89 protein-coding genes and 3 pseudogenes (1 of these 92 only partly in view) are annotated in these 92,285 nt (G+C 62.7%); 43 read left to right on the top strand and 49 right to left on the bottom strand.

From position 1 onward, the window contains the following. Positions 1-158: 158 nt before the first annotated feature. The 4 genes from HU766_RS09310 to dadA all read right to left on the bottom strand — a co-directional run bounded on the left by HU766_RS09310 (position 159) and on the right by dadA (position 3,853). Positions 159-563, bottom strand: a complete 405-nt coding sequence (locus HU766_RS09310; RefSeq protein ID WP_186655657.1) for a c-type cytochrome — start codon at positions 561-563, stop codon at positions 159-161. Positions 564-717: 154 nt separating this feature from the next. Then, complete coding sequence (locus HU766_RS09305) at positions 718-1,266, bottom strand: cupin domain-containing protein (protein ID WP_033702273.1); 549 nt, start codon at positions 1,264-1,266, stop codon at positions 718-720. Positions 1,267-1,389: 123 nt separating this feature from the next. After that, the gene (gene alr / locus HU766_RS09300; protein ID WP_186655644.1) at positions 1,390-2,463 is read right to left on the bottom strand and encodes an alanine racemase; all 1,074 of its coding nucleotides are present in this window, start codon (positions 2,461-2,463) and stop codon (positions 1,390-1,392) included. Between the two features lie 88 nt (positions 2,464-2,551). After that, complete coding sequence (dadA, locus tag HU766_RS09295) at positions 2,552-3,853, bottom strand: D-amino acid dehydrogenase (protein ID WP_033702277.1); 1,302 nt, start codon at positions 3,851-3,853, stop codon at positions 2,552-2,554. Between the two features lie 155 nt (positions 3,854-4,008). Here dadA and dadR point away from each other — a divergent pair, with 155 nt between their 5' ends. After that, entirely contained in the window at positions 4,009-4,497 is a 489-nt protein-coding gene (gene dadR, locus HU766_RS09290) for a transcriptional regulator DadR (protein WP_003258963.1), read from the top strand. 2 nt (positions 4,498-4,499) lie between these two features. Here the strand turns inward: dadR and HU766_RS09285 are convergent, their stop codons facing one another. Next, positions 4,500-4,853, bottom strand: a complete 354-nt coding sequence (locus HU766_RS09285) for a YkgJ family cysteine cluster protein (protein ID WP_033702279.1) — start codon at positions 4,851-4,853, stop codon at positions 4,500-4,502. 161 nt (positions 4,854-5,014) lie between these two features. Between HU766_RS09285 and HU766_RS09280 the strand changes: the two genes are divergently transcribed. Then, on the top strand, positions 5,015-6,307 hold the full coding sequence (locus HU766_RS09280; RefSeq protein WP_186655642.1) for an FAD-binding oxidoreductase: 1,293 nt from the start codon (positions 5,015-5,017) through the stop codon (positions 6,305-6,307). 92 nt (positions 6,308-6,399) lie between these two features. Here HU766_RS09280 and HU766_RS09275 read toward each other — a convergent pair whose 3' ends face one another. Beyond that, complete coding sequence (locus HU766_RS09275) at positions 6,400-6,630, bottom strand: DUF1127 domain-containing protein (RefSeq protein WP_033702284.1); 231 nt, start codon at positions 6,628-6,630, stop codon at positions 6,400-6,402. A gap of 178 nt (positions 6,631-6,808) precedes the next feature. Between HU766_RS09275 and HU766_RS09270 the strand changes: the two genes are divergently transcribed. Continuing rightward, positions 6,809-8,239, top strand: coding sequence for an aminotransferase class I/II-fold pyridoxal phosphate-dependent enzyme (locus tag HU766_RS09270; protein WP_186655640.1), 1,431 nt, complete (start codon positions 6,809-6,811; stop codon positions 8,237-8,239). Between the two features lie 60 nt (positions 8,240-8,299). Further along, on the top strand, positions 8,300-9,853 hold the full coding sequence (locus HU766_RS09265; protein ID WP_033702288.1) for a phospholipase D family protein: 1,554 nt from the start codon (positions 8,300-8,302) through the stop codon (positions 9,851-9,853). A gap of 63 nt (positions 9,854-9,916) precedes the next feature. Here HU766_RS09265 and HU766_RS09260 read toward each other — a convergent pair whose 3' ends face one another. Next, positions 9,917-11,056 (bottom strand): MFS transporter, encoded by a 1,140-nt coding sequence (locus HU766_RS09260; protein ID WP_186655638.1) that lies wholly within the window; start codon positions 11,054-11,056, stop codon positions 9,917-9,919. A 145-nt stretch (positions 11,057-11,201) separates the two neighbouring features. Further along, the gene (locus tag HU766_RS09255) at positions 11,202-12,695 is read right to left on the bottom strand and encodes an aldehyde dehydrogenase (protein ID WP_186655635.1); all 1,494 of its coding nucleotides are present in this window, start codon (positions 12,693-12,695) and stop codon (positions 11,202-11,204) included. Positions 12,696-12,892: 197 nt separating this feature from the next. Between HU766_RS09255 and HU766_RS09250 the strand changes: the two genes are divergently transcribed. Further along, positions 12,893-13,252 carry a cupin domain-containing protein gene (locus HU766_RS09250; protein WP_033702294.1) on the top strand — a complete coding sequence of 120 codons (360 nt, stop codon included), beginning with the start codon at positions 12,893-12,895 and terminating at the stop codon, positions 13,250-13,252. Positions 13,253-13,334: 82 nt separating this feature from the next. After that, complete coding sequence (locus tag HU766_RS09245; RefSeq protein ID WP_033702296.1) at positions 13,335-13,538, top strand: I78 family peptidase inhibitor; 204 nt, start codon at positions 13,335-13,337, stop codon at positions 13,536-13,538. 67 nt (positions 13,539-13,605) lie between these two features. Here the strand turns inward: HU766_RS09245 and rpmG are convergent, their stop codons facing one another. Continuing rightward, positions 13,606-13,761 (bottom strand): 50S ribosomal protein L33, encoded by a 156-nt coding sequence (gene rpmG / locus HU766_RS09240; protein WP_003253507.1) that lies wholly within the window; start codon positions 13,759-13,761, stop codon positions 13,606-13,608. Positions 13,762-13,772: 11 nt separating this feature from the next. After that, complete coding sequence (gene rpmB / locus HU766_RS09235) at positions 13,773-14,009, bottom strand: 50S ribosomal protein L28 (RefSeq protein ID WP_003253504.1); 237 nt, start codon at positions 14,007-14,009, stop codon at positions 13,773-13,775. A gap of 360 nt (positions 14,010-14,369) precedes the next feature. Here rpmB and HU766_RS09230 point away from each other — a divergent pair, with 360 nt between their 5' ends. Next, positions 14,370-15,959, top strand: coding sequence for an ABC transporter substrate-binding protein (locus HU766_RS09230; protein WP_186655631.1), 1,590 nt, complete (start codon positions 14,370-14,372; stop codon positions 15,957-15,959). Between the two features lie 134 nt (positions 15,960-16,093). On the opposite strand, the gene radC is transcribed toward HU766_RS09230, so the two are convergent. Next, positions 16,094-16,774 carry a DNA repair protein RadC gene (gene radC, locus HU766_RS09225; protein ID WP_186655627.1) on the bottom strand — a complete coding sequence of 227 codons (681 nt, stop codon included), beginning with the start codon at positions 16,772-16,774 and terminating at the stop codon, positions 16,094-16,096. A 127-nt stretch (positions 16,775-16,901) separates the two neighbouring features. On the opposite strand from radC, the gene coaBC reads away from it, so the two are divergent. The 4 genes and pseudogenes from coaBC (at position 16,902) to argB (ending at position 21,019) form a co-directional block, all read left to right on the top strand. After that, positions 16,902-18,113 carry a bifunctional phosphopantothenoylcysteine decarboxylase/phosphopantothenate--cysteine ligase CoaBC gene (coaBC, locus tag HU766_RS09220; RefSeq protein WP_033702301.1) on the top strand — a complete coding sequence of 404 codons (1,212 nt, stop codon included), beginning with the start codon at positions 16,902-16,904 and terminating at the stop codon, positions 18,111-18,113. 5 nt (positions 18,114-18,118) lie between these two features. Further along, positions 18,119-18,574 carry a dUTP diphosphatase gene (dut, locus tag HU766_RS09215; RefSeq protein WP_027592160.1) on the top strand — a complete coding sequence of 152 codons (456 nt, stop codon included), beginning with the start codon at positions 18,119-18,121 and terminating at the stop codon, positions 18,572-18,574. Positions 18,575-18,715: 141 nt separating this feature from the next. Next, positions 18,716-20,083, top strand: a pseudogene (locus HU766_RS09210) (phosphomannomutase/phosphoglucomutase); the annotation flags it as partial. 30 nt (positions 20,084-20,113) lie between these two features. Continuing rightward, positions 20,114-21,019: an acetylglutamate kinase gene (gene argB / locus HU766_RS09205; protein WP_027592158.1), complete on the top strand. Its 906-nt coding sequence runs from the start codon at positions 20,114-20,116 to the stop codon at positions 21,017-21,019. A 76-nt stretch (positions 21,020-21,095) separates the two neighbouring features. On the opposite strand, the gene HU766_RS09200 is transcribed toward argB, so the two are convergent. From HU766_RS09200 to pyrE, 4 genes are all read right to left on the bottom strand, one after another. Continuing rightward, entirely contained in the window at positions 21,096-23,528 is a 2,433-nt protein-coding gene (locus HU766_RS09200) for a TonB-dependent siderophore receptor (protein ID WP_186655620.1), read from the bottom strand. Between the two features lie 79 nt (positions 23,529-23,607). Continuing rightward, complete coding sequence (locus HU766_RS09195; protein WP_186655617.1) at positions 23,608-24,576, bottom strand: FecR domain-containing protein; 969 nt, start codon at positions 24,574-24,576, stop codon at positions 23,608-23,610. Then, positions 24,569-25,108 carry a sigma-70 family RNA polymerase sigma factor gene (locus HU766_RS09190; RefSeq protein ID WP_052040640.1) on the bottom strand — a complete coding sequence of 180 codons (540 nt, stop codon included), beginning with the start codon at positions 25,106-25,108 and terminating at the stop codon, positions 24,569-24,571. The genes HU766_RS09195 and HU766_RS09190 overlap by 8 nt, the downstream gene beginning before the upstream one ends. Positions 25,109-25,238: 130 nt before the next feature. Continuing rightward, positions 25,239-25,880 carry an orotate phosphoribosyltransferase gene (gene pyrE, locus HU766_RS09185; RefSeq protein WP_016394033.1) on the bottom strand — a complete coding sequence of 214 codons (642 nt, stop codon included), beginning with the start codon at positions 25,878-25,880 and terminating at the stop codon, positions 25,239-25,241. A gap of 80 nt (positions 25,881-25,960) precedes the next feature. On the opposite strand from pyrE, the gene HU766_RS09180 reads away from it, so the two are divergent. After that, positions 25,961-26,740, top strand: coding sequence for an exodeoxyribonuclease III (locus HU766_RS09180; protein WP_033702309.1), 780 nt, complete (start codon positions 25,961-25,963; stop codon positions 26,738-26,740). Positions 26,741-26,801: 61 nt separating this feature from the next. On the opposite strand, the gene rph is transcribed toward HU766_RS09180, so the two are convergent. Continuing rightward, complete coding sequence (gene rph, locus HU766_RS09175; RefSeq protein ID WP_033702311.1) at positions 26,802-27,524, bottom strand: ribonuclease PH; 723 nt, start codon at positions 27,522-27,524, stop codon at positions 26,802-26,804. Between the two features lie 226 nt (positions 27,525-27,750). On the opposite strand from rph, the gene HU766_RS09170 reads away from it, so the two are divergent. Next, positions 27,751-28,614: a YicC/YloC family endoribonuclease gene (locus HU766_RS09170; RefSeq protein ID WP_033702312.1), complete on the top strand. Its 864-nt coding sequence runs from the start codon at positions 27,751-27,753 to the stop codon at positions 28,612-28,614. A 13-nt stretch (positions 28,615-28,627) separates the two neighbouring features. Next, a complete protein-coding gene (gene gmk, locus HU766_RS09165; RefSeq protein WP_033702313.1) occupies positions 28,628-29,248 on the top strand; it encodes a guanylate kinase in 621 nt (206 codons plus the stop codon). Positions 29,249-29,282: 34 nt separating this feature from the next. Here the strand turns inward: gmk and HU766_RS09160 are convergent, their stop codons facing one another. The 3 genes from HU766_RS09160 to HU766_RS09150 form a co-directional block, all read right to left on the bottom strand. Further along, positions 29,283-30,824 carry an APC family permease gene (locus HU766_RS09160; RefSeq protein WP_033702314.1) on the bottom strand — a complete coding sequence of 514 codons (1,542 nt, stop codon included), beginning with the start codon at positions 30,822-30,824 and terminating at the stop codon, positions 29,283-29,285. 112 nt (positions 30,825-30,936) lie between these two features. After that, positions 30,937-31,710, bottom strand: a complete 774-nt coding sequence (locus tag HU766_RS09155; protein ID WP_186655614.1) for a gamma-glutamyl-gamma-aminobutyrate hydrolase family protein — start codon at positions 31,708-31,710, stop codon at positions 30,937-30,939. A gap of 4 nt (positions 31,711-31,714) precedes the next feature. Beyond that, positions 31,715-33,097 (bottom strand): glutamine synthetase family protein, encoded by a 1,383-nt coding sequence (locus HU766_RS09150; protein WP_186655612.1) that lies wholly within the window; start codon positions 33,095-33,097, stop codon positions 31,715-31,717. A gap of 205 nt (positions 33,098-33,302) precedes the next feature. Here HU766_RS09150 and HU766_RS09145 point away from each other — a divergent pair, with 205 nt between their 5' ends. The 5 genes from HU766_RS09145 to HU766_RS09125 all read left to right on the top strand — a co-directional run bounded on the left by HU766_RS09145 (position 33,303) and on the right by HU766_RS09125 (position 37,972). Further along, positions 33,303-34,175 carry a LysR family transcriptional regulator gene (locus HU766_RS09145; RefSeq protein ID WP_186655609.1) on the top strand — a complete coding sequence of 291 codons (873 nt, stop codon included), beginning with the start codon at positions 33,303-33,305 and terminating at the stop codon, positions 34,173-34,175. Positions 34,176-34,354: 179 nt separating this feature from the next. Beyond that, on the top strand, positions 34,355-34,618 hold the full coding sequence (rpoZ, locus tag HU766_RS09140; RefSeq protein ID WP_012312123.1) for a DNA-directed RNA polymerase subunit omega: 264 nt from the start codon (positions 34,355-34,357) through the stop codon (positions 34,616-34,618). Between the two features lie 59 nt (positions 34,619-34,677). After that, the gene (gene spoT, locus HU766_RS09135) at positions 34,678-36,786 is read left to right on the top strand and encodes a bifunctional GTP diphosphokinase/guanosine-3',5'-bis pyrophosphate 3'-pyrophosphohydrolase (protein WP_033702320.1); all 2,109 of its coding nucleotides are present in this window, start codon (positions 34,678-34,680) and stop codon (positions 36,784-36,786) included. Between the two features lie 23 nt (positions 36,787-36,809). Continuing rightward, positions 36,810-37,190, top strand: coding sequence for a RidA family protein (locus tag HU766_RS09130; RefSeq protein WP_033702322.1), 381 nt, complete (start codon positions 36,810-36,812; stop codon positions 37,188-37,190). Positions 37,191-37,246: 56 nt separating this feature from the next. Then, complete coding sequence (locus HU766_RS09125; RefSeq protein ID WP_033702323.1) at positions 37,247-37,972, top strand: hypothetical protein; 726 nt, start codon at positions 37,247-37,249, stop codon at positions 37,970-37,972. Between the two features lie 63 nt (positions 37,973-38,035). Here the strand turns inward: HU766_RS09125 and HU766_RS09120 are convergent, their stop codons facing one another. Next, positions 38,036-38,893, bottom strand: coding sequence for an SDR family oxidoreductase (locus HU766_RS09120; protein ID WP_186655607.1), 858 nt, complete (start codon positions 38,891-38,893; stop codon positions 38,036-38,038). A gap of 192 nt (positions 38,894-39,085) precedes the next feature. Between HU766_RS09120 and exbB the strand changes: the two genes are divergently transcribed. From exbB to HU766_RS09090, 6 genes are all read left to right on the top strand, one after another. After that, a complete protein-coding gene (gene exbB, locus HU766_RS09115) occupies positions 39,086-40,084 on the top strand; it encodes a tonB-system energizer ExbB (protein ID WP_186655605.1) in 999 nt (332 codons plus the stop codon). Between the two features lie 3 nt (positions 40,085-40,087). Continuing rightward, positions 40,088-40,516, top strand: coding sequence for a TonB system transport protein ExbD (exbD, locus tag HU766_RS09110; protein ID WP_186655601.1), 429 nt, complete (start codon positions 40,088-40,090; stop codon positions 40,514-40,516). Then, positions 40,513-41,244, top strand: a complete 732-nt coding sequence (locus HU766_RS09105) for an energy transducer TonB (protein WP_033702333.1) — start codon at positions 40,513-40,515, stop codon at positions 41,242-41,244. The genes exbD and HU766_RS09105 overlap by 4 nt, the downstream gene beginning before the upstream one ends. A 94-nt stretch (positions 41,245-41,338) precedes the next feature. Continuing rightward, a complete protein-coding gene (locus tag HU766_RS09100) occupies positions 41,339-42,265 on the top strand; it encodes a hydrogen peroxide-inducible genes activator (protein ID WP_033702334.1) in 927 nt (308 codons plus the stop codon). A gap of 3 nt (positions 42,266-42,268) precedes the next feature. Then, positions 42,269-44,347 (top strand): ATP-dependent DNA helicase RecG, encoded by a 2,079-nt coding sequence (recG, locus tag HU766_RS09095; RefSeq protein WP_033702337.1) that lies wholly within the window; start codon positions 42,269-42,271, stop codon positions 44,345-44,347. Positions 44,348-44,425: 78 nt separating this feature from the next. Beyond that, positions 44,426-45,829, top strand: a complete 1,404-nt coding sequence (locus tag HU766_RS09090) for an aminoacyl-tRNA deacylase and HDOD domain-containing protein (RefSeq protein ID WP_186655598.1) — start codon at positions 44,426-44,428, stop codon at positions 45,827-45,829. A gap of 53 nt (positions 45,830-45,882) precedes the next feature. On the opposite strand, the gene HU766_RS09085 is transcribed toward HU766_RS09090, so the two are convergent. From HU766_RS09085 to HU766_RS09070, 4 genes are all read right to left on the bottom strand, one after another. Continuing rightward, on the bottom strand, positions 45,883-46,257 hold the full coding sequence (locus HU766_RS09085) for a helicase (protein ID WP_186655595.1): 375 nt from the start codon (positions 46,255-46,257) through the stop codon (positions 45,883-45,885). A 148-nt stretch (positions 46,258-46,405) separates the two neighbouring features. Next, positions 46,406-46,705 carry an HU family DNA-binding protein gene (locus HU766_RS09080; protein WP_186655592.1) on the bottom strand — a complete coding sequence of 100 codons (300 nt, stop codon included), beginning with the start codon at positions 46,703-46,705 and terminating at the stop codon, positions 46,406-46,408. A 188-nt stretch (positions 46,706-46,893) separates the two neighbouring features. Then, positions 46,894-48,042, bottom strand: coding sequence for an FAD-dependent oxidoreductase (locus tag HU766_RS09075; protein ID WP_033702344.1), 1,149 nt, complete (start codon positions 48,040-48,042; stop codon positions 46,894-46,896). A 33-nt stretch (positions 48,043-48,075) separates the two neighbouring features. Continuing rightward, a complete protein-coding gene (locus HU766_RS09070; protein WP_033702346.1) occupies positions 48,076-48,243 on the bottom strand; it encodes a rubredoxin in 168 nt (55 codons plus the stop codon). A gap of 180 nt (positions 48,244-48,423) precedes the next feature. Here HU766_RS09070 and HU766_RS09065 point away from each other — a divergent pair, with 180 nt between their 5' ends. Together HU766_RS09065 and ubiA are read left to right on the top strand one after the other, a co-directional pair. Beyond that, positions 48,424-48,981 (top strand): chorismate lyase, encoded by a 558-nt coding sequence (locus tag HU766_RS09065; protein WP_186655590.1) that lies wholly within the window; start codon positions 48,424-48,426, stop codon positions 48,979-48,981. After that, entirely contained in the window at positions 48,981-49,871 is an 891-nt protein-coding gene (gene ubiA / locus HU766_RS09060; protein ID WP_047582538.1) for a 4-hydroxybenzoate octaprenyltransferase, read from the top strand. Before HU766_RS09065 ends, ubiA begins: the two co-directional genes overlap by 1 nt. A gap of 61 nt (positions 49,872-49,932) precedes the next feature. Here ubiA and HU766_RS09055 read toward each other — a convergent pair whose 3' ends face one another. Next, complete coding sequence (locus tag HU766_RS09055; protein WP_186655655.1) at positions 49,933-50,307, bottom strand: hypothetical protein; 375 nt, start codon at positions 50,305-50,307, stop codon at positions 49,933-49,935. 174 nt (positions 50,308-50,481) lie between these two features. Here HU766_RS09055 and phoB point away from each other — a divergent pair, with 174 nt between their 5' ends. The 3 genes from phoB to HU766_RS09040 all read left to right on the top strand — a co-directional run bounded on the left by phoB (position 50,482) and on the right by HU766_RS09040 (position 54,004). Beyond that, positions 50,482-51,171: a phosphate regulon transcriptional regulator PhoB gene (gene phoB / locus HU766_RS09050; RefSeq protein WP_003253341.1), complete on the top strand. Its 690-nt coding sequence runs from the start codon at positions 50,482-50,484 to the stop codon at positions 51,169-51,171. A gap of 45 nt (positions 51,172-51,216) precedes the next feature. Beyond that, positions 51,217-52,524, top strand: coding sequence for a phosphate regulon sensor histidine kinase PhoR (phoR, locus tag HU766_RS09045; protein WP_047582536.1), 1,308 nt, complete (start codon positions 51,217-51,219; stop codon positions 52,522-52,524). 139 nt (positions 52,525-52,663) lie between these two features. Continuing rightward, positions 52,664-54,004: a hemolysin family protein gene (locus tag HU766_RS09040; RefSeq protein WP_033702357.1), complete on the top strand. Its 1,341-nt coding sequence runs from the start codon at positions 52,664-52,666 to the stop codon at positions 54,002-54,004. Between the two features lie 34 nt (positions 54,005-54,038). On the opposite strand, the gene HU766_RS09035 is transcribed toward HU766_RS09040, so the two are convergent. The 12 genes and pseudogenes from HU766_RS09035 to HU766_RS08985 all read right to left on the bottom strand — a co-directional run bounded on the left by HU766_RS09035 (position 54,039) and on the right by HU766_RS08985 (position 69,114). Beyond that, a complete protein-coding gene (locus HU766_RS09035; RefSeq protein WP_186655588.1) occupies positions 54,039-54,935 on the bottom strand; it encodes a peptidoglycan DD-metalloendopeptidase family protein in 897 nt (298 codons plus the stop codon). A 148-nt stretch (positions 54,936-55,083) separates the two neighbouring features. Next, on the bottom strand, positions 55,084-55,974 hold the full coding sequence (locus HU766_RS09030; protein ID WP_033702361.1) for a response regulator: 891 nt from the start codon (positions 55,972-55,974) through the stop codon (positions 55,084-55,086). Positions 55,975-56,139: 165 nt separating this feature from the next. Further along, positions 56,140-56,910 carry a phosphate signaling complex protein PhoU gene (gene phoU, locus HU766_RS09025; RefSeq protein WP_033702363.1) on the bottom strand — a complete coding sequence of 257 codons (771 nt, stop codon included), beginning with the start codon at positions 56,908-56,910 and terminating at the stop codon, positions 56,140-56,142. 94 nt (positions 56,911-57,004) lie between these two features. Next, positions 57,005-57,838 (bottom strand): phosphate ABC transporter ATP-binding protein PstB, encoded by an 834-nt coding sequence (pstB, locus tag HU766_RS09020; RefSeq protein WP_033702365.1) that lies wholly within the window; start codon positions 57,836-57,838, stop codon positions 57,005-57,007. Between the two features lie 102 nt (positions 57,839-57,940). Further along, positions 57,941-59,611, bottom strand: coding sequence for a phosphate ABC transporter permease PstA (pstA, locus tag HU766_RS09015; RefSeq protein WP_033702367.1), 1,671 nt, complete (start codon positions 59,609-59,611; stop codon positions 57,941-57,943). Between the two features lie 17 nt (positions 59,612-59,628). Beyond that, the gene (locus HU766_RS09010; RefSeq protein WP_095063938.1) at positions 59,629-61,917 is read right to left on the bottom strand and encodes an ABC transporter permease subunit; all 2,289 of its coding nucleotides are present in this window, start codon (positions 61,915-61,917) and stop codon (positions 59,629-59,631) included. 139 nt (positions 61,918-62,056) lie between these two features. Further along, positions 62,057-63,055 carry a phosphate ABC transporter substrate-binding protein PstS gene (locus tag HU766_RS09005; RefSeq protein WP_033702371.1) on the bottom strand — a complete coding sequence of 333 codons (999 nt, stop codon included), beginning with the start codon at positions 63,053-63,055 and terminating at the stop codon, positions 62,057-62,059. Positions 63,056-63,219: 164 nt separating this feature from the next. Further along, positions 63,220-63,309: an S-type pyocin domain-containing protein gene (locus HU766_RS26420; protein ID WP_346656660.1), complete on the bottom strand. Its 90-nt coding sequence runs from the start codon at positions 63,307-63,309 to the stop codon at positions 63,220-63,222. Between the two features lie 146 nt (positions 63,310-63,455). Then, positions 63,456-64,730, bottom strand: a pseudogene (locus HU766_RS09000) (bacteriocin immunity protein); the annotation flags it as partial. Next, a complete protein-coding gene (locus HU766_RS08995) occupies positions 64,720-65,193 on the bottom strand; it encodes a hypothetical protein (protein WP_186655586.1) in 474 nt (157 codons plus the stop codon). The pseudogene HU766_RS09000 and the gene HU766_RS08995, both read right to left, overlap by 11 nt. Beyond that, positions 65,190-67,607 carry an S-type pyocin domain-containing protein gene (locus HU766_RS08990; RefSeq protein WP_186655584.1) on the bottom strand — a complete coding sequence of 806 codons (2,418 nt, stop codon included), beginning with the start codon at positions 67,605-67,607 and terminating at the stop codon, positions 65,190-65,192. The genes HU766_RS08995 and HU766_RS08990 overlap by 4 nt, the downstream gene beginning before the upstream one ends. A gap of 217 nt (positions 67,608-67,824) precedes the next feature. Further along, the gene (locus HU766_RS08985) at positions 67,825-69,114 is read right to left on the bottom strand and encodes an MFS transporter (protein WP_186655582.1); all 1,290 of its coding nucleotides are present in this window, start codon (positions 69,112-69,114) and stop codon (positions 67,825-67,827) included. Between the two features lie 357 nt (positions 69,115-69,471). Between HU766_RS08985 and HU766_RS08980 the strand changes: the two genes are divergently transcribed. After that, positions 69,472-69,870, top strand: a complete 399-nt coding sequence (locus HU766_RS08980) for an acyl-CoA thioesterase (RefSeq protein ID WP_003253317.1) — start codon at positions 69,472-69,474, stop codon at positions 69,868-69,870. 71 nt (positions 69,871-69,941) lie between these two features. Beyond that, on the top strand, positions 69,942-70,838 hold the full coding sequence (locus HU766_RS08975) for a D-hexose-6-phosphate mutarotase (protein WP_186655580.1): 897 nt from the start codon (positions 69,942-69,944) through the stop codon (positions 70,836-70,838). Positions 70,839-70,907: 69 nt separating this feature from the next. Here HU766_RS08975 and HU766_RS08970 read toward each other — a convergent pair whose 3' ends face one another. From HU766_RS08970 to HU766_RS08950, 5 genes are all read right to left on the bottom strand, one after another. Continuing rightward, on the bottom strand, positions 70,908-71,441 hold the full coding sequence (locus HU766_RS08970) for a DUF3299 domain-containing protein (RefSeq protein WP_162181159.1): 534 nt from the start codon (positions 71,439-71,441) through the stop codon (positions 70,908-70,910). 48 nt (positions 71,442-71,489) lie between these two features. After that, complete coding sequence (locus tag HU766_RS08965) at positions 71,490-71,735, bottom strand: GlsB/YeaQ/YmgE family stress response membrane protein (RefSeq protein WP_033702379.1); 246 nt, start codon at positions 71,733-71,735, stop codon at positions 71,490-71,492. Between the two features lie 96 nt (positions 71,736-71,831). Continuing rightward, positions 71,832-72,914, bottom strand: a complete 1,083-nt coding sequence (locus tag HU766_RS08960; protein ID WP_033702381.1) for a 5-(carboxyamino)imidazole ribonucleotide synthase — start codon at positions 72,912-72,914, stop codon at positions 71,832-71,834. A 10-nt stretch (positions 72,915-72,924) separates the two neighbouring features. Continuing rightward, entirely contained in the window at positions 72,925-73,416 is a 492-nt protein-coding gene (gene purE / locus HU766_RS08955; protein ID WP_016489856.1) for a 5-(carboxyamino)imidazole ribonucleotide mutase, read from the bottom strand. A gap of 171 nt (positions 73,417-73,587) precedes the next feature. Next, positions 73,588-74,520, bottom strand: coding sequence for a LysR substrate-binding domain-containing protein (locus tag HU766_RS08950; protein WP_077068706.1), 933 nt, complete (start codon positions 74,518-74,520; stop codon positions 73,588-73,590). 182 nt (positions 74,521-74,702) lie between these two features. Between HU766_RS08950 and aspA the strand changes: the two genes are divergently transcribed. The 4 genes from aspA to HU766_RS08930 all read left to right on the top strand — a co-directional run bounded on the left by aspA (position 74,703) and on the right by HU766_RS08930 (position 79,562). Further along, positions 74,703-76,127, top strand: coding sequence for an aspartate ammonia-lyase (aspA, locus tag HU766_RS08945; protein WP_186655577.1), 1,425 nt, complete (start codon positions 74,703-74,705; stop codon positions 76,125-76,127). Positions 76,128-76,303: 176 nt separating this feature from the next. Continuing rightward, the gene (locus tag HU766_RS08940) at positions 76,304-77,296 is read left to right on the top strand and encodes an AraC family transcriptional regulator (RefSeq protein WP_033702385.1); all 993 of its coding nucleotides are present in this window, start codon (positions 76,304-76,306) and stop codon (positions 77,294-77,296) included. A gap of 119 nt (positions 77,297-77,415) precedes the next feature. Continuing rightward, on the top strand, positions 77,416-78,459 hold the full coding sequence (locus HU766_RS08935) for a histone deacetylase family protein (RefSeq protein ID WP_186655574.1): 1,044 nt from the start codon (positions 77,416-77,418) through the stop codon (positions 78,457-78,459). After that, positions 78,459-79,562 carry a polyamine ABC transporter substrate-binding protein gene (locus HU766_RS08930; RefSeq protein WP_186655571.1) on the top strand — a complete coding sequence of 368 codons (1,104 nt, stop codon included), beginning with the start codon at positions 78,459-78,461 and terminating at the stop codon, positions 79,560-79,562. Before HU766_RS08935 ends, HU766_RS08930 begins: the two co-directional genes overlap by 1 nt. A 29-nt stretch (positions 79,563-79,591) precedes the next feature. Here the strand turns inward: HU766_RS08930 and HU766_RS08925 are convergent, their stop codons facing one another. After that, a complete protein-coding gene (locus HU766_RS08925) occupies positions 79,592-81,121 on the bottom strand; it encodes an aminotransferase class I/II-fold pyridoxal phosphate-dependent enzyme (RefSeq protein WP_186655568.1) in 1,530 nt (509 codons plus the stop codon). An 89-nt stretch (positions 81,122-81,210) separates the two neighbouring features. On the opposite strand from HU766_RS08925, the gene HU766_RS08920 reads away from it, so the two are divergent. From HU766_RS08920 to HU766_RS08910, 3 genes are read left to right on the top strand one after another with little or no spacing between them, the layout of a single operon-like run. Beyond that, positions 81,211-81,840 (top strand): FMN-binding negative transcriptional regulator, encoded by a 630-nt coding sequence (locus HU766_RS08920; RefSeq protein WP_033702393.1) that lies wholly within the window; start codon positions 81,211-81,213, stop codon positions 81,838-81,840. An 11-nt stretch (positions 81,841-81,851) separates the two neighbouring features. Then, positions 81,852-82,298: a GNAT family N-acetyltransferase gene (locus tag HU766_RS08915; RefSeq protein WP_047582522.1), complete on the top strand. Its 447-nt coding sequence runs from the start codon at positions 81,852-81,854 to the stop codon at positions 82,296-82,298. 7 nt (positions 82,299-82,305) lie between these two features. Then, positions 82,306-82,977 carry a GNAT family protein gene (locus HU766_RS08910; protein ID WP_033702396.1) on the top strand — a complete coding sequence of 224 codons (672 nt, stop codon included), beginning with the start codon at positions 82,306-82,308 and terminating at the stop codon, positions 82,975-82,977. Here HU766_RS08910 and HU766_RS08905 read toward each other — a convergent pair whose 3' ends face one another. After that, positions 82,978-83,877 (bottom strand): homocysteine S-methyltransferase family protein, encoded by a 900-nt coding sequence (locus HU766_RS08905; protein WP_186655565.1) that lies wholly within the window; start codon positions 83,875-83,877, stop codon positions 82,978-82,980. Between the two features lie 105 nt (positions 83,878-83,982). Here HU766_RS08905 and HU766_RS08900 point away from each other — a divergent pair, with 105 nt between their 5' ends. Both HU766_RS08900 and HU766_RS08895 read left to right on the top strand, forming a co-directional pair. Further along, complete coding sequence (locus HU766_RS08900; protein WP_047582518.1) at positions 83,983-84,804, top strand: ABC transporter substrate-binding protein; 822 nt, start codon at positions 83,983-83,985, stop codon at positions 84,802-84,804. Further along, positions 84,801-85,622: an amino acid ABC transporter permease gene (locus HU766_RS08895; protein ID WP_186655562.1), complete on the top strand. Its 822-nt coding sequence runs from the start codon at positions 84,801-84,803 to the stop codon at positions 85,620-85,622. The genes HU766_RS08900 and HU766_RS08895 overlap by 4 nt, the downstream gene beginning before the upstream one ends. A 3-nt stretch (positions 85,623-85,625) precedes the next feature. On the opposite strand, the pseudogene HU766_RS26165 reads toward HU766_RS08895, so the two are convergent. The 3 genes and pseudogenes from HU766_RS26165 to HU766_RS08885 form a co-directional block, all read right to left on the bottom strand. Then, positions 85,626-85,727 (bottom strand): annotated as a pseudogene (locus tag HU766_RS26165) (transcriptional regulator); the annotation flags it as partial. Between the two features lie 140 nt (positions 85,728-85,867). Further along, positions 85,868-87,676, bottom strand: a complete 1,809-nt coding sequence (gene oadA, locus HU766_RS08890) for a sodium-extruding oxaloacetate decarboxylase subunit alpha (protein WP_033702401.1) — start codon at positions 87,674-87,676, stop codon at positions 85,868-85,870. A 97-nt stretch (positions 87,677-87,773) separates the two neighbouring features. Further along, on the bottom strand, positions 87,774-89,189 hold the full coding sequence (locus HU766_RS08885) for an acetyl-CoA carboxylase biotin carboxylase subunit (RefSeq protein ID WP_033702402.1): 1,416 nt from the start codon (positions 89,187-89,189) through the stop codon (positions 87,774-87,776). A 189-nt stretch (positions 89,190-89,378) separates the two neighbouring features. Between HU766_RS08885 and HU766_RS08880 the strand changes: the two genes are divergently transcribed. Beyond that, positions 89,379-90,341, top strand: a complete 963-nt coding sequence (locus tag HU766_RS08880; RefSeq protein ID WP_033702403.1) for a LysR family transcriptional regulator — start codon at positions 89,379-89,381, stop codon at positions 90,339-90,341. Here HU766_RS08880 and HU766_RS26160 read toward each other — a convergent pair. Further along, a complete protein-coding gene (locus HU766_RS26160; protein ID WP_077068708.1) occupies positions 90,283-90,501 on the bottom strand; it encodes a hypothetical protein in 219 nt (72 codons plus the stop codon). The genes HU766_RS08880 and HU766_RS26160 overlap by 59 nt on opposite strands. Positions 90,502-90,633: 132 nt before the next feature. Continuing rightward, positions 90,634-91,500: a transcriptional regulator HexR gene (gene hexR, locus HU766_RS08875; protein ID WP_027592102.1), complete on the bottom strand. Its 867-nt coding sequence runs from the start codon at positions 91,498-91,500 to the stop codon at positions 90,634-90,636. Between the two features lie 103 nt (positions 91,501-91,603). On the opposite strand from hexR, the gene zwf reads away from it, so the two are divergent. Continuing rightward, positions 91,604-92,285: the beginning of a glucose-6-phosphate dehydrogenase gene (gene zwf / locus HU766_RS08870; RefSeq protein ID WP_033702404.1), read on the top strand. Its footprint extends 761 nt past the window's final position; the window shows 682 of its 1,443 coding nt (coding positions 1-682); it begins with the start codon at positions 91,604-91,606; its stop codon lies off the right edge, out of view.

Genomic DNA, 92,285 nt, shown 5'->3' with positions numbered 1-92,285 from the left:
CACTTCCCCTTGCCGGGTGTGTAGAGGACTTTCACCTCCAAGCCACCAGCGTGGCCACCACAGCCAAGCTGGTTGCGCTAGCGCGCAACGCGCCATGCCTGGCGCACCATATACAAAGCCCGCCATCAAAGGCGGGCCTCATGCAATTGAGCGGCTGCTTACAACCCCGACATCTTCTTGATCGCACCCATCAGGTCATCATCCGAGCAATCGGCACAGGTGCCCTTCGGCGGCATGGCATTGATACCGGTAATGGCCTTGGCCAGGATGCCATCCAGGCCGCCCTGGTGGTCGGCACGTTCCTTCCACGCGGCGGTATCGCCGATTTTCGGTGCGCCCAGCAAGCCGGTGCCATGGCAGGCATTGCAGTGCTTGGCGATGATGTCGTCCGGCGTCTTGGCAGCGCCGCCAGCCGCCGCAGCGGCCACCTCCATGCCCTTGCACTCCTGGCCCTGGACGCACACCTGGCCCACCGGCTCTAGGCGCTTGGCGATGTCGTCATTGGTTGCAGCGGTTGCGCTCATTGCCCAGAGGGCGAATACGGCTGCTGGTACGGCCAGCATCTTCTTGATTTGGTTCACGCGTACACCCTCATGGTGGCTAATCACGCTCGCGGCCACGGATCGGCGAGCGTTGAAAAGTATAGCGGGAACCCAGAGGCCGTGAAACGACCCCACACAGGAAAGGGGTATTGCCGAAACAATGCACTGCGCTGGATCAAAAGTTTGAAGGCGTTGCGGCGCTGATCAACCGGGCAGGTTCCTTGAAGGGGTTGCGAAAGCGGTGCGGGCGGGTACTTTCGAAGTAGTAGCTGTCGCCCTCTTCGAGGATGAAAATCTCGTTGCCGACCACCAGCTCAAGCCGCCCTTCAAGCAGGATGCCGGTCTCTTCACCGTCGTGGGTAAGCATCTCGGCGCCGGTGTCGGCACCCGGTGGGTAGACCTCGGTGAGAAACGCAATGGCGCGGTTGGGGTGCGACTTGCCCACCAGCTTCATGGTCACCGCACCGTCCGAGATGTCGATCAGCTCATGGGCCTTGTAGACGACCTGCGTAGGGCTCTCGGCGGCCAGTTCGACCGAAAAGAACTCGACCATGGACATCGGAATGCCGCTCAGCACCTTGCGCAGCGAACTGATCGAAGGGCTGACGCTGTTTTTCTCGATCATCGAGATGGTGCTGTTGGTGACACCCGCGCGCTTGGCGAGCTCACGTTGTGACAGGCCCTTGAGCTTGCGGATGGCTTGCAGTCGTTCGCCGACGTCCAAAGCTGGAGCCTCCTGAAACGGGTAGAGAGGGGGGTGAATGTGAACGATATCATGGCAATGCCGTTCAGTATTTACAACACACCACCCTGCAACCTGTCCGCTTCAGCGTCTTATTCGTCGCACCTACTCACCACAGTAGTCCCTCGACACCCGCTTGAGGTTGCAGAAGATCTGGTACGGAATGGTGCCGGCATGGGCAGCCACCTCGCTGGCCAGCACCTGCTTGCCCCACAGCTCCACCGGGCTGCCCACGGTAGCCTCGGGCACATCGGTCAGGTCGATGCACAGCATGTCCATCGACACCCGGCCAATCAGCTGGCTGCGCTTGCCCGCGACCATCACCGGGGTGCCATTGGGCGCCTGGCGTGGGTAGCCATCGGCATAGCCCATGGCGACCACGCCGACGCGGGTCGGCCGCGTGCCGATGAACTTGGCGCCGTAGCCCACCGGCTCGCCGGCCGGCAGCTCGCGCACGCTGATGACCCGCGATTGCAGGGTCATCACCGGTTGCAGGCGCTCAGCCTCGGCCTGGGCGACTTCGAAGGGGGTGGCGCCATACAGCATGAGGCCCGGGCGCACCCAGTCGCCACCCGCCTGTGGCCACGCCAGCACCCCGGGCGAGTTGCGCAAGCTGCACTCGGCAGCCAGCCCCTGGCGCGCGGCCTCGAACACCGCGATCTGCTCGGCGGTGGCGTCGGCGTCCAGTTCGTCGGCACGGGCGAAATGGCTCATCAATACGATGCGCAGGACGCTGCCAGTAGCCAGCAGGCGCTGATACGCCTCGTGATAATCCTTGGGGTGCAAGCCGACGCGGTGCATGCCGCTGTCGAGCTTCAGCCAGACGGTCAGCGGCTTGTGCACCTGGGTCTTTTCGATTGCTTCAAGCTGCCACAGCGAATGCACCACGCACCACAGGTCGTGCTCGGCGATCAGGGCCAGTTCGCTGGCCTCGAAGAAGCCTTCGAGCAACAGCACCGGCGCCTTGATGCCAGCTGCGCGCAGCTCCAGCGCTTCTTCGATGCAGGCCACGGCAAAGCCATCGGCTTCGGCCTCCAGTGCCAGGGCGCAACGCACCGCGCCGTGGCCGTAGGCATCGGCCTTGATCACAGCAAGGGCTTTGGCGCCGGTCAGTTCACGGGCAAGGCGGTAGTTGTGGCGCAGGGCCTGGAGGTCGATCAGGGCGCGGGCGGGACGCATGGCGGCATGCCTTATGGTGGTTCAGTTTAATAACGGTGTTTGCCTCTTCGCAGGTAACCCCGCGAAGAGGCCAGCGCAGGCCTTCAAATCATTGATGCACGGGCGCGGTCTGGCCTTGCTTGGTGGCTTCCCGGCTGTTGCCATAACGGGAAATATCCAGGCCTTCGGCACTGATCTGCGGCTTCTTGCGCGCAATCAGGTCTGCCAGCAGGCGACCCGAACCGCACGCCATGGTCCAGCCCAAGGTCCCGTGACCGGTGTTCAGGAACAGGTTACGGAACGCAGTGGCACCCACGATCGGTGTACCGTCCGGGGTCGCCGGGCGCAGGCCGGTCCAGAAACTGGCTTGGCTCAGGTCACCGCCGCGAGGATAAAGGTCGTTGACGATCATCTCCAGCGTTTCGCGTCGACGCGGGTTCAGCGACAGGTCAAAACCGGCGATCTCAGCCATGCCGCCGACGCGGATGCGGTTGTCGAAACGGGTGATGGCGACCTTGTAGGTTTCATCGAGAATGGTCGAGGTCGGCGCCATGTCGGCGTTGGTGATCGGCACCGTCAGCGAGTAACCCTTGAGCGGGTAAACCGGCGCCTTGATACCCAGCGGCTTGAGCATCTGCGGCGAATAGCTGCCCAGGGCCAGCACGTAGCGGTCGGCGGTTTCCAGCTTGCCGTCGATCCAAACGCCATTGATGCGGTCGCCGGCGAAGTCCAGGCGTTGGATGTCCTGGCCGAAGCGGAACTCCACACCCAGCTTCAGCGCCATGTCGGCAAGCTTGGTGGTGAACAGCTGGCAGTCGCCGGTCTGGTCGTTGGGCAGGCGCAGGGCACCGGCCAGAATGTCTTTTACCCCGGCCAGGGCCGGTTCGACGCGGGCGATGCCATCGCGGTCGAGCAGTTCATAAGGCACACCGGACTGCTCGAGCACGGCGATGTCTTTGGCGGCGGCATCGACCTGCGCCTGGGTGCGGAACAACTGGGTGGTGCCCAGGGTGCGGGCTTCATAAGCGATGCCGGTTTCGGCACGCAGCTCGTCGAGGCAATCACGGCTGTACTCGGACAGACGCACCATGCGTTCCTTGTTCACCGCATAACGGCTGGCGGTGCAGTTGCGCAGCATCTGTGCCATCCACAGGTACTGGTCAACGTCGCCGGTCAGCTTGATAGCCAGGGGCGCGTGGCGTTCGAGCAACCACTTGATGGCCTTGAGCGGTACACCCGGGGCGGCCCAGGGCGAGGCATAGCCGGGCGAGATCTGGCCTGCGTTGGCGAAGCTGGTTTCCATGGCTACCGCCGGCTGGCGGTCGACCACCGTCACTTCGTAACCTTGCCGGGCCAGATAATAGGCACTAGCGGTTCCGATCACACCGCTACCAAGTACCAGAACTCGCATTGTTGATCCCTCGCACGCGGCGCACCGCTGTCTTTTGTTGAAATGGCATGGATGCGCGCAGTATAAAAATTACAGACCAGTGCAATTCACTATATAAAAGCCTATATTTGGCGAGAATTCTCGGCAATATTGCCTTTCACGGAGGGGCATCCCCTATGAGAACCCAGCACCAGAGCAAGCGTGAACTGGACAAGATCGACCGCAACATACTGCGGATCCTGCAGAATGACGGGCGTATTTCCTTCACCGAACTGGGCGAGAAAGTTGGGCTTTCCACCACCCCTTGCACCGAGCGCGTCCGCCGCCTGGAACGCGAGGGCATCATCATGGGCTACAACGCCCGGCTCAATCCGCAGCACCTGAAGGGCAGCTTGCTGGTGTTCGTCGAAATCAGCCTGGACTACAAGTCTGGCGACACCTTCGAGGAGTTTCGGCGTGCGGTGCTCAAGCTGCCCCATGTGCTGGAGTGCCACCTGGTTTCGGGCGATTTCGACTACCTGGTAAAGGCGCGTATTTCGGAGATGGCGTCGTACCGCAAGCTGCTGGGCGACATCCTGCTGAAGCTGCCGCACGTGCGCGAGTCGAAGAGCTACATCGTGATGGAAGAGGTGAAGGAGAGCCTCTGCCTGCCGATTCCGGACTGACGCTAGACCAGCACCTGGCGGGTGGTGGCAATGAATTGATGAACGAGCTGCTCGGCCTCGGGCTCGATCATCTGCTCCGGGCCACGGCCGCGCGGGCAGGCCATGCGTGGGGTGGTGCCGAACAGGCGGCAGATCATCGGGCGCTCTTCATACACTGTGCAACCGTTGGGGCCCAAGTGCACGCAGTCCAGGTGCTGCAGCGCAGCGGCTTGCTCGGCCTCGGTCTTGCGCGGCAGGCGGGCCATTTCTTCGGCCGAGGTGGTGACCGGGCCGCAGCAGTCGTGGCAGCCGGGCTCGCACTCGAAAGAAGGGATGAGTTCGCGCAGGAAGTGGATCTTGTGGCGGTTGCAGGACATGGCGGGTACAGAGCAAGAAGGTGGGGTGAATTATAGGCCCATTGCACCGGCCCTGTGGGCGCAGCTTTAACCGCGAACGCGGACGCGGCTCTCGCCTTGTTGCCCACCTTCCGACCCCGGCTTATCCTCCCTCCTCTGCCCAAAAGCCCAGGACCTGCCCCATGATCCATAGCGCGCAGCACGCCGCTTCCTATTACGCCGCCAGCAGCGCGCCACACGCCGATCATGCCTTCCTGCAAGGCGAGCACAGCGCCGACGTGTGCATCATTGGCGGTGGCTATTCAGGCCTTAACACCGCCATCGAACTGGCTGAACGTGGCCTCTCGGTGATCCTGCTGGAAGCCCGCAAGCTCGGCTGGGGCGCTAGCGGGCGCAACGGCGGGCAATTGATCCGCGGTGTCGGCCATGGCCTGGAGCAGTTCCTCCCGGTGATCGGCGAGGAAGGCGTGCGCAGCATGAAGCTGATGGGCCTGGAGGCCGTGGAGATCGTCCGCGAGCGGGTCGAGCGCTACAACATCGCCTGCGACCTGACCTGGGGCTACTGCGACCTGGCCAACAAACCTGGCGAGCTGCAAGGCTTTGCCGAAGAGGCCGAAGCATTGCGCAGCCTGGGGTATCGCCACGCGCTGCGTCTGGTGGCGAAAGACGATATTCACAGCGTGGTCGGCTCCGACCGCTATGTGGGCGGCCTGATCGACATGGGCTCGGGCCACCTGCACCCGCTCAACCTGGCCCTCGGCGAAGCGGCCGTGGCCAGCCGCCTTGGCGTGCGGCTGTTCGAGCAGTCAGAGGTCACGCGCATCGAGTACGGCCCCGAAGTCAAGGTACACACCGCTCAAGGCCGGGTCCGTGCCAAGACCTTGGTACTGTGCTGCAACGCCTACCACAACGGCCTCAATCGCGAGCTGGGCGGCAAGGTGCTGCCCGCCGGCAGCTACATCATCGCCACCGAGCCCCTGGGCGACGCGCGTGCCCGCGCGCTGCTGCCGCAGAACATGGCCGTGTGCGACCAGCGCGTGGCGCTGGATTACTACCGGCTGTCTGCCGACCAGCGGCTGCTGTTCGGCGGTGCCTGCCACTATTCCGGCCGCGACCCGCAAGACATTGCCGCCTACATGCGGCCAAAGATGCTCAAGGTATTCCCGCAATTGGCCGATGTGCGCATCGAGTTCCAATGGGGCGGCATGATTGGCATCGGGGCCAACCGCCTGCCACAGATCGGGCGTTTGGCCAGCCAGCCGAACGTCTACTACGCCCAGGCCTATTCCGGCCATGGGCTCAACGCCACCCACCTGGCCGGGCGCCTGCTTGGCGAGGCCATCAGCGGCCAGCAGAGCGGGCGCTTCGACCTGTTCGCCAAGGTGCCGCACATCACCTTCCCGGGCGGCAAGCACCTGCGCTCGCCACTGCTGGCATTGGGGATGCTCTGGCACCGGCTCAAGGAATTGGTTTAGGTGATGTGAGGCGGAGCATGCCTTGAGGGTGATGGTGGCGCTCGATTTCCGCCCCACCATCACCCTCAAGCCATGCACTTCGTAGCCCTCAATCAATCCCTCCAAAATGGCTTACGCCCCTCTTCTCGGGCCTGCTCCCAGCTCAGCCCGACATCGCGCAATTCATCATCGGTCAGTTGCAACAAGGCCCTGCGGGTGTGCCAGCGGTGCAGCATCAGCCCCCAACGGCTCAGGCCTGCCGGCGCATTGAAGACCTTGGCGTGCTGCCCGGTTTCCAGCTCCTTGGCCATCAGTTGCAAGCGCACATCGCTCATGCCACCCATCGCTGCGTTCTCCCGATCAGTTGATACCGTGAAGCAAGCATGCGCGTCGGCACTGATGACAATACAGATCCAATAGCGGCTTATTATTCCCATACAGAATTGGCGAATCGACGGGTGAATGCTGTATTTTCAGCGCAACTGTACTGGTCGCTGCAGCTCAGCGGCACTGGAGTATGCCGTGACGCTTTACCTCAACCTCGCCGAGTTGCTCGGCGCCCGTATCGAACAGGGCCTGTATCGCCCCGGCCAGCGCCTGCCCTCGGTGCGTGCCCTGAGCGTGGAGCACGGGGTCAGCCTGAGCACCGTGCAACAGGCCTACCGCATGCTCGAAGACAGCGGCATGGTCTCGCCGCGGCCCAAATCCGGCTATTTCGTCAGCGAAGGCCGCCACCTCCCTGCCCTGCCCGCCGTCAGCCGCCCGGCCCAGCGCCCCGTGGACATCTCCCAGTGGGAGCAGGTGCTGGAACTGGTCCGCAGCACCCCACGCCAGGATGTGATGCAGCTGGGGCGCGGCATGCCCGACATCAACAGCCCGACCCTCAAGCCGCTGCTGCGCAGCCTCGCCCAGCTGAGCCGGCGCCAGGACATGCCCGGCCTCTACTACGACAACATCCATGGCAACCTGGCCCTGCGCGAGCAGATCGCCCGCCTGACGCTGGACTCCGGCTGCCGCCTGAGCCCGGCGGACCTGGTGGTGACCACCGGCTGCCATGAGGCGCTGTCCTGCAGCATTCGCGCCGTGTGCGAGCCAGGCGACATCGTTGCGGTCGACTCGCCCAGCTTTCATGGCGCCATGCAAACCCTCAAGGGCCTGGGCATGAAGGCACTGGAGATCCCCACCGACCCGGTCACCGGCATCAGCCTCGAAGCACTGGAGCTGGCCCTGGAGCAGTGGCCGATCAAGCTCATCCAGATCACCCCGAGCTGCAACAACCCACTGGGTTACATCATGCCCGAGGCACGCAAGAAGGCCTTGCTCAGCCTGGCCCAGCGCTATGACGTGGCCATTCTCGAAGACGATGTGTACGGCGACCTGGCCTATACCTACCCGCGCCCGCGCACCCTCAAGTCGTTCGACGAGGACGGCCGTGTATTGCTGTGCAGTTCGTTCTCCAAGACCTTGGCACCCGGCCTGCGCATCGGCTGGGTAGCGCCGGGGCGTTACCTGGAGCGGGTGCTGCACATGAAGTACATCAGCACCGGCAGCACCGCCAGCCAGCCCCAGCTGGCCATCGCCGACTTCATCAAAGCCGGCCATTACCAGCCTCACGTGCGGCGCATGCGCAGCCAGTACCAACGCAGCCGCGACCTGATGAGCGACTGGGTGACCCGTTACTTCCCGCCGGGCACGCGTGTCAGCCGGCCCCAGGGTGGCTTCATGCTGTGGGTCGAACTGCCTGAACATTTCGACACGCTGCGGCTGAACCGCGCTTTACTGGAGCAAGGTGTACAGATCGCGGTCGGCAGCATTTTCTCGGCCTCGGGCAAGTTTCGTCACTGCTTGCGCATGAACTTCGCGGCCCTGCCTACGCCGTCAATCGAGGCCGCCGTGCGCAAAGTGGGTGAAACCGCCCTTCGTCTACTGGATCAGGACGACGCCTGCGCGTAACTTTGCGCCGCCCACCATGGTCCAACCCCTTAGGCCTTTGCTGTACAGGACACGCTTACCTTGAGATTGCAGCGAGCTCTGCCGCTTCTGCTGACGCTATTGTGCGGCCTCGCAGGCTGCGCAAGCGTCGACATCCCCCGCGAAGTCAGCCAGGCGCTGCCGGCCAAAGACTCAGCCTTCGGCCGCTCGGTGCTGCGCCAGGCTGCGCCCTACGAGGGCCGTTCGGGCTTTCGTTTGCTGCCCAACAGCAACGAGGCATTTCGCGCGCGCGCCGAGCTGATCCGCAACGCCCAGGCCAGCATCGACCTGCAGTACTACATCGTTCATGACGGCCTCAGCACCCGTGCGCTGGTCCATGAACTGCTGCGTGCCGCCGACCGCGGCGTGCGCGTGCGCATTCTGCTCGACGACACCACCAGCGACGGCCTGGACACCATCATGGGTACCCTCGACGCCCACCCGAACATCCAGATTCGCGTCTTCAACCCGTTGCACCTGGGGCGTAGCACCGGGGTGACGCGCGCGGTAGGCCGCTTGTTCAACCTGTCGCGCCAGCACCGGCGCATGCACAACAAGCTGTTCCTGGTGGACAACAGCATGGCCATCGTCGGCGGGCGCAACCTGGGCGACGAATACTTCGATGCCGAACCCAACCTCAACTTCACCGACATCGACCTGCTGGGCGTGGGCCCGGTGGCCGAACAACTTGGCCACAGTTTCGACCAGTACTGGAACAGCGCCCTGAGCCGCCCGATCGGCGATTTCCTCTGGCGCCAGCCCGATGCCCACGACCTGCACGCCAGCCGCCATCGCCTGGAAGTTTCCCTGGCCGAGGCGCGTACGCGACGCAAGGCCTTGTATGACCGCTTGATGGCCTACCAGTCGCAGCCGCGCCTGGATGTGTGGCGCAACGAGTTGATCTGGGCACACAGCCAGGCCCTGTGGGATGCGCCGAGCAAGGTCCTGGCCAATGACGAGCCAGACCCGCAACTGTTGCTGACCCAGCAACTGGCCCCCGACCTGAACAACGTTCGCCACGAGCTGATCCTGGTGTCGGCGTATTTCGTGCCCGGTGAATCGGGCTTGCTGTACCTGACCCACAACGCCGATGCCGGCATCTCGGTCAAACTGCTGACCAACTCGCTGGAAGCGACCGACGTACCTGCGGTGCACGGCGGCTATGCGCCGTATCGCCGGGCGCTGCTCGAACATGGCGTGAAGCTGTATGAATTACGCCGCCAGCCGGGTGACCCGAGTGCCGGGCGGTTGAGCTTCCATGGCGGTTCGGATTCGAGCCTGCACAGCAAGGCGATCGTGTTCGACCGGCGCAAGACCTTCATCGGTTCGTTCAACTTCGACCCGCGATCGGTGCTGTGGAATACCGAAGTCGGTGTGCTGGTGGACAGCCCGGAACTGGCCGAATACACGCGCGCGCTGGCGGTGCAGGGTATGGCCCCGGCGCTGAGCTATCAGCCGCAGTTGCGGGGCGACAAACTGGTGTGGGTGACTGAAGAAGACGGCAAGCAGCGGATACTGACGTCCGAGCCTGGCGGGATGTGGCGACGGTTCAACGCCTGGGTCAGCAAGGCCGTCGGCCTTGAAAAGATGCTGTGATCGCAGCCCTATAGGGTGCCGCCCGACCGGTCGGAAAGGGCCGCAAAGCGGCCCCATGTATGCTCAAGCCGAAGCCGGCTCGAAAGCCCCCCGCCGCCGAATCAACACCACCAACCCCGCCGCCCCCACAGCCATCAGCAACGGCAACGCATGCCCGCTGATCCACTGGCTCCCGGCCCCCGCCAAGAGCGGCCCAAGCAGGCAACCAATGCCCCACAACTGCGCCACGTGGGCATTGGCCCGCACCAGCGCATCATCCCGATAGCGCTCGCCGATCAACACCAGCGACAAGGTGAACAGGCCACCGGCACTGGCCCCGAACAGCACCCACAGCGGCCAGATCACCGGCGTGTGCAGCAACAGCGGTATCGCCAGGCTTGAGCACAGCAAGGTCACCGCACAACCGCTGAACAAGGTGCGCCGCGACATGCGGTCGGCCAATGCGCCGATGGGCAATTGCAGCACCGCATCGCCTACCACCACGGTGCTCACCATGAACAGTGCAATCTCGGTAGTGAACCCTTGCTGCAGGCAGTAGACCGGCAGCAAGGTCAGGATCATCGCCTCGAACGAAGCGAACAGGGCAATCGCCCAGGCGATCACCGGCAGGCGCCGGCAGAAGGCGAACAGGTCGCGGAAAGTGACGCTGTACGCTTCGGTGGTCGGCGCCCCGCCGCGCCCCAACAGCACCAGCGGTGCCAGCAACAGCAAGCCGGTCGCGGCCCAGAAACCGAAATCGTCGTCCGAGCCGAGAAAGCCCAGCACCAATGGCCCGGCCAGTTGGCTCAAGGCATAGCTGCTGCCATACAGCGCCACCAGCCGGCCCCGCCATTGCTCGACCACCAGCTGGTTGATCCAGCTTTCGCCAAGGATGAACACCACGGTCAGGCACATGCCGATCAACAGGCGCAGAGCCAGCCAGAGCGGGTAGCTGGGCAGCAGCGCCAGCAGGCCGATCGACAGCGCACCGCCCCACAGGCACAGGCGCATCGCCGAGGGCACGCCGACCCAACCGGCCAGGCGGCTGGCCAGGCTGGCGCCCAGCAATACGCCCAAGGCAGGCATCGCGGCCATGACGCCGATGGCGAAACTGCCGTAGCCCCACCCTTCCAGGCGCAGGGACACCAGCGGCATGCTCACGCCGAGCGCCAGGCCGACACTGAGTACGGATGCCAGTACGGCGAAGTAGGTGCCCCAGCGCATGTGTTCTTCCTGTTGGATTTTCTTGGGCCCACTCGCGGAACAAGCCCGCTCCCACAAGCTCATCACCGAGATTCTGAAATCAGTGGTGATGAGCCTGTGGGAGCGGGCTTGCCCCGCGAGTGGGCCGCAGCGCGGCCCCAGCGATTTACAGCTTGATCCAGGTCGCCTTCAGCTCGGTGTACTTCTCCAGCGCATGCAGCGACTTGTCACGGCCGTTGCCCGACTGCTTGAAGCCGCCGAACGGTGCGGTCATGTCGCCGCCGTCGTATTGGTTGACCCAGACACTGCCAGCGCGCACGGCACGGGCGGTCTTGTGGGCCTTGGAGATGTCCGAGGTCCAGATGCCGGCGGCCAGGCCATACGGCGTGTCGTTGGCGATGGCGATGGCTTCTTCGGCAGTGTCGAAGGTAATCACCGACAACACTGGGCCAAAGATCTCTTCCTGGGCGATCTTCATGGCGTTGGTCACGCCGTCGAAGATGGTCGGCTCGACGTAGGTGCCGCCGGTCTCTTCGAGGATGCGCTTGCCACCCGCCAGCAGTTTGGCGCCGTCCTTGTGGCCGGCGTCGATGTACGACAGCACGGTGTTCATCTGCTGGTTGTCGACCAGCGCGCCGACGGTGGTCTGCGGGTCCAGTGGGTTGCCAGGCTTCCAGCCTTTGAGGGCCTCGACCACCATAGGCAGGAAGGTATCCTTGATCGAACGCTCGACCAGCAGGCGCGAGCCTGCGGTGCAGACTTCGCCCTGGTTGAAGGCGATGGCGCTGGCGGCGGCTTCGGCGGCAGCTTGCAGGTCTGGCGCGTCGGCGAAGACGATATTCGGGCTCTTGCCACCGGCTTCCAGCCAGATACGCTTCATGTTCGATTCGCCAGCGTAGATCATCAGTTGCTTGGCGATCTTGGTCGAACCGGTGAACACCAGGGTGTCGACGTCCATGTGCAGGGCCAGGGCCTTGCCTACTGTGTGGCCGTAGCCTGGCAGCACGTTCAGCACACCGGCCGGGATACCGGCTTCGATGGCCAGCTGGGCGATGCGGATGGCGGTCAGTGGCGATTTTTCGGACGGCTTCAGGACTACCGAGTTACCGGTGGCCAGGGCTGGGCCGAGCTTCCAGCATGCCATCAGCAGCGGGAAGTTCCACGGCACGATGGCGCCGACCACACCCACCGGCTCACGGGTTACCAGGCCGAGCTGGTCATGCGGCGTCGGCGCGACTTCGTCGTAAACCTTGTCGATAGCTTCGGCATTCCAGTGCAGGGCTTGTGCCGCACCTGGGACGTCGATGCTCGAGGAATCGCCGATCGGCTTGCCCATGTCCAGGGTTTCAAGCAGCGCCAGCTCTTCGACGTTCTTGCGTAGCAGGTCGGCGAAGCGGATCAGCTTGGCTTTGCGCTTGGCCGGCGCCAGGCGCGACCAGACACCGGAATCGAAGGTGGCGCGGGCGTTCTCGACAGCACGGTTGGCGTCGGCCAGGTCGCAGCTGGCGACCTTGGCCAGGAAGCGTCCGTCGACCGGGCTCAGGCACTCGAAGGTTTCACCGGAGGCGGCGTCGGTGTATTCGCCGTTGATGAAGGCACGGCCTTCGATCTTCAGTTGCTGGGCACGTTGTTCCCAGTCCGCACGAGTCAGGGTGGTCATACGAAACTCCTCCTCTTGTTTAGGTGCAACGCCGCACTGAGGACTCACTGGCGTTGTCAGAAATTCTGGCCGGGCGACGAGCGCACACGGGCAAGCGATACCCTAAACCAGGCCGTGTAAACTATCAATATATTTGACACGAAAGGCCTAAACGCCTACTGATGTTCATTTTATTAAACAACAACAGGAGCCGCACCATGAGCATCGCCAGCATCATCGACTTCGCCCAGGTTCTTACCGAGGCCGAACGCTACCGCCCGGCGGCAGAGAAAATTCTCAAAGGCGAGCCGGACCAGGCCGTCTACAACCACTACGCCAGCCCGTGCGGCCAGTTCGCCGCGGGCGTCTGGGAAGGTGAAGTCGGCCAGTGGACGGTCAACTACACCGAACACGAGTACTGCGAGATCGTGCTGGGTGTTTCGGTGCTGCGTGACCAGGACGGCGGCGCCAAGACCCTGCGTGCCGGTGATCGGTTCGTCATCCCGGCAGGCTTCAAGGGCACCTGGGAAGTGCTGGAGCCTTGCCGCAAGATCTATGTAATGTTCGAGCAGAAATAACTATGTAACACAGCCGGCCAGCTGGCATGCGTGAGGATGGCCCTGCCCACACCGGGCCATTTACTTCAGAAGGATACCAAGCATGAACAACGATGAAGCCTTGCAAGCCCTCGCCCATCTGGTCGATACGCCTTACGAGCCTGGGGTTAAAGCCACCATCAGCGCACTCACCGGCCGCACTCGTGTGGTAGGCCCCAATGAGATGTCCACCCTCGAATACGATATCAACCGGGTGCACATCAGGACCGATGCCAACGGCCTGATTAAGGGGTTCAGCTTCGGCTGACCGAGCCAACGCCATAAAAAAACCCGCATCCTTTCGGATGCGGGTTTTTTTTCAGGTCGCCGATCAATTACTTGATCTTGGCTTCCTTGTACACCACGTGCTTACGAACAACCGGATCATATTTCTTGATCTCGATTTTGTCCGGGGTGGTGCGCTTGTTCTTGTCGGTGGTGTAGAAGTGGCCGGTACCGGCACTCGAAACCAGACGGATCAATTCACGCATGATGTTCTCCCTTAAACCTTGGCGCCAGCTTTACGGATGTCAACCAGAACGGCGTCGATGCCGCGCTTGTCGATGATACGCATGCCCTTGGCGGAAACACGCAGACGCACGAAACGCTTCTCGGACTCAACCCAGAAACGGTGGTGCTGCAGGTTCGGCAGGAAACGACGACGGGTTTTGTTGTTTGCGTGGGAAATGTTGTTCCCGGTTACTGGACCCTTACCAGTAACTTGACAGACTCTCGACATGACTCAGCCCTCTAAAACCACATGCCCAACCCGGCATGGGTTGGCCGCTTAATCTCTCAGTCTTTGGCGCCAGGCGCCGTGATTCTGGAGGTCTTATCGACCGGATCCGCTGATGCGACAGGCCGAGCCCCTAGAAAAGAGCGCTGCTTTATACCAGAAAGACTCGACTGCAACAACATATGATGAATATTGACACGACGCCGAGTGCGCCGGGGCAGCATAGCGGCAGGCCCCGTCAGGCGTCGACCACTCGTCGCCGAATTTGTAAAAAAGGGTGTGGTCATTTGCAGGCGGGCGCACTAGGGTAGGACGTTTCCAGACTGCACTGGCAGATGGGCCACTGACAGCCAAGGAGTCACGATGCGTGCCGCCGCCCTTTCCCTCTTGTTCACCTCACTGTTTACCGCAGGCGTCACCCAGGCAGCCGCGCTGAGTGTTTGCAGCGAAGCCAGCCCCGAAGGTTTCGACGTGGTCCAGTACAACTCGCTGACCACCACCAACGCCTCGGCCGACGTGCTGATGAACCGCCTGGTGGAGTTCGATGCGGCCCAGGGCAAGGTAGTACCCAGCCTGGCGGCGAGCTGGACGGTGTCGGCCGACGGCCTGATCTACGATTTCAAGCTGCGCGATGACGTGAAGTTTCACACCACTGCCTACTTCAAACCGTCCCGCGCGCTGAACGCCGACGATGTGCTGTTCAGCTTCCAGCGCATGCTCTACCCGGCCCACGCCTGGCACAAGACCGCCCCGGGCGGTTACCCGCACGCACAATCGCTGCAACTGGGCAACCTGATCAAGTCGATCGACGCCCCTGAACCGCAGACCGTGCGCTTCACCCTGGCCCACCCGGATGCCACGTTCCTGGCCACCCTGAGCATGGGCTTTGCCTCGATCTATTCTGCCGAATATGCCGACAAGCTGCTCAAGGCAGGTACCCCGGAAAAGCTCAACAGCCAGCCGATCGGCACCGGGCCGTTCGTCTTCCAGCGCTTCCAGAAGGACGCCGTGGTGCGCTACCGCGCCAACCCCGACTACTTCGCTGGCAAGCCTGGCGTCGACCCGCTGATCTTCGCCATCACCACCGATGCCAACGTGCGCCTGCAGAAGCTCAAGCGCAACGAATGCCAGGTCGCCCTGTCGCCCAAACCGCTGGATATCGCTGAAGCCAGCAAGGATGGCAGCCTCCAGGTTGCCAGCACGCCGGCCTTCATGACCGCCTTCGTCGCCATCAACAGCGCACACCCGCCGCTGGACAAGCCAGAGGTGCGCCAGGCCATCAACCTGGCCTTCGACAAGCCGGCCTACCTCAAGGCCGTGTTCGAAGGCACCGCGACGGCCGCCAACGGCCCCTACCCGCCCAACACCTGGAGCTACGCCAAGGACCTGCCTGGCTACCCCATGGACCTGAAAAAGGCCAAGGCCCTGCTGACCAAAGCAGGCCTGCCAGAGGGCTTCAGCACCACGATCTGGACCCGCCCGTCGGGCAGCCTGCTCAACCCCAACCCCAGCCTTGGGGCGCAGATGCTGCAGGCCGACCTGGGCAAGATCGGCATCAAGGCCGAGATCCGGGTGATCGAATGGGGCGAGCTGATCCGCCGCGCCAAGGCCGGTGAGCATGATTTGCTGTTCATGGGCTGGGCGGGTGACAACGGTGACCCGGATAACTTCCTCAGCCCGCAGTTTTCCTGTGCTGCGGTGAAATCTGGGACCAACTTCGCGCGGTTCTGCGACAGCCGCCTTGACCAGTTGATCAATGCTGGCCGCACCACCAACGACCAGAGCGTGCGCAGCCGGCTGTACCAGCAGGCGCAGACGTTGATCCAGCAGCAGGCACTGTGGGTGCCGCTGGCGCACCCCACGGCAGCCACCTTGCTGCGCCAGGGGGTCGAGGGGTACCAGGTGAGCCCGTTCGGGCGGTTGGATTTCAGCAAGGTTTCGGTGACCCGCTGAGGGTGCAACTGCCTGTGCTGACCTCTTCGCGGGTCAAGCCCGCTCCCACCGGTATGTCGCTGCCCTTGAGAACAGTGAAGTACCTGTGGGAGCGGGCTTGACCCGCGATGAGGCCTGCACAAGCACCGCAGCACCTAGGCAACGATCCACCCCTGCTCCACCATCGACAACGGCTCGCCGTCACCCACGATGACGTGGTCCAGCACTCGCACATCGATCAGCCCCAGCGCTCGCTTGAGCGCTAGCGTCATGTGCACATCATCCTGGCTTGGCTCGCTGTTGCCCGACGGATGGTTGTGGCACAAGATCAATGCCGCCGCGTTGTGCAGCAACGCCCGGCGCACCACTTCCCGCGGATAGATACTGGCCCGGTCGATCGTGCCCCTGAACAGGATTTCGAACGCCAGCGGCCGGTGTTTGGTATCCAGAAACAAACACCCAAACACCTCACTGGCCTCATGCCGCAGCATGGCCTTGAGGTAACGCCGCACCGCCACCGGGCTTTCCAGCGCAGGCGTGCGCTCGAGACCCTCATCCAGGTAACGCCGGCCAATCTCCAGCAAGGCCTGCAACTGGGCGTACTTCACGGGGCCGAGGCCAGGCTCGCGCAAAACGGCTTGGCGATCGGCATCGAGCAACTGCCTCAGGCCACCAAAGCGCACCAGCAACCCTCGCGCCAGGTCCATCACATTACGCCCAGCAACCCCCGAACCCAGCAGCACAGCCACCAGCTCGGCATCCGACAACACCGCTACGCCACGCGACAGCAGCTTCTCCCTCGGCCGTTCTTCAGCCGGCCATTCCCTGATACTCATCCCTGCTCCTTGGTCCTGCTGCGGCACGTTTGGGCCCTGTGTTAATCTAGTTCGCCTCGTACATGCGACGTTCTGCCGCAGGCAGTTCTTGTCGCCGCCCGCTTTCACTGGAAAAAGGCAAAAGCCTATGCAGCGGCTGTATCACAAGCGCATCGTTCTCGGCGTCGGTGGCGGCATTGCCGCCTACAAAAGCGCCGAGCTGATCCGCCGACTCCTGGAGCACGGCGCGCAGGTGCGCGTCGTCATGACCCGTGGCGGTGCAGAGTTCATCACCCCGCTGACCCTGCAGGCGTTGTCCGGCCACCCGGTGCACATGGACCTGCTCGACCCCGCCGCCGAAGCGGCCATGGGCCATATCGAGCTGGCCAAGTGGGCCGACCTGGTGCTCATCGCCCCCGCCACTGCCGACCTGATGGCGCGCATGGCCCAAGGCATGGCAGACGACCTGCTGACCACCCTGATACTGGCCACCGACGCCACCGTTGCCGTGGCCCCGGCCATGAACCAGGCCATGTGGCGCGACCCGGCCACCCAGGCCAATCTCGACCTGCTCAAAAGCCGCGGCATCCAGGTATTCGGCCCGGCTTCCGGCAGCCAGGCCTGTGGCGACGTAGGCCTTGGCCGCATGCTGGAAGCCACCGACCTGGCCTGGTGCGCCGCCGAAAGCTTCAAGCGCCAGACGCTGACCGGCAAACACGTGCTGATCACCGCCGGTCCGACCCAGGAAAACATCGACCCGGTGCGCTACATCACCAATCATAGCTCCGGGAAGATGGGCTTCGCCCTGGCCGAAGCGGCCGCCGAGGCCGGTGCTCGGGTGACCCTCGTCACCGGCCCGGTGCACCTGCCCACGCCCGACCGGGTCAACCGGATCGACGTGGTCAGCGCGCGCGACATGCTCGCGGCCTGTGAAGCGGCCATGCCCTGCGACCTGTTCATTGCCTCGGCAGCCGTCGCGGACTACCGGCCAGAGGTCGTTGCCGCGCAAAAACTCAAGAAAGATCCTACGACCGGCGACGGCATGCTGCTGCAGATGGTGCGCAATCCCGATATCCTTGCAACCATTGCTGGCCGTAGCGACCGCCCGTTCAGTGTCGGCTTCGCCGCCGAGACCGAACACCTGCTCGATTACGCCACGCGCAAGCTCAAGGACAAGAACCTCGACCTGATCGTCGCCAATGATGTGGCCAACCCCAGCATCGGCTTCAACAGCGAAGAAAACGCCTTGACCGTGATCGATCGCCAGCAGCACCAGACCCTCTTTGCGCAGACCAGCAAGGGCAAGATCGCCCGGCAACTGGTCGCCTTCATCGCCGAACGGCTCAACCAGGTTCAATAAGTTACATGCACGCTCTTCAAGCCAAGATTCTCGACCCACGCCTGGGCACCGAATTCCCCCTGCCGCAGTACGCCACCCCGGGTTCCGCCGGGCTGGACCTGCGCGCCCTGCTCAAGGAGGACACCGTCCTCGAGCCAGGCCAGACCCTGCTGATCCCCACCGGCCTGTCGATCTACATCGGCGACCCGGGCCTGGCGGCCATGATCCTGCCGCGCTCGGGCCTGGGCCATAAGCACGGCATCGTGCTGGGCAACCTGGTCGGCCTGATCGACTCGGACTACCAGGGCGAGCTGATGGTGTCGTGCTGGAACCGCGGCAACACCCCATTCACCATCGCCATTGGCGAGCGCATCGCCCAATTGGTGCTGGTGCCGGTGGTGCAGGCGCATTTCGACATCGTCGAGGCCTTCGACGAAAGCCAGCGTGGCACTGGCGGCTTCGGCCACTCCGGCAGCCACTGAGCCGACAGCTGACCGTTCAGGCCAAGGATGGCGAACTCTCTGGCGAAACCACCGTCCAAGCGTTCAGTTTGCGCCTGCCCAGACAGCCTTTGACTAATGGAGCTTCCAGAGATGAACGAAATGGCCCAGCTGGTCCCCGCACTGCCGGACAGCATTTTCCGCGCTTATGACATTCGCGGCGTGGTCGGCAAAACCCTCCACGCCGAAACCGCCTACTGGATCGGCCGCGCCATCGGCGCCCAGACCCTCGCCCAGGGCGAGCCCCAGATCGCTGTCGGCCGCGATGGCCGCCTGTCTGGCCCAATGCTGGTCGAGCAGTTGATCAAAGGCCTGGCCGACGCCGGTTGCCGGGTCAGCGACGTCGGCCTGGTGCCGACCCCGGCGCTGTATTACGCCGCCAACGTGCTGGCCGGCAAATCGGGTGTGATGCTGACTGGCAGCCACAACCCATCGGACTACAACGGCTTCAAGATCGTCATCGCCGGTGACACCCTGGCCAACGAACAGATCCAAGCCCTGCTGACCCGCCTGAAAACCAACGACCTGACCCGTGCCGAAGGCAGCGTGCAGAAGGTCGAGATTCTCGAGCGCTACTACCAGCAGATCATCGCCGACGTGAAGCTTTCGAAAAAGCTCAAGGTGGTGGTGGACTGCGGCAACGGCGCGGCCGGCGTTATCGCCCCGCAACTGATCGAAGCGCTCGGCTGCGAAGTCGTCCCGCTGTTCTGCGAGGTCGACGGCAACTTCCCCAACCACCACCCAGACCCTGGCAAACCAGAAAACCTCGAAGACCTGATCGCCAAGGTCAAGCAGACCGGTGCCGACATCGGCCTGGCCTTCGACGGCGACGGCGACCGCGTGGGCGTGGTCAGCAACACCGGCACCATCGTCTACCCCGACCGCCTGCTGATGCTGTTTGCCCAGGACGTGCTGTCGCGCAACCCGGGCGCCGAGATCATCTTCGACGTCAAATGCACCCGTCGCCTGACCCCGCTGATCGAACAGCATGGCGGCCGCGCGCTGATGTGGAAGACCGGCCATTCGCTGATCAAGAAGAAGATGAAAGAGACTGGCTCGTTGCTGGCTGGCGAGATGAGCGGGCACATTTTCATCAAGGAGCGCTGGTACGGTTTCGACGACGGCATCTACAGTGCCGCGCGCCTGCTGGAGATCCTCAGCAAGGCCGACCAGGACGCCGAAAGCCTGTTCGCGGCGTTCCCGAACGATATTTCCACGCCGGAAATCAATATTGATGTGACCGACGAGGGTAAATTCAGCATCATTGATGCACTGCAACGCGACGCCGACTGGGGCGCGGCCAACCTGACCACCATCGACGGTGTGCGGGTCGACTACGACCACGGCTGGGGCCTGGTACGCGCCTCCAACACCACACCGGTGCTGGTGCTGCGTTTCGAGGCCGACAGCGACGCCGAATTGCAACGTATCAAGGATGTTTTCCGCGCCCAGTTGCTGCGGGTTGCCCCTGAGCTGCAACTGCCGTTCTGACCGACTATCTGTTCCTTACAGGAGCCCTGCATGACCCTCGATCGCGATGCCGCTTCCCATGTAGCCGAAGTTTTGTCCGAAGCACTGCCTTACATCCGCCGCTTTGTCGGCAAGACACTGGTGATCAAGTACGGCGGCAACGCGATGGAGAGCGAGGAGCTCAAGACCGGCTTCGCCCGTGACATCGTGCTGATGAAGGCTGTGGGCATCAACCCGGTGGTGGTCCACGGTGGTGGCCCGCAGATCGGCGACCTGCTCAAGCGCCTGTCGATCGAAAGCCACTTCATCGACGGCATGCGCGTCACCGACTCGGCGACCATGGACGTGGTGGAGATGGTGCTGGGTGGCCAGGTCAACAAGGATATCGTCAACCTGATCAACCGCCACGGCGGCAGCGCCATCGGCCTGACCGGCAAGGACGCGGAACTGATCCGCGCCAAGAAGCTGACCGTAAGCCGCCAGACGCCAGAGATGACCACCCCGGAAATCATCGACATCGGCCATGTCGGCGAAGTCGTGAGCGTGAACACCGACCTGCTGAACATGCTGGTCAAGGGCGACTTCATCCCGGTGATCGCGCCGATCGGCGTCGGTGCCAATGGTGAGTCGTACAACATCAACGCCGACCTGGTGGCGGGCAAGGTGGCCGAGGCGCTGAAAGCCGAGAAGCTGATGCTGCTGACCAACATCGCCGGCCTGATGGACAAGCAGGGCCAGGTCCTGACCGGCCTGACCACCGAGCAGGTCAACGAACTGATCGCCGACGGCACCATCTACGGCGGCATGCTGCCGAAGATCAAGTGCGCACTGGATGCGGTGCAGGGTGGCGTGAACAGCTCGCACATCATCGACGGCCGCGTGCCCAATGCGGTGCTGCTGGAGATCTTCACCGACAGCGGTGTGGGCACGTTGATCACCAATCGCAAGCCACGCTGATTCATCAAGCGGCCAGTTCAGGCAGGCACCCAAAAGGCGACCCGTAAAGGTCGCCTTTTTTTGTGCGCTCAGGTGCCTAGAAGCTGTAGCGGGCAGTCAGTTTCACATTGCGCGGGTCGCCGTAGATGTCGTACGGGCTGTAGGCGCCATTGGCCACACTGCTGTAGTAGGTACGGTCGAACAGATTGTTGAGGTTGACCTGTAGGTCCAGTTGCTCGCTGGCCTGGTAGCCTGCCACCAGGCCGACCACCGTGTACGAGCCCTGCTGGTTTTGCCAGGCCGTGGCGCCGGCGCCACCCGAGGTGCGAATGCGGCTCTGCTGGTAGACGTCACCGCCCACACGCCAGCGCTGCAGCTCGCCCGGCAGGGTGTAGATCGTCGACAGCTTGAACAGCTGGCGCGGTTTGGTGCGGTCGAAGTCCTCGCCCTCCCGGGCTTTGTTGGCGTCGCTGACGTATTTCGTCTGGGTGTAGGTGTAGCCGGCGGCCAGTTGCCAGTTGTCGGTCAGTGCGCCCTGGATTTCAAGGTCGATGCCCTTGCTGCGGACCAGGCCGGCAGCCTCGTAGCAGGCACTGGCGGGGCCCGCCCCGCAACCTTTGGCGTCAGGCAGCTCCTGGGCACGGTTTTTCTGGTCGATCTGAAACACCGCTATGCTGGCGTTCAGCGCACCACCAAAGTACTCGCCCTTGATACCCACTTCGTAGTTCTCACCCATTACCGGGTCAAGCACTTTGCTGTCCAGGCCTTTGCTGGTCTGCGGCTTGAAGATATCGGTGTAGCTTGCGTAGACCGAGTGGTGGGTGTCCAGGTCGTAGACCAGGCCGGCATAGCGGGTCAGATTGCGCGTGATCTTGTAGTTGTTCTCACTGCTTTCGCTATCGTCGAACGCGTACCAGTCGACGCGGCCGCCGAGAATCAATGACAGCGGCTCGCTCAAGCGCAACCGAGTGCTGGCATAGACGCTGTCCTGGGTGGTGGTTTCGGGAAGGCCGTTAGGGCCAGTGACGTAATCGGGCTTGGCATGCCCACGAGGGCTCCACTCGAAGGGATTGATGCCAGCGTCGATGTAGGCGCTCCAGGCCTTGCCAGAGCGGTAATCCAACTGGCGCTTGCTGACGCCCAGGGTGACGTCATGCTGTTGACCAAGCAACTGGAAGGGGCCGCTGAGCGCCAGGTCATAGCCGGTTTCCTTCTGTTCCATGGCCTCTGTCCACAGGTAATGGCGATCGTATTCCCAGACCGAAGAGGCCAGTACATCGGTGTCGGTCTTCGACTGCATGGCTGCCAGGCGCAGCGACCAGTCGTTGGCGAAGCCGTGCTCCAGGGTGGCGAAATAGCCGGTGGTGCGATCGTCCGAATACTCCCAGTCATGGCCGAGAAAGGTGTCGCGAGGCAGCCCCAGATGGCCACCGCCACGGGCCATGGGCAACCCGCCCCAGATATAGTTGGTGTGGTTCTTCTGCCGGTAGGCACCGAGCGTCAGGGTGGTGCTTTCGCTCAGGTCGGCGTCGACCACGCCGTAGAACAGCTCATGATCACTCTCCACCGCGTCACGGAAGCTCTTGGCGTCCTGCCGCGAGACCACGGTACGTGCGCGCAGGGTGCCGCTTTCATTGAGCGGACCGCCGACGTCCAGCGTGCCGGTGTAATCGTCCCAACTACCGGCACTGCCGGTGAGCGTGGCCTGAAATTGATGAGTCGGGCGCTTGCGCACCAGGTTGATGGCGCCACCGGGGTTGCCGGCGCCCTGGGCCAGCCCGGTGGCACCGCGCACGATCTCCACCCGGTCATACATGGCCAGGTTGGCTTCCCCGCTGGGCAGGTAGGTCAGGAAGCTGGTGGGAAAACCGTCGTACATGATGCTGTCGACGTTGAAACCGCGGGCGCTGAACGAGGGCCGCCCTGCACCGCCGGAGTTACTGAGAAAAATGCCCGGCGCACTTTTGACCACATCGCTGATGCTGTTCATGGCCTTGTCGTCCATACGCTTGCGCGTGACCACACTGACCGACTGCGGCGTTTCGCGCAGGCTCAAGGGCAGTTTGGTGGCCGTCTGCATGGCCCCGGTGGTATAGGAGCCGCTGTGCTCGGTAGTCGCCGCCAGGCCTTGGCCGGTAATGTTGGTCGCGCTCAGCTCCAGGCCTGTGCCAGCCGTTGCCTGCGGCGTCAGCAGGTAAAGGCCATTACCTTGCGGCGAGGCTTGCAGACCGGTGCCTTGCAGCAATTGCTGCAGGCCGCCCTGCACGCTGGTGGCGGCATTCAGGCCAGGGCTGCGCAACCCCTCCACCAGGCCCGGCTCGATGGGCAGGGTGATGCCTGCCTGGCTGGCGAAGTCAGAGAGGGCACTGCTGAGGTTACCGGCCGGCACCTGATAGGCACGGTTCTGCCGCGCGCCTTGCTCGGCGGCCTGCAGCGATGCCGCAGCCAGGCCGCCGCCCGCGATGATCAGACCCAGTGCGGCAGCGTGTACTGCCCGCGCCAGTGGTTGAATGCCCTGCGTCGTCGCCATGTGTTCGCCCCTGCCCTGTAAAAGTGATGTGTTTATGGGAGGGACACGCAGCTTGAGGAAAACACGACACGCATTCTGTTCACACGTTCGCACGCGCGGTGAGGGTGACCCAGTAGGGCGTGCGGTAGAGCACGTTCACCGGCAGGGTCTGGCTCAGGGCGCGAAGAACCTGATCGGTGTCGCGCAACTGGAAGGCGCCGGAAATCAGCAGCCCGGCCACTGCCGGATCGCAGCGCAGCAGGCCAGGTCGATAGCGGCCGAGCTCGTTGATGAAGTCATCGAGGCGCATCTTTTCTGCGCGCAGCACCTGGCTCAACCAATCGAGACGATCTTGCGCCAGCGCCATGGGCGGCTGCGCAGCCCGGCTGTTGACGTGCGTCTGCAAGCCGGCCGCCAGGAGCATCAGGCCCTCATCGCCCGGTGACCGCCGCGGGCGCACCCGGGCAGCGCCCTCCAGGGCGGCAAGGTAAGTGCTGTGCGGGTACTGACGCAGCACAAAGCGGCTGCCGAGCAGGGCAATTTCCGCTTCGTCGGTGTCGACGATGAACGGCCGCCCGGCATGCTCATGGGGTACTTCGACGAGCATCTCGCCGGCGATGAGGCGCACGCGTCGAACATGCTCGTCATAGGCGATATCCACGGCGCTGCCGGTGTTCAGGCGAATCTGCCCGCCATCGGGCAACTGCAGGGAGCGTTGCTCCCCCGTGGCCGTGCGCTCGTCCGCCTGCCACTCGCGCCACGGCAGCCCGCGGTATGTCGCAAGGCCTACGGGGGCGGCGGCGATCAGCAACGCCAGGGTCTTTAGCACCTGCCGCCGCTCCAGGCTGCGCGGGCGCTCCAGCGCCACCCGCCCGGCACTGCCGGCAAGCTGCTGGGCTCGACCGCCAAACCTTTCGGCCAGTTGCCAGGCCCGTTCGTGATCCACGTGCCGCGCCCGCCACTCGGCGCCGGCGGCATGCTCGGCGGCGCCGGCGCTGCTGTTCTGCAAGCGTACAAACCATTGGGCCGCTTCACGGGCGATGCGACGGTCGATGGGCGTATCACTCATGCTGCGCGCCCTGGCTGGCGAGCACGATGCACTCTTCAAAGGCCCGCGCAAGGTGGCGCTGCACCGAGCGCACGCTGAGATTGAGGCGGTTGGCGATCTCTTCCTGGGTATAACCCTCCAGCTGCGCCATCAGGAACGCCTGGCGGGCTTTGGCGGGCAACAGGGCAAGGACCTGGTCGATTTCGTCGAGGGCTTCGAGCACCAGCGCTTGTTGTTCCAGCGACGGAGCGAGGTCTTCGGGTGTTTGCGCCAGCGCGGCCAGGTAGGCCTGCTCCAGCGAGCGGCGACGGTAGAAGTTGAGGGCCAGGCGATTGGCAATGGTGGCCAGATAGGCGCGCGGTGTCGTGCAGTTCAGCGGCTCGCCCGGCGCTCTGCAGAGCAGCCGCACGAACGTGTCCTGGGCCAGATCCGCCGCATCGGCGGCGCTGCCCAAGCGCTTGCGCAGCCAGCCCTGCAGCCAGCCGTGGTGGTGACTGTAGAGCTGGTCGATGGCCTGATGCCGAGGGTGGTTTGCCGAAGAAGTGTGCTGCACGGGAGGCTACAGATGTGAATGAGAATTCGTCTCATCATATCAGCATAAACTTGGCCCCGTACACGTGCAGGGCCAGCCCTCGGTATAGCACCGTCAGGCGGCCTTACTGCCGCCTGAACACGGCGCTTTTTCAGATGCCGTACTGCGCCCGATAGGCCTCGACTGCCGGCAGGTGCTGCTTGAGCTGCGGGTCGTCCGCCAGGAACTCCAGCACCTGGGTCAGCGAAACGATGCTGACCACCGGGATACCGAAGTCACGCTCCACTTCCTGGATTGCCGAAAGCTCGCCATTGCCGCGTTCTTCGCGGTTCAGGGCGATTAGCACGCCAGCGGCCTTGGCCTGCTGGGCATTGATGATCTGCATGACCTCGCGGATGGCGGTGCCGGCGGTGATCACGTCGTCGATGATCAGTACCTCACCGGCCAGGGGCGCGCCCACCAGGCTGCCGCCTTCGCCGTGATCCTTGGCTTCTTTACGGTTGAAGCACCACGGCACATCGAGCTGATGCTGGTCGGCAAGGGCCACGGCGGTAGTCGCCGCCAGGGGGATACCCTTGTAAGCCGGGCCGAACAGCACATCGAAGGGGATCTTGCTGTCGACGATGGCTGCGGCGTAGCAACGCCCCAACTGCGCCAATGCAGAACCTGTGTTGAACAGGCCGGCATTGAAGAAGTACGGGCTGGTACGCCCCGATTTCAGGGTGAATTCACCGAAGCGCAGAACGCCGCGGTCGATGGCAAAACGAATGAAGTCGCGCTGATACGGCTGCATGGAAAGTCCCGGACACCACGGATTTAGCTAAATGAGTTGAGCTCGGGTATCATACACGCACGAGATTTTTGGGGCCATTTATGCGGATCATCAGTGTGAACGTAAATGGCATTCAGGCTGCGGCCGAGCGTGGATTGCTCAGCTGGCTACAAGCCCAGAATGCCGACGTCATCTGCCTTCAGGATACCCGCGCCTCGGCCTTTGAACTCGACGACCCAGCTTTCCAGCTCGATGGCTATTTCCTTTATGCCTGCGACGCGGAGGTGCCCGCCCAAGGTGGCGTGGCCCTTTACTCGCGCATGCAGCCCAAGGCAGTCATCACCGGCCTGGGCTTCGAGACAGCCGACCGTTACGGGCGTTACCTGCAAGCAGATTTCGACAAAGTCAGTATTGCCAGCCTGCTGCTGCCTTCGGGCATGAACGGCGACGAAGACTTGAACCAGAAGTTCAAGTTGATGGATGACTTCGCCAAGTACCTGGATAAACAGCGGCGCAAGCGGCGCGAGTACATCTATTGCGGCTCGTTCTACGTGGCGCAGCAGAAGCTCGACATCAAGAACTGGCGCGACAGCCAGCAAACGCCTGGCTTCCTGGCGCCGGAGCGTGCCTGGATGGACGCGATCACCGGCGAGATGGGCTACGTGGATGCCCTGCGTGAAGTCAGCCGTGAAGGCGACCAGTACAGCTGGTGGCCGGACAACGAACAGGCCGAGATGCTCAACCTGGGCTACCGGTTCGACTACCAGATCCTCACCCCGGGCCTGCGCCGCTTCGTGCGTAACGCCCGCCTGCCGCGTCAGCCGCGCTTCTCGCAGCATGCGCCGCTGATCGTGGACTATGACTGGACGTTGACCATCTGAGTTGTATTCAGATACGAAAAAGCCGACATCGATGTCGGCTTTTTCGTATCTACAGAAACAGTCAGTCGGCCAGGGCAGCCTGCTGCAGTTCGAAGATCTCGTTCATGCCCTTCTGCGCCACGGCGAGCATGGCGTTCAAGTCTTCAGGCTGGAACGGCGCGCCTTCTGCAGTGCCCTGTACTTCGATGAAACCACCAGCGCTGGTCATGACCACGTTCAGGTCGGTCTCGGCGGCGGAGTCTTCCAGGTAATCCAGGTCAAGCACTGCAGCGCCCTGGTACATGCCCACGGAAACCGCAGCGATCATGTGCTTGAGCGGGTTGCCGGCCTTGAGGCCGCCACGCTTCTTGATCACCGCCAGGGCGTCGCACAGGGCGACCATGGCACCGGTGATCGACGCGGTGCGGGTGCCACCGTCGGCCTGGATCACGTCGCAGTCGATGTACAGGGTGATGTCACCCAGCTTGCTCATGTCCAGTGCGGCGCGCAGCGAGCGGCCGATCAGGCGCTGGATTTCCAGGGTGCGGCCACCCTGCTTGCCACGGCTGGCTTCGCGCTGGTTACGCTCGCCGGTGGAGCGCGGCAGCATGCCGTATTCGGCTGTCAGCCAGCCTTGGCCCTGGCCTTTGAGGAAGCGGGGAACACCATTCTCCACGCTGACCGTGCAGATGACCTTGGTGTCACCGAACTCGACCAGTACCGACCCTTCGGCGTGCTTGGTGTAGTTGCGGGTGATGCGGATCGAGCGGAGCTGATCGGCGGCGCGACCACTTGGACGTTTCATCTGGGATACCTGTACTGGGACTTGAATCTGCCGAGCATTATAGAGCTCACGGCCCCGGGAGGACATGCCTATTGTCGCAGCCCTGACGGCCTGTCGCCTTTTCCCATTGTTCATTTCCAGCTCTGTAACATGGCTGGATTGGGCGCCGAGCCCCCACTGCGCTACAATCCTGCGCCTTGCAGCCGAGAGGCTCCCCCCGTTCATTCATCTACGCGAGGTACTCCCCATGGTGCACAGCATGACCGCTTTTGCTCGTGTCGAGCGCGCCGGCAGCCAAGGCACCCTGGTCTGGGAGCTGCGCTCGGTCAACCACCGCTACCTGGAACCGCACCTGCGTCTGGCCGAGGCCCTGCGCGACCTCGAAGGGGCAGTCCGTGAAGGCCTGCGCCAAGGGCTGTCGCGCGGCAAGGTGGAATGCACCTTGCGCCTCAACGAAGACAGTACCGGCAAGCCGCTCAAGGTCGACCGCGAGCGCGCGGCGCAACTGGTCGCCGCCGCCGAAGAGGTCGCAGGCCTGATCAAGCAACCGGCACCGCTGAACCCGCTGGAAGTGCTGTCGTGGCCGGGCGTGCTGGTCGCCGACGCCAGCGACCCCCAGGCCCTGAACGCCGAAGCCATGGCGCTGTTCGACGAAGCGCTGGCCGAGCTCAAGGCCGGGCGCCTGCGTGAAGGCCAGGAGCTGGCCCGGCTGATCAACGAGCGCCTGGACAACATGGCCAGCGAGGTCACCACCCTGCGCGCCCTGGTGCCGCAGATGCTGGCCGCCCAGCGGCAGAAGATCCTCGACCGCTTCGGCGACATGCAGGCCGAACTCGACCCGCAGCGCCTGGAGCAAGAGATGGTGCTGCTGGCGCAGAAGAGCGACGTCGCCGAAGAGCTCGACCGCCTCAGCACCCACGTCACCGAAGTGCGTCGCGTGCTCAAGTCGGGCGGTGCGGCTGGCCGGCGCCTGGACTTCCTGATGCAGGAACTCAACCGCGAGGCCAATACCCTAGGCTCCAAGGCTTTCGACCCGCGTAGCACGCAAGCGGCGGTCAACCTCAAGGTATTGATCGAACAGATGCGTGAACAAGTACAGAACATCGAGTAAGGCCACCCCGACCATGAATCACAGCAGCGGCACCCTCTACATCGTTTCGGCACCCTCGGGTGCCGGCAAGACCAGCCTGGTCACTGCCCTGACCCAGGACGACCCGCAAATCCGCGTCTCGGTTTCGCACACCACCCGCGCCATGCGCCCGGGCGAGCAGCACGGGGTGAACTACCACTTCGTCGTGCACGAAACATTCAAGGCGCTGATCGAGCAAGGCGACTTCCTCGAGCATGCCGAAGTGTTCGGCAACTTCTACGGCACCTCGCGCAGCGCGCTGCAGCACACCCTCGACCAGGGTTACGACCTGATCCTGGAGATCGACTGGCAGGGTGCTCAGCAGGTGCGCAAACTGATGCCCGAGGCACTGTCGGTGTTCATCCTGCCGCCGAGCCAGGAAGCCCTGCGTCAGCGGCTGGATGGCCGTGGCCAGGACAGCGAAGAGATCATCGCCGGGCGCATGAAGGAGGCGGTCAGCGAGATGGAGCATTACGACGAGTACGATTACCTGATCATCAACGATGACTTCGGCGTCGCGCTGGAGGAGTTGAAGGCGGTGTTCGTTGCCAACCGGTTGCTGCTGAAGAAGCAGCAACAACGCAACGGCGCATTGCTGAAGCAGTTGGTCGGTTAGAAAACGAATGGGGCCGCTTAGCGGCCCCATTTGCTTAGTCCTGCAGTGGCAGCGTGGCCTGCTGACGCAAGGTAGCCCCCAGGAAGTACGCCGGCGCCCGCAGGCGCGACAGCATCATCAGCCCGATGCCGAGCACCGAAATGATCGCGGCAATCACGAACACCAGCCCCAACCCGCCCACATGCGAGCCGCTGCCGAAGTCTGGCGAGGCGCTGTCGATGGCGGTACGCGCGAAGATCACCGACAAGATCACCCCACCTACCAGCGGGCACAGGCCGCGCATGATGAAATGGCGCAGGCTGTCGAACAGGCTGCCGCGGAAATACCAGACGCAGGCAAATGCGGTCAGCGAATAGTAGAAGCAGATCATCATGCCCAGGGCAGTGATGGTATCCGCCAGCACGTTCTCGCTCAGGGTACGCATGGTCACGTAGAACAGGCCAGCGGCAAGGCCTGCGCAGATGGTGGCGTAGCGCGGCGTTTGCGAGCGCGGGCAGACACTGGCGAACTTCTGCGGTACCGCACCGTAGTAACCCATGGCCAACAGGGTGCGCGCCGGCGCCACGAAGGTCGACTGCAGCGACGCTGCGGTGCTGGCCAGCACGGCGATGGACATCAGGATCGCCAGCGGCCCCATGACCGGGCCGGCCAGGTGAGCAAAGACGTTCTCCTGGATGCGCGGGTTGTTCAGGCCCAGGCCCGTTTCGCTGATACCGGCAAACTGCAGTGTGGCGATGGCGGTGAACAGGTACAGGCCGAGAATCAACATCACCGTCCAGGTGGCGGCCTTGCCCGGCACCTCTTCGCTGCCCACCGACTCTTCGCTGACGGTCAGGCACGTGTCCCAGCCCCAGAAGATGAAGATCGACAACGACAGCCCTGCGGCAAACGCCGAGAACGACTCGACGCCGAACGGGTTGAACCAGGCGAAATCGAACGCCAGCGGTGGCGGCGCGGTGGTGCCACCGAAGGCAGCGAAGGCAAACCCGATCAGCACCAGTAACTGCAGGGCCACCAGGCCATACTGCACCGTCATGGTGGTGGCTATGCCGCGACAACAGATCCACACCGCCAGGGCAATGAACACGCAGCAAGTGGCGATATTGATCAGCAGGTTGTCTGCCAAGGCAGCCAGGCCATGGTTGCCCGTGATCTGACCGAGGAACAGATAGAAGAAATCGACCGCCACGCCCGCCAGGTTCGACAGCACGATGGTGGTGGCGACCACCAGCCCCCAGCCACCGATCCAGCCGATCATCGGGCCGAAGGCACGCGCCGACCAGGTGAACGAAGTGCCGCTGTCCGGCTCTGCCGAGTTCAACTCGCGATAGCCGAGGGCGACCAGCAGCATCGGCAGGAAGCCGACGATGAATACCGCTGGCAGGTGGGCACCCACCTCTCGCACGGTAGGGCCAAGCGCGCCGGTCAGGGTATAGACCGGGGCGATGGTGGAAATGCCCAGCACCACGCTGGCCAACAAGCCCAGGCGACCTTTGGCCAAGCCCTTGCTGCGCTGTGTGTTGCCCGCGTCGGCCGCCACATCGGGTGGGCGGCCGGCTTCTGTGTAATCGCTCATGAGTATTTGCCGTAAATTTTGGAATTGTTTTCACAGGCCTTGCGCGCAAGGCCCGCTTTCACTCATTGAAAGCTTGCAGCGGAGGTGGGTCATCCGAGACTTTCGGGTGACGTCAGCATGCCTTGTGGCGCACACCCTCCCGTGCAGCATGGGCAATACAGGCCTCGCGAAACGCCTGGAAAAGGCGCCCGGAGACCGGGTTTTCGGCGAAACGCCATTCAGGGTGCCACTGCACACCAAGCACGAAGCCCGGCGCATCCGGCATCGACACCGCTTCGATCAGGCCATCCGGGGCCCGTGCCTCGACGCGCAGCCCAGGGGCCAGGCGATCGATGCCCTGGCTGTGCAACGAGTTGACCTCGAATTGCGCAGCCAGGCCCAGGCGCTCGAACAGCCCGCCAGGCTCGATGCCGACAGGGTGACGAGGGCCGTATTGCACCTCCAGGGGTGCGTCCTCAGGTTCGCGGTGGTCGAGGTAGCCAGGCAGCGCTTGCACACGCTGGTGCAGGGTGCCGCCAAGGGCCACGTTCAATTCCTGGAAACCACGGCAGATGCAAAACACCGGCACACCGGCGGCAATCGCTGCCTGCAGCAGCGGCAAGGTCAGGCGATCGCGCGCGCGATCATGCCGGGTACCCTCCGCGCTGGGGGCGCCATTGTAATGATGCGGCTCGATATTTGAAGGCGAGCCGGTAAAAAGAATGCCGTCGAGCCGGGCCAGCAACCCAGGGGTATCACTGCCCCCGTCGCGAGCCGGCAGAATCAGCGGCAGCCCGGCAAAGCCGGCCGCCTCGACATACTTGTCGCCCACCGTGTGCGACGAGTTTTTCCCCACCTGCTGGCGGCAGGCGCTGATACCGATCAAAGGGACCGCATTTGCGCTCATGGGCTTACACCGTGTGCAGGTACCAGTTGTACTCGAGGTCGGAGATCGACACTTCGAACTCTGCCAGCTCGCTTTCCTTGCAGGCGACGAAGATATCGATGTAGTCCGGGCTGATGTATTGGTTGAGCACTTCGCTGTCATCCAGCGCACGCAGGGCATCGCGCAGGTTGTTCGGCAGCGTCTGTTCCAGCTGCTCGTACGAATTGCCCTCGATCGGCTCGCCCGGCTCGACCTTGTTGGTCAGGCCGTGGTGAATGCCGGCGAGAATGGCCGCGAGCATCAGGTACGGGTTGGCGTCAGCGCCGGCCACGCGGTGCTCGATGCGCACGTTTTCGCTGCTGTCGGTCGGCACACGAACCGCAACGGTGCGGTTGTCCAGGCCCCAGCTTGGCGCATTGGGGACGTAGAACTGCGCGCCAAAGCGGCGGTAGGAGTTGACGTTCGGGCAGAGGAAGGCCATCGACGCCGGCATGGTCTCCAGCACGCCACCGATGGCGTGGCGCAGCTCGTCGCTTTGCAGCGGGTCGGTGTTGGCGAAGATGTTCTTGCCGGTTTTCTTGTCCAGCAGCGAGATATGCACGTGCAGGCCGTTGCCCGCCTGCCCTGGGTAGGGCTTGGCCATGAAGGTGGTGTCCATTTCATGGTCGTAGGCAACGTTCTTGATCAGGCGCTTGAGCAGGATCGCGTAGTCGCAGGCCTTCAGCGGGTCGGCAACGTGGTGCAGGTTGACCTCGAACTGCGCCGGGGCGCTTTCCTTGACGATGGCGTCGGCAGGCAGGTCCTGCTCCTTGGCCGCTTCGAGCATGTCTTGCAGGCAGTCGGCATATTCGTCGAGGTCGTCGATCAGGTACACCTGGGTCGACTGCGGGCGCTTGCCGGAGATCGGCGAGCGCGGCGGCTGTGGGCGGCCGTTGAGGTTGTCCTGGTCGATCAGGTAGAACTCGAGTTCGAATGCGGCGCAGATATCCAGGCCCAGGTCATCGAACTTGCTCACCACCTGGCGCAGCACTTCGCGCGGGTCGGCGAAGAACGGCTGGCCTTCGATTTCGTGCATGGTCATCAGCAGCTGCGCAGTGGGGCGTTTCTGCCACGGCTCGTTGCACAGCGAGCCGGGTATGGGGTAACAGACGCGGTCGGCATCGCCGATATCCAGGCCCAGGCCCGTGCTTTCAACGGTCGAGCCGTTGATGTCGAGGGCAAACAGGGACGCCGGCAGGTTGATGCCTTTCTCGTACACCTTGTGCAGGCTGGCCCGCTCGATGCGCTTGCCACGTACCACGCCGTTCATGTCGGAGATCAGCAGATCGACGTACTGAGTGTCTGGATGGGCCTGGAGGAAGTCTTTCATCTCGCTGGAAGAACTGGCGCACGGAGTGACCGACGTCATGGTGTACATCCTTTGATTTGCTGCGGCGATGTGGGGATACGGCTGGCGCCTCACGGGCGACGATGGTTGCAGCTGTTGTTTTTTTCACTTTCCCATCGTGGGGATTGGTTGCCCGACCGGGCGCATTGATTCCCAGGGGCGGTTCCACTATAAAATGGCCTCAACGCAACAGACATTGGCATTTCGGCAAGCAGAGCGTGCACCAATGCAATATCAGATTACCCATGCCGACCTCTCCCTGGTCCTGGCCCTGGAACGTGGCCGCTCCCTGGCAAAGGCTGCCGAACTGCTCAAAGTCGATGTTTCGACGGTGTTCCGTTCGATCCGCCGGCTGGAGTCGGCACTGGGCACGGCACTGTTCGTCAAGAGCCGTAAAGGCTACCTGCCGACCGACACGGCGCAGGCCTTGGCGGAGCAGGCCGAGCGCGCCGAGCAGGCGCTGGAGGCCGCACGCATCGCCATGACCAGTGGCGAGCAGGTAGTCAGCGGTACCGTTCGTCTGACGTGCACCGAGGCAGTGATGCACAGCCTGCTGTTGCCGGCATTGGCCGAATTCATGCCCAACTACCCGGCCTTGTCGCTGGAAATGGGCACTTCCAATACCTTCGCCAACCTCAGCCGGCGCGATGCCGACATTGCCCTGCGCCTGACCAACACGCCACCGGAGCATCTGGTCGGCCGCTGCCTGGGCTCGACTTCCTATGTGATCTGCGGCCAGCCGCAGTGGCGCGAGCGCCTGAACGAGGCGGCCAGCAGCGTGCCGTGGATCGCACCGGACGATTCGATGCAGGACCACCCCACCGTGGTCTGGCGCAACCAGCAATACCCCGGGCTGAGCCCGCGTTACCAGTGCAGCGGCATGTCGACCATCGCGCAGCTGGTCAGCACCGGGTTGGGCGTGGCGGCGTTGCCCGATTACATGGTGCACGCCTTGCCAGGCGTCGATGCGCTGAGCGGGCCGCTGGCGGGTTGCGACACCCAGCTGTGGCTGCTGACCCGGCCCGATTGCCGGGCATTGCGCTCGGTGCAGACGCTGTTCGAAGAACTGACCCCACGGTTGCGCGGCGCGATGTTGTGAGATACAAGATCAGGGTGTCTGTTCCGGCCCTTTCGCTGGCAAAGCCGTTACTACAGGGAGCGCTATGATCCGCACCCGGCAAAACATCGCTTCCCTATTGGCTGGTGATTTTTTAAACTATTGAGTCCGCCTGCCCAAATTGGGCTGCACGCCTACCGCATTTGCTACTGAGGAAGACCATGGCCCGCGTAACTGTTGAAGACTGCCTGGAACACGTGGATAACCGTTTTGAGCTGGTCATGCTCTCGACCAAGCGCGCCCGTCAGCTGGCGACCGGCGGCAAAGAGCCACGCGTAGCGTGGGAAAACGACAAGCCGACCGTTGTTGCCCTGCGTGAAATCGCCGAAGGCATCGTCACCAACGAGTTCATCGCCGCTGAAGAGATCGTCACCGAGGATCCGGTCTTCGCCGCGTTCGAGGACGAGTCCAACGAGGCTGTCTGATTGATGCCAGGTCGACGTCGCGCGGCACAAGGCCCTCTTCCTCTGCAAGAGGTGAACCCATGCCGGGTATAGAAGCCTTAGCCGAACGGCTGTCGACCTACCTGGGCCCCGAACAGGTCAACCTGGTTCGTCGCGCCTATTTCTACGCCGAACAGGCCCACGATGGGCAGCGCCGCCGCAGCGGCGAGCCCTACGTGACCCACCCGCTGGCCGTGGCCAGCATCCTCGCCGACATGCACATGGACCATCAGAGCCTGATGGCGGCCATGCTGCACGATGTGATCGAAGACACCGGCATCGCCAAGGAAGCCCTCAGCCAGCAGTTTGGCGAGACGGTCGCCGAGCTGGTCGATGGGGTCAGCAAGCTGACCCAGATGAACTTCGAGACCAAGGCCGAGGCGCAGGCCGAGAACTTCCAGAAGATGGCCATGGCCATGGCCCGCGATATCCGCGTGATCCTGGTCAAGCTGGCCGACCGCCTGCACAACATGCGCACGCTGGAAGTGCTGTCTGGCGAAAAACGCCGACGCATCGCCAAGGAAACCCTCGAAATCTACGCGCCCATCGCCAACCGGCTGGGCATGCACACCGTGCGCGTCGAATTCGAAGACCTCGGCTTCAAGGCCATGCACCCGATGCGCTCGTCGCTGATCCACCGGGCGGTCAAGAGCGCCCGCGGCAACCGCAAAGAGATCGTCGCCAAGATCGAACAGTCGCTGGCCAACTGCCTGGCCGCCGACGGTATCGAGGGCGAGGTCAGCGGCCGGCAAAAACACCTTTATGGCATCTACAAGAAGATGCGCGGCAAGCGCCGTGCCTTCAACGAGATCATGGACGTGTACGCCTTCCGCATCATCGTCGACAAGGTCGACACCTGCTACCGCGTGCTCGGCGCCGTGCACAACCTGTACAAACCGCTGCCGGGTCGCTTCAAGGACTACATCGCGATCCCCAAGGCGAACGGCTATCAGTCGTTGCACACCACGCTGTTCGGCATGCATGGCGTGCCCATCGAAATCCAGATCCGCACCCGCGAGATGGAAGAGATGGCCAACAACGGCATCGCCGCGCACTGGCTGTACAAGTCCAACGACGACGAACAGCCCAAAGGCAGCCACGCCCGTGCCCGTCAGTGGGTCAAGGGTATCCTCGAGCTGCAGCAGCGTGCGGGCAACTCGCTGGAATTCATCGAGAGCGTGAAGATCGACCTGTTCCCGGACGAGGTCTACGTGTTCACGCCAAAAGGCCGCATCATGGAGCTGCCCAAAGGCTCCACGGCCGTCGACTTTGCCTACGCGGTACACACCGACGTTGGCAACAGTTGCATCGCCTGCCGCATCAACCGCCGCCTGGCGCCACTGTCGGAGCCCCTGCAGAGCGGCTCGACGGTAGAAATCGTCAGCGCGCCGGGCGCCCGGCCGAACCCGGCCTGGCTCAACTTCGTGGTCACCGGCAAGGCGCGCACGCACATCCGCCACGCGCTCAAGCAACAGCGCCGCTCCGAGTCCATCAGCCTCGGCGAGCGCTTGCTGAACAAGGTACTGACCGGTTTCGACAGCAGCCTCGAAAAAATCCCCCAGGAGCGCATTCAGGCGATTCTCGCCGAATACCGCCTGGAGCTGATCGAAGACCTGCTCGAAGACATCGGCCTGGGCAACCGCATGGCCTATGTAGTCGCCCGCCGCCTGCTGTCGGCCGAAGGCGAGCAACTGCCGGCGCCGGAAGGCCCGCTGGCGATTCGCGGCACCGAAGGCCTGGTACTCAGCTACGCCAAGTGCTGCACGCCGATCCCTGGTGACCCGATTGTCGGCCACCTGTCGGCGGGCAAAGGCATGGTCGTGCACCTGGAGAACTGCCGCAACATCAGTGAAATTCGCCACAACCCGGAGAAGTGCGTGCAGCTTTCCTGGGCCAAGGACATCGCGGGCGAATTCAACGTCGAGCTGCGCGTCGAGCTGGAGCACCAACGCGGCCTGATCGCCCTGCTGGCCAGCAGCGTCAATGCCGCCGACGGCAATATCGAGAAGATCAGCATGGACGAACGCGACGGCCGTATCAGCGTGGTCCAACTGGTGGTCAGCGTGCACGACCGCGTGCACCTGGCGCGTGTGATCAAGAAGCTGCGTACCTTGACCGGTGTGGTCCGCATCACCCGCATGCGTACGTAGTCCGCCAACCGCAAGGAGTCATCATGAGCAAGTCCGTCATTACCAGCGACAAGGCCCCCGCCGCTATCGGTACCTACTCGCAAGCGATCAAGGCCGGCAACACCGTCTACATGTCGGGCCAGATCCCGCTGGACCCAAAAACCATGGAACTGGTCGAAGGCTTCGAAGCCCAGACCGTTCAGGTCTTCGAGAACCTCAAGGCCGTGGCTGAAGCCGCTGGCGGTTCGTTCAAGGACATCGTCAAGCTGAACATCTTCCTCACCGACCTGAGCCACTTCGCCAAGGTCAACGAGGTGATGGGCCGCTACTTCGAACAGCCTTACCCAGCCCGCGCCGCGATTGGCGTTGCCGCGCTGCCGAAAGGCTCGCAGGTCGAGATGGACGCGATCCTGGTCATCGAGTGATGCCCCCGGTGACGGGCGCTCTGCCCGTCACGCTCTCTCCCCCAAGGTTACCCACCATGCGTCAAGCACTGCCCCTCGCGCTGGCAGCCCTGCTTTTGAGCGGTTGCGCCAGTCATAAACCCGAAGACTTCAACGGCACCTGGATCAACCAGGATGCCATCAAAGCCGCCGTCAAGGGTGGCAGCCTGCGTCAGGCCCTGAATGAGCATGGCCCGGTGTTCGAGTGGAAACTCGATATAGCCGACCAGCAGGCCAGCTTCAGCAATGGTTTCGAGGCCGCCGATGGCCAGCTGAGCGCCACTGAAAAGCAGTGGCAGGCCAGCTTCCAGGGCGGGCAGACCGAGCAGCTTGAGCTGGACGGTGACGAGCTGAAAACCACTGACCAATCCGGTGCCAAGCAGACCTTCGTGCGCGCCAAGCAGCCGGGCAATGCGCCCCTGGGTGGCAGCTTCGAGAAGGCGCTTTATCAGGCTTACCTAGGCGGCGACTGGAAGATCGTCGAAGGCCAGGGCCAAGGTAGCGTGGTGCGTTTCGCCGATAACGGCGGCGTGACCGGCCTGCCCGGCCCGGACCGTTTCGCCCTGTGCCTGGCGGGCGATTGCGCGACCATGGGTGGCAGCAACGACAGCCTGTGGCTGGAGCGCAAGCAACGTGGTGCGCCGTTCATTCTCAAGCGTGATGGCGACAAGCTGGAGATTTTCCAGGCGGTGAACCGTGCACAGCCGGACGAGATGCCTGCATTGGCAGCCGGTTCTCGTCAGTGGGTGCTTGAGAAGAACTGAAGCCATTCGCGGCCCTGCCGGCCGCGGACCGGTCGGAAAGGGCCGCAAAGCGGCCCCAGGGCGTCAGCCTTTCCCTTGCAGAATGGCCGCATACCCTTCCTTGTAGCTCGGATATGCCGGCACCCAGCCCAATGCCCGCACGCGGGCATTGCTGCAGCGCTTGCTGCCGGTACGGCGCACACGCTGCTCATCCGACCACTCGGTAACCCCCATGTACCCGCGCAACCAGGCCACCACATCGGCCAGCGGCGCCGGGTCGTCATCGACACCTATATAGCAATCGTCCAGCGCCACGCCGTCGGCATCCGCCTGCAGCAGGAAGGCCAGCAGGCTGGCTGCATCCTCGGCATGGATGCGGTTGCCATACAGCGGCGGCTGCTCGGCCACACGATACCCCTGGCGTACCTGGCTCAACAGCCACTCACGGCCCGGCCCGTAGATACCGGTCAAACGCACCACGCTTGCCGGGATACCACTGGCCAGCGCCAGGCGCTCGGCTTCAAGCATTACTCGCCCGGAGTACCCTTCAGGCTCAGTGGCCGCCGTCTCATCGATCCACTCACCCTCTTGTTGCGCAAACACGCTGCTGCTGGACACGAACAACAGCCGTCGCGGGTGCTGCCCACGCGCTGCTAGCCATGCCAGCACATGGCGCAGGCCGTCGACATAGGCGGCCTGATACCCCGCCTCATCGTGCTGGCTGGCCGCCACGCAATACACCAGATAATCCGGCGCACGCTGCGGCCACGCTGCGGGGATGGCCGCATCGGACAGGTCGGCAGCCACCGGCACAACGCCCTCGGGCAGTTGCGCGATCGAGCGGCGCAAGCCGCTCACCTGCCAGCCACGGGCAAGCAATTGCTGGGCAAGCCGGCCACCTACATCACCACAACCTACGACCATTACGGACAGGTCCAACATCTCAAAACTCCCTAGACCAGTGGATCAAACCAGCCACGCTACACGATGGGCGGCTAGACGATAGGCGAAAAAAGCAACGAGATTACTTTTGTTAACAAGAATTACTTGCAATAATGGCGCCCCTATCTGTTCTCGGCCGCTCTCGAGGCCTTGGAGAACGTTCACTCTTTTTCTTCATCAGGTCCGGCTAGCATGACACGTACTCAACCCTCCGCTTCGCCAACCCCGTCGCGCGCCTGGCGTGCCATCGCCGCGCTGATGTTCAGCCTGGTGCTGGCCCCAGTGGCCATGGCCGATGAGCCAACCGCCAACGCCAGCACACCTGCTGCCGCTGCTGCCGCTGCCGCCCCTGCCACTCCCGCCGCGGCCCCGGCCCCGGCCACTGATGGCTCGGCGCCCGCTGCCGACGCGCCTGCCGCAGCCCCGGTCGATGCACCGGTCGCCGTAGACCCGGGCGTCGAAGCACTGGTCGAGGATACTACCCTGGGCATGGCCCACGACCTGTCGCCATGGGGCATGTACAAGAACGCCGACATCGTGGTGAAGATCGTCATGATTGGCCTGGCCATCGCCTCGATCATCACTTGGACCATCTGGATCGCCAAAGGCTTCGAGCTGATGGGCGCCAAGCGTCGTCTGCGCGGCGAAATTGCACAGCTGAAGAAGTCCGCCAGCCTCAAGGAGGCCAGCGAGGTCTCCAACAAGGAAGGCACCCTGGCCCACACCCTGGTCCACGATGCCCTCGAAGAAATGCGCCTGTCGGCCAACACGCGTGAAAAAGAAGGCATCAAGGAACGCGTCGCCTTTCGCCTGGAGCGCCTGGTCGCCGCCAGCGGCCGCAACATGAGCAGCGGCACCGGCGTACTGGCCACCATCGGTTCCACCGCACCCTTCGTCGGTCTGTTCGGCACCGTATGGGGCATCATGAACAGCTTCATCGGCATCGCCAAGACCCAGACCACCAACCTGGCAGTCGTTGCCCCCGGCATCGCCGAAGCCCTGCTGGCAACAGCCCTGGGCCTGGTTGCGGCAATCCCGGCCGTGGTCATCTACAACGTCTTCGCCCGCTCCATTGCCGGCTACAAGGCTCAGGTGTCCGACGCTTCTGCCCAGGTGCTGCTGCTGGTCAGCCGTGACCTGGACCACCAAGGCAGCGAGCGCGCCGCCCCGCACATGGTGAAAGTGGGGTAAGCCATGGGCCTGCATCTCAACGAAGGTGGCGACGACCTCGCCGAAAACCACGAAATCAACGTTACGCCGTTCATCGACGTCATGTTGGTACTGCTGATCATCTTCATGGTGGCGGCGCCCTTGGCAACGGTCGACATCAAGGTCGACCTGCCAGCCTCGACCGCCAAGCCGGCGCCGAGGCCCGAGAAACCCGTGTTCGTCAGCGTCAAGGCCGACCAGAAGCTGTATGTCGGCGACGATCAGGTACCTTCACCCGCGCAACTTGGCGCGATGCTCGACGCCAAGACCAAGGGCGACAAGGAAACGACCATCTTCTTCCAGGCCGACAAGGGCGTGGATTACGGTGACCTGATGGAAGTGATGAACAACATGCGCGCGGCCGGCTACCTCAAAGTCGGTCTGGTAGGTCTCGAGACGGCAGCCAAGAAATGACGAAGACGCGGCACAATCTGGCGCGTTACAGCGGCAGCCTGGCACTTGTGCTGGGTGTCCATGCCGTCGCTGTGCTGCTCACGCTCAACTGGTCGGTGCCTCAGGCCATCGAGCTGCCGCCGGCAGCGATGATGGTCGAGCTGGCACCGTTGCCGGAGCCTGCGCCACCACCACCTCCCAAAGCCGCCCCACAGCCGCCGGCACCGGTCGAAGAACTGCCGTTGCCCAAGCTGGTGGAAGCGCCTAAACCCAAGATCGCCATCGCCAAGCCGCCCAAGCCGAAGGCCAAGCCACAGCCGCCCAAGCCTGAGAAAAAGCCTGAGCCGCCGAAGGAAGCACCTCCGACCGAGGAGGTGGTGGATGCACCGCCAAGCAATACGCCGCCCCAGAAGTCCGCAGCACCGGCACCGAGCATCGCGTCCAACAGCAACGCCCTGCCTACCTGGCAGAGTGACCTGCTGCGCCACCTGGCCAAGTACAAGCGCTATCCGGAAGACGCGCGTCGTCGCGGCCTGCAGGGCATCAACCGCCTGCGTTTCGTGGTCGATGCCGAAGGCAAGGTAGTGTCGTACGCCATGGCGGGTGGTTCGGGGAGTGCAGCACTGGACCGCGCAACGCTGGAGATGATCCGTCGCGCCGGCACGGTACCCAAGCCGCCACCGGAGTTGCTGAACAACGGCACGATCGAAGTCGTGGCGCCGTTCGTCTACTCACTGGACCGCCGCTGAGGCTTTTGTTTCTGTCACAAATCGGCAAGTCTGATAACGTGCGTCTATCGATTGCAGCCGCTATGCTGGGCTCGCAACTTCATGGACGCACGTTATGACCCTCACAGAATTACGCTACATCGTCACACTCGCCCAGGAACAGCATTTCGGCCACGCGGCCGAACGTTGTCACGTGAGCCAGCCGACCCTGTCGGTCGGTGTGAAGAAGCTCGAGGACGAGCTTGGCGTGCTGATCTTCGAGCGCAGCAAGAGCGCGGTTCGCCTGACCCCGGTCGGTGAAAGCATCGTTGCCCAGGCGCAGAAGGTACTGGAACAGGCCCAGGGCATCCGTGAACTGGCCCAGGCCGGCAAGAACCAGCTGACCGCCCCGCTCAAGGTCGGTGCCATCTATACCGTCGGCCCATATCTCTTCCCGCACCTGATCCCGCAGCTGCACCGCGTGGCACCACAGATGCCGCTGTACATCGAAGAGAACTTCACCCACGTACTGCGAGAAAAACTGCGCAACGGCGAACTGGACGCGGTGATCATCGCCCTGCCGTTCAACGAAGCCGACGTGCTGACCCTGCCGCTGTACGATGAGCCATTCTGCGCCTTGATGCCCGCCGATCACCCGTGGACGGCGAAAAAAACCATCGATACCGCCATGCTCAACGACAAGAGCCTGCTGCTGCTGGGCGAAGGCCACTGTTTCCGCGACCAGGTCCTGGAAGCCTGCCCGACCCTGAACAAGGGCGGTGAAGGCGCCCGGCACACCACGGTGGAGTCGAGCTCGCTGGAAACCATTCGCCACATGGTTGCCTCGGGCCTTGGCGTCTCGATCCTGCCGCTGTCGGCGGTGCACAGCCACCACTACGCGCCGGGTGTCATCGAAGTGCGCCCACTGACTGCACCGGCACCGTTCCGTACCGTAGCCATTGCCTGGCGTGCCAGCTTCCCGCGGCCCAAGGCCATCGAGATCCTCGCCGACTCGATCCGCCTCTGCTCGGTCGCCAAACCCTCTGCGGAACAGCCGGCCTGAGTCATGAGTGAGCTGTCGAAGGTCCCGGTCACGGTGCTCAAGGGCGTGGGCGATGCCATGGCGGAAAAACTCGCCAAGGTCGGCCTGGAGAACCTGCAGGACCTGTTGTTCCACTTGCCGCTGCGCTACCAGGACCGCACCCGCGTGGTGCCCATCGGCGCCCTGCGCCCAGGCCAGGACGCAGTCATCGAAGGGGTGGTCAGTGGCGCTGACGTGACCATGGGCAAGCGCCGCAGCCTGGTGGTGCGCCTGGGTGATGGCAGCGGGGTGCTGAGCCTGCGCTTCTATCACTTCAGCAACGCGCAGAAAGAAGGCCTGAAACGCGGCACGCACCTGCGCTGCTATGGCGAAGCACGCCCTGGCGCCTCTGGCCTGGAGATTTATCACCCGGAGTACCGGGCGCTGAACGGCGACGAGCCTCCACCCCCGGTAGAACAGACCCTGACGCCGATCTACCCGACCACCGAAGGCCTTACCCAGCAACGTCTGCGCCTGCTCTGCCAACAGAGCCTGGGCATGCTTGGCCCGCGCAGCCTGCCAGACTGGCTGCCCGATGAGCTGGCCCGGGACTACCAGCTGGCACCGCTGGACGACGCCATCCGTTATCTGCACAACCCGCCGGCCGATGCCGACCTCGACGAGCTTGCCGAAGGCCAGCATTGGGCTCAGCACCGCCTGGCCTTCGAGGAACTGCTGACCCATCAGCTGTCGCAGCAACGGCTGCGCGAGAGCCTGCGCAGCCTGCGTGCCCCCGTGCTACCCAAGGCCAGCCGGTTGCCGGCGCAGTACCTGGCCAACCTGGGTTTCAAGCCGACCGGTGCCCAGCAGCGTGTGGCCAACGAAATTGCCTACGACCTTGCCCAGGCCGAGCCGATGATGCGCCTGGTACAGGGCGATGTCGGTGCCGGCAAGACGGTGGTCGCTGCACTGGCGGCGCTGCAAGCGCTGGAGGCCGGTTACCAGGTGGCGTTGATGGCGCCCACCGAGATCCTCGCCGAACAGCACTACATCACCTTCAAGCGCTGGCTCGAACCGCTGGGCATCGAGGTGGCATGGCTGGCTGGCAAGCTCAAAGGCAAGGCCCGCGCCAGTTCACTGGAGCAGATCGCCAACGGCGCACCGATGGTGGTGGGCACCCATGCGCTGTTTCAGGAGGAGGTCAAATTCAAGCACCTGGCCCTGGCGATCATCGACGAACAGCACCGATTCGGCGTGCAGCAACGCCTGGCCCTGCGCAAGAAAGGCGTGGCCGGCGAGCTTTGCCCGCACCAGCTGATCATGACCGCCACGCCGATCCCGCGGACCTTGGCGATGAGCGCCTACGCCGACCTCGACACCTCGGTCCTCGACGAGTTGCCACCCGGGCGCACCCCCGTTAACACCGTGCTGGTGGCCGACAGCCGCCGCTTCGAGGTGGTCGAGCGGGTACGCGCCGCCTGTGCCGAAGGGCGCCAGGCCTACTGGGTGTGCACCTTGATCGAAGAATCCGAAGAGCTCACCTGCCAGGCGGCCGAGAGCACCTATGAGGAGCTTGGCAGCGCCCTGGGCGAGCTGCGGGTCGGCCTTATCCACGGGCGCATGAAGCCTGCGGAAAAGGCCGAGATCATGGCGCAGTTCAAGGCCGCAGAGCTGCAGCTGCTGATCGCGACCACGGTCATCGAGGTGGGCGTGGACGTGCCCAATGCCAGCCTGATGATCATCGAGAACCCCGAGCGCCTGGGCCTGGCCCAGCTCCACCAGCTACGCGGCCGGGTAGGCCGGGGCAGCGCTGCAAGCCATTGCGTGTTGCTGTATCACCCGCCGCTGTCGCAGATCGGCCGCGAACGCCTGGGGATCATGCGCGAAACCAACGATGGCTTCATCATCGCCGAAAAAGACCTGGAACTGCGCGGCCCTGGCGAGATGCTGGGGACCCGCCAGACCGGTCTGCTACAGTTCAAGGTCGCTGACCTGATGCGCGATGCCGACCTGCTGCCGGCCGTGCGTGATGCCGCCCAAGCCCTGATCGCGCGCTGGCCGGACCACGTCAGCCCGCTGCTTGACCGCTGGCTGCGCCATGGCCAGCAATATGGCCAAGTGTGACGCCAGTCCCAGAATGGATCCAGATTTGCGGCGGGACTGGTTATACTTCGCGTTTAAAAGAACGAGTGGATACGGACCATGACTGAAGTTGCCCTGGACACCGCAACCCCACACGCCCCCTCTGTCATCAGGCTGCTGCTCGATAAGGTGGGCGTCACCTACCGCGAAGTGGTCGAGCATGCGCAATTGCCCGCCGCCTCGCGGGTGCAGGCGGTCTTGCTCGACGACGAAATCGGCGCCCTGATGGTGTTGTTCCCACAGAGCCAGCTGCTTGACCTCAATCGGCTGGGCGAGCTGACCGGTCGCAAGCTGACGGCGGTATCGGTGCCACGGCTCAAGCAGATGCTCGACAAGCACCACCTCAAGCGCCTGCCGGGCATTCCGGCGCTGACCAGCTCGCCGTGCCAATACGAAAAAAGCCTGCTCGACTGCGAGACCGTGCTGATTCAGTCCGGTGAAGCCGGCCTGCTGCTGGAGATCGACCGCGCGAACTTCAAGCGCATGCTCACCAAGGCCAGCGCCAGCAGCTTTGGCCAGGAGGTCAAGGCCATCAGCCCTAACCTCGACCGGCCGCATGACGACCCCCAAGAGATCAGCCAGGCCGTCCAGGCCTTCACAGCACGCCGCATCCAGAAGCGCCTTGAAGAAACCATCGAAATCCCGCCATTGGCCGACACCGCGCAGAAGATCATCAAGCTGCGCGTAGACCCCAACGCCAGCATCGATGACATTACCGGCGTGGTCGAGACCGACCCGGCACTGGCTGCCCAGGTGGTGAGTTGGGCGGCATCGCCCTACTACGCCTCACCCGGCAAGATCCGCTCGGTGGAAGACGCCATCGTGCGCGTGCTGGGCTTCGATCTGGTGATCAACCTGGCCCTTGGGCTGGCCCTGGGCAAGACCCTGAGCCTGCCCAAAGACCACCCGCAGCAAGCCACTCCGTACTGGCAACAGTCGATCTACACCGCAGCCATCATCGAGGGCCTGACCCGCGCCATGCCGCGGGCAGAACGCCCCGAAGCTGGCCTGACCTACCTGGCCGGGCTGCTGCACAACTTTGGCTACCTGCTGCTGGCGCATGTGTTCCCGCCCCACTTCTCGCTGATCTGCCGCCATTTGGAGGTCAACCCGCACCTGTGCCACACCTACGTGGAACAACACCTGCTGGGTATCAACCGCGAACAGATCGGCGCCTGGCTGATGAAGCTGTGGGACATGCCCGAAGAGCTCTCGACTGCGCTGCGCTTCCAGCACGACCCGTCCTATGACGGCGACTACGCGGCATTCCCCAACCTGGTATGCCTGGCGACGCGCCTGCTGCGTTCGCGCGGCATTGGCTCGGGGCCACAGGAGGAAGTACCCGATGAGCTGCTGGAGCGGCTGGGGGTAACGCGGGAAAAGGCCGAGGATGTGGTGAACAAGGTGCTGGAGGCAGAGACTTTGCTGCGCGAACTGGCTTCGCAGTTCCACGCCCCGCATTGATGCATATTGGCCCTGTGTGGGCGGGTTAACCCGCCCACACAGGGCATGCGACCTCAGCGCTTCTTCTTCGGCTTCAGGTATTTCATCAAGCCCTGGAACCACATCACCAGCGCCGGATTGCCTTTGATCTGGATGTTCTTGTCCTGAATCCCCTGCATGAAGGCCAGCTGCTTGTTGCCCGCCTGCAGCGTGGCGAACCCGTAAGCGGCATCCTTGAAGGCAATGGCGAAGGCCGGCTGTGGGTGTACGCCACCTTTGCTGCTGATGCGTTCGTCACTGACCATAAAGTGCCGGGCGATTTTGCCGTCCAGAGTCTGCATCTGGAAAACCAGGTCCTTGTCCTTGAGCTGCTGCTTGAACGCCGGGTTGTTACGGCTGGCCCTGGCCATCAACAGCCCCATGGCCCAGAGAAGAAAGCGGAACTTCATCAACGCGCCTCGAATAAAAAATGACTGAGTCGCGCAGTTTATCCTCTTCTCGAACGATTTACGCAAGTTCGCAACATATCCCCACACAAAGCACAACGGGCACCCTAGGGCGCCCGCTTGGCTGACACTGGGGGTTGTCAGGTGTGGATCATTTGCCTTTCTTGGCCGGCTTGGCAGTCGTGTTGACGCTGTCGCGCAGGTTTTTGCCAGGCTTGAAGGCTACCGTGTTGCTGGCCTTGATCTTTACCGGCTCGCCGGTCTGTGGGTTCTTGCCGGTACGCGCGCCGCGGTGACGTTTTTCAAAGGTGCCGAAACCGACCAGGGTCACGGTGTCCTTGTCCAGGGCACCCGTGATGCTGTCGAGAATCGCATTCAGCACCACGTTGGCCTTTTCCTTGGTCAGATCGGCCTTATCGGCGATGACAGCGGCGAGTTCTGGTTTGCGCATGGTAAAGCCTCTTTGACGGGATTTTTTGTTGTTATGCCGTGCTGCCTCTGGGGGCAGCGCTCAAGGCACCGCAGGCTCTAATCTGCGGCAGACGGAAGTGAGAATGGCACGCCCACCGAGGCCGCGCCAGTATCTGGGCGGCCATTGTGTGGGCAACAACAGGGTAAATCCGACAGAACGCCGTCTATTTAGGCCATTACAGGCGGTAACTGGCGATTCAGGGCCAGCTTCTCCATGACTGCCGCACCGGTCAGGGCATAGCCCAGCAGCGTGCCGTCGGCATCGTGGCACAGCACTTTGAGGTCACTGCCCTGCCCTTGCACCTGCCAATTGCCTTCACGCCCTTGCGGTGGCGGCGAGACAACCAGCGGGCACGCCGGGGTCTTCACGGTGATCGGCATCGGGCCGTAGCTGACGGCCGTGGGGTTGCCCGCCAGGGTCTGCGCCAAGGCCCGGGCACAGCTCATCAGCGGCATGACATAAAGCAGGTTGATGCCATCGACCTCGGCACAGTCACCCAGGGCGTAGATGTTGTCGTGGGAGGTTTGCAACTGGCGGTCCACAGCCACGCCGCGGTTGATCTTGAGGCCGGCGGCAGCGGCCAGATCGGTACGTGGGCGCAGGCCGATAGCCGACACCACCAGGTCACAGGCGATCACGCTGCCGTCCGACAAATGCGCCTCAAGGCCTTCAGCCACACGCTGCAGACGCGTCAGCACCGGGCCCAGGTGAAAGCGCACGCCAAGCCCTTCGAGCCCGGCCTGCACGGCGGCGGCGGCGGCTGGGTGCAACAGGGTCGGCATGACCTGTTCGCACGGGGCCACCACATCGACCTTGAGCCCGCCCAGGCTCATGTCATTGGCAAACTCACAGCCGATCAGCCCGGCCCCCAGCACCAGCACGCGCTGTTTGCCGGCAGCGGCGGCGCGAAAGCGTGCGTAATCCTCCAGGTCATTGATCGGGAAAACCTGCCCGCCAGCATCGCCCTCGATCGGCACCTGCACGGTCTGGGCCCCCCAGGCCAGTACCAGGTCGCGATAGGCCACAGCCTCTTCGCCGATCCACAGGCGCTTGTGCCCAGGGTCGATACCGCTGATGCGCGTGTGGGTGCGGATTTCGGCCTTGAGCTGCTCGGCCATCGCACCCGGCTCGGCCATGCACAACCCATCGGCATCCTTGAGCTTGGCGAAGCCCGTGGAGAGCATGGGTTTGGAGTAGGAACGACCATCGTCGGCGGTAATCAACAGCAGCGGCGTCTCGCCATCGAGCTTGCGAAATTCACGGGCCAGGTTGTAACCGGCCAGGCCAGTACCGATGATGACTACAGGGGACGTCATGTCGTGCTTTCCTCAGTTGAAACAGGGTTGTGATCAGCCAATCTCGATCATTTCGAAGTCGCTCTTGCCCACGCCGCAGTCGGGGCACAGCCAGTCCTGCGGCACATCTTCCCAGCGGGTACCGGGCTCAATGCCGTCATCCGGCCAGCCTTCGGCTTCGTTGTAGATCAGGCCACAGACAATACATTGCCACTTCTTCATGGGTACGCGGTTCCTCGGTTCAGGCGTTGTGTCGCTGCTGATGGGCTTTTCGCGGGCAAGCCGCACATAGGGCCATCGTGCAATCTTTGGGGGCTTTTTACTGGCCCTGCCAGCAGTATGCAAGCAGTCGGGGCAACATGCTAAGCTCGCCGCCTCTCTGGCTGTAACAAGCATACCGACGTGTCGTACGAATCCCCGCAAGCAGCCGCTGTCGCGTGGCTGGCGTATTCACAGCTGGCGACCAAGCTCGACCAGCCGACCCTGGGCTGGCTGTTCGACGAGGGCTCGCTGACTCGCCGCCTCACCCACCTGTCCCGCGAGCACTTCTGCGTGACCCCGCTGCTTGAAGGCTGGCAGACCCTGCGCGATGACGAGTGCCAGGCGCTGGGCATTGCGCCCGGGGCACAAGGCTGGGTGCGCGAAGTCTACCTGCGCGGCCATGGCCAGCCCTGGGTATTCGCCCGCAGCGTGGCCAGCCGCAGCGCCCTGGAGCGCGGCGGCCTGGACCTCGAGACCCTGGGCAGCCGCTCGCTGGGCGAGTTGCTGTTCTGTGATCAGGCATTCATTCGCCACCCAATCGAGGTGTGCAGTTATCCACAGGCCTGGTTGCCGGCCGAAGCCGCGCACGACGGGCTCTGGGGCCGCCGCTCACGTTTCGAACGGGACGGCCTGGACCTGCTGGTGGCCGAGGTATTCCTGCCAGCCTTGTGGCAAGCGGCCAAGGAGGAAACCCGCTGATGTACCTGCAATTGCTCAAGTCGCTCAACCGCTGGCACCCGCGCGCCTGGGACTTTGTCCAGCTAAGCCGCATGGACCGCCCGATCGGTATCTACCTGCTGCTGTGGCCTACCCTGTCGGCGGTGTGGATTGCCGGGCAAGGTTCGCCGACCCTGGCCAACGTGCTGATCTTCGGCCTTGGCGTTGTGCTGATGCGCGCCGCAGGTTGCTGCATCAATGACTTTGCCGACCGCAAGGTCGATGGCCACGTCAAACGCACCGCCGACCGCCCCCTGGCCAGCGGCCGGGTCAAGCCACGCGAGGCACTGGCGCTGTTCGCGATCCTGGTCGCGGTAAGTTTTCTGCTGGTGCTGTGCACCAACAGCCGCACGGTCTGGCTGTCGTTCGGGGCGGTAGCCCTGGCGTTCTGCTACCCGTTCATGAAGCGCTACACCTATTACCCGCAGGTGGTGCTGGGCGCCGCGTATTCCTGGGGCATCCCCATGGCCTTCACGGCGGCCGGGGGCGAGCTGCCGGCCAGCGCCTGGCTGCTGTACATCGCCAACCTGCTGTGGACCGTGGGCTATGACACCTATTACGCCATGGTCGATCGCGACGATGACCTGAAGATCGGCGTGAAGTCGACGGCCATCCTGTTCGGCGAAGCGGATCGGGTGATCATCCTGACCTTGCAGCTGCTGTCGTTGGGCTGCCTGCTGCTGGCGGGGAGCCGCTTCGAGCTGGGCGGCTGGTTCCACCTGGGGCTGCTGGGGGCTGCCGTGTGCTTTGCCTGGGAGTTCTGGTCGACACGCAAGCTGGACCGGGATTCATGCTTCAAGGCGTTTTTGCACAATCACTGGGCGGGGCTGCTGGTCTTCATTGGCATAGTCCTGGACTACGCGCTGCGCTGACAGTCAATACAGACCCTGTGGGAGCGGGTTTACCCGCCGCCACAAGGTCATGCAAAGTGCCTCAAGGCTTGGCGACGTGCCAGACGTCTTTCACGCCATCACCGGTCATGTCCCCGGCTTTCTTGTCCTTGATGAAGGTATACAGTGGCTTGCCGTCATAGGCCCACTGCATCGAACCATCATCGCGCTTGATCTGCGTCCACTTGCCTTCATTCTTTTCGTTTGCCTGGGCCGCCAACGGTGGCCAGTTTTTCGCGCACTCACCATTGCACATCGACTTGCCGCCAGAATCTTTGTCGAAGGTATACAGCGTCATCTCTGTTTTAGGCGTGACCAACATGCCGTTCATTTCCTTGGCCTGATGGTGGGCCGACGCTACCCCCGGCAGCGCCAGTGCAGCGAAAAGGGCCATCCAGTTCAGCATGTGTCGTGTCATTGGAATCACCATGTATTCGGGGGTGGAAAGAGTTCGACTAACAGCCACAGCGGCCCCTTGAAGCCTAGCCCAGTCATGCAATGTCGCCATAACAGCCAATGTCCTGTCACACAGCTGCAATAATTCCGTTATCTAATGCGGGCCAGACACGATTTTCCAGGAGAGGTTTTGAGCATGGTTGGCAGGAACATTCTGATCGTCGACGACGAAGCGCCTATTCGCGAGATGATCGCCGTTGCATTGGAAATGGCCGGCTACGACTGCCTGGAAGCAGAAAACTCCCAGCAGGCCCACGCGATCATCGTCGACCGCAAGCCTGACCTGATCCTGCTCGACTGGATGTTGCCGGGCACCTCGGGTATCGAGCTGGCCCGCCGCCTGAAGCGTGACGAGCTGACCGGGGACATCCCGATCATCATGCTCACTGCCAAGGGTGAGGAGGACAACAAGATCCAGGGCCTGGAAGTGGGTGCCGACGACTACATCACCAAACCGTTCTCACCGCGCGAACTGGTCGCCCGCCTGAAGGCCGTGCTGCGTCGCACCGGCCCGAGCGACAGCGAGGCACCGATTGAAGTGGGCGGCCTGCTGCTCGACCCGATCAGCCACCGCGTGACCATCGACGGCAAGCCCGCCGAGATGGGCCCCACCGAATACCGCCTGCTGCAGTTCTTCATGACCCACCAGGAGCGCGCCTACACCCGTGGCCAGTTGCTCGACCAGGTTTGGGGCGGCAACGTCTATGTCGAGGAGCGTACCGTCGACGTGCACATCCGCCGCCTGCGCAAGGCGCTGGGTGAAGCTTACGAAAATCTGGTACAAACCGTCCGCGGCACTGGCTACCGCTTCTCGACCAAGAGCTGACAAGCCTGCACGCCTGGCTGCACGTCGTTGTACAAGGACCGTCAATTGAACCAGAACTGGCACGCGACCCTGATTCGCCACCTGCTGCTGCTGATCACTGTCTGCCTGGTCGGCGGGCTGGTCAGCGGCTATTACGGCTGGAGCCTGGCCATCGGCCTGGCGCTGTACCTGGGTTGGACCCTCAAGCAACTGCTGCGCCTGCATGACTGGCTGCGCAACCACCAACCCGACGAGGCGCCACCCGACGGTTACGGCCTGTGGGGCGAAGTGTTCGACAGCATCTATCACCTGCAACGTCGCGACCAACGCGTGCGCGGCCGCCTGCAGGCAGTGATCGACCGGGTCCAGGAGTCCACTGCCGCGCTGCGCGATGCGGTGATCATGCTCGACAGCGACGGCAACCTGGAGTGGTGGAACCGCGCCGCAGAAACCCTGCTGGGCTTCAAGACCCCGCAGGACGGCGGCCAGCAGGTGACCAACCTGGTACGCCACCCGCGCTTCAAGGAGTACTTCGAAGCGGAAAACTACGTCGAGCCGCTGGAAATCCCCTCGCCGATCAATGACCGTATGCGCGTGCAACTGCACATCACTCGCTACGGCAACAACGAGCACCTGATGCTGGTACGCGACGTCACCCGCATCCACCAGCTTGAACAGATGCGCAAGGACTTCGTCGCCAACGTTTCCCACGAGCTGCGGACACCGCTCACGGTGATTACCGGCTACCTGGAAACCCTGCTGGACAACGTCGAGGACGTGAACCCGCGCTGGCGCCGGGCCCTGCAGCAGATGAGCCAGCAAGGCTCGCGCATGCAGACCCTGCTCAACGACCTGTTGCTGCTGGCCAAGCTGGAAGCCACCGACTACCCCTCCGACAACCTGCCAGTGCCGGTCGATGCCCTGCTGCAGTCGATCAAGGGTGATGCCCAGGCGCTGTCCGGGCCGCGCAACCAGCGCATCAGCCTGGAGGCCACACCCGGCGTGTGCCTCAAGGGCAGCGAGGCCGAGCTGCGCAGTGCGTTCTCCAACCTGGTGTTCAACGCGGTCAAGTACACCCCGGACGAGGGCAGCATTCGCATCCGCTGGTGGGCCGATGCGCACGGCGCACACCTGAGCGTGCAGGATTCTGGCATTGGTATCGATGCCAAGCATTTGCCGCGATTGACCGAGCGGTTTTACCGGGTCGACTCCAGCCGGGCGTCCAATACCGGGGGCACAGGGCTGGGCCTGGCGATCGTCAAGCATGTGCTGTTGCGCCATCGCGGGCGGTTGGAGATCAGCAGTGTGCCGGGGCATGGGAGCACCTTCACCTGCCATTTTGCACCAGCACAATTGGCTAACGGCAAGGGTTGAGTGGGCTGCCCAACAGCCCCATCACGTCCATCACCCTTTGCTTTTGCGGCTTCAACCGCTACATTGGATCCCCTGTGCCAGCCTGTGCTGGCACTTTTTTTCTCCATTCCCCAAAGACGGACCCCGTAAAAAATCCATCATGGACCCTTCCCCTGGTATCAGCCTCACCTCGTTATTCGCCGATTTCGGCATGATCATCTTTGCCTTGCTCCTGGTACTGCTCAACGGCTTCTTCGTAGCCGCCGAGTTCGCCATGGTCAAGCTGCGCTCCACCCGCGTCGATTCCATCGCCGAACTGCACGGCTGGCGTGGCAGCATCCTGCGCAAGGTACACAATCAGCTGGACGCCTACCTGTCCGCCTGCCAGCTGGGCATCACCCTCGCCTCGCTGGGCCTGGGCTGGGTCGGTGAACCGGCCTTCGCCCACCTGCTGGAGCCGCTGCTGGCCTACTTGGGCGTCGACACGCCAGAGCTGATCAAGGGCATTTCGTTCTTCGTCGCCTTCTTCGTCATCTCTTACCTGCACATCGTGGTCGGTGAGCTGGCGCCCAAGTCCTGGGCGATCCGCAAGCCCGAGCTGCTGTCGCTGTGGACGGCAGTGCCGCTGTACGTGTTCTACTGGGCCATGTACCCGGCCATCTACCTGCTCAATGCCAGCGCCAACACCATCCTGCGCATTGCCGGCCAGGGCGAGCCTGGCCCGCACCACGAGCATCACTACAGCCGCGAAGAGCTCAAGCTGATCCTGCACTCCAGCCGCGGCCAGGACCCGAGCGACCAAGGCATGCGCGTGCTGGCCTCGGCGGTGGAAATGGGCGAGCTGGAGGTGGTCGACTGGGCCAACTCCCGCGAGGACATGGTCAGCATCGACGCCCACGCCCCGCTCAAGCAGATCCTGGCACTGCTGCGCCGCCACAAGTTCAGCCGTTACCCGGTGTACGACGCCGAGCGCGAAGAGTTCACCGGTTTGCTGCACATCAAGGACCTGCTGCTGGAGCTGGCCGAGCTCGACCACCTGCCCGAAACCATCGACCTCGAAGACCTGGCCCGGCCGCTGGAGCGCGTCTCCCGGCATATGCCGCTGTCGCAGCTGCTGGAGCAGTTCCGCAAGGGCGGTGCGCATTTCGTGCTGGTGGAAGAAGCCGATGGCAAGGTGATCGGTTACCTGACCATGGAAGACGTGCTGGAAGTGCTGGTGGGCGATATTCAGGACGAACACCGCAAGACCGAGCGCGGCATCCTCGCCTACCAGCCGGGCAAGCTGCTGGTGCGCGGTGACACGCCGCTGTTCAAGGTCGAGCGCCTGCTGGGTATCGACCTTGACCACATCGAGGCCGAAACCCTGGCTGGGCTGATCTATGAAACCCTCAAGCGCGTGCCTGAGGAAGAGGAAGTGCTGGAGGTCGAAGGCCTGCGCATCATCATCAAGAAGATGAAAGGGCCGAAGATCGTCCTGGCCAAGGTGCTGAAACTGGATTGACCTCAGGCGGGGCCGCCTTCCGGCCCCAGCCCGCTCAAGGGTTGCCGGCGGTGAAGTCCGGCAACCCGCTGATTGGCCTGTCGAACTGATACGGTATCGACTCCAGCGCCAAGCCCACGTTGCGCTGCACCACAAAATGCAGGTGCGGCCCGCTGCTGTTGCCGGTATTGCCCGACTTGGCCAGCATCTGCCCCTGTTTGACCCGCTGCCCCTCGCCCACCACCACCGAACCGCGCATCAGGTGCAGGTACACGCCCATGGTGCCGTCCGCGTGCAGCACCCTGACGAAATTGCCCGAGGGGTTGCTGCCGCGCCCGGTCTGGCTGTTCTCGACCCTCACCACCACGCCTTCGCGCGCGGCAACGATGGTGGTGCCTTCAGGCATGGCGATGTCCATGGCGTAGCGCCCTTTGGGGCCGAAGTGGCTGAAACGGCCGTTGGGCCCCTGGCTCACCCGGAATGGCCCGCCAAGCCAGGGGAAGGCGTAGCGAAAGCCCTGCGGCCGCAGCCCCGGGTCGCCCATCGCTTGCAGCAACGTCGAACGGTAACCCAGCAACGTACCGGGGCGGCCCCTGAGCACGCTGAGCATCTGCGTTGAACGCCCTGGCAGCACCCTGCGCACGATACGGGGGGCATTGCCGCCCTGCGCGTTTATCAGCTTGTCCAGGTGCAACTCGACCTGCACCGGCACGTGCGACTCATTGCGCGCAGAAAAGCTGACGCCACCCTGGAAGACAATTGCGTTGAGCCGCACCTGGCTTTCCTGGTACTCGATCATGGATTCGCGCAGCTCCAGTGGCTTGGCGCCGGGGCCTGGGCGGTCGGAATAGGCCGCTACACCGTCGGCATCGGTGATCGGGTAGAGGGTCACGCCCAGGCTCGACGCCGAGGCCATGAGCAATGCACAGAACAGCAGCAGGCGGGCGGGCATGATAGTGGCTTTTTGACAGGTATGATCTGTCGAAGCCTAGCAGCGGCTTTTGCGGTGAGTATGACAGTTGGTCGGATGGTGATCGTCCGCTGTGGTAGCGGCCTTGCGTCGCGCAAGGCCGCACGCACCCACAGGAGGGCAGTGGCTATCAGGCGCCGGGCGTGAAGTGCTTTTGCGCGGTGCCGCGAGCAATCAGCCGCGACAGGTAATCGAGCTTCTGCGCATCCTGATCGACGAACTTGAACGTCAGCTGCAGCCAGTCGCTATCGGGCTTGGGCTCCAGCGCCGCGATGGCATGCAGGTAACCGTTCAGCCGCGCAACTTCGGCGTTTTCGCCCTGCTCCAGGTCCAGTACCGCCCCCTCTAGCACTTGCGGCAGCGCTTCGCTGCGGCGTACCACCAACAGCGCTTCCTTCAGGCTCAATGCCTTGATCACGCAAGGCTGAATCCCGCTGGCCAAGCGCAGCTGGCCTTGGCCACGGCCAGACGGTGCGGTTGTGGCTGGCGCAGGTGCCTTCGCCAAAGGCTTCACCGGCGCTGGCGCAGGTGCCGCAACCTTGGCCGCCTGAGGGTTGCCGCCGGTCAAAGCACTCAAGGAGTCATTGGCAAACGCCGAATTCACCCGCGCAGGCCCGGTTGCCATCAGGCTGTCGAGCTTGCCGATCTTGGCCAAGGCCTTCTTCACCTTGGTCAGCAACTGCTCATTGGTGAACGGTTTGCCGACGAAGTCGGAAACCCCCGCCTGAATGGCCTGGATCACGTTCTCCTTGTCACCACGGCTGGTCACCATGATGAACTGCAGGCTCTTCAATGCAGGCTGCTGGCGGCACCAGCTGAGCAGCTCAAGGCCAGACATTTCCGGCATTTCCCAGTCGCACAGGACCAGGTCGAACGGCTCCTTGCCCAACATGGCCATGGCCTTGCGACCGTTGACCGCATCGTCGATGACCATGCCGGGAAAGGCATTGCGCAGGCATTTCCTGACCAGGTCGCGGATGAACGGGGCGTCGTCCACGACCAGTACATTGACTTTACTCATCGATACTCCTCTTGAATCCCGACTAGCCTACCGGCAAGCAATGGCTATTTGCCACAACTGCGCGTGTAGCGGGACTTCTTCACACCGTTCGCGGGTGCCTGGTGGCTGCTCGACCGCAAACGAAAACGCCCGGCCTAGGCCGGGCGTTGATGCTCGGGAGCAGTACTATTTATCGTCCGGTTCAGCCGGAACATTAGCGCTTTCAGCCTCTTCGACGGGGGTGCCCTGCACTTCCGCCTTCATGCGCTTGAGGCCCATGTGGCGGACGTCGGTGCCGCGTACCAGGTAAATCACCAGCTCGGAGATGTTGCGCGCGTGGTCGCCGATGCGCTCCAGCGAACGCAAGGCCCAGATGACGCTGAGCACCCGCGAGATCGAACGCGGGTCTTCCATCATGTAGGTCACCAGCTCACGCAGGGCGGTCTTGTACTCGCGGTCGATGGTCTTGTCGTACTGTGCCACCGACAGTGCCAGGTCGGCGTCGAAGCGGGCAAAGGCGTCCAGGGCATCGCGGACCATGTTGCGCACCTGGTCGCCGATGTGGCGCACCTCGACGTAGCCGCGCGGCGACTCGCCCTCTTCGCACAGCTGGATGGCACGACGGGCGATCTTGGTCGACTCGTCGCCGATGCGCTCCAGGTCGATCACCGACTTGGAGATGCTGATGATCAGCCGCAGGTCGGAGGCCGCCGGCTGGCGGCGGGCAAGGATGCGTACGCACTCCTCGTCGATGTTGCGCTCCATCTGGTTGATCTGCTCATCGACCTCGCGCACTTGCTGGGCCAAGCCCGAGTCGGCCTCGATCAGAGCAGTAACCGCGTCGTTGACCTGTTTCTCGACCAGGCCGCCCATGGCCAGAAGGTGGCTGCGCACCTCTTCAAGCTCGGCGTTGAACTGCTGGGAGATGTGATGCGTAAGGCTTTCTTTGTTGATCATCGTTTCGCTCCGCGAAAAAGCTGCAAGCCTCAAGCCGCAAGCTTCAAGTCGTTCGTGTTATCCCTTGGCCCCCGGCCTGCGGCTGGCAGACCGACTAGCCGTAGCGACCGGTGATGTAGTCTTCGGTCTGCTTCTTCGCCGGGTTGGTGAACAGGGTATCGGTATCCCCGAATTCGACCAGTTTGCCCATGTACATGAACGCGGTGTAGTCCGAAACGCGCGCCGCCTGTTGCATGTTGTGGGTCACGATGACGATGGTGTACTTGGATTTCAATTCGTAGATCAGTTCTTCGACCTTCAGCGTCGAGATCGGGTCCAGTGCCGAGCACGGTTCGTCGAGCAGCAGCACTTCCGGCTCCACGGCAATGGTGCGGGCAATCACCAGACGTTGCTGCTGGCCACCGGACAGGCCCAGGGCCGAGTCATGCAGGCGGTCCTTCACCTCGTCCCACAGGGCAGCGCCCTTGAGGGCCCATTCGACCGCTTCGTCGAGGGTACGCTTCTTGTTGATGCCTTGGATGCGCAGGCCGTAGACGACGTTCTCGTAGATGGTCTTGGGGAACGGGTTCGGCTTCTGGAACACCATGCCCACACGACGGCGCAGCTCGGCCACGTCCTCGCCCTTGCGGTAGATGTTGGTGCCATACAGGTTGATGGCGCCCTCCACGCGGCAACCGTCAACCAGGTCGTTCATGCGGTTGAAGGTACGCAGCAGGGTCGACTTGCCGCAGCCGGACGGGCCGATGAAGGCGGTCACGCGCTGCTTGGGGATATTCATGCTGACGTCGAACAAGGCTTGCTTGTCGCCGTAGTACAGGCTCAGGCCCGGTACTTCGATGGCCACGGTCTCTTCGGCCAGGCGCAGGCTCTGCTTGTCGCGGCCCAGGGCAGACATGTCGATGCCGTGGGTATGGGATTCGTGCTGCATGGTCTCACTCCGTTTGTAGCTGCAAGCTTTAAGCTGCAAGCTGCAAGTTAGGGCAAAGCGGCACTCCTTTTGGAGCTTGCCGCTTGTGGCTTAAAGCTTCAATCAGTGGTCGAGGGCCTTGTACTTCTCGCGCAGGTGGTTACGGATCCACACTGCCGAGAGGTTGAGGGTGGCGATCACCAGCACCAGCAACAGCGCGGTGGCGTACACCAGCGGGCGGGCGGCCTCGACGTTCGGGCTCTGGAAGCCGACGTCATAAATGTGGAAGCCCAGGTGCATGATCTTCTGGTCCAGGTGCAGGTACGGGTAGTTGCCATCGAGCGGCAACGACGGTGCCAGTTTCACCACACCCACCAGCATCAACGGCGCCACTTCACCTGCAGCACGGGCCACGGCGAGAATCATGCCGGTCATCATGGCCGGGCTGGCCATTGGCAGGACGATCTTCCACAGTGTCTCGGCCTTGGTCGCGCCCAGGGCCAGGGAGCCCTCGCGCACGGTACGTGGGATACGCGCCAGCCCTTCTTCGGTGGCCACGATCACCACCGGTACCGCCAGCAGCGCCAAGGTCAGCGAGGCCCACAGCAGGCCCGGGGTACCCAGGGTCGGTGCCGGCAACGATTCGGGGAAGAACAGCCGGTCGATCGAGCCACCCAGCACATAGACGAAGAAGCCCAGGCCGAATACGCCGTAGACGATCGCCGGTACGCCTGCCAGGTTGTTCACTGCAATGCGGATCAGGCGGGTCACCGGGCCCTGTTTGGCGTATTCGCGCAGGTACACTGCAGCCAGCACGCCGAACGGGGTCACGATCACCGCCATGATCAGGGTCATCATCACGGTACCGAAGATGGCCGGGAAGATCCCGCCTTCGGTGTTGGCTTCGCGTGGGTCGTCGCTGAGGAACTCCCAGACCTTGGCAAAGTAGGTACCCATCTTGGTCAGGCCGGACATGCCGTTCGGCTGAATGGCGTGCACCACCTTGCTCAGGTTGATCTCCACTTCACGGCCGTTGCCGTCGCGCGCGACCAGGCTGTCGCGGGAGAATGCCTGATGAAGGCCGCTGAGGCGGTCTTCGATGGCCTTGTAGCGGCTGTTCAGCTCGGCACGCTCGGCGTCCATGTCGGCCTGGGCGGCGGCGTCGAGCTTGCCGTCCAGTTCCAGCTTGCGGCTGTGCAGGCGCAGGCGCTCCAGGCCATGGTTGATGGCGCCGATGTCTTTTTTCTCGAGTTGCTGCAGCTCGCCGTTGAGCTGGTTGGCGCGCTTGAGGCGGGCCTGCAGCTCGTTCCAGGCGGCAGGGCCCTCGGCAACCACGCGGCCTTGTTCCTTGACGCTGACCAGGTAGCCGTAGAAGTTGCCCCACTCGCGACGTTCCAGCGCCATCAGGTCGGCCGGGCGTTGCTCGTCGACCAGCCACTCGCCCACCACCCAGGAGAAGTCGCTGCCGTTGAGGTCGCGGTTACCGACCTTGATCAGCTCACGGGTCATGAACTCCGGGCCCTGCTCAGGTACCGGCAAGCCGGCACCTTTGAGGCGGGCACGGGGCACCTCTTCTTTTTGCACCACTTCGCCGATGACGACGTGATCGGCCTGGCCCGGCACCTTGTAGGTGGCCTGGATCAGGTCGGCCGGCCAGAAGTGGCCCAGGCCGCGCACGGCGATGACCGACAGCAGGCCGATGGTCATGATCACCGCCATGGCAACCGCGCCACCGCTGATCCAGACGCCAGGGGCGCCGCTCTTGAACCAGCCTTTGAGGGAATCCTTTTTCACGGATCTCTACCTTTCTATCAAAGCGACGAGTATTTCTTGCGCAGACGCTGGCGAATCAGCTCGGCCAAGGTGTTCATGACGAAGGTGAACATCAGCAGCACGAGTGCCGCCAGGAACAGCACGCGATAGTGGCTGCCACCGACTTCCGACTCCGGCATTTCCACCGCCACGTTGGCGGCCAGGGTGCGCATGCCTTCGAACAGGTTCATCTCCATCACCGGGGTGTTGCCGGTGGCCATGAGCACGATCATGGTCTCGCCCACCGCACGGCCCATGCCGATCATCAGCGCCGAGAAGATACCTGGGCTGGCGGTGAGGATGACCACGCGGGTCAGGGTCTGCCACGGCGTCGCACCCAGGGCCAGGGAGCCCAGGGTCAGGCTGCGTGGCACGCTGAACACAGCGTCTTCGGCAATCGAGTAGATGTTCGGGATGACCGCGAAGCCCATGGCGATACCGACCACCAGGGCGTTGCGCTGGTCGTAGGTGATGCCCAGGTCATTGGTGATCCACAGGCGCATGTCGCCGCCGAAGAACCAGGTTTCCAGGTAAGGGCTCATGGTCAGGGCGAACCAGCCGGTGAACAGGATCACCGGGATCAGGATCGCCGCTTCCCAGCCATCCGGGACGCGCAGGCGGAACGACTCGGGCAGGCGGCTCCAGGTGAAACCGGCCAGCAGGATGCCGAACGGCATTAGCAGGAACAGGCTGAACACACCCGGCAGGTGGCCTTCCAGGTACGGCGCCAGGAACAGGCCGGCGAAGAAGCCAAGGATCACCGTTGGCATCGCTTCCATCAGCTCGATCACCGGCTTGACCTTGCGGCGCATGCCCGGGGCCATGAAGTAGGCGGTGTAGATGGCGGCGGCAATGGCCAGCGGGGCTGCCAGGATCATCGCGTAGAACGCAGCCTTCAGGGTACCGAAGGTCAGCGGCGACAGGCTCAGCTTGGGCTCGAAGTCGGTGTTCGACGCGGTCGACTGCCAGACGTACTTGGGCTCGTCATAGTTCTCGTACCAGACCTTGCCCCACAGCGCGCTGAAGGAGACTTCCGGGTGCGGGTTCTTGAGGCTCAGCGGCAACAGCTTGCCACCTTCCTCGATGAGGATGCGGTTGGCACGCGGCGACAGGGCCAGGATGCCAGCACCCTCTGCAGCCGGCTCGACCAGCAAGGTGCGGTGCGCGGTGCTGTGGAACACACCGAGCTTGCCGTCGGCGTCGAGGGCGATGAAGCCCTTGCGGCGCTCTTCGGCATCGATCTGGACGACCGGCGCGCTGCCCATCTGGAAGCTGCGGATCAACTTGAAGCGCGACTCGCCATCGGGGTCACGGGCCATGAACCACTGGCTCAAACCACCCTTGGAGTCGCCGAAGATCAGCGAGATGCCACCGACCAGCTGGCCACTGGCCGTGATCTCGGCATTGCCATCTTCCAGCAGCTTGTAGCGGCCGTTGAGGCTTTTGTCGCGCAGGCTGAAGACGTCGGCGGTGGCACGGCCGTTGACCACATACAGCCACTGCTGACGCGGGTCGATGTAGATGGCCTTGACCGGCTCGGTCATCTGCGGCAGGTCGATACGGCTCTGCTCGCTGGTGACCTCACCGGTCATCATGTTCTCTTCGCGGGTCAGCTGGGTGACCTGAAGGTGCGAACCGGTGGAGCCCGCCAGCATCAGGTTTTCGCCGTTGACGTTGACGCTCACGTGCTCCAGCGCGCGGCCCTGGTCGTCAAGCACGAACGCGTCCTTGCCGTAGGGGTAGTCGATGCCTGGGCTGATGGTTTTCTTGTTGTCCGGGTAGGTGATCTTGTAGGTGTGGTGGAACACCAGCGCCTGACCATTGGACAGCCCCAGCACAACCAGCGGGCTACCCGGCTGATCGGTGCTGATCGAACTCACCTGGGTACCTGCCGGCAGCGGCAGGTCGACGCGCTGCAGCTCGGCACCGGTCTTGGTGTCGAAGAACAGCGCCTGGCCCTTGTCGGAAACCCGCATGCCCACCAGGTTCTGCTCTTCAAGCGCGATCATCAGCGGCTTGCCGGCATCCTGTTGCAGCCAGGTCGGCTCCAGGGCCTTCTTGCTGGTCAGTTCGGCGCCCTGGAACAGCGGCAGCACCACGTAGGCCAGGTAGAAGAAAATCAGGGTAATTGCCGCCAAGACGGCAAGCCCGCCCACCAGTACATACCAGCGGGTCAGGCGGTCCTTGAGCGCACGCATGCGGCGCTTGCGTTGCAACTCCGGCGTATTGAAATCAATCCGCACGGGTTGGGAATTTTGGGTCATGGTGGAGTTGGCCAGATCATTCATGCGCACACCCTAGCGGTCCCGTATGACAAAAACATGACAATGCAGTGACGCAAGAAAGCCCGACGCGCAGGGATCCTGGCTTCGGACTGAGAATTCGTGGAGGAGGCCGGGCATCGGTACCGGCCTCTTCCTCAGTTACTTACTTCTTTGCAACGTTACCGGCGTGGGACAGGCCCAGGTCAGCCAGGGTCTTGTCGACCACTTTGGCAGGCAGCGGGATGTAGCCATCCTTCACCACGACCTGCTGGCCAGCTTGCGACAGCACCAGCTTGATGAACTCGGCGTCCAGCGGGGCCAGAGGCTTGTTCGGGGCCTTGTTGACGTAGACGTACAGGAAGCGCGACAGCGGGTACGTACCGTTCAGGGCGTTGGCTTCGTTGTCTTCGACGAACTCGCCGCCTTCTTTCTTGGCCAGGGCGACGGTCTTGACGCTGGCGGTCTTGTAGCCGATGCCCGAGTAGCCGATGCCGTTCAGCGAGGAGCTGATCGACTGCACGACCGAAGCCGAACCAGGCTGTTCGTTGACGTTAGGCTTGAAGTCGCCTTTGCACAGGGCTTCTTCCTTGAAGTAACCGTAGGTGCCCGATACCGAGTTACGGCCGAACAGCTGCACTGGCTTGTTGGCCAGGTCGCCGGTCACGCCCAGGTCACCCCAGGTTTTGACATCGGCCTTGGCGCCGCACAGGCGGGTGGACGAGAAGATCGCATCGACCTGCGCCATGGTCAGGCCCTTGATCGGGTTGTCCTTGTGCACGAAGACTGCCAGGGCGTCTACGGCAACCGGGATGGCGGTTGGCTTGTAGCCGTACTTCTGCTCGAAGGCCTGCAGCTCGACGTCTTTCATCTTGCGGCTCATCGGGCCCAGGTTGGCGGTGCCTTCGGTCAGCGCGGGTGGCGCGGTGGAAGAGCCGGCGGCCTGGATCTGGATGTTTACGTTGGGGTATTCCTTCTTGTAGGCCTCGGCCCACAGCGTCATCAGGTTCGCCAGGGTGTCGGAGCCAACGCTGGAGAGGTTGCCCGATACACCGGTGGTTTTGGTGTAGGTCGGGATTGCTGGGTCGACAGCGGCTACCGCATTGGCGGTGGCAACGCCAGCGGCGGCAAAGGTAAGGGCCGCCATCAAACGCTTCAGTTTCATGCCTTGCTCCTAGCAGGAATATTGGGGGTGTTGGATGGATCGGGCCCAAGTATCTGCAGGCCGCATGAATACGATATGACTTCAATATGACAATTGGATGAAAGGCCATCACCGGTTGTCCGGGATGGCCTTTTCAAAATGTTGCTGGGCGAGGCGGCCGCGCGCTATAGCTCCCGGCGGTCTCTGAACATCAAATACAAAGGCGCCATACCGGACGCTGGCGGGAATACCACGATGTAGTCGTCAAACTGCACCTGAGCCAAGTTTCGAAGGGCGCTATCAACGGGACCCTGGGCATTCTGAAGAAGCCAATGCTCGGAGGGCGCGCGAGATCCCTGGGTGCATACGGAGCGCTCCCGTTCTGCCACACCACCGTCACAGGCGAATCACCTTCGCTGGTGAACACGTATGCCTGTTGCATGGCATTCCAATCTGCGCTGCGCACCTTCACACGCGATGGGACAACCCCGCCTTGAGTGAGGGTCATGATCACATGGGAATAACGAGTGAAAGGCTTGACGCCCGTGCTTGTGGCCCCATTGGCGCCGCGCACGGTGGAGCACAGGCGCATCGGCAAAGCTATTTCAGCACGCGCTTGCGCCAATGCCACCCAGTCCTGCGGCTCGCTGTCGAACAGCTCAACCAGCGGAACCGTAAATGCAAAGCGCGGATCATCACTTGGCGTACTCAGCACGAACTCGGCAACATCTGCGAAAGAACCCGGATGCGATCCTTCCAATGAAGCCGCCTGCCACTCCAGCTCAGCCACCGCCGAGCGGAAGGTCTTGTTCAAATGATGTTGCTGTTGGGCTACTTCACGGCTCAAGCCCTGTGCAGTCAACAATGCAGGGTGCAGGCTCGCCGTCTGTGCCGATGCCATTAATGTAAGCGCACCATGACCTGGGCCGGACGCACTGGCTTTGGCCAACTGGGCGATACGTCCCTCCAGGCTTTCTATCAGCGTTACGCCTCGGGCGTACAATGCGGGGTGACGCGCCTGCGCTGCGGCCAGGGCAACAGCATGACGCTGGCTGCCCACGGTGATCTCCTGGAGCACAACAGCTTGGATCGCACTGTCCAAAAATGAATTGGCGACATCGCGATGGGCCCCCTCAAACGCAAACTTGACCGACATCTGCAAGCGTTGAAGCTGGTCGACGGCGCGTTTGGCTTGATGCTGTGCCAGTACCAGAGCACGTAACGCTTCCACGCTGGCGGTAAGTTCCTGCGCTGGTGCTGCCCCGGCAAGGGTCAACTGGTGCTCCAGCGGGGCCAGCTTTTGCTCTGACTCCTGCTCGCATGAGTGGATATCGGCTACCAGTTTTCGCACTTTCTCCAGATTGCGGGTGGAGGACTGGGTGGCGCGCTGTTCACGGGTCAGCGTTTGGCGAACCGGCGGTGGTTGCAAGGGCTGGCCTTTGAAGGCCGCACGACCGTTTTGGTGGTGCCAGGCTTTAACTGTTGCAACTATATGTTCAGGGGAGTTGGTATTGCCGGTTTCATCGGCGTTTGAGTAGAACAGAAGGTCGCTGCCGGCGGGGTGGCTGACTATCTGATCAAAGTGGGCGATCAGCTCGTTGTGCTCAGCGCGCAGGCTTTCAATACCCCATATCGCATTAACAAGCGCCAAGAAAGTGTGTTCTTCATAATCTGATAATAGATTTTCAAGCTTCATGTTCTTTCGTCCTCAATATAATTGCGGACGCTTGTAACTCAGCGGTATATTGATACATCAATTCGATGTCTGCGAAGCCCTTGGAGGCGAGGCCGTACGCATCCCAACCACCCGTTTTACCTATGGGATGCGGCAAAGCGACGGGGCCTCGAGAGCGAACAGGACTGCCCCAAACATCTCGAACAGAACGTTGAGTTGGGCAGCTATAAGGCTCGGACAAAAGGTCGCTGAATACGGGCTCGAATTCTACACGCTTGATGACAGTTACGATAACAGCTTTCATCACTTTCGTTTCTACATCGAATTTATAGCTGACTCCAGGCTCAGGCTCCAGGTAAAACTCTGTGTCTCCTGGGTAGAGCGTTATAATAGGCAAGCCCGGGTCAAGCCCAAGATCAAGTAGCACGGTATGAGTCTTATTCAAACATCTCAACCAGTGCTCGACTTCGACACGTCTTTTCATGGATTCACCCGTTTAATGAAGTCTTTAAGCAAACTCGTAAGCTCTGCCTTGACCCCCTCAACTCGCTCAGGCGGAAGTCCAGGCCTAAGCGCCTCGACATTACTCGCCACGGCGGCAAAGAGATCGGCGGCATCTAGCGCTTGTTTTGCTTTAGTGTTCCGCCCACCATACGTTTCACTATGCTTTCTATGTACCTCTGTGGGTATCACGACCGCAGGAGCCTGCCTAAGTAATGCCCTGAGCTGATAAGGTGATAAATCCGGCATAATATCATCGACCCAAAGCTTTATCGCACCTTGTGCTGGAATATGGTCCACATCCATATCATCTCTAATACTTCTACGCTCCAAGTCACCATAGACGCCCGTTTCGGTAATTTCTGCCGGCTCATTATTAACCAGCCCCGGCTCAGGTAGATTTCCCTCACCTCCGAACCCAGGAATTATGGCCCCAGTCTCGCCAGGATTCTCGCCGGGAAGTATTTCAATACTTGGCCCCAGCGGATCAGTCGGTGAACCGGGCAAGATATCCGGCAGGGCTGGCGCCACGGGCAGAAGCGTCGAACCCAACATCTGCGCCCCAGGCGCCACCAGCGGCGTCCATGTACGCGGGGGCTGGCCTTGCACTATCCCAGCATCAAACGCCAATGCCACACCGCTGGCGAACCAGGGTTCGAATGGCTGGACGACCGTCAGAACGCCCTGGGTGCTCCCAGGGCTGTGGATACTCAGCTGGTCGAGGTCGTAAAGCCCGGAGCCCACCCCGGCTGCAGCGAGATGACGCAGTTCGAACTCACTTCGCGAACCGGCCCAGCTTGCTTTCGGAGCTACCGGAGGAAAGCCGTTGAGAATGCGCCGCTGATTCAGTTCATCGAATTGCCCAAGCAGTACCTGGTCTGCCGCGACCGCCCGCCATACCGCGCTTTCGAAGGCCGGCATCGCCGTGAAGACTCGGTTACGCAGCTGGTCTGCCACCTGTTCAGGCAAGCCAACACCGGCCGCTGCTCCGCCAACGGACCACCAGTTGGCATCAGCCGCCACGCCTTTACCGCTGACGATGCCGGTACCCGCCGTCGGTAGTGCAAACGAGAAATATTGGGCTGGCTGACCAGGGATGCAGACAATGCAATCATCAAAGCGAAGGTCGACGCCTGCGCCTACTTCAGTTGTCTGCGGCGCTAACGTCAGTACCCTGCCGCCTGGCGGGCTTTCTTCCGACACCGCCGTGCTGCCCAGCACGATGGATTTGCCGGTGGGCGTCTCGGCATTGACCCGATAAGTTTCGGTAAGGGGATCGAACAAAGCATTCCTGACCCGAACATCAGCTGCGATGCCTGACCCGGTGGAGGCCACCGCGATGGCGCTGCCACCCGCCAGGTGCTCGATCTTGATGCGATTATCGAGGCGGGCTGAACCGCCCGCATCCGCAATTGACTGCAGGTCCTGACCGGCCGCGATGCCCATCAGGTCTGCACGTACACCCAAGCCTTCGAGGTGACGCCTGCGCTGAGCGGCGGTCAACTCGCCATCACCCAGCGCTGGGGCGTACAACATGGCAGTCGCCGTCAGGCTGACTGCCTGGCCTAGACGAATCGCTGCAACCCTTAGTACTTCCTTCGCAGCACTGGCAATGGCTTGCTCTATGGCTGCAGCCAAGTCTGCCGCAACCTGCGCCCCCGCCTGGCTGAGCAGTACCCCGCCCGCCTGCGCAGCCGAAACGGGGGCGGTAACCGTAGCGGCCTGCCTCAGCCGCTGCAGACGACGGTCTTGATCCGCCTGTTGCTTGTGGCGAACCCGGGCCTCTCGTTGCTCGGCGTACTGGTGCTCACGCTCCCATCTGGCCTCAAGGGCACGCCAATGCACCTGCTGTTGGGCATGCTCGGTGGCCAATGCTGCAGCACGCTGTTCAAGCTGCCCGATTGCCTCACTCAGCAGCCGTGCTTCCTGAGTTGCCACGTAAGCGGCTTCCCAATCGCGATGCAGTTGCTGCATCTGCACAGTCGAAGAAAGGTTTGAAACAAGGTTGGCGTAGGCTTCTGCCGTCATGTCCGGACCGGCGAAGGCCTTGGCAAAAGCCTGCTGCCGTGCCAGGTCAAGCTGCTTGGCGGCAATCAGGTCGATCGTTTCGTTTCGCGCCTTGGTGATCAAGTACAGCTGCCAGCGCTCGCGGCCATCAGACTTTGGAGGCCTGCGTACTGCGTTGATCTCTTCCTGGAGTGCTTGGGCCAGACCTTGCATCCGGCCAGCGAAGTGAGCATCAAGCTGCGCGCGGCGCGTCTCTCGTGCCTGGCCATAGGCCGCAACCTGCTGGCGATGTGCAAGGGCCAGTAATTCGGCATGAGCCGCCGCCGCCAAGGCTGAAAAACCCTCCCCCGCCGCCGCTGGAGGCGGAAGAGCCTGGAGTGATGACCACATCACCCGTCGAGTTATCGTTAAGTGTGTTCTGAGCCATACAGAGTCTCCTTATCTGCATGGCTCAAGTTGCCTGTTAAGTTTCAGGCAACTGCACTACATAGAGCGCTACATCGAATCGCTTATTTCAATTCATTTCAGCCCATTAAATACGTTCAACAGTGCTGTGGTAGCCGCCCCAGATGCTATATGGGCGCATCGGTATGCAGGGCTTCACCCATTAACGTTTGTTGGCAAACAGATACAAGCCCACGGCCAGCCCGACGGCACACAGCCCCGCCACATAATAAGCCGGCGCCATTGGGCTGACCTTCAACAGCGCGGTGACCACCATCGGCGTCAACCCACCGAAGATGGCGTAGGCCATGTTGTAGGAGAACGACAAGCCGCTGAAACGCACCACCGGCGGGAAGGCCTTGACCATCACGTAGGGCACGGCGCCGACAATACCGACGCACAGACCGGTCAGCGCATACAGCGGGAACAACAGGTCGGGGCGGGTTGGCAGGCTGTGGTAGAAGGTCCAGGAGCTGGCCAGCAGCAGCAGGCTGCCAACGATGAACACGCGCCCGGCGCCGAAGCGGTCGGCCAGGCGGCCGGCAGCGATGCAGCCAAGGCTGAGCAGGACGATGGCCAGGCTGTTGGCCTTGAGCGAGTCGGTCGGGCTGACCTGATAGAAGCTCTGCAGCAGCGCCGGGGTCATCAGGATCACCACCACGATGCCGGCCGACAGCAGCCAGGTCAGCAGCATCGACAGGACGATCGCGCCACGGTGGTCACGCAGCACCGCACGCAGGGGCAACTCTTCGGCCAGGGCCTTGCGCTGCTGCATCTCGGCGAACACCGGGGTTTCGTGCAACCAGCGGCGCAGGTACACCGAGAACAGGCCGAACACACCGCCCAGCAGGAACGGGATACGCCAAGCGTAATCGGCCACTTCGCCAGGGGTATAGACACTGTTGATCAGCGTGGCGACCAGCGAGCCGAGCAAGATGCCCGAAGTCAGGCCGGCCGTCAGCGTGCCGCAGGCGTAACCGGTATTGCGTGCAGGGACGTGCTCGGAGACGAACACCCAGGCCCCCGGCACCTCACCGCCAATCGCCGCGCCCTGGATCACGCGCATCAACAGCAGCAAGATCGGCGCCCACAGGCCGATCTGTGCATAAGTGGGCAACAGGCCCATGATCAGGGTCGGCAGGGCCATCATGAAGATGCTCAGGGTGAACATCTTCTTGCGCCCCAGCAGGTCGCCGAAGTGCGCCATGACGATGCCACCCAGCGGTCGCGCCAGGTAGCCGGCAGCGAAAATGCCGAAGGTCTGCATCAGGCGTAGCCATTCAGGCATGTCGGCCGGGAAGAACAGCTTGCCGACCACCGTGGCGAAGAACACGAAGATGATGAAGTCGTAGAACTCCAGGGCACCGCCCAGTGCGGACAATGAAAGGGTCTTGTAGTCGCTGCGGGTCAGCGGCCGCGAAGGCTGCTCGATACTGCTCGGCACGGAGGTCATCGGTCTTTCTCTTGTAGGTCATGCAGGCCGCTGGGTGCGCGACTTCTGGATTGGTAGACGGGCGAAGATAGCAAATTGCCGAGCCGCGCCGAAAGCGATACAAAATCCATACAGATATTCATGAATGCGCGGTCGTCGCTGGCCGTTATGCTCTATATACTGGCCATTCGTAGGAAAAGGTTGCTCCTAGCGTGGGATGTTGTGCGAAAACGCCGGTCTTTATGTCAGGCGGTTTCGCAGAGTTTCCCTACGGCCGCCCAGTGAAACGAAATCGGCGTAGTATGTTTCCAGCTGAATCGTTTACCCGGCCTTTGCGCCACACCAACGAAAAGCGTCACGGGTCAGAGGCCCCATCGCATGATTGAGCTCGAACAAGAAGATCCAATCCCGCAAGGCGACCTGGCCTTGCAGATCACCGCACTCCCTCGTGAGACCAACGGCTTCGGCGACATCTTTGGTGGCTGGCTGGTTGCCCAGATGGACTTGGCCGGCACCGCCATGGCCAGCCGCGTCGCTGGCGGCCGTGTGGCCACGGTGGCCATCGACCGCATGGCCTTCCTGGTCCCGGTAGCCGTGGGCGCGCAGCTGTCGTTCTATACCCAGACCCTGGAGATCGGCCGCAGCTCGATCCAGATGATGGTCGAAGTCTGGAGCGACGACCCGCTGTCCAGCGAATGGCGCAAGGTGACCGAAGCGGTCTTCGTGTTCGTCGCCATCGATGGCAGTGGCCGCACCCGCTCTGTGCCTCGTCGCTAAGCCCGGCCAGCGGTAAACTCATTGCATGTGCCCGGGTCCAAGGCCCACTGGCAATCAATGAGACGAACGCAATGGCTACCTTCAAGGTCGACACCGAGCAACACGGCGAACTCAACTGCTGGCGCATCACCAGCGAGCGGGCCGAACTACTGATCGCCCAGCAGGGCGCGCAGATCCTCAGCTACCAGCGTGTGGGCGAACCGCCGCTGCTGTGGCTGAGCGATCAGGCCATTTTCCGCCAGGGCAAATCGGTACGCGCCGGTGTACCGGTGTGCTGGCCCTGGTTCGGCAACCTGCAGCGCAACCCCCAGGCCGTGCAGGCCATGTACCGCGGCGAGCAAGCGCCCGCCCACGGCCTGGCGCGCGCGCGTGACTGGCAGTTGCTGGGTATCGAGGAAGTGGGCGATGGCCTGCGCATCGAGTTCGAACTGCCCGAAGCCCAGGGCGACCTGCCCGGCTGGCCCCATGATGTGCAGCTGAAACTGGTGGTGGAACTCGGCGAGCGCCTGGCGCTGAGCCTGACCAGCCGCAACATGGGCAATACCCCTGTCACCCTCAGCCAGGCCCTGCACAGCTACTTTGCGGTGAGCGATGTGCGCCAGGCGCGGGTCGAAGGGGTCGAGGGGCTGGGCTATATCGAGACCCTGGCTGACTGGGAACAGCGCCAGCAGCAAGGGCCGCTGGGGTTTGCCGGGGAGACCGACCGAATTTACCTCGCCACCCCGCAAACCCTGAGCATTGTCGACCCGCATTGGCAGCGGCGGATTACCTTGACCAGCAGCGGCTCACGCTCGGCGGTGATCTGGAACCCGTGGACCGAGCGGGCCCAGGAGCTGGCGGACATGGCCGATGACGGATGGCAGCGGATGCTGTGCATCGAGACGGCCAATGTGTGGGATGACGTGGTGGAACTGAGGCCTGGGGCGACTTGCTCGCTGAGTGTCAGTATCGGCAGTGAAGCCATCTGAGCCTTGCGGTGACTTTGCCGGCCTCTTCGCGATCCGACTTGCCCCGCGAAGAGGCCGGTACAGGCAACCTCAGAGATCAGCTTCTTCCACCACCCTCACCTTCTGCGCATCCAGGGCATAGGCTGCATCGGCCAGGTCGTTGCTGACCTTCTCCACCTTCAACGCCCCGCTGACCCACAGCGGCGTGTAGATATCATCGATCTTCAGCCCCTTCGGATAACGCACCAGCACCAGCTGGTTCGGTGGCGGTGGCGGCACATGGATGCACGCGCCAGGGTATGGCACCAGGAAGAACAAGGTGCTGTTGCCCTTGGCATCGCTTTCCAGCGGCACCGGGTAGCCGCCCAGGCGGATGTCCTTGCCGTTCATGGCCGCCACGGTCTTGGTCGAGTACATCACCGCCGGCAAGCCCTTGCTCTGCTTGAGGCCGCCTTTGTCGGTGAAGGTGCCCAGGGCCTCCGGCGAGTCGTGATCGATTTCGGGCATCTGTTCGAGAGCCTTCTGGTCCGACTTGGGCATCAGCTCCAGCCAGTCGGTTTCAGGCAGCTCGGCACGGGCCAGGGTGCTGGCCAGAAGCAAGGGGATGAGAAAAAAGGCACGCATGGCAATGCTCGGCAACTCGAATGAATTGCCGGGCATTCTAAACGGTATTCAGCGCTTTCTGATCAATCCGTAGATCACCAGAAGGACGACGGCACCGACCAGTGCCCCCAAGAAACCTGCCGCCTGCCCGGCCTGATAAATGCCCAGCGCCTGGCCGCCGTAGGTGGCGAGCAAGGAGCCTGCGATACCCAGCAGGATGGTCATGATCCAGCCCATGCTGTCGTCCCCTGGCTTGATGAAACGCGCCAGCAGCCCGACGATAAGGCCTATGAAGATGGTCCCGATGATGCCCATGGCAATCCCTCTGCAGTGAAAATGGAACAAGCCAAAGCCTAGACAGCGCTTTGACTTGTTGCCATTTCAGAGGGCAGGTAGCACGCAGAAGTTCGATCAGCTGGCGATCAAAGCCTCTACCTCGGCGATCTTGCGCTCGAGGGTGGCCATGTCATGGCAGCGCAGGGTGGCATGGCCAACCTTGCGCCCGACCTTGAAAGCCTTGCCGTAGTGGTGCAGGTGGCAGTCGCCGATGGCAACCACCTTGTCCACCGCTGGCACTTCGCCGATGAAGTTGAGCATGGCGCTCTCACCGACCTTGGCGGTTGAACCCAACGGCAGGCCGGCCACGGCACGCAGGTGGTTCTCGAACTGGCTGCACTCGGCGCCTTCGATGGTCCAGTGCCCGGAGTTGTGCACACGCGGGGCGATTTCGTTGGCCTTCAGGCCACCGTCGACTTCGAAGAACTCGAAGGCCATCACGCCCACGTAGTCCAGCTGCTGCAGCACGCGGCCGACGTAGTCTTCGGCCAGGGCCTGCAACGGGTGCGCTGCGCTGGCCACCGACAGGCGCAGGATGCCGCTGTCGTGGGTGTTGTGCACCAACGGATAGAAGCGGGTTTCACCGTCGCGGCCACGCACGGCCACCAGCGAGACTTCGCCGGTGAACGGCACGAAGCCTTCCAGCAGGCAGGGCACGCTGCCCAGCTCGGCGAAGGTATCGACCACGTCTTCAGCGCTGCGCAAGACCTTCTGACCCTTGCCGTCGTAGCCCAGGGTGCGGGTCTTGAGCACGGCCGGCAGGCCGATGCTGGCGACTGCCGCGTCCAGGTCGGCCTGGGAGAGAATGTCGGCGAAGGCCGGGGTGGGGATGCCCAGGTCGCGGAACATGCTCTTCTCGAACAACCGGTCACGGGCAATGCGCAGTGCCTCGGCACTGGGGTAGACCGGGACGAACTGCGAGAGAAACGCTACGGTCTCGGCCGGAACGCTTTCGAACTCGAAGGTCACCAGGTCGACTTCGTCGGCCAGCTGGCGCAGATGGTCCTGGTCACCGTAGTCGGCGCGCAGATGCTCGCCCAGCGGCGCGGCGCAAGCATCAGGTGCCGGGTCGAGGAAAGCGAAGTTCATGCCCAGCGGAGTACCCGCCAGAGCCAGCATGCGGCCGAGCTGGCCACCACCGATTACACCGATCTTCATGGGGTCAGCCTCAAGCCTGGCGCGGGTCTGGATTGTCCAGCACGGTGTCGGTCTGTTCCGTGCGGAACTGCTTGAGCGCCGCGTGGTACTGCGGGTACTTGGCGCCCAGGATGCTCGCCGACAGCAGTGCCGCGTTGATCGCGCCAGCCCGGCCGATGGCCAGGGTCGCGACCGGTACGCCGGCAGGCATCTGCACGATCGACAGCAGCGAATCGACGCCCGACAGCATCGACGACTGGACCGGCACGCCCAGCACCGGCAGGTGGGTCTTGGCGGCGCACATGCCTGGCAGGTGGGCTGCGCCACCGGCACCGGCGATGATCACCTCGATGCCACGGCCTTCGGCCTCTTCGGCATACTGGAACAGCAGATCCGGAGTACGGTGGGCGGAAACCACCTTCACTTCGTAGGGAATGCCGAGTTTTTCCAGCATATCGGCGGTGTGGCTAAGGGTGGACCAATCGGACTTGGAGCCCATGATCACGCCAACCAGTGCACTCATCGTCGAGCCTCTTCGCTTGTGCGCCCTTGGGCGCGTCAAAAAACAACAAGCCACGCGGGACGACCGGCGTGGCTTGTTTGCTGATCAGGACCGGAGCTATCCGGTCGAAAGGCCGCGCAGTATACCGTAACCCAGGGCGATGCTGGCACCCCCGGCGACCAACTGTCGGCCCTATTTTTCGGGGCTTTGGCTGACTTTTGGGTCAACCGCCGCTGCACCTTCGAGCTTGCGCCACAGCAAGCGCACGTTGGCCTTGCGCACCAGGGCGCAGCGGTACAGGCGGATTTCCAGGGGGACATGCCATTGGCTGCCACCACAGATCGCCAGCTCGCCCCGTTCCAGCTCGCCGCGCATCGACAGGCGTGGCACCCAGGCGATGCCCATGCCTTCCAGCGCCATGCTCTTGAGGCTGTCGGCCATGGCGGTTTCATAAACGGTGGTGTAGCGCAGGTTGCGCTGGCGCAGCAGCAGGTTGACCGACCGGCCGAGGAAGGCGCCGGCGGTATAGGCCAGCAGCGGCACGCTGCCCTCGCCCTCCAGGTCGAACAATGGCTGCCCGCCGGCATCGACGGCACACACCGGCAACATTTCGGTGTTGCCCATGTGCAGCGAGGGGAAGATTTCGGCGTCCATCTGCAGCGCGGCGTCGGGGTCATAGAAGGCCAGCATCAGGTCGCAACCCCCTTCACGCAGGGCATGCACCGCATCCCCGACGTTAGTCGCAACCAGGCGGGTGGCGATGTTCAGGCCATCGTTGCGCAACTGGGCAACCCACCGCGGGAAAAACCCCGAGGCCAAGGAGTGTGCTGCTGCCACTTGGACAACTTCGCCCTGGCCACCTTCAAGGTGATGCAAATGGCGCAGAATTTCGCCCAACTGGTCGACAACGGTACGCGCCGTGACCAGAAAAAGCTGCCCGGCCTCGGTCAGCTCAATCGGCGTGCGGGAACGGTTCACCAGCTGCAGGCCCAAGGCTGCTTCCAGGCTGCGAATACGTCGACTGAAGGCCGGTTGAGTGACGAAACGCCGTTCTGCCGCCTGCGAAAAACTGCGGGTGGCGGCCAGCGCGCTGAAGTCTTCCAGCCATTTGCTTTCCAGGTTCACGAAGCACATCTCCCGGCATGCACCAAAATGGAACACGCTCGAATGTCAATTGGCGTCACATGAAACACTATGCCGTTTGTGCATAGGTTAGCGTGCAACAGCATTGGCCGCAAAATCCTCTTCAGGCCTAGGATTAGCGCCATTCCGGCATGTGCCGGGTCAAATTCGAGATGATATACATCATGTCTTCCGCTGCATCGTTCCGCGTCGAAAAAGATCTGCTGGGTACCCTTGAAGTTCCTGCTGATGCCTACTACGGCATCCAGACCCTGCGCGCTGCCAACAACTTCCACCTCTCCGGTGTTCCGCTGTCGCACTACCCGAAACTGGTAGTCGGCCTGGCGATGGTCAAGCAGGCAGCTGCTGACGCCAACCGAGAGCTGGGGCACCTGAGCGATGCCAAGCACGCCGCCATCAGCGCCGCTTGCGGACGACTGATCAAGGGCGACTACCACGAGCAGTTCGTGGTGGACATGATTCAAGGCGGTGCTGGTACCTCTACCAACATGAACGCCAACGAAGTCATCGCCAACATTGCGCTGGAGGCCATGGGCCACCAGAAGGGTGAGTACCAGTACCTGCACCCGAACAACGACGTGAACATGGCGCAGTCGACCAACGACGCCTACCCGACCGCTATCCGTCTGGGCCTGCTGTTGGGTCATGACGCCCTGCTCGCCAGCCTCGACAGCCTGATCCAGGCCTTCGCTGCCAAGGGCAAGGAATTCGACCACGTACTGAAGATGGGCCGCACCCAGCTGCAGGACGCCGTGCCGATGACCCTGGGCCAGGAATTCCGCGCCTTCGCCACCACCATGACCGAAGACCTCAACCGTCTGCGTTCGCTGGCGCCAGAGCTGCTGACCGAAATCAACCTGGGTGGTACCGCCATCGGTACCGGCATCAACGCCGACCCTGGCTACCAGCTGCTGGCTGTTCAGCGCCTGGCGACCATCAGCGGCCAGCCGCTGGTACCGGCTGCCGACCTGATCGAAGCCACCTCCGACATGGGCGCCTTCGTGCTGTTCTCCGGCATGCTCAAGCGTACCGCGGTCAAGCTGTCGAAGATCTGCAACGACCTGCGCCTGCTGTCCAGCGGCCCGCGTACCGGCATCAACGAGATCAACCTGCCAGCGCGTCAGCCAGGCAGCTCGATCATGCCAGGCAAGGTCAACCCGGTTATCCCGGAAGCCGTCAACCAGGTGGCCTTCGCCATCATGGGCAACGACCTGGCCCTGACCGTCGCCGCCGAAGGTGGCCAGCTGCAGCTGAACGTGATGGAGCCGCTGATCGCCTACAAGATCTTCGACTCGATCCGCCTGCTCCAGCGCGCCATGGACATGCTGCGCGAGCACTGCATCGTCGGCATCACTGCCAACGAACAGCGCTGCCGTGAACTGGTCGAGCACTCGATCGGCCTGGTCACCGCCCTGAACCCTTACATCGGCTACGAAAATGCCACCCGTATCGCCCGCGTTGCCCTGGAAACAGGCCGCGGTGTGCTGGAACTGGTGCGCGAAGAGAAGCTGCTGGACGAAGAGATGCTCAACGACATCCTGCGTCCGGAAAACATGATCGCACCGCGTCTGGTTCCGCTGAAGGCGTAACCGACCGCTTCACCTGTCTCACCAGGTCGAGGGACTAGACACCTCTCAACCTTTCAAAGGCCCGAGCGCATGCTTCGGGCCTTTTTTTTGCCTGCGCGTTTCGAGCCGCCGTGCAACCCGCGCATCCCGGCACACAACTTGCTCCATAATGCATCCCACCCAACGGGATACCGAGCATGCTGCACAGCCACCTGACCACCCTCAACGCGGTTTCGCTGATCCTCAACGTCTTCCAGGCAGAGGGTTGCGAGGCGGCGGCCTTGCTGGCCGGCAGCGGCATCGGCCCGGCGGACCTGGGGCATGCCGACGCACGCATCACCACCCAGCAAGAGCTGCAAGTGTGTGCCAATGCCGTTGCTCGGCGTGAAGACATCGGCCTGGAGCTGGGCCAGCGCATGCATGTGTCGTGCTATGGCATGCTCGGTTACGCCCTGCTCTCCAGTGCCACTTTGGGTGACGCCCTGCGCCTGGCGCTGCGCTTTCCGGCACTGCTGGGAACAGTCTTCGAGCTACGCCTGATCGACGATGGCCAGCGCGTCTGGCTCAGCGCCAGTGACTACCGTGACAGCCCCGCGCTGACCGCCTTCAACGCCGAGTTCTGCCTGGTCTCGCTGAAAGTGATCTGCGACGACTTGCTTGGCCGCCCACTGCCGCTGCTCGGCACCCGTTTCGAACATGCCCGGCCGGGCTACCACAGCCTTTATACCCGTGCCTTCCAGTGCCCGATCGGCTTCGCTGCCGAGGACAACGCCTTTGCCTTCGAACGGCGTTGGCTGGACATGCCGCTACCGCTGGCCGACCCCATCACCCATAAAGCCATGGGCGAGCGCTGCCGGCGCCTGAACCTGGAGTTCACAGGGCGCCAGGCCTGGCTCGGGCGGATTCGCCAACTACTGGCCCAACAACTGGATGCAGCACCCGGGCTTGAGGGCCTGGCGCGGCAGATGAACTGCTCATCGCGGACCTTGCGCCGGCACCTGCAGGCACTGGGCAGCAGTTATCAACAGTTGCTCGATGAACTGCGCTTCGAGCGGGCCAAGCAGTTGCTGGCCGATGAGCACATGCCGATCTACCGCATTGCCGAAACCTTGGGGTTCAGCGAAACGGCCAGCTTCCGCCATGCCTTCCAACGCTGGAGCGGAGTGGCGCCTAGCCATTTTCGCGGGTAAGCCCGCAAAAGTGGCCAGCGAGCTTGGCCACATCGATCCCCTTTTGGCCGTTTGCGTCGTTCTCCCAGGCAGGGCCTGCACTGAAAATGGGCCCACGCCAGTTCAACCGGAGAACAACAATGCTGACGATCTATTCCGATGACCACCGCCTGCACCACGGCCGCTGCGAGCTGATCGACGGCAAGCTGATGCCCTGCTTCGAAATGCCCTCGCGCGCCGACCATGTGCTCGATCAAGTGAACAAACGCCAGCTCGGCGATGTACAGGGCCCGACCGACTTCGGCCGCGCACCGCTGCTGCGAATCCACAGCGCCGATTACCTGGACTTCTTCGAGGGCGCCTGGGCGCGCTGGGCCGCACTGGGCCACGACGGCGACCTGCTGCCCTTCACCTGGCCAGCCCGCACCCTGCGCCAGGTAAAACCCACCGGCCTGCATGGTGAACTCGGCTACTACAGCTTCGACGCAGGCGCACCGATCACCGCCGGTACCTGGCAGGCTGCCTACAGCGCCGCCCAGGTCGCACTCACCGCCCAGGCGGCGATCCAGCAAGGCGCCCATTCGGCATTCGCCCTGTGTCGCCCACCAGGGCATCATGCCGCCGCCGAAGTCATGGGCGGCTACTGCTACCTCAACAATGCCGCCATCGCCGCCCAGGCCTTCCTTGACCAGGGCCGCCGCAAAGTCGCCATCCTCGACGTCGACTACCACCACGGTAACGGCACCCAGGACATCTTCTACGCCCGCAACGATGTGTTGTTTGCCTCGATTCATGGCGACCCGCAAGCCGAGTTCCCGTTCTTCCTCGGTTACGCCGACGAAACCGGCGAAGGGGCCGGCGAAGGCTGCAACATCAACTACCCTTTGCCGGCCGGCAGTGACTGGGCAGCCTGGAGCGCCGCACTGGAGGACGCCTGCCAGCGCATCGCCGACTACGACGCCGATGTGCTGGTGATATCGCTGGGCGTGGACACCTTCAAGGACGACCCTATCTCGCAGTTCAAGCTGGACAGCCCGGACTACCTGGCGATGGGCAAGCGCATCGCCCAGCTCGGCAAGCCCACCCTGTTCGTGATGGAAGGCGGCTACGCTGTGGAAGAAATCGGTATCAACGCGGTCAATGTGCTGGAAGGCTTCCAGCACGCCCAGCCAGGAGCCCGGTAATGGCCCGACTCAAGCGTCTGCTCGCCCCGTTAATCGCTGCCACCCTGTTCACCGGTGCCCTGCAGGCCCAGGCCGAGCAGCGTACCTTGCGCGTCTACAACTGGTTCGACTACATCACCCCGCAGACCTTGGTCGACTTCCAGAAAGACAGCGGCGTGAAGCTGATCTACGACATTTTCGACACCAACGAGGCGCTGGAAGCCAAACTGCTTACCGGTAACTCCGGCTATGACGTGGTGGTGCCGTCCAACGTGTTCCTGGCCAAGCAGATCGAAGCCGGTGTGTTCCAGCCGCTGGACCGCAGCAAGCTGCCGAACTGGCAACACCTGGACCCGGCCCTGATGAAGCTGATCGAAGCCAACGACCCCGGCAACACGTTTGCCGTGCCCTACATGTACGGCACCGTGCTGATCGGCTTCAACCCGGCGAAGGTCAAGGCGGCGCTCGGTGAAAACGCACCCGTGGACAGCTGGGACCTGATCTTCAAGGAAGAGAACATCGCCAAGCTCAAGCAGTGTGGCGTTGCCCTGCTCGATTCGCCTTCCGAGATTCTGCCGCTGGCCCTCAAGTACCTGGGGCTGGACCCCAACAGCGCCAAGCCCGACGACTACAAGAAGGCCGAGGCGCTGTTGCTCAAGATTCGCCCGCATATCACCTACTTCCACTCTTCCAAATACATGGCCGACATCGCCAATGGCGATATCTGCGTGGCGGTGGGCTACAGCGGCAGCTTCTCGCAAGCCGCCAATCGGGCTCACGATGCGAAGAACGGCGTGGTGGTCGACATGCGCCTGCCCAAGGAAGGTGCGCCGATCTGGTTCGACATGCTGGCGATTCCGAAAAACGCCGCCAACCCGCAAGAGGCTCACACGTTCATCAACTACCTGCTGCGCCCCGAGGTGATAGCGCCGATCAGCGACTTTGTCGGGTACCCGAACCCGAACAAGGACGCGACCGACAAGGTCAGCCCAGCGATTCGCAATAACCCCAACCTGTACCCGACGGCAGAGGCGATGGCCAAGCTGTACACCCTCAAACCACTGCCACATGATGCCGAACGGGCGCGCACCAGAGCCTGGACCCGCATCAAGTCCGGCACCTGAGCCGTGGCGGGGTCACTAGGCGGCCCCGCTCACTTTTTCCAGGCCCGGCGCAAGCGCATCAGCGCATTGGCAATGTCGGCCTCCGGCACTGCGGCAAACCCCAGCACCAACCCCGCACGGTTATCCACAGCCACCTGGCTGTCCTCCAGCCAATAGCTACTCAGCGGATTTACCTCAACCCCTACCGCTTCTCCCGTGGCGACCAGTTCTTGCTCGCGCGCAAAGTTATCCACATCCACCTTCACATGCAGCCCCGCCGCGACTTCCGGCATACCACCCAACCCAGGCACATCCAGCGGCCAACCAGCCTTGAGTACATTGCGCCGGCTCAACGCCGCCCGGCGCATACGCCGGATGTGGCGCTGGAAATGCCCCTGGGCCATGAACTCGGCCATCACGCACTGGCTACCCACTTCCGAATGCCGCATGGCCAGCGCCCGCCCTTGGCTGAACGCCTGTACCAAGCGCGCAGGCAACACCAGGTAGCCCAGACGCAACGCGGGAAAGGCAATTTTGCCGAACGTGCCGACGTACAGCACCCGCCCCTGTCGGTCCAGCGCCGCCAGCGGTGCCAATGGTGCACCGCTGTAGCGGTACTCCCCATCGTAATCGTCTTCGATGATCCAGCCATCGTTGCGCTCGGCCCAGGCCAGCAATGCCAGGCGTCGCGCCAGGCTCATGGTCACCCCGGTGGGGTACTGATGCGCCGGCGTGACGTAGGCCAGGCGGCAGTCCGCCAATTGTACGAGGCGCTCACAGTCCATGCCCTCTTCATCCACCGGTACGCCCATCACCTTGCCCCCTGCCACGGCAAAGGTATGCCCAGCGGCCCGATAGCCAGGATTTTCCACAGCTACCCCCTCGCCAGGCTGCAACAGCAACTGTGCACAAAGGCTGATGGCCTGCTGTGCACCACTGGTGATCACAATTTGTTCAGCCGTGCACGAAAGGCCCCGTGAACGCCGCAGATAGGCCGCGATCAGCTCGCGAAGCTGCAGCTCACCCGCCGGGTCACCGTAACCCAGCTGCGCAGGGTCCGGGTTACGCCAGAAAGCCGCTTGCAGCTTGGCCCACACGTCAAACGGGAACAGATCGAAGGCAGGGATGCCGACCCTGAACGCACGTGGGGCGCCACTTCTAGGAACGGGCAAGTGGTTACTTTTCAGACGCTCAAGCGCCTCGCTGGAGCGCTCAGAGCTGGATAAATCCTCAGCATTTTCTAAAGAAAATGTGGATAAACCTGTTGATAACCCTAGGGATAACCCTGTGGACAGTTGTGTGGATAGTTTTTCAAGCTGAATCACATAGGTGCCGTCGCCCACCCGGCTTTCGATATACCCCTCGGCATACAACTGGTCATAGGCACGCACCACGCTGTTGCGCGACAGCGCCAGTATCGCCGCCAAGTCACGGCTGGCCGGCAATCGCGTACCACTGCTCAGGCGCCCATCCAACACCCGCGCACGCAAGGCCTGGTAGAGCTGCTGGCTGAGCCCGCGGCGGCGGTCGAGCACGATGCCAGCCGGGTCGAAAGGCAATATGAGGGGGCGCTTGTTCACCGTATTGGACCTATCAAATCAGCCATTAATGGATCTTACACAGAACCAATAGCCTGCCTAGGATGGAGCCATTCGACAAGGAACCCGCCATGTACAACAGCAAGCCCCACCAGGAACATGACCTAGCACGCCTGCACCGGCACATGGCCGATACGCGCCTCGCCGTCCTCATCAGCCACGGTGAACACGGCTTGCAGGCGACCCACCTGCCCGTCCTGGTCGACACCCAGCAAGGCGAGTTTGGCACGGTCTACGCGCACCTGGCCCGGGCCAACGTTCAGTGGCAAGACCTGCAGCAAGGCGCTGAAGCGCTGCTGGTGTTCCCCGGTGCCGACGCCTATGTCAGCCCGAGCTATTACCCCAGCAAGGCCGACAACCCCAAGGTGGTCCCCACCTGGAACTACCTGGCGGTGCACGCCTATGGCCCAGTCGAAGTCATCCACGAGGCCGAGCCGCTGCTGCAGATCGTCAGCCGCCTGACCGAGCGCCATGAGCACGGCCGCAGCGAACCCTGGAAAGTGTCCGACGCCCCCAGCGACTACCTTGAAGGCATGCTCCGCGCCATTGTCGGCATTCGCCTGCCGATCACGCGCCTGCAAGGGGCCCGCAAGCTCAGCCAGAACCGTTCGGCCGAGGACATCGCCGGAGTGCGTCAAAGCCTCGGCGACAGTGCCGACTACCAGGACAACCAACTTGCAGCGCACATGCGCCAACTCTGAAGGAAAAGCCCATGCCCAGCGTCACTCTGCGCCCCGTGAGCGCCAACGACCATCCCGCCTGGCTTGCCCTGTGGCAGGCTTACCTGCGCTTCTATGAGACCGAATTGCCCGAAGCGGTCAGCACCAGCACCTGGCAGCGCCTGCTGGACAGCCACGAGCCGACCCACTCTGCCCTGGCCTGGGTCGATGGCAAGGCAGTGGGGATGGTCAACTGGATCTACCATCGTTCCAACTGGAGCATCGAGAACTCGTGCTACCTGCAGGACCTCTATGTGGATGGCACGCAACGCGGCCTGGGCATCGGTCGCCAGCTGATCGAGCATGTCTACGCCACCGCAAAGGCGGCCGGCTGTGCCAAGGTGCACTGGCTGACCCACGAAACCAACGCCACCGCCATCAGCCTGTACCAGCAGGTTGCCGAGCGGCCGGGCTTCATTCAATTCCGCAAAGGGTTGTAGCCACGACATGACCGACGCACTGAACTGGAAACCCGCCAAGGCACCCACGGCAGACACCATCGAGGGCCGCTTCATCCGCCTTGAAAAACTCGACCCGGCACGTCACGGCGACGACCTGTGGAACGTCTTGCAAGGCCCGCAAGCCGACCCGGCCCTGTGGGATTACCTGCCCTATGGCCCATTCCCCGAACGCGGCGCCTTCGACCGTTGGCTGCAAGGCCATGCCGCCAGCCTTGATCCGTTGTTCTACACCGTTATCGACCGCCCAACCGGCCAGGCCCAGGGCATTCTCAGCCTGATGTCGATCGTGCCCGACCATGGCCGCATCGAGATCGGCCACATCGCCTTCGGCGCCGCCATGCAGCGCACGCCAAAGGGGACCGAAGCGGTGTACCTGCTGGGCAAGCTGGGTTTCGAGCTGGGCAACCGCAGGCTCGAGTGGAAGTGCAACAACGCCAATGCCCGCTCCAAGCGCGCGGCGCAGCGGTTCGGCTTTGTCTATGAGGGGGTGTTCCGCAAGCACCTGGTGGTCAAGGACCACAACCGGGATACCGCGTGGTACTCGATCACCGATGACGAGTGGCCAACGGTAGCGGCGGGGTTCGAGCGCTGGTTGAGTGCCGACAACCAACGCCCTGAAGGGCAAGCCAGGACGCTGGAAGCCTGCCGCAACGCGTGATCAGGCCAGCTTGGCCCTGAGTTCTGCAATGTGCTCCGGGCCGATACCACAGCAACCGCCGAGCAGGCTGGCACCGCGTTGGCGCCAGCTGCTGGCCCAGCTCAGATAACCCGGCGGGTCGAGGTCTTCGCGCAGCTCATCCAGGCCATCGTTGGCGGTGGCGTCCTTGGGTTGCGGGGGGAAGGCATTGGCGTAAGCGCCAATGGCGATGTCCACGCCCAAGCGCTCGAAAGCCTCGCGCGCAACATCCAGCGCAGCACCGATCACTTCGGGCTGGCTGCAGTTGAACAACAACGCACTGACGCCCAGCTCGGCAATCGCTTCGGCTGCCGCGGCAACGGTCTGCCCGGAGCGCAGGCGCGGCACGTCCACGACGCCTTCATCTTCAAGGGTGAACGACACCCAGAACGGCCTGCCGTCCTGCGGCAGGTGCGAGCTGATGGCCCGCACTTCTTCAATCGAGCTCTGGGTTTCGGCCAACCACAGGTCCACATAAGGCGCCAGCCCTGCCAGGAGCGGTGTCAGTACTTCGCTGACCCGCTCCGGCTGATACAGGTCCGGGCGGTAAGAGCCGAACAGCGGCGGCAACGACCCGGCAACACGAACAGGTACGGCAGCCGCATCGGCTGCGGCACGGGCCAGTTGCCCTGCCGTTGCGGCCAATGCGCGCCCTTCCTGGGCGAAGCGCGCTTCCCCAATATGGAACGGCACAACCGCATAGCTGTTGCTGGTGATGACCTGCGCCCCGGCCTCGATATACGCCGCATGCACCGCCACCACCGCTTCAGGTGCTTCGCTCAAGGCCAACGCTGACCATTCGGGCTGCCGGAACGGCGCACCACGACGCTGCAGCTCTCGCCCCATACCGCCATCCAGAATTACCAGCGATCGTTCGCCCATATGCCTATCACTTATATGTTTATAAATAAAATTCATTAGTGTGTAACTTGTTATAACTATTAAATACCCGAAACGGATTGTCCAACAACTTTTTCAGGTATCTCCATGCGCTTGCTTCCCTTGCTCGGCACCGGCCTCATCGCCCTGTGTGCCACCACTCAGGCCTTCGCCGGTGCCACGCTGGACCGAGTGCAAGCGCGCAAGGAAATGGTCAACGTGCTGATGGAAAGCTATCCGCCGTTCTCGTTTCTGAACGATCAGAACCAGCTGGATGGTTTCGACGTGGATGTGGCCAAGGCCGTCGCCGACAAGCTGGGCGTCAAGCTGCGCCTGGAAACACCCTCCTGGGATGTGATTGCTGCAGGGCGCTGGAGCGGACGTTATGACCTTTGTGTGTGCTCCATGACCCCAAGCAAGGCGCGCGCCGAGGTGTTTGATTTCCCGGTGGAGTACTACGCCTCGCCTGCGGTGATCGTGGTCAACGCCAAGGACGAACGCATCCATTCGGCCAAAGACCTGGACGGCCTGAAGGTCGGCCTGACCAGCGCCTCCAGCTACGAGAGCTACTTGAACAAGAACCTGGTCATCGAGGGTGATGAGGACAAGAAGATCGACTATCCCTTCGAGATGGTGCAGATCGCCCCTTATGACACTGACAACGTCGCCTTCCAGGACCTGGGCCTGGGCGCAGGTGTGCGCCTGGATGCCATCCTGACCAACCTGGTCACCGCCCAGCCGCGCCTGGATCAGGACAAGCGCTTCAAATTGGCCGGTGCGCCGCTGTACGAAGAACCCAATTCGGTGGCGATTGAAAAAGGCGACCCCGAGTGGGATGCCAAGCTGCGTCAGGTATTCGCCGAGCTGAAGGCCGACGGCACCTTGGCCAAGCTGTCACAGAAATGGATCGGCGCCGATATCAGTAAATGAGTGCTCAACAACCTGCCCCGCGTCCCGCCGTCAAAGCGTCGGGCACACAACTGTTCGGCTTTCGCACACGCCTGTACCTGACCTGGGTCGGGTTGTTTGTGCTGTTTGCCGCGTTCTTCCTCAGCTTTGACTTGAAGTTTTCGATCATTGTCGAAAAATTCCCGTATCTGGCGGGGTTCAAGCTGGGGCCGAATGGCTTTTTGCAAGGCGCGGCACTGACCCTGTTCCTGTGCCTGTGCTCGATAGTGGTTTCCGTGGCACTGGGCTTCGCCGCCGCGCTGGCACGGCTGTCGAGCAGCGCGGTGCTGTTGGGCATCGCCAGCTTCTACACGTCGTTTTTCCGTGGCACGCCACTGCTGATCCAGATCCTGCTGATCTACCTGGGCCTGCCGCAGCTGGGCGTGGTCCCTGGGGCCATCAGCGCCGGCATCATTGCCCTGTCGCTGAACTATGGCGCCTACCTCAGCGAAATTTTCCGCGCCGGCATCCTCGGTGTGGCGCCTGGGCAACGTCAGGCAGCAATGGCCCTGGGCCTTCACCCTGCGCAGATCTTCTGGCACGTCACCCTGCCCCAGGCCATGCGCACCATCATCCCGCCGAGCGCGAACCAGTTCATTTCAATGCTCAAGGATTCATCGCTGATTTCGGTGATGGGCGTGTGGGAAGTGATGTTCCTGGCCCAGTCCTACGGCCGCTCCAGCTACCGCTACCTGGAGATGCTGACGACTGCAGCGGTGATCTACTGGGTGCTGTCGATTCTGCTGGAGCTGGTGCAGGCCAAGCTGGAAAGGCACTTTGGCAAGGGCTATCAGCAGTGAGGGTCAGGTGATCTGACGCTGGCGCCTGACCACACCTATCTGCAAGCCGAACGGGCGAAGTACCGCATTCATTGATTTGAGGGTAGGGTTCCCCTCGCCCCGTTCGTTCAGTCGTTCTGAACGCTAAAAATATGCATTAAAATGCACATTTTTGACAATTATCTTCAATAATATGCAATCTAATGCATAAAAAAGGGGAGCATCCGCTCCCCAGAGGTAAACCGCTAGTTAAACGAAGGTTTCCATCAACCTTCGATCTCGATCAGGATCTCGCCCGGCGTCACGCGGTCGCCCTTGGCCACGTGGATGGCCACGACCTTGCCGGCGATGGCCGCCTGCACTTCGGTCTCCATCTTCATGGCTTCGGTGATCAGCACGGCCTGGCCGGCCTTGACCATGTCACCTTCCTTGACCAGTACATCGACGATGTTGCCTGGCATGGTGGTGCTGACGTGGCCTGGGTCGGTGGCTTGCTTGCGCTTGCTGCCGCCACCGCCGACGAACTCGTTGAGCGGCTCGAACACCACTTCTTCCGGCATGCCGTCAATCGACAGGTAGAAGTGACGCTTGCCCTCTGCCTTGACGCCCACACCGGTGATGTCGACGCGATAGGTTTCGCCGTGCACGTCGATGACGAACTCGGTCGGTACGCCTTCGCCGCCGGGTGCGGCGATGGCCCCGGCTTCAGGGATCGGCAAGAGGGCTTCCGGGGTCAGGGTGCCGGCTTCGCGTTCCTCAAGGAACTTGCGCCCGATGTCCGGGAACATGGCGAAGGTCAACACGTCTTCTTCGCAGCGGGCCAAGGCGCCGATGTCGCCACGCAGCTTGGTCATTTCTGGCTTGAGCAGGTCGGCCGGGCGCACGTCGATTACTTCTTCGCTGCCGATCGCCTGGCGGCGCAGTTGTTCGTTGACCACGCCTGGGGCCTTGCCATAACCGCCTTGCAGGTACAGCTTCACCTCGTTGGTGATGGTCTTGTAGCGCTCGCCGGCCAACACGTTGAAGAACGCCTGGGTGCCGACGATCTGCGAGGTCGGGGTTACCAGCGGTGGGAAGCCGAGGTCTTCACGCACGCGCGGGATTTCCGCCAGCACTTCGTTCATGCGGTTGAGGGCGCCCTGCTCCTTGAGCTGGTTGGCCAGGTTGGAAATCATGCCGCCCGGTACCTGGTTGACCTGTACTCGGGTATCCACCGCTGTGAATTCGCTTTCGAACTGGTGGTACTTCTTGCGCACGGCGTAGAAGTACAGGCCGATTTCCTGCAGCAGTTCCAGGTCCAGGCCGGTGTCGAACTCGCTGCCCTTGAGCGCGGCGACCATCGACTCGGTGCCCGGGTGGCTGGTGCCCCAGGCGAAGCTGGAGATTGCCGTATCGATATGATCAGCGCCGTTTTCCACGGCCTTGAGCTGGCACATGGCAGCCAGGCCAGCGGTGTCGTGGGAGTGGATGAACACCGGCAGCGACTGCTCGGCTTTCAGCGCCTTGACCAGCTCGCCCGTGGCATACGGGGTCAGCAGGCCGGCCATGTCCTTGATCGCCACCGAGTCGCAACCCATGGCTTCCATCTGCTTGGCCTGGTTAACGAAGGCTTCGATGGTGTGCACCGGGCTGGTGGTGTAGGCGATGGTGCCCTGGGCGTGCTTGCCGGCGGCCTTGACCGCTTCAATGGCCACGCGCAGGTTACGCACATCGTTCATCGCGTCGAAAACACGGAAGACGTCGATGCCGTTTACCGCAGCCTTGGCGACAAAGGCCTTGACCACGTCATCGCTGTAGTGGCGGTAGCCCAGCAGGTTCTGGCCGCGCAACAGCATTTGCAAGCGGGTGTTGGGCAGTGCGGCGCGCAGTTTGCGCAGGCGCTCCCACGGGTCTTCCTTGAGGAAGCGCACGCAGGCATCGAAGGTGGCGCCACCCCAGACTTCCAGCGACCAGTAGCCGACCTTGTCGAGCTTGTCGCAGATCGGCAGCATGTCTTCGGTACGCATGCGGGTGGCCAGCAGGGACTGGTGGGCGTCGCGCAGGATCGTGTCGGTTACGTGAATTTTCTTGGACATTGTTATCTCCTCATAGCGGCAAGCTTCAAGCTACAAGCGCCAAGAAAAGCTGGTCTGCTTTTACTTGTAGCTTGCCGCTTACAGCTTGCAGCTGCATTCATAGGCCTGCGTGGGCGGCGATGGCGGCGGCGATGGCCAGGGCCAGCTCTTCGGGTTTGCGCTTGATCGAGTAGTTGGTCAGTTCAGGGTGGCTTTCGACGAAGCTGGTGTTGAACTGGCCGCTACGGAATTCCGGGTTGCGCAGGATTTCCTGGTAATACGCAGCAGTGGTCTTCACCCCCTGCACGCGCATGTCGTCCAGGGCCCGCAGGCCGCGGTCCATGGCTTCTTCCCAGGTCAACGCCCAGACCACCAGCTTCAGGCACATGGAGTCATAGAAGGGCGGAATGGTATAGCCGGTGTAGATCGCCGTGTCGGTGCGCACGCCTGGACCGCCGGGTGCGTAATAGCGGGTGATCTTGCCGAAGCTGGGCAGGAAGTTGTTCTTCGGGTCTTCAGCGTTGATACGGAACTGCAGCGCGTAGCCGCGGTGCTGGATGTCTTCCTGCTTGACCGACAGCGGCAGGCCCGAAGCGATGCGGATCTGCTCGCGAACGATGTCCAGGCCGGTGATTTCTTCGGTGATGGTGTGCTCCACCTGCACCCGGGTGTTCATCTCCATGAAGTACACCTCGCCATCGGCGAGCAAGAACTCCACGGTACCGGCGTTTTCGTAATTCACGGCCTTGGCTGCACGCACCGCGAGGTCGCCGATGTAGGCGCGCTGCTCGGGAGTCAGCTGAGGGCTCGGGGCAATCTCGATGAGCTTCTGGTTGCGGCGCTGGATCGAGCAATCGCGCTCGAACAGGTGCACCACGCTGCCGAAGCTGTCACCCAGGATCTGCGCCTCGATGTGCTTGGGGTTGACGATGCACTTTTCCAGAAACACTTCCGCAGAGCCAAAAGCCTTGGTGGCCTCGGAGATCACGCGGGGGAAGTTCTGTTCCAGTTCTTCACGGCTGTTGCAACGGCGAATGCCGCGGCCACCACCGCCGGAAGTGGCCTTGAGCATCACCGGATAGCCGATGCGGTCACCTTCGCTCAGGGCTTCATGGATATCGGCAACGTTGCCTTCGGTGCCCGGTGTCACCGGTACGCCGGCCTTGATCATGGCGCGGCGCGCTTCGGTCTTGTCGCCCATGCGGCGAATGACTTCGGCAGCCGGGCCGATGAACTTGATCCCGCGCTCGGCGCAGATCTCTGCCAGTTCAGCGTTTTCCGACAAGAAACCGTAACCTGGGTGCAGGGCATCACAACCGGTTTCGACAGCGAGGTTCACCAGCTTGCGCGGGTTCAGGTAACCGGCCAGTGGCTCGGCTCCGATGCTGTGGGCCTCGTCAGCGCGCTTGACGTGCAGCGCATGACGGTCGGCGTCGGAATAGATCGCTACCGAGCGTATGCCCATCTCGGCGCAGGCACGCACGATGCGGACTGCGATTTCACCTCGGTTGGCGATCAGGATTTTTTTTATCACTGGAGTCTTCCCAAAGCCGTAGGAACAGTCGAGCCGGTTCTACCGGTCGGCGCGTGACCAGACGTTGCTGGCCAGTCGCACATTCACCCTAGCGCTGTAGGTCGATAAACAAAAATCAATATTTGTTAGGGTCAGTATTAGCAAAAGCTTATAGTGCCGTAACAAGGTTTTGCCGGAGCCGCGACAAAAATGCGTAAGTCCTTGATGCGTATGACTTTGCGTCAATTGCAGATCTTCAATGAGGTGTGCGATTTACGCTCCTACAGCCGTGCGGCCGAGGAAATGGCGCTCACGCAACCCGCCGTTAGTCTACAGATTCGCCAGCTCGAAGAGCTTATCGGCCAGCCGCTGTTCGAGTACGTCGGCAAGAAGCTTTACCTGACCGAGGCAGCCGAAGCCCTGCAACGTGCCAGCCGGGATATCTTTGGCCGCCTGGAAAGCCTCGACATGCAGCTGTCGGACATGCAGGGCTCACTGCAAGGGCAGTTGAAACTGGCGATCGAGTCCAGTGCCAAGTACTTCGTGCCACACCTGTTCGCCGCCTTCAAGCAGCGCCACCCGGAGGTCAACCTGACACTCACGGTGGTCAACCGCGCCCAGGCGATCCGGCGCCTTTCGGACAACCGTGACGATTTGATCATCATGTCGATGGTGCCGCAGGACATGGGGCTGGAATTCCTGCCGTTTCTGAACAATCCGATCGTCGCCGTGGCCCCGCCGGATCATCCGCTGTGCAAGCTCGACCACCTGCGCCTGCAAGACCTTGAGCCTCATACGCTGCTGGTCCGCGAACAAGGTTCGGGTACGCGCAAGGCTTGTGAGGAATACTTCAAGGACAAACGCGTGCACTTCACCCAGACCCTCGAAGTGGCATCGGCAGATGCCCAGCGCGAATGCGTGATCGCCGGCTTGGGCATTGCCCTGCTCACCCGCCATGCCTTGAACATGGAGCTGGCTGCGGGCGTGCTCAAAGAGTTGCCGGTGGAGGAACTGCCGCTGTACCGCAGTTGGTGCGTGGTACAGGCCAAGGCCAAGCGGCAGTCGCCGGTGGCCCTGGCATTCTTGGCGTTCATCCGCAGCGAACGGGTGCTGATCAGCGCGATTGTTGAGCGTTTTTCGGGGAAGATGCTGCCGAAGTCTGCCACACCGTGAGCGCTTGCAGCTCAGGGTAGTCAACCAAGTCACGGAGCAATTGACGCTGGTCGCAGTAGCTTTCGATAGCGCGGCGATACTCCATCCGGCGCTGATCCTTTTCCTGCTGCTTGCGAGCCTTGGCGTTGGGTTGGTACGTACCGTCGAAGTCACGAGCCATTGCCTGTCTCCCAGTTAGGATGCGGGAGTTTCAGACTGGCTTCGGGAGTTTACGGTTTTGCGCCAGGGCGGTTACAAAATGGTGAATTTTGCCTGCCTGCGCAGGCGATGAGGCCCGCGCAGACGCCGCAAGTCAATCGTCGGTGGCTTTGATCGACTTGGGCGATAGGCGCAGGCTGCGCAAGCTGCGCTTCACGCTCTTGAGGTGGTTGACCAGGCTCGGTCCACGCGCCATGGCAACACCCATGGCCAGCACATCGATCACCACCAGGTGGGCGATACGCGAGGTCAGCGGCGTATAGATTTCGGTGTCTTCATGCACATCGATGGCCAGGTTGACGGTCGAAAGCTCGGCCAAGGGGGTGGCGCTCGGGCACAGGGTAATCAGGTTGGCGCCACTCTCACGCACCAGGTTGGCGGTAATCAGCAGGTCTTTGGAACGGCCCGACTGGGAGATGCACACCGCCACGTCGCCCGGCTTCAAGGTGACCGCCGACATGGCCTGCATGTGCGGGTCGGAATAGGCCGCCGCGCTGAGCAGCAGGCGGAAGAACTTGTGCTGGGCATCGGCAGCCACCGCGCCCGATGCGCCAAAGCCATAAAACTCTACCCGCTGCGCCTGGGCCATGGCGCTCACGGCCTGCTGCAGCGCTTGTGGGTCGAGGTGCTCGCGCACCTCCATCAGCGTATGCAAGGTAGTGTCGAAGATCTTCAGGCTGTAATCGGCTACCGAGTCGTCTTCATGGATCGCGAACTGCCCAAAGCTGGCCCCGGCGGCCAGGCTTTGCGCGAGTTTCAGCTTGAGGTCCTGAAAGCCTGAACAGCCAATCGCCCGGCAGAAACGTACGATGGTCGGTTCACTGATACCCACGTTGTGCGCCAGGTCGGCCATCGAGCTGTGCATGACGGCAGCCGGGTCTAGCAGCACGTGGTCGGCTACTTTCAGTTCCGATTTGCGCAGCAGGTGGCGCGATTGGGCGATATGTTGCAACAGATTCACGGGCTGGACTCGGTTATGATCGGCTGGCCGGGATGTAGCTTTCTTGTAGTTATACTACATGGGCGCCAACCCGCCCAGTTAAACGAACGTGGAGAGTGGTGGTTTGACTATTCCTTGCGACATTCTGGTCTTCGGTGGCACCGGCGATCTGGCCTTGCACAAATTGCTCCCGGCGCTCTATCACCTGTTTCGCGAGGCTCGTCTGAACAACGCGGTGCGGATCATCGCCCTGGCGCGGCGCAACCTGCCACGTAACGACTACCTGAAGCTCGCCGAGCGCCACTGCCGGGCGCAGATCGCGCGCAACGACTTCGACGAAGAGGTCTGGCAACGGTTCTCCGCCCGGCTCGACTACTTCCCGATGGACGCCTCGCAGAGTGCCGATTTCGGCCGGCTGGCTCGCTACCTCGGCGAGCCCGGCGGGCTGACCCGCATCTTCTACCTGGCCACCGCCCCCAACCTGTTCGTGCCCATCGCCAACCACCTGCGCATCGCCGGCCTGGCCGACCCCGAAGCCCGTATCGTGCTGGAAAAGCCGATCGGCCATTCACTGGCGTCCGCCACAGCCATCAACGAGGCGATCGGAGCGGTGTTCGAAGAAGCCCAGGTGTTCCGTATCGACCACTACCTGGGCAAGGAGACGGTGCAGAACCTGATGGCCCTGCGCTTCGCCAACGCCCTGCTGGAGCCAGTATGGCGTAACAGCCAGGTCGACCACGTACAGATCAGCGTCTGCGAAACCCTGGGTGTTGAGAACCGCGGCGGCTACTACGACCGCGCCGGCG

The organism is Pseudomonas sp. SWRI77 (assembly GCF_014269105.1).
GTDB classification, from domain to species: Bacteria; Pseudomonadota; Gammaproteobacteria; order Pseudomonadales; family Pseudomonadaceae; genus Aquipseudomonas; species Aquipseudomonas capeferrum.
Note: the sequence above shows the minus strand (reverse complement) of the source record. Positions and strands in the feature narration are given on the sequence as shown.

Coding starts and splice junctions, on each gene's coding strand:
- HU766_RS09310 (WP_186655657.1), bottom strand. CDS start 563: ATGCTGGCCGTACCAGCAGCCGTATTCGCCCTCTGGGCAATGAGCGCA.
- alr (WP_186655644.1), bottom strand. CDS start 2,463: ATGCGTCCCGCCCGCGCCCTGATCGACCTCCAGGCCCTGCGCCACAAC.
- dadA (WP_033702277.1), bottom strand. CDS start 3,853: ATGCGAGTTCTGGTACTTGGTAGCGGTGTGATCGGAACCGCTAGTGCC.
- dadR (WP_003258963.1), top strand. CDS start 4,009: ATGAGAACCCAGCACCAGAGCAAGCGTGAACTGGACAAGATCGACCGC.
- HU766_RS09285 (WP_033702279.1), bottom strand. CDS start 4,853: ATGTCCTGCAACCGCCACAAGATCCACTTCCTGCGCGAACTCATCCCT.
- HU766_RS09280 (WP_186655642.1), top strand. CDS start 5,015: ATGATCCATAGCGCGCAGCACGCCGCTTCCTATTACGCCGCCAGCAGC.
- HU766_RS09275 (WP_033702284.1), bottom strand. CDS start 6,630: ATGGGTGGCATGAGCGATGTGCGCTTGCAACTGATGGCCAAGGAGCTG.
- HU766_RS09260 (WP_186655638.1), bottom strand. CDS start 11,056: ATGCGCTGGGGCACCTACTTCGCCGTACTGGCATCCGTACTCAGTGTC.
- HU766_RS09255 (WP_186655635.1), bottom strand. CDS start 12,695: ATGACCACCCTGACTCGTGCGGACTGGGAACAACGTGCCCAGCAACTG.
- HU766_RS09250 (WP_033702294.1), top strand. CDS start 12,893: ATGAGCATCGCCAGCATCATCGACTTCGCCCAGGTTCTTACCGAGGCC.
- HU766_RS09245 (WP_033702296.1), top strand. CDS start 13,335: ATGAACAACGATGAAGCCTTGCAAGCCCTCGCCCATCTGGTCGATACG.
- rpmG (WP_003253507.1), bottom strand. CDS start 13,761: ATGCGTGAATTGATCCGTCTGGTTTCGAGTGCCGGTACCGGCCACTTC.
- rpmB (WP_003253504.1), bottom strand. CDS start 14,009: ATGTCGAGAGTCTGTCAAGTTACTGGTAAGGGTCCAGTAACCGGGAAC.
- HU766_RS09230 (WP_186655631.1), top strand. CDS start 14,370: ATGCGTGCCGCCGCCCTTTCCCTCTTGTTCACCTCACTGTTTACCGCA.
- radC (WP_186655627.1), bottom strand. CDS start 16,774: ATGAGTATCAGGGAATGGCCGGCTGAAGAACGGCCGAGGGAGAAGCTG.
- coaBC (WP_033702301.1), top strand. CDS start 16,902: ATGCAGCGGCTGTATCACAAGCGCATCGTTCTCGGCGTCGGTGGCGGC.
- dut (WP_027592160.1), top strand. CDS start 18,119: ATGCACGCTCTTCAAGCCAAGATTCTCGACCCACGCCTGGGCACCGAA.
- argB (WP_027592158.1), top strand. CDS start 20,114: ATGACCCTCGATCGCGATGCCGCTTCCCATGTAGCCGAAGTTTTGTCC.
- HU766_RS09200 (WP_186655620.1), bottom strand. CDS start 23,528: ATGGCGACGACGCAGGGCATTCAACCACTGGCGCGGGCAGTACACGCT.
- HU766_RS09195 (WP_186655617.1), bottom strand. CDS start 24,576: ATGAGTGATACGCCCATCGACCGTCGCATCGCCCGTGAAGCGGCCCAA.
- pyrE (WP_016394033.1), bottom strand. CDS start 25,880: ATGCAGCCGTATCAGCGCGACTTCATTCGTTTTGCCATCGACCGCGGC.
- HU766_RS09180 (WP_033702309.1), top strand. CDS start 25,961: ATGCGGATCATCAGTGTGAACGTAAATGGCATTCAGGCTGCGGCCGAG.
- rph (WP_033702311.1), bottom strand. CDS start 27,524: ATGAAACGTCCAAGTGGTCGCGCCGCCGATCAGCTCCGCTCGATCCGC.
- HU766_RS09170 (WP_033702312.1), top strand. CDS start 27,751: ATGGTGCACAGCATGACCGCTTTTGCTCGTGTCGAGCGCGCCGGCAGC.
- gmk (WP_033702313.1), top strand. CDS start 28,628: ATGAATCACAGCAGCGGCACCCTCTACATCGTTTCGGCACCCTCGGGT.
- HU766_RS09160 (WP_033702314.1), bottom strand. CDS start 30,824: ATGAGCGATTACACAGAAGCCGGCCGCCCACCCGATGTGGCGGCCGAC.
- HU766_RS09155 (WP_186655614.1), bottom strand. CDS start 31,710: ATGAGCGCAAATGCGGTCCCTTTGATCGGTATCAGCGCCTGCCGCCAG.
- HU766_RS09150 (WP_186655612.1), bottom strand. CDS start 33,097: ATGACGTCGGTCACTCCGTGCGCCAGTTCTTCCAGCGAGATGAAAGAC.
- HU766_RS09145 (WP_186655609.1), top strand. CDS start 33,303: ATGCAATATCAGATTACCCATGCCGACCTCTCCCTGGTCCTGGCCCTG.
- rpoZ (WP_012312123.1), top strand. CDS start 34,355: ATGGCCCGCGTAACTGTTGAAGACTGCCTGGAACACGTGGATAACCGT.
- spoT (WP_033702320.1), top strand. CDS start 34,678: ATGCCGGGTATAGAAGCCTTAGCCGAACGGCTGTCGACCTACCTGGGC.
- HU766_RS09130 (WP_033702322.1), top strand. CDS start 36,810: ATGAGCAAGTCCGTCATTACCAGCGACAAGGCCCCCGCCGCTATCGGT.
- HU766_RS09125 (WP_033702323.1), top strand. CDS start 37,247: ATGCGTCAAGCACTGCCCCTCGCGCTGGCAGCCCTGCTTTTGAGCGGT.
- HU766_RS09120 (WP_186655607.1), bottom strand. CDS start 38,893: ATGTTGGACCTGTCCGTAATGGTCGTAGGTTGTGGTGATGTAGGTGGC.
- exbB (WP_186655605.1), top strand. CDS start 39,086: ATGACACGTACTCAACCCTCCGCTTCGCCAACCCCGTCGCGCGCCTGG.
- exbD (WP_186655601.1), top strand. CDS start 40,088: ATGGGCCTGCATCTCAACGAAGGTGGCGACGACCTCGCCGAAAACCAC.
- HU766_RS09105 (WP_033702333.1), top strand. CDS start 40,513: ATGACGAAGACGCGGCACAATCTGGCGCGTTACAGCGGCAGCCTGGCA.
- HU766_RS09100 (WP_033702334.1), top strand. CDS start 41,339: ATGACCCTCACAGAATTACGCTACATCGTCACACTCGCCCAGGAACAG.
- recG (WP_033702337.1), top strand. CDS start 42,269: ATGAGTGAGCTGTCGAAGGTCCCGGTCACGGTGCTCAAGGGCGTGGGC.
- HU766_RS09090 (WP_186655598.1), top strand. CDS start 44,426: ATGACTGAAGTTGCCCTGGACACCGCAACCCCACACGCCCCCTCTGTC.
- HU766_RS09085 (WP_186655595.1), bottom strand. CDS start 46,257: ATGAAGTTCCGCTTTCTTCTCTGGGCCATGGGGCTGTTGATGGCCAGG.
- HU766_RS09080 (WP_186655592.1), bottom strand. CDS start 46,705: ATGCGCAAACCAGAACTCGCCGCTGTCATCGCCGATAAGGCCGATCTG.
- HU766_RS09075 (WP_033702344.1), bottom strand. CDS start 48,042: ATGACGTCCCCTGTAGTCATCATCGGTACTGGCCTGGCCGGTTACAAC.
- HU766_RS09070 (WP_033702346.1), bottom strand. CDS start 48,243: ATGAAGAAGTGGCAATGTATTGTCTGTGGCCTGATCTACAACGAAGCC.
- ubiA (WP_047582538.1), top strand. CDS start 48,981: ATGTACCTGCAATTGCTCAAGTCGCTCAACCGCTGGCACCCGCGCGCC.
- HU766_RS09055 (WP_186655655.1), bottom strand. CDS start 50,307: ATGACACGACACATGCTGAACTGGATGGCCCTTTTCGCTGCACTGGCG.
- phoB (WP_003253341.1), top strand. CDS start 50,482: ATGGTTGGCAGGAACATTCTGATCGTCGACGACGAAGCGCCTATTCGC.
- HU766_RS09040 (WP_033702357.1), top strand. CDS start 52,664: ATGGACCCTTCCCCTGGTATCAGCCTCACCTCGTTATTCGCCGATTTC.
- HU766_RS09035 (WP_186655588.1), bottom strand. CDS start 54,935: ATGCCCGCCCGCCTGCTGCTGTTCTGTGCATTGCTCATGGCCTCGGCG.
- HU766_RS09030 (WP_033702361.1), bottom strand. CDS start 55,974: ATGAGTAAAGTCAATGTACTGGTCGTGGACGACGCCCCGTTCATCCGC.
- phoU (WP_033702363.1), bottom strand. CDS start 56,910: ATGATCAACAAAGAAAGCCTTACGCATCACATCTCCCAGCAGTTCAAC.
- pstB (WP_033702365.1), bottom strand. CDS start 57,838: ATGCAGCACGAATCCCATACCCACGGCATCGACATGTCTGCCCTGGGC.
- HU766_RS09010 (WP_095063938.1), bottom strand. CDS start 61,917: ATGAATGATCTGGCCAACTCCACCATGACCCAAAATTCCCAACCCGTG.
- HU766_RS09005 (WP_033702371.1), bottom strand. CDS start 63,055: ATGAAACTGAAGCGTTTGATGGCGGCCCTTACCTTTGCCGCCGCTGGC.
- HU766_RS08995 (WP_186655586.1), bottom strand. CDS start 65,193: ATGAAAAGACGTGTCGAAGTCGAGCACTGGTTGAGATGTTTGAATAAG.
- HU766_RS08990 (WP_186655584.1), bottom strand. CDS start 67,607: ATGTGGTCATCACTCCAGGCTCTTCCGCCTCCAGCGGCGGCGGGGGAG.
- HU766_RS08985 (WP_186655582.1), bottom strand. CDS start 69,114: ATGACCTCCGTGCCGAGCAGTATCGAGCAGCCTTCGCGGCCGCTGACC.
- HU766_RS08980 (WP_003253317.1), top strand. CDS start 69,472: ATGATTGAGCTCGAACAAGAAGATCCAATCCCGCAAGGCGACCTGGCC.
- HU766_RS08975 (WP_186655580.1), top strand. CDS start 69,942: ATGGCTACCTTCAAGGTCGACACCGAGCAACACGGCGAACTCAACTGC.
- HU766_RS08970 (WP_162181159.1), bottom strand. CDS start 71,441: ATGCGTGCCTTTTTTCTCATCCCCTTGCTTCTGGCCAGCACCCTGGCC.
- HU766_RS08965 (WP_033702379.1), bottom strand. CDS start 71,735: ATGGGCATCATCGGGACCATCTTCATAGGCCTTATCGTCGGGCTGCTG.
- HU766_RS08960 (WP_033702381.1), bottom strand. CDS start 72,914: ATGAAGATCGGTGTAATCGGTGGTGGCCAGCTCGGCCGCATGCTGGCT.
- purE (WP_016489856.1), bottom strand. CDS start 73,416: ATGAGTGCACTGGTTGGCGTGATCATGGGCTCCAAGTCCGATTGGTCC.
- aspA (WP_186655577.1), top strand. CDS start 74,703: ATGTCTTCCGCTGCATCGTTCCGCGTCGAAAAAGATCTGCTGGGTACC.
- HU766_RS08940 (WP_033702385.1), top strand. CDS start 76,304: ATGCTGCACAGCCACCTGACCACCCTCAACGCGGTTTCGCTGATCCTC.
- HU766_RS08935 (WP_186655574.1), top strand. CDS start 77,416: ATGCTGACGATCTATTCCGATGACCACCGCCTGCACCACGGCCGCTGC.
- HU766_RS08930 (WP_186655571.1), top strand. CDS start 78,459: ATGGCCCGACTCAAGCGTCTGCTCGCCCCGTTAATCGCTGCCACCCTG.
- HU766_RS08920 (WP_033702393.1), top strand. CDS start 81,211: ATGTACAACAGCAAGCCCCACCAGGAACATGACCTAGCACGCCTGCAC.
- HU766_RS08915 (WP_047582522.1), top strand. CDS start 81,852: ATGCCCAGCGTCACTCTGCGCCCCGTGAGCGCCAACGACCATCCCGCC.
- HU766_RS08910 (WP_033702396.1), top strand. CDS start 82,306: ATGACCGACGCACTGAACTGGAAACCCGCCAAGGCACCCACGGCAGAC.
- HU766_RS08905 (WP_186655565.1), bottom strand. CDS start 83,877: ATGGGCGAACGATCGCTGGTAATTCTGGATGGCGGTATGGGGCGAGAG.
- HU766_RS08900 (WP_047582518.1), top strand. CDS start 83,983: ATGCGCTTGCTTCCCTTGCTCGGCACCGGCCTCATCGCCCTGTGTGCC.
- HU766_RS08895 (WP_186655562.1), top strand. CDS start 84,801: ATGAGTGCTCAACAACCTGCCCCGCGTCCCGCCGTCAAAGCGTCGGGC.
- oadA (WP_033702401.1), bottom strand. CDS start 87,676: ATGTCCAAGAAAATTCACGTAACCGACACGATCCTGCGCGACGCCCAC.
- HU766_RS08880 (WP_033702403.1), top strand. CDS start 89,379: ATGCGTAAGTCCTTGATGCGTATGACTTTGCGTCAATTGCAGATCTTC.
- HU766_RS26160 (WP_077068708.1), bottom strand. CDS start 90,501: ATGGCTCGTGACTTCGACGGTACGTACCAACCCAACGCCAAGGCTCGC.